At 68.0% G+C, this 113,552-nt stretch carries 100 protein-coding genes, 1 tRNA gene and 1 pseudogene (2 of these 102 running past the window's edge); 57 read left to right on the forward strand and 45 right to left on the reverse strand.

Going from position 1 to position 113,552, the window contains the following annotated elements; all coding sequences use genetic code 11:
- On the reverse strand, positions 1-594 hold the beginning of the coding sequence (locus U4Z64_RS16720; RefSeq protein ID WP_321820514.1) for a lactonase family protein. 654 nt of this gene lie to the left of the window's left edge; 594 of the gene's 1,248 nt are visible here — the first part of the coding sequence; its start codon is at positions 592-594; its stop codon lies off the left edge, out of view.
- 166 nt (positions 595-760) lie between these two features.
- On the opposite strand from U4Z64_RS16720, the gene U4Z64_RS16725 reads away from it, so the two are divergent.
- A complete protein-coding gene (locus tag U4Z64_RS16725) occupies positions 761-2,590 on the forward strand; it encodes a glycoside hydrolase family 15 protein (RefSeq protein WP_044849192.1) in 1,830 nt (609 codons plus the stop codon).
- 208 nt (positions 2,591-2,798) lie between these two features.
- Positions 2,799-4,286 carry a polyhydroxyalkanoate depolymerase gene (locus tag U4Z64_RS16730; RefSeq protein ID WP_124571307.1) on the forward strand — a complete coding sequence of 496 codons (1,488 nt, stop codon included), beginning with the start codon at positions 2,799-2,801 and terminating at the stop codon, positions 4,284-4,286.
- Positions 4,287-4,424: 138 nt separating this feature from the next.
- Here the strand turns inward: U4Z64_RS16730 and U4Z64_RS16735 are convergent, their stop codons facing one another.
- Complete coding sequence (locus U4Z64_RS16735) at positions 4,425-5,057, reverse strand: TetR family transcriptional regulator (RefSeq protein ID WP_044849194.1); 633 nt, start codon at positions 5,055-5,057, stop codon at positions 4,425-4,427.
- A gap of 162 nt (positions 5,058-5,219) precedes the next feature.
- Here U4Z64_RS16735 and rsxB point away from each other — a divergent pair, with 162 nt between their 5' ends.
- Together rsxB and nth are read left to right on the forward strand one after the other, a co-directional pair.
- Positions 5,220-6,215 carry an electron transport complex subunit RsxB gene (gene rsxB / locus U4Z64_RS16740; RefSeq protein ID WP_321820515.1) on the forward strand — a complete coding sequence of 332 codons (996 nt, stop codon included), beginning with the start codon at positions 5,220-5,222 and terminating at the stop codon, positions 6,213-6,215.
- The gene (nth, locus tag U4Z64_RS16745; RefSeq protein ID WP_124487190.1) at positions 6,212-6,856 is read left to right on the forward strand and encodes an endonuclease III; all 645 of its coding nucleotides are present in this window, start codon (positions 6,212-6,214) and stop codon (positions 6,854-6,856) included. The genes rsxB and nth overlap by 4 nt, the downstream gene beginning before the upstream one ends.
- 105 nt (positions 6,857-6,961) lie before the next feature.
- Here the strand turns inward: nth and U4Z64_RS16750 are convergent, their stop codons facing one another.
- Entirely contained in the window at positions 6,962-7,891 is a 930-nt protein-coding gene (locus tag U4Z64_RS16750; RefSeq protein WP_321820516.1) for a DMT family transporter, read from the reverse strand.
- Between the two features lie 247 nt (positions 7,892-8,138).
- On the opposite strand from U4Z64_RS16750, the gene U4Z64_RS16755 reads away from it, so the two are divergent.
- On the forward strand, positions 8,139-8,606 hold the full coding sequence (locus tag U4Z64_RS16755; protein ID WP_374692714.1) for a DUF1841 family protein: 468 nt from the start codon (positions 8,139-8,141) through the stop codon (positions 8,604-8,606).
- Positions 8,607-8,678: 72 nt separating this feature from the next.
- Here the strand turns inward: U4Z64_RS16755 and U4Z64_RS16760 are convergent, their stop codons facing one another.
- Both U4Z64_RS16760 and U4Z64_RS16765 read right to left on the reverse strand, forming a co-directional pair.
- On the reverse strand, positions 8,679-9,038 hold the full coding sequence (locus tag U4Z64_RS16760; RefSeq protein ID WP_044846444.1) for a c-type cytochrome: 360 nt from the start codon (positions 9,036-9,038) through the stop codon (positions 8,679-8,681).
- Positions 9,039-9,078: 40 nt separating this feature from the next.
- Positions 9,079-9,438 (reverse strand): c-type cytochrome, encoded by a 360-nt coding sequence (locus U4Z64_RS16765; protein ID WP_011352793.1) that lies wholly within the window; start codon positions 9,436-9,438, stop codon positions 9,079-9,081.
- A gap of 243 nt (positions 9,439-9,681) precedes the next feature.
- Between U4Z64_RS16765 and U4Z64_RS16770 the strand changes: the two genes are divergently transcribed.
- The 5 genes from U4Z64_RS16770 (at position 9,682) to U4Z64_RS16790 (ending at position 14,815) form a co-directional block, all read left to right on the forward strand.
- Positions 9,682-10,524, forward strand: a complete 843-nt coding sequence (locus tag U4Z64_RS16770; RefSeq protein WP_321820517.1) for a MoxR family ATPase — start codon at positions 9,682-9,684, stop codon at positions 10,522-10,524.
- Positions 10,525-10,545: 21 nt separating this feature from the next.
- A complete protein-coding gene (locus U4Z64_RS16775) occupies positions 10,546-11,721 on the forward strand; it encodes a vWA domain-containing protein (RefSeq protein ID WP_257772909.1) in 1,176 nt (391 codons plus the stop codon).
- 56 nt (positions 11,722-11,777) lie between these two features.
- Positions 11,778-12,989: a benzoate/H(+) symporter BenE family transporter gene (locus tag U4Z64_RS16780; RefSeq protein WP_044846441.1), complete on the forward strand. Its 1,212-nt coding sequence runs from the start codon at positions 11,778-11,780 to the stop codon at positions 12,987-12,989.
- 168 nt (positions 12,990-13,157) lie between these two features.
- Positions 13,158-14,111, forward strand: a complete 954-nt coding sequence (tal, locus tag U4Z64_RS16785; RefSeq protein WP_321802100.1) for a transaldolase — start codon at positions 13,158-13,160, stop codon at positions 14,109-14,111.
- 251 nt (positions 14,112-14,362) lie between these two features.
- Positions 14,363-14,815, forward strand: coding sequence for a VOC family protein (locus U4Z64_RS16790; RefSeq protein ID WP_321820518.1), 453 nt, complete (start codon positions 14,363-14,365; stop codon positions 14,813-14,815).
- A gap of 90 nt (positions 14,816-14,905) precedes the next feature.
- Here U4Z64_RS16790 and mctP read toward each other — a convergent pair whose 3' ends face one another.
- The 3 genes from mctP to U4Z64_RS16805 all read right to left on the reverse strand — a co-directional run bounded on the left by mctP (position 14,906) and on the right by U4Z64_RS16805 (position 17,811).
- Positions 14,906-16,456 (reverse strand): monocarboxylate uptake permease MctP, encoded by a 1,551-nt coding sequence (gene mctP, locus U4Z64_RS16795; protein WP_044846438.1) that lies wholly within the window; start codon positions 16,454-16,456, stop codon positions 14,906-14,908.
- Complete coding sequence (locus tag U4Z64_RS16800; RefSeq protein WP_011657556.1) at positions 16,453-16,695, reverse strand: DUF3311 domain-containing protein; 243 nt, start codon at positions 16,693-16,695, stop codon at positions 16,453-16,455. Before U4Z64_RS16800 ends, mctP begins: the two co-directional genes overlap by 4 nt.
- A gap of 198 nt (positions 16,696-16,893) precedes the next feature.
- Positions 16,894-17,811, reverse strand: a complete 918-nt coding sequence (locus U4Z64_RS16805; protein WP_321820519.1) for a spermidine synthase — start codon at positions 17,809-17,811, stop codon at positions 16,894-16,896.
- A 148-nt stretch (positions 17,812-17,959) separates the two neighbouring features.
- Between U4Z64_RS16805 and U4Z64_RS16810 the strand changes: the two genes are divergently transcribed.
- From U4Z64_RS16810 to U4Z64_RS16835, 6 genes are all read left to right on the forward strand, one after another.
- Positions 17,960-18,214: a hypothetical protein gene (locus tag U4Z64_RS16810; RefSeq protein WP_321820520.1), complete on the forward strand. Its 255-nt coding sequence runs from the start codon at positions 17,960-17,962 to the stop codon at positions 18,212-18,214.
- Between the two features lie 327 nt (positions 18,215-18,541).
- Entirely contained in the window at positions 18,542-18,898 is a 357-nt protein-coding gene (locus U4Z64_RS16815) for a type II toxin-antitoxin system RelE/ParE family toxin (protein WP_321820521.1), read from the forward strand.
- Complete coding sequence (locus U4Z64_RS16820; RefSeq protein ID WP_321820522.1) at positions 18,895-19,218, forward strand: helix-turn-helix transcriptional regulator; 324 nt, start codon at positions 18,895-18,897, stop codon at positions 19,216-19,218. The genes U4Z64_RS16815 and U4Z64_RS16820 overlap by 4 nt, the downstream gene beginning before the upstream one ends.
- A gap of 110 nt (positions 19,219-19,328) precedes the next feature.
- A complete protein-coding gene (locus tag U4Z64_RS16825) occupies positions 19,329-21,131 on the forward strand; it encodes an alkaline phosphatase D family protein (RefSeq protein ID WP_321820523.1) in 1,803 nt (600 codons plus the stop codon).
- A gap of 189 nt (positions 21,132-21,320) precedes the next feature.
- On the forward strand, positions 21,321-22,016 hold the full coding sequence (locus tag U4Z64_RS16830; RefSeq protein WP_321820524.1) for a mobilization protein: 696 nt from the start codon (positions 21,321-21,323) through the stop codon (positions 22,014-22,016).
- Positions 22,017-22,091: 75 nt separating this feature from the next.
- Positions 22,092-22,895, forward strand: coding sequence for a hypothetical protein (locus U4Z64_RS16835; protein WP_321820525.1), 804 nt, complete (start codon positions 22,092-22,094; stop codon positions 22,893-22,895).
- A gap of 35 nt (positions 22,896-22,930) precedes the next feature.
- On the opposite strand, the gene U4Z64_RS16840 is transcribed toward U4Z64_RS16835, so the two are convergent.
- The 4 genes from U4Z64_RS16840 to U4Z64_RS16855 form a co-directional block, all read right to left on the reverse strand.
- Entirely contained in the window at positions 22,931-23,407 is a 477-nt protein-coding gene (locus tag U4Z64_RS16840; RefSeq protein WP_321820526.1) for a DNA-deoxyinosine glycosylase, read from the reverse strand.
- Positions 23,407-24,006, reverse strand: coding sequence for a chorismate--pyruvate lyase family protein (locus tag U4Z64_RS16845; protein WP_044846453.1), 600 nt, complete (start codon positions 24,004-24,006; stop codon positions 23,407-23,409). Before U4Z64_RS16845 ends, U4Z64_RS16840 begins: the two co-directional genes overlap by 1 nt.
- An 8-nt stretch (positions 24,007-24,014) precedes the next feature.
- A complete protein-coding gene (htpG, locus tag U4Z64_RS16850; protein ID WP_124487179.1) occupies positions 24,015-25,913 on the reverse strand; it encodes a molecular chaperone HtpG in 1,899 nt (632 codons plus the stop codon).
- 158 nt (positions 25,914-26,071) lie between these two features.
- Positions 26,072-27,532: a PLP-dependent aminotransferase family protein gene (locus U4Z64_RS16855; protein ID WP_124487178.1), complete on the reverse strand. Its 1,461-nt coding sequence runs from the start codon at positions 27,530-27,532 to the stop codon at positions 26,072-26,074.
- A 230-nt stretch (positions 27,533-27,762) separates the two neighbouring features.
- On the opposite strand from U4Z64_RS16855, the gene U4Z64_RS16860 reads away from it, so the two are divergent.
- The 7 genes from U4Z64_RS16860 (at position 27,763) to U4Z64_RS16890 (ending at position 36,132) form a co-directional block, all read left to right on the forward strand.
- Positions 27,763-28,455, forward strand: coding sequence for a VOC family protein (locus U4Z64_RS16860; RefSeq protein ID WP_321820527.1), 693 nt, complete (start codon positions 27,763-27,765; stop codon positions 28,453-28,455).
- A gap of 54 nt (positions 28,456-28,509) precedes the next feature.
- Positions 28,510-29,418 (forward strand): DMT family transporter, encoded by a 909-nt coding sequence (locus U4Z64_RS16865; protein ID WP_321811027.1) that lies wholly within the window; start codon positions 28,510-28,512, stop codon positions 29,416-29,418.
- Between the two features lie 152 nt (positions 29,419-29,570).
- Entirely contained in the window at positions 29,571-30,752 is a 1,182-nt protein-coding gene (locus U4Z64_RS16870) for a PLP-dependent aminotransferase family protein (RefSeq protein WP_321820528.1), read from the forward strand.
- 50 nt (positions 30,753-30,802) lie between these two features.
- On the forward strand, positions 30,803-31,261 hold the full coding sequence (locus U4Z64_RS16875; protein ID WP_321820529.1) for a RidA family protein: 459 nt from the start codon (positions 30,803-30,805) through the stop codon (positions 31,259-31,261).
- 13 nt (positions 31,262-31,274) lie between these two features.
- Complete coding sequence (locus U4Z64_RS16880) at positions 31,275-32,156, forward strand: PhzF family phenazine biosynthesis protein (RefSeq protein WP_321820530.1); 882 nt, start codon at positions 31,275-31,277, stop codon at positions 32,154-32,156.
- Positions 32,157-32,376: 220 nt separating this feature from the next.
- Positions 32,377-34,716, forward strand: coding sequence for an EAL domain-containing protein (locus U4Z64_RS16885; protein WP_321820531.1), 2,340 nt, complete (start codon positions 32,377-32,379; stop codon positions 34,714-34,716).
- A gap of 207 nt (positions 34,717-34,923) precedes the next feature.
- Positions 34,924-36,132, forward strand: a complete 1,209-nt coding sequence (locus U4Z64_RS16890; protein ID WP_321802091.1) for a chromate transporter — start codon at positions 34,924-34,926, stop codon at positions 36,130-36,132.
- A gap of 43 nt (positions 36,133-36,175) precedes the next feature.
- On the opposite strand, the gene U4Z64_RS16895 is transcribed toward U4Z64_RS16890, so the two are convergent.
- The gene (locus tag U4Z64_RS16895; RefSeq protein WP_321802090.1) at positions 36,176-36,622 is read right to left on the reverse strand and encodes a multidrug/biocide efflux PACE transporter; all 447 of its coding nucleotides are present in this window, start codon (positions 36,620-36,622) and stop codon (positions 36,176-36,178) included.
- A gap of 113 nt (positions 36,623-36,735) precedes the next feature.
- Between U4Z64_RS16895 and U4Z64_RS16900 the strand changes: the two genes are divergently transcribed.
- A complete protein-coding gene (locus tag U4Z64_RS16900; RefSeq protein ID WP_321820532.1) occupies positions 36,736-37,620 on the forward strand; it encodes a LysR family transcriptional regulator in 885 nt (294 codons plus the stop codon).
- Positions 37,621-37,687: 67 nt separating this feature from the next.
- On the opposite strand, the gene U4Z64_RS16905 is transcribed toward U4Z64_RS16900, so the two are convergent.
- From U4Z64_RS16905 to U4Z64_RS16925, 5 genes are all read right to left on the reverse strand, one after another.
- Complete coding sequence (locus U4Z64_RS16905) at positions 37,688-38,146, reverse strand: CopD family protein (RefSeq protein ID WP_044846424.1); 459 nt, start codon at positions 38,144-38,146, stop codon at positions 37,688-37,690.
- 246 nt (positions 38,147-38,392) lie between these two features.
- Positions 38,393-40,714 carry a DNA topoisomerase IV subunit A gene (gene parC / locus U4Z64_RS16910; RefSeq protein ID WP_321820533.1) on the reverse strand — a complete coding sequence of 774 codons (2,322 nt, stop codon included), beginning with the start codon at positions 40,712-40,714 and terminating at the stop codon, positions 38,393-38,395.
- 62 nt (positions 40,715-40,776) lie between these two features.
- Complete coding sequence (locus tag U4Z64_RS16915; RefSeq protein WP_321820534.1) at positions 40,777-42,759, reverse strand: DNA topoisomerase IV subunit B; 1,983 nt, start codon at positions 42,757-42,759, stop codon at positions 40,777-40,779.
- A gap of 266 nt (positions 42,760-43,025) precedes the next feature.
- Complete coding sequence (locus tag U4Z64_RS16920) at positions 43,026-45,011, reverse strand: ATP-binding cassette domain-containing protein (RefSeq protein ID WP_415750580.1); 1,986 nt, start codon at positions 45,009-45,011, stop codon at positions 43,026-43,028.
- A 228-nt stretch (positions 45,012-45,239) separates the two neighbouring features.
- Entirely contained in the window at positions 45,240-45,647 is a 408-nt protein-coding gene (locus U4Z64_RS16925) for a DUF4399 domain-containing protein (RefSeq protein WP_044846420.1), read from the reverse strand.
- 199 nt (positions 45,648-45,846) lie between these two features.
- On the opposite strand from U4Z64_RS16925, the gene U4Z64_RS16930 reads away from it, so the two are divergent.
- Entirely contained in the window at positions 45,847-46,029 is a 183-nt protein-coding gene (locus U4Z64_RS16930; RefSeq protein WP_006478164.1) for a rubredoxin, read from the forward strand.
- A 147-nt stretch (positions 46,030-46,176) separates the two neighbouring features.
- Positions 46,177-46,251, forward strand: a tRNA-Arg gene (locus U4Z64_RS16935).
- Between the two features lie 164 nt (positions 46,252-46,415).
- Here U4Z64_RS16935 and U4Z64_RS16940 read toward each other — a convergent pair.
- On the reverse strand, positions 46,416-47,534 hold the full coding sequence (locus U4Z64_RS16940) for a right-handed parallel beta-helix repeat-containing protein (protein WP_415750581.1): 1,119 nt from the start codon (positions 47,532-47,534) through the stop codon (positions 46,416-46,418).
- 445 nt (positions 47,535-47,979) lie between these two features.
- Between U4Z64_RS16940 and U4Z64_RS16945 the strand changes: the two are divergent.
- A pseudogene (locus U4Z64_RS16945) lies at positions 47,980-48,240 on the forward strand (TetR/AcrR family transcriptional regulator); the annotation flags it as partial.
- A gap of 92 nt (positions 48,241-48,332) precedes the next feature.
- Here the strand turns inward: U4Z64_RS16945 and eco are convergent.
- Positions 48,333-48,833, reverse strand: coding sequence for a serine protease inhibitor ecotin (gene eco / locus U4Z64_RS16950; protein WP_044846395.1), 501 nt, complete (start codon positions 48,831-48,833; stop codon positions 48,333-48,335).
- A 143-nt stretch (positions 48,834-48,976) separates the two neighbouring features.
- On the opposite strand from eco, the gene U4Z64_RS16955 reads away from it, so the two are divergent.
- Positions 48,977-49,351 (forward strand): hypothetical protein, encoded by a 375-nt coding sequence (locus tag U4Z64_RS16955; RefSeq protein WP_124487155.1) that lies wholly within the window; start codon positions 48,977-48,979, stop codon positions 49,349-49,351.
- Between the two features lie 183 nt (positions 49,352-49,534).
- Here U4Z64_RS16955 and U4Z64_RS16960 read toward each other — a convergent pair whose 3' ends face one another.
- Positions 49,535-49,936 carry a hypothetical protein gene (locus tag U4Z64_RS16960; protein WP_044846393.1) on the reverse strand — a complete coding sequence of 134 codons (402 nt, stop codon included), beginning with the start codon at positions 49,934-49,936 and terminating at the stop codon, positions 49,535-49,537.
- 117 nt (positions 49,937-50,053) lie between these two features.
- Between U4Z64_RS16960 and U4Z64_RS16965 the strand changes: the two genes are divergently transcribed.
- Positions 50,054-50,434 (forward strand): DUF5594 family protein, encoded by a 381-nt coding sequence (locus U4Z64_RS16965; RefSeq protein ID WP_044846392.1) that lies wholly within the window; start codon positions 50,054-50,056, stop codon positions 50,432-50,434.
- A 179-nt stretch (positions 50,435-50,613) separates the two neighbouring features.
- On the forward strand, positions 50,614-51,981 hold the full coding sequence (locus tag U4Z64_RS16970; RefSeq protein WP_044846391.1) for an MFS transporter: 1,368 nt from the start codon (positions 50,614-50,616) through the stop codon (positions 51,979-51,981).
- A gap of 51 nt (positions 51,982-52,032) precedes the next feature.
- On the opposite strand, the gene U4Z64_RS16975 is transcribed toward U4Z64_RS16970, so the two are convergent.
- The 3 genes from U4Z64_RS16975 to U4Z64_RS16985 form a co-directional block, all read right to left on the reverse strand.
- On the reverse strand, positions 52,033-52,614 hold the full coding sequence (locus U4Z64_RS16975; RefSeq protein WP_321820575.1) for an AAA family ATPase: 582 nt from the start codon (positions 52,612-52,614) through the stop codon (positions 52,033-52,035).
- 4 nt (positions 52,615-52,618) lie between these two features.
- Positions 52,619-54,040: an alpha,alpha-trehalose-phosphate synthase (UDP-forming) gene (otsA, locus tag U4Z64_RS16980; RefSeq protein ID WP_321820535.1), complete on the reverse strand. Its 1,422-nt coding sequence runs from the start codon at positions 54,038-54,040 to the stop codon at positions 52,619-52,621.
- 150 nt (positions 54,041-54,190) lie between these two features.
- Positions 54,191-54,376 carry a hypothetical protein gene (locus U4Z64_RS16985; RefSeq protein WP_059527452.1) on the reverse strand — a complete coding sequence of 62 codons (186 nt, stop codon included), beginning with the start codon at positions 54,374-54,376 and terminating at the stop codon, positions 54,191-54,193.
- Positions 54,377-54,663: 287 nt separating this feature from the next.
- Here U4Z64_RS16985 and U4Z64_RS16990 point away from each other — a divergent pair, with 287 nt between their 5' ends.
- Together U4Z64_RS16990 and U4Z64_RS16995 are read left to right on the forward strand one after the other, a co-directional pair.
- A complete protein-coding gene (locus U4Z64_RS16990) occupies positions 54,664-55,215 on the forward strand; it encodes a hypothetical protein (protein WP_044846387.1) in 552 nt (183 codons plus the stop codon).
- Positions 55,212-55,706 (forward strand): hypothetical protein, encoded by a 495-nt coding sequence (locus U4Z64_RS16995; RefSeq protein WP_321802084.1) that lies wholly within the window; start codon positions 55,212-55,214, stop codon positions 55,704-55,706. The genes U4Z64_RS16990 and U4Z64_RS16995 overlap by 4 nt, the downstream gene beginning before the upstream one ends.
- A 70-nt stretch (positions 55,707-55,776) precedes the next feature.
- On the opposite strand, the gene U4Z64_RS17000 is transcribed toward U4Z64_RS16995, so the two are convergent.
- Both U4Z64_RS17000 and U4Z64_RS17005 read right to left on the reverse strand, forming a co-directional pair.
- Positions 55,777-57,114 (reverse strand): AAA-associated domain-containing protein, encoded by a 1,338-nt coding sequence (locus U4Z64_RS17000; protein ID WP_044846385.1) that lies wholly within the window; start codon positions 57,112-57,114, stop codon positions 55,777-55,779.
- Between the two features lie 22 nt (positions 57,115-57,136).
- Entirely contained in the window at positions 57,137-58,894 is a 1,758-nt protein-coding gene (locus tag U4Z64_RS17005; RefSeq protein WP_321820536.1) for an ABC transporter permease subunit, read from the reverse strand.
- Between the two features lie 495 nt (positions 58,895-59,389).
- Here U4Z64_RS17005 and U4Z64_RS17010 point away from each other — a divergent pair, with 495 nt between their 5' ends.
- Positions 59,390-59,656: a hypothetical protein gene (locus tag U4Z64_RS17010; RefSeq protein WP_027786765.1), complete on the forward strand. Its 267-nt coding sequence runs from the start codon at positions 59,390-59,392 to the stop codon at positions 59,654-59,656.
- Positions 59,657-59,696: 40 nt separating this feature from the next.
- Here U4Z64_RS17010 and U4Z64_RS17015 read toward each other — a convergent pair whose 3' ends face one another.
- Complete coding sequence (locus tag U4Z64_RS17015) at positions 59,697-61,013, reverse strand: ATP-binding protein (protein WP_124488435.1); 1,317 nt, start codon at positions 61,011-61,013, stop codon at positions 59,697-59,699.
- Entirely contained in the window at positions 60,997-61,722 is a 726-nt protein-coding gene (locus U4Z64_RS17020; RefSeq protein WP_006755678.1) for a response regulator, read from the reverse strand. The genes U4Z64_RS17015 and U4Z64_RS17020 overlap by 17 nt, the downstream gene beginning before the upstream one ends.
- 226 nt (positions 61,723-61,948) lie before the next feature.
- On the opposite strand from U4Z64_RS17020, the gene U4Z64_RS17025 reads away from it, so the two are divergent.
- A complete protein-coding gene (locus U4Z64_RS17025) occupies positions 61,949-62,500 on the forward strand; it encodes a Spy/CpxP family protein refolding chaperone (protein ID WP_044847746.1) in 552 nt (183 codons plus the stop codon).
- A 70-nt stretch (positions 62,501-62,570) separates the two neighbouring features.
- Here U4Z64_RS17025 and U4Z64_RS17030 read toward each other — a convergent pair whose 3' ends face one another.
- Positions 62,571-63,260 (reverse strand): pirin family protein, encoded by a 690-nt coding sequence (locus U4Z64_RS17030; protein WP_321820576.1) that lies wholly within the window; start codon positions 63,258-63,260, stop codon positions 62,571-62,573.
- Between the two features lie 368 nt (positions 63,261-63,628).
- On the opposite strand from U4Z64_RS17030, the gene U4Z64_RS17035 reads away from it, so the two are divergent.
- From U4Z64_RS17035 to U4Z64_RS17050, 4 genes are all read left to right on the forward strand, one after another.
- Positions 63,629-64,405, forward strand: coding sequence for an ABC transporter substrate-binding protein (locus U4Z64_RS17035; RefSeq protein ID WP_044847744.1), 777 nt, complete (start codon positions 63,629-63,631; stop codon positions 64,403-64,405).
- A 228-nt stretch (positions 64,406-64,633) separates the two neighbouring features.
- Entirely contained in the window at positions 64,634-65,323 is a 690-nt protein-coding gene (locus U4Z64_RS17040; RefSeq protein ID WP_044847743.1) for an ABC transporter permease, read from the forward strand.
- A complete protein-coding gene (locus tag U4Z64_RS17045) occupies positions 65,320-66,033 on the forward strand; it encodes an ABC transporter permease (RefSeq protein WP_044847742.1) in 714 nt (237 codons plus the stop codon). The genes U4Z64_RS17040 and U4Z64_RS17045 overlap by 4 nt, the downstream gene beginning before the upstream one ends.
- A gap of 18 nt (positions 66,034-66,051) precedes the next feature.
- A complete protein-coding gene (locus U4Z64_RS17050) occupies positions 66,052-66,831 on the forward strand; it encodes an ABC transporter ATP-binding protein (RefSeq protein ID WP_044847741.1) in 780 nt (259 codons plus the stop codon).
- 58 nt (positions 66,832-66,889) lie between these two features.
- Here the strand turns inward: U4Z64_RS17050 and U4Z64_RS17055 are convergent, their stop codons facing one another.
- Positions 66,890-67,387 carry a GNAT family N-acetyltransferase gene (locus U4Z64_RS17055; protein WP_044847740.1) on the reverse strand — a complete coding sequence of 166 codons (498 nt, stop codon included), beginning with the start codon at positions 67,385-67,387 and terminating at the stop codon, positions 66,890-66,892.
- 143 nt (positions 67,388-67,530) lie between these two features.
- On the opposite strand from U4Z64_RS17055, the gene U4Z64_RS17060 reads away from it, so the two are divergent.
- Together U4Z64_RS17060 and U4Z64_RS17065 are read left to right on the forward strand one after the other, a co-directional pair.
- Complete coding sequence (locus tag U4Z64_RS17060; RefSeq protein ID WP_321820537.1) at positions 67,531-68,457, forward strand: LysR family transcriptional regulator; 927 nt, start codon at positions 67,531-67,533, stop codon at positions 68,455-68,457.
- Positions 68,458-69,026: 569 nt separating this feature from the next.
- On the forward strand, positions 69,027-70,106 hold the full coding sequence (locus U4Z64_RS17065; protein ID WP_044847749.1) for a porin: 1,080 nt from the start codon (positions 69,027-69,029) through the stop codon (positions 70,104-70,106).
- Between the two features lie 159 nt (positions 70,107-70,265).
- Here the strand turns inward: U4Z64_RS17065 and U4Z64_RS17070 are convergent, their stop codons facing one another.
- The gene (locus U4Z64_RS17070) at positions 70,266-70,604 is read right to left on the reverse strand and encodes a P-II family nitrogen regulator (RefSeq protein WP_006398637.1); all 339 of its coding nucleotides are present in this window, start codon (positions 70,602-70,604) and stop codon (positions 70,266-70,268) included.
- 98 nt (positions 70,605-70,702) lie between these two features.
- Positions 70,703-72,424 carry an NAD+ synthase gene (locus U4Z64_RS17075; RefSeq protein WP_321820538.1) on the reverse strand — a complete coding sequence of 574 codons (1,722 nt, stop codon included), beginning with the start codon at positions 72,422-72,424 and terminating at the stop codon, positions 70,703-70,705.
- Between the two features lie 109 nt (positions 72,425-72,533).
- Between U4Z64_RS17075 and U4Z64_RS17080 the strand changes: the two genes are divergently transcribed.
- Together U4Z64_RS17080 and U4Z64_RS17085 are read left to right on the forward strand one after the other, a co-directional pair.
- Positions 72,534-73,712: a GNAT family N-acetyltransferase gene (locus U4Z64_RS17080; RefSeq protein ID WP_321820539.1), complete on the forward strand. Its 1,179-nt coding sequence runs from the start codon at positions 72,534-72,536 to the stop codon at positions 73,710-73,712.
- A gap of 80 nt (positions 73,713-73,792) precedes the next feature.
- Entirely contained in the window at positions 73,793-74,722 is a 930-nt protein-coding gene (locus tag U4Z64_RS17085) for a GIY-YIG nuclease family protein (protein WP_321820540.1), read from the forward strand.
- Positions 74,723-74,778: 56 nt separating this feature from the next.
- Here the strand turns inward: U4Z64_RS17085 and ppa are convergent, their stop codons facing one another.
- Positions 74,779-75,306, reverse strand: a complete 528-nt coding sequence (ppa, locus tag U4Z64_RS17090; protein WP_011885693.1) for an inorganic diphosphatase — start codon at positions 75,304-75,306, stop codon at positions 74,779-74,781.
- Between the two features lie 469 nt (positions 75,307-75,775).
- On the opposite strand from ppa, the gene U4Z64_RS17095 reads away from it, so the two are divergent.
- The 3 genes from U4Z64_RS17095 (at position 75,776) to U4Z64_RS17105 (ending at position 79,489) form a co-directional block, all read left to right on the forward strand.
- A complete protein-coding gene (locus U4Z64_RS17095; RefSeq protein ID WP_044847737.1) occupies positions 75,776-77,215 on the forward strand; it encodes an aldehyde dehydrogenase family protein in 1,440 nt (479 codons plus the stop codon).
- A gap of 76 nt (positions 77,216-77,291) precedes the next feature.
- Positions 77,292-78,050, forward strand: coding sequence for an SDR family oxidoreductase (locus U4Z64_RS17100; RefSeq protein WP_044847736.1), 759 nt, complete (start codon positions 77,292-77,294; stop codon positions 78,048-78,050).
- 134 nt (positions 78,051-78,184) lie between these two features.
- A complete protein-coding gene (locus tag U4Z64_RS17105) occupies positions 78,185-79,489 on the forward strand; it encodes an MFS transporter (RefSeq protein WP_321820541.1) in 1,305 nt (434 codons plus the stop codon).
- 152 nt (positions 79,490-79,641) lie between these two features.
- Here U4Z64_RS17105 and U4Z64_RS17110 read toward each other — a convergent pair whose 3' ends face one another.
- From U4Z64_RS17110 to hemC, 3 genes are read right to left on the reverse strand one after another with little or no spacing between them, the layout of a single operon-like run.
- Positions 79,642-80,829: a heme biosynthesis protein HemY gene (locus U4Z64_RS17110; RefSeq protein WP_044847734.1), complete on the reverse strand. Its 1,188-nt coding sequence runs from the start codon at positions 80,827-80,829 to the stop codon at positions 79,642-79,644.
- 2 nt (positions 80,830-80,831) lie between these two features.
- Positions 80,832-82,802 carry a fused uroporphyrinogen-III synthase HemD/membrane protein HemX gene (gene hemDX, locus U4Z64_RS17115; RefSeq protein ID WP_321820542.1) on the reverse strand — a complete coding sequence of 657 codons (1,971 nt, stop codon included), beginning with the start codon at positions 82,800-82,802 and terminating at the stop codon, positions 80,832-80,834.
- Positions 82,802-83,788, reverse strand: coding sequence for a hydroxymethylbilane synthase (gene hemC / locus U4Z64_RS17120; protein ID WP_044847732.1), 987 nt, complete (start codon positions 83,786-83,788; stop codon positions 82,802-82,804). Before hemC ends, hemDX begins: the two co-directional genes overlap by 1 nt.
- 217 nt (positions 83,789-84,005) lie before the next feature.
- Here hemC and ppc point away from each other — a divergent pair, with 217 nt between their 5' ends.
- Positions 84,006-87,011 (forward strand): phosphoenolpyruvate carboxylase, encoded by a 3,006-nt coding sequence (gene ppc, locus U4Z64_RS17125; protein ID WP_321820543.1) that lies wholly within the window; start codon positions 84,006-84,008, stop codon positions 87,009-87,011.
- A 147-nt stretch (positions 87,012-87,158) separates the two neighbouring features.
- Here ppc and U4Z64_RS17130 read toward each other — a convergent pair whose 3' ends face one another.
- Complete coding sequence (locus tag U4Z64_RS17130) at positions 87,159-87,911, reverse strand: class I SAM-dependent methyltransferase (RefSeq protein WP_321820544.1); 753 nt, start codon at positions 87,909-87,911, stop codon at positions 87,159-87,161.
- A gap of 162 nt (positions 87,912-88,073) precedes the next feature.
- On the opposite strand from U4Z64_RS17130, the gene U4Z64_RS17135 reads away from it, so the two are divergent.
- Positions 88,074-88,883, forward strand: a complete 810-nt coding sequence (locus U4Z64_RS17135) for a helix-turn-helix transcriptional regulator (RefSeq protein WP_044847729.1) — start codon at positions 88,074-88,076, stop codon at positions 88,881-88,883.
- A gap of 6 nt (positions 88,884-88,889) precedes the next feature.
- Here U4Z64_RS17135 and U4Z64_RS17140 read toward each other — a convergent pair whose 3' ends face one another.
- Positions 88,890-89,888: a spore coat U domain-containing protein gene (locus U4Z64_RS17140; protein WP_321820545.1), complete on the reverse strand. Its 999-nt coding sequence runs from the start codon at positions 89,886-89,888 to the stop codon at positions 88,890-88,892.
- Positions 89,889-90,187: 299 nt separating this feature from the next.
- Between U4Z64_RS17140 and U4Z64_RS17145 the strand changes: the two genes are divergently transcribed.
- The 5 genes from U4Z64_RS17145 to U4Z64_RS17165 all read left to right on the forward strand — a co-directional run bounded on the left by U4Z64_RS17145 (position 90,188) and on the right by U4Z64_RS17165 (position 96,170).
- Positions 90,188-90,724 (forward strand): spore coat U domain-containing protein, encoded by a 537-nt coding sequence (locus tag U4Z64_RS17145; protein ID WP_321802881.1) that lies wholly within the window; start codon positions 90,188-90,190, stop codon positions 90,722-90,724.
- A 6-nt stretch (positions 90,725-90,730) separates the two neighbouring features.
- Positions 90,731-91,444, forward strand: a complete 714-nt coding sequence (locus tag U4Z64_RS17150; protein WP_321820546.1) for a molecular chaperone — start codon at positions 90,731-90,733, stop codon at positions 91,442-91,444.
- Between the two features lie 24 nt (positions 91,445-91,468).
- Positions 91,469-93,856, forward strand: a complete 2,388-nt coding sequence (locus U4Z64_RS17155) for a fimbria/pilus outer membrane usher protein (protein WP_321820547.1) — start codon at positions 91,469-91,471, stop codon at positions 93,854-93,856.
- A gap of 111 nt (positions 93,857-93,967) precedes the next feature.
- On the forward strand, positions 93,968-95,377 hold the full coding sequence (gene argH, locus U4Z64_RS17160) for an argininosuccinate lyase (RefSeq protein WP_044847728.1): 1,410 nt from the start codon (positions 93,968-93,970) through the stop codon (positions 95,375-95,377).
- A gap of 109 nt (positions 95,378-95,486) precedes the next feature.
- Entirely contained in the window at positions 95,487-96,170 is a 684-nt protein-coding gene (locus tag U4Z64_RS17165) for an HAD family hydrolase (RefSeq protein ID WP_044847727.1), read from the forward strand.
- Between the two features lie 87 nt (positions 96,171-96,257).
- Here U4Z64_RS17165 and U4Z64_RS17170 read toward each other — a convergent pair whose 3' ends face one another.
- The 5 genes from U4Z64_RS17170 to apbC form a co-directional block, all read right to left on the reverse strand.
- A complete protein-coding gene (locus U4Z64_RS17170) occupies positions 96,258-97,100 on the reverse strand; it encodes a lysozyme inhibitor LprI family protein (RefSeq protein ID WP_321811942.1) in 843 nt (280 codons plus the stop codon).
- Complete coding sequence (locus U4Z64_RS17175; RefSeq protein ID WP_044847725.1) at positions 97,100-99,379, reverse strand: arginine/lysine/ornithine decarboxylase; 2,280 nt, start codon at positions 99,377-99,379, stop codon at positions 97,100-97,102. The genes U4Z64_RS17170 and U4Z64_RS17175 overlap by 1 nt, the downstream gene beginning before the upstream one ends.
- Before the next feature lie 81 nt (positions 99,380-99,460).
- Complete coding sequence (dcd, locus tag U4Z64_RS17180; protein WP_006398615.1) at positions 99,461-100,030, reverse strand: dCTP deaminase; 570 nt, start codon at positions 100,028-100,030, stop codon at positions 99,461-99,463.
- Positions 100,031-100,223: 193 nt separating this feature from the next.
- Positions 100,224-100,760, reverse strand: coding sequence for a superoxide dismutase [Cu-Zn] (gene sodC / locus U4Z64_RS17185; RefSeq protein ID WP_321802870.1), 537 nt, complete (start codon positions 100,758-100,760; stop codon positions 100,224-100,226).
- Positions 100,761-100,893: 133 nt separating this feature from the next.
- Positions 100,894-101,985, reverse strand: a complete 1,092-nt coding sequence (apbC, locus tag U4Z64_RS17190) for an iron-sulfur cluster carrier protein ApbC (RefSeq protein WP_321820548.1) — start codon at positions 101,983-101,985, stop codon at positions 100,894-100,896.
- A 352-nt stretch (positions 101,986-102,337) separates the two neighbouring features.
- Between apbC and U4Z64_RS17195 the strand changes: the two genes are divergently transcribed.
- Together U4Z64_RS17195 and metG are read left to right on the forward strand one after the other, a co-directional pair.
- Entirely contained in the window at positions 102,338-102,979 is a 642-nt protein-coding gene (locus tag U4Z64_RS17195; RefSeq protein ID WP_044847722.1) for an OmpA family protein, read from the forward strand.
- Between the two features lie 376 nt (positions 102,980-103,355).
- The gene (gene metG / locus U4Z64_RS17200; RefSeq protein WP_321820549.1) at positions 103,356-105,518 is read left to right on the forward strand and encodes a methionine--tRNA ligase; all 2,163 of its coding nucleotides are present in this window, start codon (positions 103,356-103,358) and stop codon (positions 105,516-105,518) included.
- A gap of 195 nt (positions 105,519-105,713) precedes the next feature.
- Here metG and U4Z64_RS17205 read toward each other — a convergent pair whose 3' ends face one another.
- Together U4Z64_RS17205 and U4Z64_RS17210 are read right to left on the reverse strand one after the other, a co-directional pair.
- A complete protein-coding gene (locus tag U4Z64_RS17205) occupies positions 105,714-109,787 on the reverse strand; it encodes a translocation/assembly module TamB domain-containing protein (RefSeq protein WP_321820550.1) in 4,074 nt (1,357 codons plus the stop codon).
- 25 nt (positions 109,788-109,812) lie between these two features.
- Complete coding sequence (locus U4Z64_RS17210) at positions 109,813-111,639, reverse strand: autotransporter assembly complex protein TamA (protein ID WP_044849218.1); 1,827 nt, start codon at positions 111,637-111,639, stop codon at positions 109,813-109,815.
- A 254-nt stretch (positions 111,640-111,893) separates the two neighbouring features.
- On the opposite strand from U4Z64_RS17210, the gene U4Z64_RS17215 reads away from it, so the two are divergent.
- From U4Z64_RS17215 to panC, 3 genes are all read left to right on the forward strand, one after another.
- A complete protein-coding gene (locus U4Z64_RS17215; RefSeq protein ID WP_044849219.1) occupies positions 111,894-112,082 on the forward strand; it encodes a DUF3460 family protein in 189 nt (62 codons plus the stop codon).
- 4 nt (positions 112,083-112,086) lie between these two features.
- Complete coding sequence (locus tag U4Z64_RS17220; protein WP_044849220.1) at positions 112,087-112,959, forward strand: segregation and condensation protein A; 873 nt, start codon at positions 112,087-112,089, stop codon at positions 112,957-112,959.
- A gap of 257 nt (positions 112,960-113,216) precedes the next feature.
- Positions 113,217-113,552: the 5' portion of a pantoate--beta-alanine ligase gene (gene panC, locus U4Z64_RS17225; protein WP_321820551.1), read on the forward strand. The gene runs 504 nt beyond the window's last position; 336 of the gene's 840 nt are visible here — the first part of the coding sequence; its start codon is at positions 113,217-113,219; the stop codon falls past the right edge of the window.

Here is a 113,552-nt window from a genome sequence, read left to right on the forward strand (position 1 = left end):
GGGCCCCGTGCCCTCGTGATGCACCGTCAGCACGGCCGGGCCGGCCGCGCCGCCGTCGCGGATCGGGAACACGGCGAAGCTGCCGCCCGGATCGGCCGCGACCGAGTAGTTGGCCGTGACGAGGTACTTGCCGTCCGGTGACAGCGCGAGATAGCAAGGATCGTTCCCTTCCGACGACACGCGGTCGATGAACGTGAGCGCCCCCGTCTTCGGATCGAAGCCGAACGTGCTGATGCCGCCGCGCTGCGTGGCCGGCCCGTTGTCGCCGGGCAGTTCGTTGACCGCGTAGACGGTGCGACCGTCGCGGCTCGGCAACAGGTAGGACGGATTCACGGTCTTCGCCGACGACACGGGCGCGATGCTGCCCGTTTTCGTATCGAAGCGGTACACGTAGATCCCGTCGCTGCCGTGCCCCGTATAGGTGCCGACGAGCAGGTTGTAGACGCCGTCGGCCGGTGCCGGCGATTGTTGTGCGAAGGCGTGGGTCGCGGACAAGGAAAGCACGAGCGCGAAACCTTTCATCCAGTGAGCGAACCTAAGCGGGAACCCTCGTGTCGAAGCGCGCGCGTCACGCTCGCGTAAACGGTTGGGCATTGAATCCTCCTTGCATCGAGTCGCTTCAAGTGTTGAGATAGGACGAAACGCCGGCCGTTCATGCGCTCCGCCGCCCGGGCGAGTATACGGGGCGCGACGCCGGCGCGTGAAGCCCGGGCGCCGCAGCCCTGCATCGTGAACTCGAATATCCAAGGACCGCTTGCCCATGCCCGCCCTGATCGAAGACTACGCCCTCGTCGGCGACGGCCACACCGCCGCGCTGATCTCGAAAGACGGCTCCGTCGACTGGCTGTGCTGGCCCCGCTTCGATTCGGGCGCCTGTTTCGCGGCGCTGGTCGGCACGCCCGAGCACGGCCGCTGGCTGCTCGCGCCGGCCGCCGACGCCGCGATCACGCACACGACGCGCCGCTATCGCGGCGACACGCTGATCCTCGAAACCGACTACGAAAGCGCCGACGGCGCGGTCACCGTGATCGACTTCATGCCGCCCGGCAACGGCTGGTCCGAACTCGTGCGGATCGTCGTCGGCCGCCACGGCACGATGAAGATGCGCATGGAACTGGTGTTGCGCTTCGACTACGGTTTCTCGATCCCGTGGGTCACGCAGCTGACGCGCGAGGACGGCATGAAGGCGATCGCCGGCCCCGATACCGTCGTGCTGCGCACGCCGGTGCCGCTCACCGGCAAGAACCTCCATACGCTCGCGGAATTCACGGTGAGCGCCGACGAACGTGTGCCGTTTTCGCTCAGCTATGCGGCGTCGCACCTGCGGCTGCCGCCCGCGCGCGATCCGCTGTCGATGCTCGCGCGCACCGAGAACTACTGGCTCGAATGGTCGGGCCGCTGCCAGGTGCAGGGCCGCTACGCGGCCGCCGTGCGCCGTTCGCTGATCACGCTGAAGGCGCTCGCGTACGAGCCGACCGGCGGCATCGTCGCGGCGCCGACCACGTCGCTGCCCGAGAAGATCGGCGGCAACCGCAACTGGGACTACCGCTACTGCTGGCTGCGCGACGCGACGATCACGCTGCTCGCGCTGATGCGCGGCGGCTATTACGACGAGGCGCGCGCGTGGCGCACGTGGCTCGGCCGCGTGATGGCCGGCTCGCCCGAGCAGATCCAGATCATGTACGGGATCGCGGGCGAGCGCCGGCTGCCGGAAATGGAGCTCGACTGGCTGCCCGGCTACCAGGATTCGAAACCGGTGCGCGTCGGCAACGGCGCCGCGAACCAGCTCCAGCTCGACGTGTTCGGAGAAGTGATGGCCGCGCTGCACCTCGCGCGCGTGGGCGGCCTGCAGGCCGACGACACGGTGTGGTCCGTCCAGTGCTCGCTGCTCGACCATCTCGAGAAGATCTGGCGGGAACCCGACGAGGGCATCTGGGAAACGCGCGGCGGCCGCCGCCACTTCACGTTCTCGAAGGTGATGGCGTGGGTCGCGTTCGACCGCGCGATCAAGTCGGCGGAGATGTTCCGGCTGCCCGCGTCGCTCGACCGCTGGCGCGCGCTGCGCGACCGGATCCACGCGGACGTGTGCGACAACGCATGGCATGAAGGCAAACAGGCGTTTGCCCAGAGCTACGGCAGCGACGAGCTCGACGCGAGCGTGCTGCTGCTGCCGCTGCTCGGCTTCCTGCCGCCGGAAGACCCGCGCATCGTCGGCACGGTCGACGCGATCGAGCGGGAATTGCTGCACGACGGCCTCGTGATGCGCTACCGCACGACCGAGTACGACGACGGCCTGCCGCCGGGCGAAGGCACGTTCCTCGCGTGCAGCTTCTGGCTGGTCGACAACTACGCGCTGCTCGGCCGGATCGACGACGCGCATCGGCTGTTCAGCCGGCTGCTCGCGCTGTCGAACGACCTCGGGCTGCTCGCCGAGGAATACGATCCGGTCGATGGCCGGCTCGTCGGCAATTTCCCGCAGGCGTTCTCGCACGTGGCGCTCGTGCATACCGCGATGAACCTGATGCACCACGAAGAGGCGATGGCGCGCGCGGCCGGCCAGCCGGCGCCGGCCGTGGCGACGGGGCGCTGACCGGGGGTGGAGCGGCTTCTTCAGAGATCGTCAATTCGCAAACGTTTGATGAAAAATCGGAAAAATGTTGCATTGCAACATTGATCGTTGTCCGATATGATCGACTCGATTGTCCGGCCGCACTGCAACATGGCCGGTCGCTGACCCACACGGCACGCCGCGACGCCACACGCCCCTGCGCACCGTCCCCCAAGCGGGAGTAGTCTGCATGCTTTACCAACTGCACGAATTCCAGCGGGCGATGCTGAGCCCGCTCACGGCCTGGGCCCAGGCCGCCTCCAAGTCGTTCGCCAATCCGTCCAGCCCGTTCTCGCTGATGCCCGGCGCGCCGCGGATGGCCGCCGCGTACGAACTGATGTACCGGCTCGGCAAGGATTACGAGAAGCCCGAATTCAACATTCACCAGATCGTCAAGGACGGCCACAACATCCCGATCGTCGAGCAGACGATCATCGAGAAGCCGTTCTGCCGGCTGCTGCGTTTCAAGCGCTATTCGGACGACGCCGATGCCGTCACGCAGTTGAAGGACGAGCCGGTCGTGCTGGTCTGCGCGCCGCTGTCGGGCCACCACTCGACGCTGCTGCGCGACACCGTGCGCACGCTGCTGCAGGATCACAAGGTGTACATCACCGACTGGATCGATGCGCGGATGGTGCCGGTCGAGGTCGGCCCGTTCCACCTGCACGACTACATCGCGTACATCCAGGAATTCATCCGCCACATCGGCGCACGCAACCTGCACGTGATCTCCGTGTGCCAGCCGACCGTGCCGGTGCTCGCGGCGATCTCGCTGATGGCGAGCCGCGGCGAGGACACGCCGCTCACGATGACGATGATGGGCGGCCCGATCGACGCGCGCCGCAGCCCGACGTCGGTGAACTCGCTCGCGACGCAGCACTCGACCGCGTGGTTCGAGAACAACGTGATCCACACGGTGCCCGCGAACTATCCGGGCGAAGGCCGCCACGTGTATCCGGGCTTCCTGCAGCACACGGGCTTCGTCGCGATGAACCCGGAACGTCACGCGCAATCGCACTGGGACTTCTACCAGAGCCTGCTGCGCGGCGACGAGGACGACGCCGAGGCGCACCGCCGCTTCTACGACGAGTACAACGCGGTGCTCGACATGGCGGCCGAGTACTACCTCGAGACGATCCGCGTCGTGTTCCAGGAATTCCGGCTCGCGGAAGGCACGTGGGATGTCGAAGGCGAGCGCGTGCGTCCGCAGGACATCAAGCACACCGCGCTGATGACGATCGAGGGTGAACTCGACGACATCTCGGGCAGCGGCCAGACGCACGTCGCGCACGAGCTGTGCACGGGCATCCCGCAGGACGACCGCCGCAGCCTGACCGCCGAGAAGTGCGGTCACTACGGGATCTTCTCCGGCCGCCGCTGGCGCACGATCATCTATCCGCAGTTGCGCGACTTCATCCGCGAGCATGCGCCGGAACCGAAGAACGGCACGACGAAGTTGCCTCCCGATGCACAGGACGCGACCACGATCGGCGCCGTGCCGGCCGCCACGCCGCAGCCTGAAACGACGGCGCGCGCCACCGCCGCGAAACGCACGCGCCCGAAAGCGCCGGCCGTGACGGTCGCACCCGCCAGGACGGCCGTCGCGAAGGCCGCACCTGCCGCGAAACGCGCAGGCAGCACGCGCGCCAAGCCCGCGCGGGCGCGCAAGGCCGCCTGACGCACCGCGTCCCGACGCAAAAACGCCGCCGTTGCTTGCGCACGGCGGCGTTTTTTTATCTGGCGGTCGCCGTCGCGGCGACTCATCGATTCATCGACGCGTCGGTTCATCGGCGCGTCGGTTCGACGGTTCGTCGACTCAGCGCCGCAGCAGATACGCGAGCAGCAACTCGGTGTTCATCCTGACCATCTCCGCGCGCTCGTCGGCTTCGCTGAAGTCGCGGCCGAGCGTCGCGGCGAGCGTGAAGCGGTTCGACACGATGTAATAGCCGAGCCCCGACAGCGTCACGTAGAAGCGCAGCGGATCGACGTCGCTGCGGAACAGCCCGGCCTTCTGGCCGCGCATCAGCACGTTGCCGAGCTTCGCGACGATCGGCGACATCATCTCGCGGATCCGCGTCGACTTGTGCAGGTAGCGCGCTTCGTGCAGGTTCTCGTTGTTGATGAGCCGCAGCAGCTCGGGATGATCGCGGTAGTAGTCCCACACGAAATGCGCGAGCCGCGTGACGGCCTCGACGGGCGCGACGCCATCCAGATCGAGCACGCGCTCGGCCTCGGTCAGCGCGGAGAACGCGTGTTCGAGCACGGCCGTAAACAGCTGCTCCTTGCTGCCGAAGTAGTAATAGAGCATGCGCTCGTTGGTCTCGGCCCGGCGCGCGATCTGGTCGACGCGTGCGCCGAACAGCCCTCCACCCGCGAACTCTTCGGCTGCCGCCATCAGGATGCGGCGGCGTGTACCTTCAGGATCTCTTTTGATTTTTGGCTGATTCATGGTGGCGTTTTGCTATGTGAGCCGCGTGATCCTGATCCGGACCGGCACCCCCACCGCCTCGGCGCCGGCTGCCCTGGAACGAGCGCGCCGCATGCGGCCGCCCTCCTGCTGAGCCCCTGCAAAAAAGCGGTTCGATTATGCGCACAGACAGCGTCCAGCGCAATGCGGGAAATCGGCGATAATCAAGGTTTGGCAAACCTTTCCGGCCGCGCCAGACGCGGCCGAGAGCCATTCGGCGCTGCTGCGCCCGTTGTCACCGTGACCGATTCCAAGACCCTCGCGGATCGCATCGAAGATCTGCTTCCCCAGACGCAATGCACGAAGTGCGGCTATAACGGCTGCCGTCCGTACGCCGAAGCGATCGCCGCCGGCGACGCGAACTACAACCAGTGCCCGCCCGGCGGCGCCGAAGGCATCGCACGCCTCGCGCGCCTGCTCGGCAAGCCCGTGATCCCGCTGAATCCCGTCAACGGCGCCGAGCATCCGCGCGCCGTCGCGTTCATCGACGAAAGCCTGTGCATCGGCTGCACGCTGTGCATGCAGGCGTGCCCGGTCGACGCGATCATCGGCGCACCGAAACAGATGCACACGATCGTCGAATCGCTGTGCACGGGCTGCGACCTGTGCGTACCGCCCTGCCCGGTCGACTGCATCGCGATGGTCCCCGTGACCGACGAGCGCACCGGCTGGGACGCGTGGTCGCAGGAACAGGCGGACGCCGCGCGCGAGCGCCACGACCGCCGGCTCGCGCGCCAGCGTCGCGAACGCGAGGCCGCCGAGGCGCGCGCCGCCGCCCGCCGCGCGGCCAGCGCCGGCGCCAGCGCGGCCAAGGCTGCGCCGGCCGCGGAACAGCCGGGCGCACCGGGCGCGGCACCAGCCGACGACGCCGACGCGAAGAAGCGCGCGATCATCGCCGCCGCGCTCGAACGCGCACGCAAGAAGAAGGAAGAACTGTCCGGGCAAGGCGCCGGGCCGAAGAACACCGAAGGCGTGAGCGCGGCCGTGCAGGCGCAGATCGACGCGGCCGAAGCCCGCCGCAAGCGGCTCGCCGAACAGCAGGCGCAGCGCGACGCCGAGGCCGCCGGCGACACCCGCGACGATCCGAACCACGACGACCGGAACGGCCCGTCCGCGCCGCCCGACAAGAACCGTCCATGAACGCCACGAAACGACGCGCGATCTACGAAACGCTGCAAAGCCTCAATCCGCATCCGACCACCGAGCTCGAATACACGACGCCGTTCGAGTTGCTGATCGCGGTGATGCTGTCCGCGCAGGCGACCGACGTGTCGGTCAACAAGGCGATGCGCAAGATGTTCCCGGTCGCGAACACCCCGCGACAAATCGTCGCGCTCGGTGAAGAAGGCGTCGCCGACTACATCAAGACGATCGGCCTGTACCGCACCAAGGCGAAGAACGTGATCGCGACGTGCAACATCCTGCTCGAGCGCTACGACGGCGAGGTGCCGGCCGATCGCGAAGCGCTCGAGAGCCTGCCGGGCGTCGGCCGCAAGACCGCGAACGTCGTGCTGAACACCGCGTTCGGCCAGCCGACGATCGCGGTCGACACGCACATCTTCCGCGTCGCGAACCGCACGGGGCTCGCGCCGGGCAAGGACGTGCGGGCCGTCGAGGCCGCGCTCGAGAAGTTCACGCCGAAGGAATTCCTGCAGGACGCGCATCACTGGCTGATCCTGCACGGACGCTATGTGTGCAAGGCGCGCAAGCCCGAATGCTGGCACTGCGTGATCGAGCCGCTGTGCGAATTCCGGCCGAAGACGCCGCCGCCGAACGAGTGAGCGTCAGCCGCGGCTGACGCACTGCACGCGGCCGCTCGTGCCGAGGGCAGCGCGCGGCACGACCAGCGGACGCCATTGCGGCGCCCGCGGCTTGTCCCTGCCCTGCTATGCGTTGGACGTCGCCGTCGCGTCGTCGGCCGCCGCGCCGCCCGCGCGCACGAGCGCGAGCACGGCCGCGAGGATCGCGACGCCGCCGATCCACTGCAACGGCGACAGCGCCTCGCCGAACAGCAGCGCCGCGAGCGCGACCGTCACGACCGGCTCGAGCGTCGACAGCATCGACGTGCGCGCAGCCCCCAGCCGCTCGAGCCCGGCGAAGAACGCGAGCATCGCGGCGACCGTCGACACCAAGGCGATCGCGAGCATCGACGCCCAGCCGGCAGCCGTCGCCGGCCAGCGCGGCGGCGCGCCGAACGCCGCGGTCCGCACGAGCGCGATCGCGACGAGCGTCGCGGTCGCCGACAGGCAGATGATGGCGGTCGTAGCGAGCGGATCGACGCCGCGCGTCGCCTTCGTGCCGCCGACGATGTACAGCGAATAGATCACCGCGGCGGCCAGCGCGAGCGCGATGCCGAGCGGCTCGCCGTGGCCGCCGCCGACCATCAGCGCGGAGCCCGCGACGCAAAGCACGAGCGCGACCGCCTTCGCGCGCGTGAGGCGCTCGCCGAGCCACCATGCGGCCAGCAGCGTGACAAAGGCCGGATACAGGTACAGCAGCAAGGCGACGAGGCTCGCCTGCGCATGCTGGAGCGCACTGAAATAGCAGAACGACTGCCCGACGTAGCCGAGTGCCCCCATCGCCACGAGCGGCGCGAGCGTGCGGCCGCGCGGCCATGCGACGCGGCGGTGCCGCGCGATCGCGGCAAGGATCGCACCGCCGATCGCGAAGCGCACGATCAGCAGCCCGAGCACGTCGACGCCGGCCGCATACGCATAGCGGCCGAAGATCGCCATCGCGCCGAAGGCGGCGGCGGACAACGCGACATAGAGCGCGCCCTGTAGCGCGGCGGACGATGAGCGGACGGTGGCGGACATGATGGAGTGGTGCGAGCGCGACGACGGGAATCGTCGGAGTGTAGCGGCGCGGCGGCCGGCAGCCTAGCCCGCGCTTACCCGTTGCGCGCCGGCCCGCACCGACCGGCACCGCGCCCGATGTGCCCGATGTGCCTGATGTCCCGATGCGCCCGCTGCGCGCAGCAAGCGCCCCGCCAGCGCCACCCGCCGCCGGCCCCACCCGCCGCCAGCGCCGCACGCCGACCCGGCGTACAATGCGCGACGCGGCATGACGCCGCCCGAATCACGACGTTTCCCCACCATGTTCAATCCGAGTCGCGACGAAGTCCGTCGCTTTTTCACCGAGACCTGGCGCAAGCAGCGCGCCGGCGAGATCCTGACGCCGCTGGAAGCGATGGCAGCCGACTGGATCGTCGAGCATCCGGAATACCACGACGACCTCGCGGACGCCGACGGCGCCGCCGCGCGCAACTACACGCCCGAGGAAGGCCGCACGAACCCGTTCCTGCATCTGTCGATGCACCTCGCGATCAGCGAGCAGCTGTCGATCGACCAGCCGCCCGGCATTCGCGCCGCGCACGACAAGCTGGCCGCGAAGCTCGACTCGACCCACGAGGCGCAGCACATGATCATGGAGTGCCTCGGCGAGACGATCTGGGAAGCGCAGCGCACCGGCACGCCGCCCGATACGGACGCGTACCTGCAGCGCATCCTGCGCCGCGCGTCGCGCGACTGAGCGCCGCGGACAAAAAAATACCCCGCCGCGGCGGGGTATTCCGGCTGCACGGACCGGCAAGGTCCGGCGCGCTTACTTCTTGAAGACGAGATCCGTCTCTTTCAGCGACTCGATGTAGGCCGCGATGTCCTTCATGTCGCTGACCGACAGGTTCTGCACCTGCGCCTGCATGATCGCGTTGTTGCGACCGAGCAGCGGGTTCGTCAGCCCCATCTGGTACTGGCGCATCGCCCACACGAGGTAGTCGGCGTGCTGGCCCGCGAGGCGCGGATATTCTGCGTTGATCGGCTTGTTCAGCTGCGCGCCGTGGCAGGCCGCGCAGTTGTGCGACTCGACCAGCTCCTTGCCCTTCGTGATGTCCGCCGCATGCGCGGTACCGATCGCGAGGCCGGCCGCCAGTGCAACCGCCGCCGTCTTGAATGCGTTGTTCATGAATGCTCCTGTCCCGCCGGTCAGATCGGCGGCGCGCGCTTTACTTGTAGGGATTGTCCTTCGTGTCGGCCTTCTGGACGGCGTAGTAAGCCGCCAGATCCGCGATGTCCTGGTCCGTCAGCGAACCGGCGATCGCGTTCATCGACGGGAAGTGACGATCTTTCTTGCGGTAGGCCTTCAGCGCGTTCTCGAGGTATTGCTGGTTCTGGCCGCCGAGGACGGGCACCCGGTAGACCTCCGGATACGCCGCGCGGTAATCCTGGATGCCGTGGCAACCGATACACATGGCGGCCTTGCTTGCCCCGTCCTTCGGGTTGCCGACCACACCGGCCGCCTGCGCGCTGCCCGCGAGCGCCACGAGCGCTGCGACAACGACGTGTTTGCCGACGAATTTGTTCATAGCTCTTGTAACCTAGCTTGAGGGGAAACTGGCGCCGAAGCGGCAACGGCCCGCGCCGTTTTGCTTGTCGGTCGCCACGCAGGCCAAAAAAAACGGCCAGATTGTACCGCGTCGGCGGGGAATGCGTCCATACGGCGCCCAGGTCCGCCCCGCCGCAGCCCCGCAACGATACGCGGCCCCGGGCCAACCGGACAGCCCTTCTGACTTATACTGGGTTTTTTTGCGATTAAGAAGAGCGCCGCCATGCGTTTCGAAGGATCCTCGCACTACGTCGCCACCGACGACCTGAAGCTCGCGGTCAACGCCGCGCTGACGCTGCAACGCCCGCTGCTGATCAAGGGCGAGCCCGGCACCGGCAAGACCATGCTCGCCGAGGAAGTGGCCGCCGCGCTCGACATGCCGCTGTTGCAGTGGCATATCAAGTCGACGACGAAGGCGCAGCAAGGCCTGTACGAATACGACGCGGTATCGCGGCTGCGCGACTCGCAGCTTGGCGACGCGCGCGTGAAGGACATCGCGAACTACATCGTGAAGGGCGTGCTGTGGCAGGCGTTCGACGCCGAGCACCCGAGCGTGCTGCTGATCGACGAGATCGACAAGGCCGACATCGAATTCCCGAACGACCTGCTGCGCGAGCTCGACCGGATGGAGTTCCACGTGTACGAGACGCGCGAGACCATTCGCGCGAAGCATCGTCCGCTCGTGATCATCACGTCGAACAACGAGAAGGAGCTGCCCGACGCGTTCCTGCGCCGCTGCTTCTTCCACTACATCCAGTTTCCCGACGCGTCGACGATGCAGCAGATCGTCGCGGTCCACTTCCCGAACATCCGCGAGGAGCTGCTGCACGCGGCGCTTCAGAGTTTCTTCGAGTTGCGCAGCGTGTCCGGGCTAAAGAAGAAGCCGTCGACGTCGGAGCTGCTCGACTGGCTGAAGCTGCTGCTCGCCGAGAACATCCCGGCCGACGCGCTGCGCGGCGTCGACGCGAAGCAGATCGTGCCGCCGCTCGCGGGCGCGCTGCTGAAGAACGAGCAGGACCTGAGCCTGCTCGAGCGGCTCGTCTACATGAACCGGCACAACCGGTAACCCACCCGCGAAGGCCCGGCCATGCTGCTCAATTTCTTCTACGCGCTGCGCGCAGCCAAGCTGCCCGTCTCGGTGAAGGAATACCTGACGCTGCTCGAATCGCTGAAGGCCGGGCTGATCTCGCCGTCGATCGACGCGTTCTACTTCCTCGCGCGGATGACGCTCGTCAAGGACGAGCAGTACTTCGACAAGTTCGACCAGGCGTTCGGCGCGTATTTCCACGGCGTGTCCGCCCTGCCTTCCGAGGCGTTCGACGTTCCGCTCGACTGGCTCGAGAAACGCCTCCAGCGCGAGCTGTCGCCGGAGGAAAAGGCGCAGATCGAAGCGATGGGTGGCCTCGACAAGCTGATGGAGCGCCTGAAGGAACTGCTCGACGAGCAGAAGGAACGCCACGAAGGCGGCAACAAGTGGATCGGCACCGGCGGCACGTCGCCGTTCGGGCACGGCGGCTACAACCCCGAAGGCATGCGCATCGGCGGCCCGTCGAACGGCAACCGCACCGCGGTCAAGGTGTGGGAAGCGCGCGCCTATCGCGACTACGACGATTCCGTCGAGATCGGCACGCGCAACATCAAGGTCGCGCTGCGGCGCCTGCGCCGCTTCGCGCGCGAAGGCGCGGCCGAGGAGCTCGACCTGCCCGGCACGATCCGCAGCACGGCCGCGAACGCGGGCTGGCTCGACCTGCGGATGGTGCCCGAGCGCCACAACAACGTGAAGGTGCTGATGCTGCTCGACGTCGGCGGCTCGATGGACGACCACATCAAGCGCACCGAGGAGCTGTTCTCGGCCGCGAAGGCCGAGTTCAAGCACCTGGAGTTCTACTACTTCCACAACTGCGTGTACGACCACCTGTGGAAGAACAACCGCCGCCGCCACGCGGAGCGCACCGCGACGTGGGACGTGCTGCACAAGTTCACGCCCGACTACAAGCTGATCTTCGTCGGCGACGCGACGATGAGCCCGTACGAGGTGCTGCAGCCCGGCGGCTCGGTCGAATACAACAATCCGGAAGCCGGCGCCGTCTGGCTGCGCCGCCTCGCCGACCAGTTCCCCCACCATGCATGGCTGAACCCGGAGCCCGAGCGGCTATGGGAATACCGGCAATCGGTCTCGATCATTCGCGACGTGCTCGGTCAGCGCATGTACCCGCTCACGCTCGCGGGCCTCGAAACCGCGATGCGCGCACTCAGCAAGTAACGAACCCACCCTGCAGACACGAAGGCCGCGTCCAGGCGGCCTCCCCCGGAGATAGCATGAACCCTTCGCCCACCGCGAGCGCTGGCCGCGCCGGCGGCCGCCGCTTTTTCACCGATACGTCCGTCTCGGCGCTCGTCGCCGGCTTCGTCGCGATGATGACGGGCTACACGAGCTCGCTCGTGCTGATGTTCCAGGCCGGCCGCGCCGCGCACCTGACCGACGCGCAGATCTCGTCGTGGATCTGGGCGCTGTCGATCGGCATGGCGCTGACGACGATCGGCCTGTCGCTGCGCTTTCGCGCGCCCGTCGTGGTCGCGTGGTCGACGCCCGGCGCCGCGCTGCTGATCGCGTCGCTGCCCGGCGTACCGTATCCCGAAGCCATCGGCGCGTTCGTCGTGTGCGCACTGCTGCTGACCGCGGTCGGCCTGAGCGGGCTGTTCGACACGCTGATGCGGCGCATTCCGGCCGGCATCGCCGCCGCCCTGCTCGCGGGCATCCTGTTCGAGATCGGCATCGAGATCTTCCGCGCCGCGCAGTTCCAGACCGCGCTCGTGCTCGCGATGTTCTTCACCTACCTGATCGTCAAGCGGCTCGCGCCGCGCTACGCGATCGTCACGACGCTGCTCGTCGGCACCGTGGCGGCCGGCGGCCTCGGCCTGCTCGACTTCAGCCGCTTCCACATCGCGCTCGCGCAACCCGTGTTCACGATGCCCGCGTTCTCGATCGCGTCGATCGTCAGCATCGGCATTCCGCTGTTCGTCGTCGCGATGGCGTCGCAGAACGTGCCGGGCATCGCGGTGCTGCGCGCGGACGGCTATTCGACCCCGTCGTCGCCGCTGATCGCGTCCACCGGCCTCGCGTCGCTGCTGCTCGCGCCGTTCGGCTCGCACGGCGTGAACCTCGCGGCGATCACCGCGGCGATCTGCACGGGCCCCGAAGCGCACGAGGATCACGCGAAGCGCTACACGGCCGCCGTGTGGTGCGGCACGTTCTACCTGATCGCCGGGATCTTCGGCGCGACGATCGCCGCGCTGTTCGCGGCATTGCCGAAGGCGCTTGTCGTGTCGGTCGCTGCGCTCGCGCTGTTCGGCTCGATCATGAGCGGGCTCGCGAACGCGATGCAGGACGTGAAGCAGCGCGAAGCCGCGCTCGTCACGTTCATGGTCACCGCGTCGGGTCTGACGCTGTTGTCGATCGGCTCGGCGTTCTGGGGCCTCGTCGCGGGGATCGTCACGCAGGTGATCCTGAACGCGCGTCGCCCCGCGTGATGCGGCGCGACGCCCGCCACGGCAGGCGCCGGACCCGCCAAAACGTGCCCGACACGAATCGGGCCTAAAATGATGGATCGAAGGCGGCGCCCGGCGCCGCCTCGCTTCGCCGCCGCGCTCGCGCGGCCCGTGAGAACCCGGCGCGCCGCGCCCTTCTTCCGAATCGCCATGACTACCGCACTCGACCAGCTGAAGCAGTACACGACCGTCGTCGCCGACACGGGCGATTTCCAGCAGCTTGCGCAATACAAGCCGCAGGATGCGACCACGAACCCGTCGCTGATCCTGAAGGCCGTCCAGAAGGACGCGTACAAGCCGATCCTCGAGAAAACCGTCCGCGATCATCGCAACGAAAGCACCGATTTCATCATCGACCGCCTGCTGATCGCATTCGGCACCGAAATCCTGAAGCTGATTCCGGGCCGCGTGTCGACCGAGGTCGATGCGCGCCTGTCGTTCGACACGCAGCGCTCGATCGACAAGGGTCGCGAACTCATCGCACTGTACGAAGCCGCCGGCGTCGGCCGCGAGCGCATCCTGATCAAGCTCGCATCGACGTGGGAAGGCATTCGCGCGGCCGAGGTGCTGCAGAAGGAAGGGATCAAGTGCAACATGACCCTGCTTTTCTCGCTCGTGCAGGCCGCCGCGTGCGCGGAAGCCGGCGCGCAACTGATCTCGCCGTTCGTCGGCCGCATCTACGACTGGTACAAGAAGCAGGCCGGCGCCGACTGGGATGAAGCGAAGAACGGCGGTGCGAACGATCCGGGCGTGCAGTCGGTGCGCCGCATCTACACCTACTACAAGACGTTCGGCTACAACACCGAAGTGATGGGCGCGAGCTTCCGCACGACGAGCCAGATCACCGAGCTCGCGGGCTGCGACCTGCTGACGATCAGCCCCGATTTGCTGCAGAAGCTGCACGACAGCACCGACACGGTGGCGCGCAAGCTGTCGCCTGACGCGCTGCAGGACAAGCCGACCGAGCGCGTCGCGATCGACGAGGCATCGTTCCGCTTCCAGCTGAACGACGAAGCGATGGCGACCGAAAAGCTGTCCGAAGGCATCCGCGTGTTCGCCGCCGATGCGGTGAAGCTCGAAAAGCTGATCGACGGGCTGCGCTGAACCACGCCGCACGTGACGTGACGGCCCGTCAGTTGAACTGTCAGCAACCCTGACAACAGCCGTCAGCAGCGTGACGAACGGCCGCGAACCGCGTGTTCGCGGCCGTTTTTATTTTTCATTCCATCGTCAGACGCGCGCACTACAATCCACGTCACGAGTGCGCCGGCCGCATCCCGGCGTGCTCTTCCCGGTCAATCTTGGAAGTACCCGCGCCGGCACCGACGCGCCGGCTCGGTCAACAGGAGACAACGATGCAAGTCCAACCGTATCTGACGTTCTACGGCCGCGCGGAAGAGGCCCTTCAGTTCTACGAAAAGGCGCTCGGCGCGAAGACGATGTTCAAGATGCGCTTCAAGGATGCGCCGCCGAATCCCGAACACGCGATCACGCCCGAGATGGCCGACAAGGTGATGCATGCAAGCTTCACGATCGGCGACTCGATGGTCATGTGCTCGGACGGCGACTGCAGCCAGCCGGGCGGCACGCACGCCGGCTATTCGCTGTCGCTGAACCCGGCGACGGTCGAGGAAGGCCAGAAGCTGTTCAATGCGCTCGCCGACGGCGGCGAAGTGACGATGCCGTTCGGCAAGACGTTCTGGGCGCTCGGCTTCGGGATGGCGAAGGACCGTTTCGGCGTGCACTGGATGGTCAACGTCGAAGACCTGTCGCAACGCGAGGATCTCGTGAAACGCGCGCAGGGCTGACACCCGCGAAAACGCCCGCCACTTCGCAGTGACGGGCGTCGTTGCCGCTGCGCGATGCGCGGCCCGCGACACGCGGCCGCGCCGCCCGCATCAACCCTCGACGACGTCGAGATAATCCTCCGGCCGCGTGCGATCCTCCGCATGCGCCATGCCCATCGCGCGCACCAGCACGCTCACCGCCACCGCCACCACCAGGTTCACGACCAGCGACCACACGGCCGCGTAGCCGGGAATCGCGAGGCCGAACAGGTGGATCGTGAAGATCGAGCTCGCGAGCTTCAGCGACACCGCCATCCACGTGCCGCACACGATGCCTGCCGCCCAGCCGGCCAGCAGGCCGCGATGGTCGAGCAGCCGCGTGTACAGGCCGAGCACGATCGCGGGCAGCGTCTGGATGATCCAGATCCCGCCGAGCAGCTGCAGCTGGATCGCATAGGTGAGCGGCAGCCCGAGGATGAACGCGACCGCGCCGACCTTCACGATCAGCGACGTGAGCTTCGCGACGTGCGTCTCCTGGTCGTGCGTCATGTCGCGGTTGATGAACTCGCGGTGGATGTTGCGCGTATAGAGGTTCGCGGCCGCGATCGACATGATCGCCGCCGGCACCAGCGCGCCGATGCCGATCGCCGCGAACGCGACGCCGACGAACCACGACGGGAAATACTCGAGGAACAGCGCGGGCACCGCGAAGTTCGGGCCGAACGCCTTGAAGTACGGCGCGTACTGCGGCATGTCCTTCACGCCCGCCGCAAGCGCCATGTAGCCGAGCAGCGCGAGCAGGCCGAGCACGAACGAGTACGCGGGCAGCATCGCCATGTTGCGGCGGATCGAGTTGCCGGACGACGACGACAGGATCGCCGTGACCGAGTGCGGATACAGGAACAGCGCGAGCGCCGAGCCGATCGCGAGCGTCACGTACGCGCTGTAGCCGTTCAGGCTCGCCGCGTCGGGTGCCTTCAGCAGCAGCTTCGCGGGCGGCACGCTCGCGAAGATGTGGCCGAAGCCGCCGAGCTTCGCCGGGATCACGATGACCGCCGCGGCGATCGTGATGTAGATCAGGATGTCCTTCACGATCGCGATCATCGCGGGCGCGCGCAGCCCCGACGTGTACGTGTACGCGGCGAGGATCGCGAACGCGATGATCAGCGGCAGGTCGCCGACGAAGCCCGTCGTGTCGAAGCCGAGCGCGCCGATCACGACTTCGATGCCGACGAGCTGCAGCGCGATGTACGGCATCGTCGCGAGGATGCCCGTCACCGCGATCGCGAGCGCGAGCATCCGGCTGCCGTAGCGTGCGTTCACGAAGTCGGCGGCCGTCACGTAGCCGTGACGTTTCGCGATGCTCCACAGCTTCGGGAACACGACGAACGCGAACGGGTAGATCAGGATCGTGTACGGCAGCGCGAAGAAGCCCATCGCGCCGGCGCCGAACACGAGCGCGGGCACCGCGACGAACGTATAGGCCGTGTAGAGGTCGCCGCCGAGCAGGAACCACGTGACGATCGTGCCGAAGCGGCGGCCGCCGAGGCCCCATTCGTCGAGATGGGCGAGATCGCCGCGCCGCCAGTTGGCGGCCAGGAAACCGATGATCGTGACACCGATGAACAGGAGCACGAAAACGAAGGTCGCGCCGAGATTCATCGCGCACCTCCCTGCGGGCCGCTCGCCTTCCACGCGTTCTTGGTCTTGAAATAGACGAACGCGGTGATCACCGCGCTAATGAAGACCCAAAGGAGCTGGTACCAGTAGAAGAACGGAAATCCGAACCATTGCGGTTCGATCTTGCTGTACGACGGTACCCACACCATCGCGATCAGCGGCAGTACCAGCAGCCAGAGCCAGCGCTTGGCGGCCCGATTGGCGTCGGCATCGTGAGCCATGACGTCTCCTCATCTTTCCCGGTTATCGATCTTGTCAAGCGGGTGCGGCGGCGAGAGGAGCGGCAAAACGGGTAAGCTGCGGCTCCCCTGGCTTCGCGCCAGTATAGGAGCCGCGAACGCGCGGTCAAGCGGGGGCGAACCCGAGGTGATCCGCCCCCAGTCATGCGGTTGCACCGGCATGCGGCCGGCGCATGAGCGTCAGATCGCGAACGAGGATTCGCGTGCGCCGATCGTTTCTTTCAAAGCTTTCACCCACTTGCGCGCGGGCAGCTTCAGCGTGTCCTCGATCAGTTTCGCGCGCGCTTCCAGCTGCGCGAACGACACGTCGAGCGCGGGGCCCGAGAACGCGATCGCGATCCGGTTGCCGTCGTGCACTTCCGGCAGCGCGATCACGCGATGGTCGAACGCCGCGTTCAGGTGCTTCATGTTGCGCACGAAGCTCGGATGGTCGCCGAACAGGTTGATCGTCGCGATGCCCGCGTCGGCGAGGCAGCCGCGCACCGCGCGGTAGAACGCGACGCTGTCGAGCACCGGGCCGCGTGCGGTCGCGTCGTACAGGTCGATCTGCAGTGCGCCCGTCGTGCCGCGGTTGGCCGGATCGTTGACGAAGTCCCACGCGTCGGCTTCGTGCACGACGAGGCGTGCGTCGTCGGGCGGCAGCGCGAACATCGTGCGTGCGGCGACGATCACGGCCGGGTTCAGTTCGACGGCCTCGACCTTCGCGTGCGGCAGGAAGCGGTGCGAGAACTTCGTCAGCGCGCCGGTGCCGAGCCCGAGCTGGACGATCCGTTCGGGCGTTTCGAGGAACAGCAGCCACGCCATCATCTGCTGCGCGTATTCGAGCTCGATGGCGAGCGGCTTCGAAATCCGCATCGCGCCCTGCACCCATTCGGTACCGAAGTGCAGGAAGCGCACGCCGCGCTCTTCCGAGAACGTGACGGGCGCGAAGCGCGGCTTGCGCGGTGCGTCGAGGACGGGCACGTCGTCGTGTTCGTCGATCTCCGGGCGGCGCTTCAGGCGCGGCGGCTGGAGCTGTTCGGAGCCGTTGTAGGCGGACGGCTTGCGTTTTTTGAACGCGCGCGCCTCGGCGGACGCGCGCTTGATCAGTCGGGTCATGATTGAATCTCGCTGGGTGACGCTGGATGAGCGGACGAGAGGATAGCATTGGTGGCGGTGGGAACCGTACCGAACGCCTGGTCATGCACGACTTCGACTTCACCGCGCCGTTGGCGCTACGCCGCGTTCATTGATCGAAGGAGGACGCATGACCTCGAACGGCAAGAAGATCTGGTTTCCCGCGAAGCGCTACGGCTGGGGATGGGGTTTGCCTGTCGCGTGGCAAGGTTGGGTCGTGCTGCTGCTGTTCGCGATCGGGATCATCGCGAGCGCGTGGCTGGCGCCGCCGCACCAATCGCCGATCGCATACGGTGCCTGCATCGTGGTACTGGTCGCGCTGCTGACTGCCGTTTGCCGGCTCAAGGGCGAGAAGCCCGGGTGGCGATGGGGCAAGGACGATTGATCGTCCGGCGCGACACGCACGCACGTACGATCGCCGTTCTTCGGCAACGAACAACCCGCTTCCCGCCGTCATCGCCCCAAAGCGATCGCCCTCTGTCGAACGGCTGAATTGCCCCGGTCTCCCCGCGACGCAACGATGTGAAGGAACGGCCATCGGCCGGAAGATCAAGCGCGCGCTCGCCTTCGTCAACACGCACCGCGGTGCCGAGCCGGCATCGCCCGTCGGCGTTCACCTCCAGCCTGCCCCGCCCTCACACCGCATGCGAACGGTCGCACCGGGTTCCTGCGCGCACCTTGAAAATATACCCAAATAGGGATAAATTCATCGATGGATCCGTACATCAAACCGCTGTATTGGCTCGGCTCGGCGCGCAAGGACCTCAAAGCGATGCCCGAAGCCGTGCAGGACACGTTCGGTTATGCGCTCTATCTGGCGCAGACCGGACGCAAGCACGAGCAGGCGAAACCGTTGCGAGGGTTCGGATCGGCCGGCGTGCTCGAGATCGTGGAAGACAACGGCACATACCGCGCCGTCTACACGGTGAAGCTCGGGAGCAGCGTCTACGTGCTGCACTGCTTCCAGAAAAAATCATCGTGCGGCATCGCGACGCCGAAGCCGGACGGCGATCTCGTCCGCGCACGCCTGAAAGCAGCCGAAGCACACGCACAAGGAGCAAGACGATGATCGAAATCGAACCGGGCAGCGGGAACGTCTACGCTGATCTGGGCATGCGCGATGCCGACGAAATGCGCGTGAAGGCTCAACTCGCCGCCAAGATCGCGGAGATCATCAAGGCGCGCAAATGGACGCAGCAGCAGGCGGCCCGGCTGCTCGGCATGACGCAGCCGAAGCTGTCGAACATGCTGCGCGGGCAGTTTCGCGGCGTGAGCGAAACGAAGATGCTGGAATGTCTGGCGAAGCTCGGACGCGACATACAGATCGTCGTCGGGCCTGACCGTCAGTCCGAAGTCGAAGGGCATATCGAAGTCGTATTCGCCGCCTGACGGCAACGTCGTGCCGATGTTCCGGATTGCAGGGCGAGCGACGCGATCGCGTACTGCTGCAACGCGACGCTCCTCTCCTGGCATCCTTGGTATGTCGATCGGGAGGATCGATGGATCGCCGCCATTTCCTCAAGTCGTCGACCTTTTTCACGGTTGCGGCAGCCACCGGTACGCTCGTCGCTCCGCTGTCGGCCCGATCTGCCGGCACCGCGCGCAAAGGCCGGTATCGGTTCCCGCAAGGCGTCGCCAGCGGTGATCCGCGCGATCGCTCCGTCGTGTTCTGGACGCGCTGCGTGCCCGTCGCCGAGAACGCGCGGCACCGCGCGAAAGGCGTCGCGCACACGATCCCGTTACGACTCGAAGTATCGACGCGGCCGGATTTCTCGACGCTCGCCGCCAGCGTACCGTTGGGAGCACGCGCCACCTATGATTTCACCGTGCGCGCGAAGGTAACGCAGCTCGCACCGAATCTCACGTACCACTACCGGTTCGTCGCCGGCGGCGACGTGAGTGCCACCGGCGTCGCGCGCACGGCTCCGGATGCCGACGAGGCCAACCACCGCGTTCGCTTCGCATGGCTCACCTGCCAGGACTGGAGCATCAATCACTGGCAAGCCATGAGCCTGCTGGCAGCCGAAAGCGATCTCGATTTCGTCGTGCATGTGGGCGATTACATCTATGAGACGGTTGGGACCTCGAAACCCGGCGCCGTCGAGGCGGCGCACCCGCCGCTGCGCCTGCCTGACGGAAAGCCTCTCGCCGATGGCCGCGTGTATGCCGATACGCTCGAAGACTATCGGACGCTCTATCGCACTTATCGTACCGACGCGCGCTTGCAGACGCTGCACCAGCGCCTGCCGATGATCGCGATATGGGACGACCACGAGTTTTCCGACGACTGCTGGCAGGATCATCAGGTCTACACCAACGAGGAAAGGCAGGAGACGCAGCGCCGCCGCAACGCCAGTCGTGCGTGGGCGGAGTACATGCCGGTGGACTGGAGCGACGTGCGCTTCGAACCGGACAATCCGTCGTACACCAACATTCGTATCTATCGCGAATTTCGCTTCGGCACGCTGATGCATCTCGTGATGACGGACGAGCGGCTGTATCGCGACGACCATGTCGTCAGCGAGGCGTCTATCGCGCGTACACGCGGGCACGACCCGGTCAACGGCGACGACGCAGCCGGCTCGCGCTACTTCGTCAACCAGGGTGTGCTGCAGCGCCTGGAGGCGCAGGCTACCGCGCAGCTTGGTCGCGCGCCGTCGATGCTCGGCCCGGAGCAGACGCAATGGTGGAAGGCCACGATGAAGGGTTCGCCTGCGACCTGGAAGGTGTGGGGCAACGAGGTGATGTTGAATCGCCTGTGGGCCGTGATGCCAGGCGCGCCGCAGACACCGGCGGCACGCCTCGTGATCGATTGCGACGCATGGGACGGCTATCCGGCGCACAAACGCGAGCTGCTCTCATACTTGAACGAGCAGGGAATCCGCAACGTCGTCGCGATCAGCGGGGACCTGCATGCGTTTCAGTGCGGCGTCGTGCGGGACGACCCCGACCCTGCAAAAGGCACGCCCGTGGCCGTCGACTTCGTCTGCGCAGGCATCAGCAGCGCGTCCTTCTATTCCTACCTGAAAGCCGCATGGAGCGGCACGCCGTTTGCATCGCTGGCCTCCACCCCGGCCAAACTCGACACCTTCCTGACGACGAACAACCCCGATCTGCGCCACGCCGACCACGACGCACAGGGCTATGCGTCAGCCACCGTCACGCCGGAGCGTTTTTCCGTGGTGTTCAACAAAGTGAGGCCGTTGAACCCGGACGCCACCGCGCCCGCGGATGCCCTGCTCGACCGCACGCTGCTGACCGTGCCCAAGGATTCGGTCGAGGTGCGCGTCGAGCGCTTCTAGGTTCACGCTTCAGCGAAGGCGCATGCTGGCGCTGCCATTTTGTTCAGTTTGACATCGGCGTCGAACAGACAGCATGCTGCTGTCGCACCTGCATTTTCTTTCGACGTGACCTGTTACGCCGTAACGTCATCGAAGCCTGCCAACATCCGTTCCGGCCATACCGGCTCCATCACACGGGATTTCGTCATCATGAGTCACATCCACTTCATCGGCGGGGAAAAAGGCGGCGTCGGCAAATCGCTCGCCGCCCGTGTGCTGGCCCAGTATTTCATCGATCGGAGCGTGCCCTTCATGGGCTTCGATACCGACCGATCGCACGGCGCGCTACTGCGGTTCTATGCCGATTTTGCCGCGCCTGCCGTGCTCGACCAGCATGACAGCCTCGATCCGGTCATGGAATCGGCGCTCGAAGATCCGCAGCGGCGCATACTGGTCGACCTTGCGGCCCAGACGCGGCAGTCGCTCGCAAGATGGCTCGACGATTCGGACGTGCTGGATTTTGCCGAAGAACACGGCCTCACGTTGACGTGGTGGCACGTGATGGACACCGGACGCGATTCGGTCGATCTGCTGCGGCATTGGCTCGACGAATTCGGTGGACGCATCAGGCTGGTGCTGGTACTGAATGAAGTCCGCGGCGATCGCTTCGAGATTCTGGAGGCGTCCGGCGAACGCGAGCGGGCCGAGGCCCTCGGCGCCAGCGTGATTACGCTGCGCCGCCTGTCCGACACGACGATGCAGAAGATCGATCGTCAAAGCGCGAGCTTCTGGGCGGCGGTCAATCATCCCGACCGCGCCGCCACGGGGCTCGGCTTGCTGGAGCGGCAGCGCGTCAAGGTCTGGCTGCATCGTACTTATGAGGAGCTGGGCACGCTCGCGTTGTAGTGCGGGCCCCTGCGACGGCGCGGAGGGTGCGGCGCGTTGCCGGAATGGCTCATACACGGAAACCTGGAGGTTGCGATGGCCGATCACGACAGACTGCATCCACTCCGTCCGTTCCTGAAGAATTGGGTTTGGGAGCACGGCCGAATCGGGACGCGCTATCTCGACTGCGTCGATGGCGAAATCAAGTTCGATGCAGGCAAGAAATCGCATTTCGCTGGCGAGAAATATATCTACGTGCCGCTGGGCAAGAACCCTGACGACGACCCATCCGCGGAGGGTCCTGCGATCCACGAGGAAGGACTTGCCCGCTTTTTGCGGGCTGCGCAACTGGGCACGCCAGGGGAAGCCGGTTCTGTAGCGGAGGTTCAGCGCGCGGTGCAGGACTGCGTGGAGATCGGCCTGTTCAGCGCGTATCAACGGGAGGCTCGACAGGCATTTGCCCGCTACGCGCAGGAACCCATGTTCGACGACGAGATCCGCGCGGCGGTTGTCGACGACATCCGTCGAATTTACGTCGCCATGCGAGAGCAGCTGGCGCTGTACGATTTCAGTGTGCTCTACGGCTTGCCCGCGCCGCTGCTGATCAGCGACACACCGTTCATCGACTGGCGCGTGAGCGCCAGTCCGGCACTTCCGTTCGTATCGCTTCCGCTGGGACCTTACTGCCTGCTGGTAGGCGCGCCGTCGGGCAGGAGTAGCCGAATCGGCCCGGTGGTCTGGAAGGCCGCTGCCGCGATGGGTCCGTTGAAGGACCACAACCGCCGGATCGAGGAGCACGCACGTCTGTGGCTGGTGGCGACCACCGACGACCAACTCGTCGCAGCACAAGGTCGCATTGCCGCGGCCGGGGGCGCCAGGCACCTGCCGCCGCCCACCTGATACCGCTTCACCGAATCCTCGGAATCCGGCGCGCCTCAGGTGCGAAGTGCGCGCCAGAGCACCAGTTTCTGTTCGAACGACAACATCGCATTCGCCGGACTCGACGAAGGCAACACGAGCGTTTCATAACCCGCCGCGCCGATCACATCGGCAAACCGCCCTGCCGTCTTGCCGTTGAAGCAGACTTTCTTCAGCAACGGCGCATGCTCGCGCAACGAAGCAAAGTCGTTCGGCTTCGCATTCCGGATCGCCGAATCGAGACTGCCTTTGCGATGGCATGCATCGAGCACGTCCCAGATGCCGATGCCGTGCGCAAGCACGCGTTCGAGCCGCGCGTCATACACGAGTTCGTGCAGACCGGGTTCGCCGAGCACCGCACCGAGCAACCGCCAGAACTGGTTGCGCGGATGCGCGTAGTACTGCGCGGCATCGAGCGACGCCTCGCCCGGAAAGCTGCCGAGAATCATCGTATGCGTATGCGGCCCGACGACCGGCGGAAAGCCTTGCAGCATCACGCTGCTCCGCGCGGTCCGACGGAGCGCGGCCCGTCGCCGTGCGCATCGAGATGGCGCCACAGCGCGGGCAACATGCATTCGGTGACCATCAGCGGCTTGCCGCGCCGCTGGAACACCGAGCGCCGCGCGGCGAACGCATGCGGCGCGCGCACGCCCGCGCCGAGCGCATGGCTCGCGAGCGCATACAGCGGATGACCTGCGATCACGCGCCGGCTGACGAGCGCGGAGCGCTCGACCTGCGGATCGCTGTACAGCAGCTCCGCGAGCGGCCGCGTGCGCAGCCGCCGCATCGCCTGCCACACGCCCTTGCTGGCCGCGAGCGGCGCGATGCTGTGCGCGGCGACGTACGGCGTGCCGTCGACCGACAGGATCACCTCGCGCACCCACATCGGCGCGCGCGGCGCACTGTCGAGCGCGTCCGGCTCGTCGAACCACGGACAGTCGACGGCCTCGCGCGTCACGCGCACGCTCACGCTGCCGAGCCGCGCGAGATGCGCGGTCAGCGAACCGCCGCGCGTGAGCCAGTCGCGCTGGTCGAGCGTGCAGCCGGGCCGGGGCGTGTCGCGCCAGCCCGCCCGTGCGCCGTCGAATCGCATCCGCGCGTTCACGCGCTGCGCGACAGCAGCAGCGCGTTGGTCCGCTTCACGAAGCTCGCCGGATCGTCGAGCATCCCGCCTTCGGCCAGCAACGCCTGGTCGAACAGCAGATGGCACCAGTCGCCGAAGTTGGCGCTATCGGCGTTCAGCTGCTTCACGAGCGCATGCTCCGGATTGATCTCGAGGATCGGCTGCATCGCCGGCGCGTTCTGGCCGGCCGCCTTCAGCATCCGCTGCAGATAGCCGCTCATGTCGTTGTCGTCGGCGACGAGGCACGACGGCGAATCGGTCAGGCGGAACGTGACGCGCACTTCCTTCACCTTGTCGCCGAGCGCTTCCTTCATCTTCTCGACGACCGGCTTGATTGCCTCGCCCGCCTGCTCCTGCGCCTTCTTTTCCTCGTCGTTCAGCTCGCCGAGGTCGAGATCGCCGCGCGCCACGCTCGCGAGCGGCTTGCCGTCGAACTCGTGCAGGAACGACAGCATCCATTCGTCGACGCGATCGGTCAGCAGCAGCACCTCGACCCCCTTCTTGCGGAATACTTCCAGGTGCGGGCTGTTCTTCGCGGCCTGCCACGTATCGGCGGTCACGTAGTAGATCTTGCTCTGCTCGGGCTTCATGCGCGACACGTAGTCGGCGAGCGACACGTCCTGCGCGTCGGTGTCGCCGTGCGTCGACGCGAAGCGCAGCAGCTTCGCGATGCGCTCGCGGTTCGCGTGATCCTCGCCGAGGCCTTCCTTCAGCACCTGGCCGAACGCGCTCCAGAACGTCTTGTACTTCTCCTTGCCGGCATCCTCTTCCGCGTTCGCGAGCTCCTCGAGCATCGACAGCGCGCGCTTGGTCACGCCTTCGCGGATCGCCTTCACGTCGCGGCTTTCCTGCAGGATTTCACGCGATACGTTGAGCGGCAGGTCGGCCGAATCGACGACGCCCTTCACGAAGCGCAGGTATTGCGGCAGCAGCTGCTCGGCATCGTCCATGATGAACACGCGCTTCACGTACAGCTTCAGGCCGCCGCGGTAGTCGCGGTTCCACAGGTCGAACGGCGCGTGCGCCGGCACGAACAGCAGCTGCGTGTATTCGCTGCGGCCCTCGACGCGGTTGTGGGTCCACGTGAGCGGATCCTGGTGGTCGTGCGCGATGTGCTGGTAGAACTGCGTGTACTGTTCGTCGGTGACGTCGCTCTTCGAGCGCGTCCACAGCGCGCTCGCCTGGTTGACCGTCTCGTCCTCGTCCTTCAGGACCATCTCGCCCTTTTCCTGATCCCACTCTTCCTTCTGCATCAGGATCGGCAGCGCGATGTGATCGGAATACTTCTGGATGATCGACTTCAGGCGGTGCGACGACAGCAGCTCGTCCTCGCCTTCGCGCAGGTGCAGCGTGATCTTCGTGCCGCGCTGCGCGCGCTCGATCGCGTCGATCGTGAAATCGCCCTCGCCCGCGCTTTCCCAGCGCACGGCTTCGTTCGCGGGCAGGCCCGCACGGCGCGTCTCGACGGTGATCCTGTCCGCGACGATGAAGCCCGAGTAGAAGCCGACGCCGAACTGGCCGATCAGCGCCGCATCCTTCTGCTGGTCGCCGGACAGCTTCGTGAAGAATTCCTTGGTGCCCGAACGCGCGATCGTGCCGAGGTTCGCGATCGCCTCGTCGCGGCTCATGCCGATGCCGTTGTCCTCGATCGTGATCGTGCGTGCCGCCTTGTCGAAGCCGATGCGGATGCGCAGGTTCGGATCGTTCTCGTACAGCGCGTTGTCCGCGAGCCCTTCGAAACGCAGCTTGTCGGCCGCGTCGGACGCGTTCGACACCAGTTCGCGCAGGAAGATTTCCTTGTTGCTGTAGAGCGAATGAATCATCAGGTGGAGGAGTTGCTTGACCTCTGCCTGAAAGCTCATCGTTTCGTGTGCCATGGATGCTGTTTCCTCTTACTTGAACTTGAATGGTGTAGCGCGGGTGCGCCGGCGCGCGATGCCGGCGAGCCCGTCAAGGACGACCGCCTGGCGCAGGCGGTTTGCGCGGGTATCTGGGGACGGGCGAGCGAATTTCAAGGGCGGCGTGCCGCCCGCCGTCACGACGCGCGCCGCGCCGCCGATTCGATATAGCGCGCGAGAAACCCCGGCAGCGCCGGATCGCCGCAGTTCGCGACATTGAAGCGCGTCCATGTCGACGACGACTGCTGCGGCGAGAACAGGCTCCCCGGCGTCAGCAGGAAGCCTTCCTCGTGCGCGGCGGCCGCGAGCGCATCCGAATCGACGCCCGTGTCGGCCCACAGGAACATCCCGGCCGCCGGCATCGTGAAGAGCCGCAGCCCGGTACGCTCGAGCATCCGCGCGGTCTTGTCGCGCACGCCGTCGAGCCGCGCGCGCAGCCGCTCGACGTGGCGCCGGTAGTGCCCTTCGGTCAGGATCTTGTACAACACGCGCTCGTTGAGCTCCGGCGTCGTCATCCCGACCAGCATCTTCTGGTCGGTGACCGCCTTCGCGATCTCCGGCGCGCAGGCGACATAGCCGACCCGCAAATTCGCCGCGAGCGTCTTCGAATAGCTGCCCAGGTAGATCACGCGCTTCAACTGGTCGAGGCTCGCGAGCCGCGTGGCCGAATAGCTCGGCGGGCACAGGTCGCCGTACACGTCGTCCTCGACGACGAGGAAATCGTACGCCTCCGCGAGCTTCAGGATCCGGAACGCCTGCGCGGCCGACAGCGACGTGCCGGTCGGGTTCTGCAGCACCGAATTGATCACGAGCATCTTCGGCCGCCACATCTGCACGAGCGTTTCCAGCGCGTCGAGATCGGGGCCGTCGGGCGTATAGGGCATCCCGACCAGTTGCGCGCCCTGCGACGCGAAGCGGCCGAACATCTGGAACCACGCGGGATCGCCGACGATCACCGCATCGCCGGGCCGCACGTAGATCCGCGAGATCAGGTCGATCGCCTGCGTGATGCCCGACACCAGCACGAGCTGCTCGGGCTTCGCGCCGATCTCGACTTCCGCGAGCCGCGTCTGCAGCTGCTGGCGCAGCGGCAGGAAACCCTGCGCGGTGCCGAAACCGAGCATCTGCGCGCCGGACTGGCGCCCGAGCGCGCGCAGCGCACCGGTGATCAGCTCGCCGTCGAGCCAGCGGCCCGGCAGGTAGCCGAGACCCGGCCCTTTTTCCGGGCTGGCGGTATGCAGCATGTTGCGCAGCAGCCAGACGACGTCGATCGTGTTGTGCACCGGCGCGGCCTCGGCCACGCGCACCACGTTGTCGGCCGGCAGCGGGCCGGTGGCCGTGCGCTCGCGCACGTAAAAACCCGAGCCGCGCCGCGAGTCGAGGTAGCCCTGCGCGACGAGCCGTTCGTACGCTTCCACCACGGTGAAGCGCGACACGCTCTTGTCGAGCGCGAGCTTGCGGATCGACGGCATCCGCATGCCGGGCCGGAACACGCGTTCGTCGATGCGGCGCCGCGCCCACTGGACGAGCTGGTCGACGAGCGTGAGCGTGGCCGTATCGTGCGGCGCGGGAATCTGGGCGAGTGGGACGGTGGACATGGGCGGCGGCTCCAACTGTACCGAAGGCTATCGCGCCGATTGTACCGTTACTGTGCCGGTGCCGACGATTACAGTTGACCGGAATGGCGATCGTGCGGCCGCCGTTCCGGCCCTGCCGTATGCGGCGCAGCCCCGTCCGGCCTGCATTCGCGGCCGGGCACCGGCCGGCCGCCCAACCGTCCCGCGCGTCGCCCGCCCACCATGACACTTTCGCTTCCCGACCGACGTTCATGCCAGCCCGCTCCCTGACCCCCGACCATCTCGTGATCGCCGCGCGTACGCTCGACGAAGGCGTGCGCCACGTCGCCGACGCGCTCGGCATCGAACCGGCCGGCGGCGGCCGCCATCCGCTGATGCGCACCCACAACGCGCTGTTCGGCGCGTGGGGCGGGCTGTACCTCGAAGTGATCGCGATCGATCGCGACGCGCCCGTGACAGGCGACGACGCCACGCCGCCGCGCGCGCGGCTCTTCGCGCTCGACGATCCGGCGATGCACGCACGGCTCGCGCAGGGCCCGTTCCTCGCGCACTGGGTCGCGCGCGTCGACCGCCCGCGCCGGCTCGCGCTGTGGCAAAGCCAGTACCCGACGCGCATCGCGCCGGTCGTCGCGATGCGGCGCGGCGACCTGAGCTGGGGCCTCACGGTGCCCGACGACGGCGCGTTCCCCGCGTGGCAGGGCGCCGGCGACGGCCTCGTGCCGTCGCTGATCCAGTGGGACAGCCCGCGCCATCCGGCCGAATCGCTGCCGGACAACGGCGTCGCGCTGAAGGCGCTCAAGGGCGTCCACCCGCGTGCGGATGCCGTCCGCGAGCAGCTCGACTGGCTCGGCGCCGGCCATCTGCTCGACCTCGACACCGGCGACGGCCCGCCGGCGCTCGTCGCCGAATTCGACACGCCGCAGGGCGCACGCACGCTGCGCTGACCGCCCTGGCGCCCTTTCGTTACCCGAACCCTGCAATACGGAGACACCCAGTCCATGAATTCGCGCGAAACCCGGGGCATGCTGCTCGGCCTCATCGGCGTGATGATCTTCAGCCTCACGCTGCCGATGACGCGTATCGTCGTCTCCGAACTCAACCCGCTGCTGAACGGGCTCGGCCGCGCGCTCGCCGCGTCGGTGCCGGCCGGCCTGCTGCTGTGGTGGCGCCGCGAACGGCTGCCGACCCGCGCGCAGCTGAAAAGCCTCGCGGTCGTGTCGGCCGGCGTGATCATCGCGTATCCGGTGTTCTCCGCGTGGGCGATGAAGACCGTGCCGGCGTCGCACGGCGCGGTCGTCAACGGCCTGCAGCCGCTGTTCGTCGCGCTGTACGCGGCGTGGCTGTCGCATGAACGGCCGTCGAAGGCGTTCTGGGCCAGTGCGCTGGCCGGCAGCGCGCTGGTGATCGCGTTCGCGCTGCGCGACGGCGGCGGGACGGTGCAGGCCGGCGACGCGCTGATGCTCGTCGCGGTCGGCATCGGCGCGCTCGGTTATGCGGAAGGCGCGCGCCTCGCGCGCCAGATCGGCGGCTGGCAGGTGATCTGCTGGGCGCTCGTCGTGTCCGCGCCGTTCCTCGTGCTGCCGGTCGGCTGGCTCGCATGGACGCAGCACGCCGCGCACCCTGCCCCGCTCGCGCTGCGCACGTGGCTCGCGTTCGGCTACGTGACCCTCTTTTCGCAATTCATCGGCTTTTTCGCGTGGTACGCGGGGCTCGCCATGGGCGGCATCGCGCGCGTCGGCCAGGTGCAACTGCTGCAGATCTTCTTCACGATCGCCTTTTCCGCGCTGCTGTTCGGCGAAACGGTGACGCCGTCGACCTGGCTGTTCGCGGCCGCCGTGATCGCGACCGTGATGCTCGGCCGGCGCTCGGCGGTGGCCACGGCCCCGCGTCCCGCTCGCGCCGGTTGATGAGGTGCGCCATAATGTCCGTTTTGCCTGAACGGTTTTGCCCACCCGGCCGCGACGGCCCGATCGCGCTCCCGCACGCCCACCCGGCTGCGTCGACGCAATCTGCCTGACCGACCTTTCTTGACTGACCACGATATCCGAACGAGGAGACTATGAATCCGAGCGACCTGCATCCGCCGCACTGGCAGCTTTCCGAACGCGCCCGCAAGCTGACGAGCTCTGCGATCCGCGAGATCCTGAAGGTCACGGAACGCCCCGAGGTCATCTCGTTCGCAGGCGGCCTGCCCGCTCCCGCGACGTTCCCGGCCGAGCGCATGCGCGCCGCGGCCGACCGCGTGCTGCGCGATGCGCCCGCGGCCGCACTCCAGTACAGCGCGACCGAAGGCTACCTGCCGCTGCGCGAATGGATCGCCGAGCGCTACAGCGTGCGCGTGTCGCAGGTGCTGATCACGACCGGCTCGCAGCAGGCGCTCGACCTGCTCGGCAAGGCGCTGATCGATCCGGACAGCCCGATCCTCGTCGAAACTCCGACCTACCTCGGCGCGCTGCAGTCGTTCTCGCTGTACGAGCCGCGCTACGTGCAGGTGCCGACCGACGAGCAGGGCCTGCTGCCCGAAGGCCTCACACCCGCGCTCACGCAAGGCGCGCGCCTCCTGTACGCGCAGCCGAACTTCCAGAACCCGACCGGCCGCCGCCTGCCCGTCGAGCGCCGCCGCGCGCTCGCCGCGTTCGCGCAGTCGAGCCCGTTCCCGGTGCTGGAAGACGACCCGTACGGCGCACTGAACTACCAGGGCGAGCCGCTGCCGACGATGCTGTCGATGGCGCCCGACCATATCGTGCACCTCGGCACGTTCTCGAAGGTGCTCGCGCCGGGCCTGCGGATCGGCTACATCATTGCCCCCGAGGAACTCCACTTCAAGCTCGTGCAGGCCAAGCAGGCCACCGACCTGCACACGCCGACGCTCACGCAGCGCATCGCGCACGAAGTGATCAAGGACGGCTTCCTCGACGAGCACATCCCGACGATCCGCCAGCTGTACGGCGCGCAATGCGAGGCGATGCTCGCGTCGCTCGCGCGCCACATGCCGGAAGGCGTCACGTGGAACCGCCCGGACGGCGGCATGTTCATCTGGGTGAACCTGCCCGCGCAGATCGACAGCATGAAGCTGCTCGAGGCCGCGGTCGCCAACCACGTCGCCTTCGTGCCGGGCGCGCCGTTCTTCGCGAACGACCCGCAGCAGAACACGCTGCGCCTGTCGTTCGTGACGGTGCCGCCGGAGAAGATCGAGGAAGGCGTCGCGCGCCTCGGCAAGCAGCTGCGCGAGCGTCTCTGATCCGCTTTTTCCCTGTCACGACTCTCTACGATCCACGAGGAATCGAATCCATGGCTAACGTCTACGACAAGCTGAAGTCGCTCGGCATCGAGCTCCCGACCGCCGGCGCACCGGCCGCCGCCTACGTGATGAGCGCGCAAAGCGGCAACACGGTCTACCTGTCGGGCCACATCGCGAAGAAGGACGGCAAGGTCTGGGCCGGCAAGCTCGGCGCCGACCTGCAGACGGAAGACGGCAAGGCGGCTGCGCGCGCGATCGCGATCGACCTGCTCGCGACGCTGCACGCGCACACGGGCGACCTGAACAAGGTCACGCGCATCGTGAAGCTGATGAGCCTCGTCAACTCGACGCTCGACTTCACCGAACAGCACGTCGTGACGAACGGTGCGTCGGAACTGATCGCCGAGGTGTTCGGCGAGGCCGGCAAGCACGCGCGTTCGGCGTTCGGCGTCGCGCAGATTCCGCTCGGCGCGTGCGTCGAGATCGAACTGATCGCCGAAGTCGCGTAACGGGGGCATCGAGGTGACCGGTCGTCTCGTCCGCTTCAAGCAGGTCGACGTGTTCACGTCGGTGCCGTTCAAGGGCAACCCGCTCGCCGTGGTGTTCGACGCCGACTCGCTCGGCGACGACGCGATGCTCGCGATCGCCCGCTGGACGAACCTGTCGGAAACCACGTTCGTCTGCACGCCGACCGATCCGGACGCCGACTATCGCGTGCGGATCTTCACGACGGCCGGCGAACTGCCGTTCGCCGGCCACCCGACGCTCGGCACCGCGCATGCATTCCTGGAAAGCGGCGCGCGGCCGCGCACGCCGGGCCGGCTGGTCCAGCAATGCGGGGTCGGCCTGGTCGAACTGCGCGAACAGGCCGATGGCTGGGCATTTGCCGCGCCGCCGGCACGGTTCACGCCGCTCGACCGTTCGGACTACCCGGCACTGGCGGCCGCGTTGCGCAGCGACGCGATCGATCTGGAAGCCGAGCCGTGCGCGATCGACAACGGCGCGCCGTGGCTGGTCGTGCGGCTGAAGTCGGCCGACGCGTGCATCGGCCTGGCGCCCGATCCGGCCGCGCTGGAGGCGCTCACGCGCCGCTACGGCACGGACGGCCTCGCGGTCTACGCGCCGCATGCCGAAGGCGGTCCCGCGACCTTCGAAATCCGCTGCCTGATGACGGGCGGCGACTTCGGCTTCGGCGAGGACCCGGTCACCGGCAGCGCAAACGCCGCGCTGGCCGGGCTGCTGACGCGGCAGGAACGCCGCCCCGGCCAGTCGTATACGGCCCGCCAGGGCACGGCGATCGGCCGCGACGGCCGCATCTTCGTCAGCTATGCCGAAGACGGCACCACGTGGATCGGCGGCCACGTCGTCACGGTCGTCGACGGCACCTTCCGGTCCCCCGTGTAACATTTCGCGATGTGCGATGGCGCCGGCCCGGCCGGCGCCCTACGATTCCCCCGGCTATCGCAAAAACGTTCCAGCCAGTAATATCGGGCCTAATCCGTCGCTTCGGCGGGTCTGTCCATGGTTGCGCATCCCGCGTACGAACAGACGCCGGTGCGACCCCAACCATAGCCGGCCATCCCGACGCGGGATGGCGCACGCGAGCAGGACGCCGCCCTCTTCGATGAGCTCCGCCCGGTCAAACCACCCGTCGCCGAACCGGCCGCTACGCGCGCCACGCAAGTCGCGCCGGCGCGCGCTGTTCGCGATCCCGCTGCTCGGGATGCTCGCGCTCGCGCTGCTGTGGGCCGTGATCATCGCGCGGCTGTCGGTCGAAAAGGACAGCGCGTACAAGGAAGCGGCGGCTTCCGCGGCGATCCTGTCGTCGGCGCTCGAACAGCACACGGTCAAGGCGATCCACCAGGTCGACCAGATCACCCGCTTCGTCAAGTTCGAATTCGAGAAATCGCCCGCGCGCTTCAACCTCGCGAGCACCGTCGAAAAAGGCGTCGTGCCGAGCGACACGCTGATCCAGGTTTCGCTCGTCAACGCGAAGGGCATCCTGTTCGCGAACACGGCCGAACTCCACCCGAAGCCGATCAACCTGTCCGACCGCGAGCACTTCAAGGTCCACCTCGCGCACAACGACGATCGCCTGTACATCAGCAAGCCCGTGCTCGGCCGCGTGTCGAGCCACTGGACGCTGCAGATGACGCGGCGCCTGAACAACCCGGACGGCAGCTTCGCCGGCATCGTCGTGGTGTCGGAAGACCCGAGCTACTTCACGAACGACTTCTACAACAACGCGGCGATCGGCAAGGAAGGCGTGATCTCCGTCGTGTCGGATACGGGTGCCGTGCTCGCGCGGCGCACCGGCTCGCTCAACAACGCACCGGGGGCGTTCTCCGCATCGGGCGTCTATCCGATCGCCGAGCGCGTCACGGGCACGATCATCGACCCGATCGACGGCGTCACGCGCATCGTGTCGTACCGCCACCTCGACGGCTACCCGCTCGCGGTGATGGTCGGGCTGTCGCAGACCGAGGAATACGCGGACTACTACCATACGCGCAACGTCTACCTGCTGATGACGAGCTTCATCACCCTCGCGATGCTCGCGTTCTTCGGCGTCGCGACGGGGCTGATCGGCAAGCTGCTCGGCCGCGAGCGCGAGATGACCCAGCTCGCGGAATACGACCTGCTCACCGGCCTCGCGAACCGTTACGCGACCCTGCGCGGGCTGCGCAACGACGTGTCGATGCCGGCCAGCCTGTCGCGGCTCGGCCTGCTGTTCATCGACCTCGACAACTTCAAGACCGTCAACGACACGCTCGGCCACAACGCCGGCGACATCGTGCTGCAGATGACCGCGTCGCGCCTGTCGGATGCCGTCGGCGACGAAGGCTCGCTCGCACGGATCGGCGGCGACGAGTTCGTCGTCGTGATGAAGGGCGACGACGTCGAACGGCGCGCGGTGCGGCTCGCGGAAGCGATCATCCGGATGTTCGGCGAGCCGTTCGACGTGCGCGGCAGTTCGTTCGTGCTGCATGCGAGCATCGGCATCGCGCTGCACACCGTCGCGAACGAAAGCGAAATCGACCTGCTGAAGAAGGCCGACCTCGCGATGTACAGCGCGAAGGATGCGGGCAAGAACTGCTACCAGTTCTACGCGCCGCACCTGTCGCATCGCGCGGATCACCTGATGCGCTGGGAACAGCAACTGCGCGTCGCGCTCGCCGAGGGACAGCTGTTCCTTGCGTACCAGCCGAAGATCGACCTGACGCACCGCACGATCACCGGCTTCGAGGCGCTCGCGCGCTGGGATCACCCCGAGCACGGGGTCATCTCCGCGAACGAATTCATTTCGATCGCCGAATCGACGGGCCTGATCGTGCCGATCGGCGACTTCGTGATCCGCACCGCGTGCGAGCAGATCGCGCGCTGGCGCGACGACGGCCACGACACGCTGACGCTCGCGGTCAACATCTCGCCGGTACAGTTCTGGCGCGGCGACCTGATCGAGACGATTTCGCAGGCGCTGCAGGACACCGGCATCGACGCGAACCGGCTCGAGCTCGAGATCACCGAGACCGCGATGATGGAATATCCGGAGCTCGTGTCCGAGAAGATCGTCGCGTTGAAGAAGCTCGGCATCCGGATCGCGCTCGACGACTTCGGCACCGGCTACTCGTCGCTGTCGTACCTGCACCGCTTCTCCGTCGATACGTTGAAGGTCGACCGCTCGTTCGTGCAGGCGATCCCGAACGATCGCAGCGTGTGCGTGATGGTGTCGTCGATCGTGCATCTCGCGCGCTCGCTCGGCCTGACGGTCGTCGTCGAAGGCACCGAAACCGAGGAGCAGATCGCATGGCTGTCCGCGCTCGGCGAGATCGAGGCGCAGGGCTTCCTGTTCTCGCGCCCCGTGCCGGCCGACGCGATCCCCGCGCTGATCGCGCGCTTCGGCGTGCGCGGCAACCGGCCGAACGTCCTCGCGCACCGCGCGACCGGCAGCACCGGCGCCTGAACCCGCAACCTGCAACCCGCACGGCCCATGTTGCGCGGCACATCGATCATTTCGGCTTCCGATGCGGTTGTTTAGTTCATTTACTAGCGTTTTCGCGCATGGCAGTGTCATGACTCGCGGCGGACAATCGGGAGGGCCATCGTGTCGGCGGGCCGCCGGCACGTCCCTATGCGCGAGACCAGGCCCGGCGCCAACCGCAACACCATCATGACCACCGTCGAAGTCGAAGCGGCCGAACGTGTCGAACAGGCACAGGCATCCCTGTGGGCCTTGTTCAAGGTCGTCGCCGGCATTTCCGCGCTGTCGTGGGGTGGGCTTTCGATGATGGCGCAGCTCGAACGCCACTACGTCGAGCGGTGGCAGCGCATCGAGCCGCACGTATTCGCCGATCTCGTCGCCCTTGCATGGCTCGTGCCAGGCCCCGTCGGCTGTAATGTCGCCGTGCAGGTCGGCCAGACGCTGCACGGCCGCGCAGGCGCCTGGGTCGCCGGCATCGCGAGCGTCCTTCCGTTCTCCGTGCTGATGACGCTGTTTGCGATCTTCTACCGCACGCCGGTCGTGCGCTCGCTGGCCGCGCCGGTGCTGATCAATCACTTCGGGATGGTGCTTGCCGCGCTGATCGGCGTCACGTGGGTCAAGCAGTGGCGCGCGCTCGCGCGCACGCGGCTCGAACAGGTGATCGCCGCGCTGTCGACGATTCTGCTCGCTTTCGCGCATAGTCCGGCCGCTTTCGTCGGGATTCTTTTTGCTGCGTTTGCAGCAGGCTGGCTCACCGGGCCGCCGCAACACGCCACGGTCGACGTCACGCTGTCGAAACGCGACCGCAACCTGCTCGTGCTGCTGGCCGTACTCGTCGCGGTATTCGCACTGCCGCTGCCCGGCGACTACCAGGAGACGCTGCTGTGGCCGCGGCTCGCCGGCGCCGGCATGACGCTGTTCGGCGGCGGATTCTCCGCGCTGCCCGTGCTCAAGACGCTGTTCGTGTCGCCGGCCACCGGCATCTCCGATCGCGACTTCACGCTCGCGTTCGCGCTGTCGCCGGTGGCGCCCGGCCCGCTGCTGAACGTCGTGCCGTTTCTCGGCTACCTGACCGACGGCTGGAGCGGTGCGCTGCTCGCGACCGCCGCGCTGTTCATTCCGTCGGGATGTCTCGTCGTGTTCGCGCAGAACCATCTGTTCCGGCTCAAGCGCCATTCGCGCTTCGAGCACGGGATGCGCCTGCTGCGCGCGGCGACGACGGGCTTTCTCGTCGTCGCCGTCGTGAAGATCCTGCATCGCGAACCGGCCGATCCCGTCTATTGGCTCACGGGCGCCTTCGCGACGCTGTGCTTCACGCGCTTCAAGGTGCCCGTGTATGCCGTCTACGGTGCGGTCGCGATCGCATGCGGCGTGTGGCTGTGGGCCGTCGCGCACTGACGGCCGGCCCCGGTCGCCGCCCGCGCCGCCGGACGCTTGCCGCTCAGCCGGCCGGTACCGCGACGCGACGTGCGGCCCAGCGTGCGCGCAGCGCGTCGTACGCGAGATTGAAGCAGAACGTGTAAGGCAGGAAGAACAGCACGATGCCGAGGTCGAGCAGCAGCGCCTCGACGAGGCTCACGTTCAGCCACCACGCGGCGACCGGCACCACCATCGCGACGAGACCAAGCTCGAACGCGACCGCATGCGCGATCCGCATGCCGAGCGTGCGCGTGAGGCCCGCCCGCCGCTCGAAGCGGTCGAACAGCGTGTTGAACGTCATGTTCCAGGCCATCGCGATCAGCGACACCATCACCGTCAGCACGCCGACGTGCGACACCGGCATGTCGAGCAGCCACGCACCGATCGGCGCGCACAGCGCGATCGCCACCAGCTCGAACGTCAGCGCATGAACGAGACGTTCCGTCACCGTTTTGTTGATCTGTTTCATGGTTCCCTCCGATGCGTTCGTACAATCGATGTCGGCCATTTTGATCGGCGAAACCGCATGAATCCAGTTTGATATCATCGGTTTTACCGATATAAAGCCCTGAGACCCGCCGCATGCGCCATGCCCCCGAAGCCCTGCTCGCCTTCGCCGAAGCCGCGCTGCTCGGCTCGTTCACGGCCGCTGCCCGCAAGCTCGGCAAGCGCCAGTCGACGGTGTCCGAAGCGATCGCGAACCTCGAGATCGATCTCGGCGTGCAGCTGTTCGACCGCTCGACGCGCACACCGACGCTGACCGATGCCGGCCGCGCGCTGCTCCCGCAGGTGCAGCGTGCGCTGGAGGCCGGCGCGGCGATCGACCGCACCGCCGCGCGGCTCGCGCAGGGCGAGGAAGCGCGGCTGACGCTCGTCGTGTCCGACACGTACCAGTCGAAGCGTTACGAGGAGACCTTGATGGCGCTCGAGCGGCGCTTTCCGGCGCTCGAGCTCGAATGCCAGATTGCCGAGCACGAGGACGTGCTCGACCTGATCCAGCAGGGCCGCGCACAGCTCGGGCTGATGGCCGCGCGCGCGGTCTATCCGCCGGATATCGGCGCGGCGACGGTGGCGGAAGAGTCGGAGATCGGCCTGTTCGTCGGGCGCACGCACGCGCTGGCGGCCTATGGCGACGCCGACGTGCCGCATGCGGCGCTGCGCGACGCGCGCGAGCTGCGCCTCAATACGTATGTGAAACCGGAGGATCGCGGCGCCGCCGACCGGATGGTCGTCGGCACGCAGCGCTGGCTCGCGCCGAGCTACCTGATGCTGCTGGAGATGGCGGTGCTGGGGTTCGGCTGGGCCGAGCTGCCGCGCTGGATGGTCGAGCACTTCGCGCGCGATCGGCTGTGCGAGCTGCGCGCGCGCGGCTGGCCGCGCCGCGTGCGGGTCGATGCCGTGTGGTCGCGCAACCGGCCGCTCGGCCCGGCTGGCGCGTGGCTGCTCGACGCGATGCTGGCCGCGTAGCGGCGCGCGGCACCGCGCCGGCGGCGAGCGCCGAACGGCGCCGCGCAATCAGAGGCCGGCGAGGCGATCAGAAGCCGCGCGACAGCACGGCCGCGCCGATCGTCACGACGCCGAGCACGAGGTTGACGACGACCAGCAGGCGCACCGTGTTCACCGCGCGCGCACCGTCCGGCCAGTTCTGCGCCTGCACCGCGCGGCGGATGCGCGGGAACAGCGCGAAGCGGATATGGCCGAAGATCAGCATCATCACGACGCCGAGCCCCGCCATCGCATGCAGCGTCCACGTCGCGTGCGCGCCGCCGAAGGCCGTGAGCAGGAAACCGCCGGACAGCAGGATCACGATCACCGAGCCCGACACCCAGTTGAAGAAGCGGCCGAACACGCCCTCGATCAGCGGCAGCCGCAGCTGTGGCGTCAGGTCGGACAGCGCCGGGCGCAGGCAGAAGTGCGCGAAGACCATCCCGCCCACCCACACGGCGACGGCCAGCAGATGAAGAAACAGCGCGACGGCAACGGCGTGGGACATGGCGGCAATCCTGTTATGAGTTGAGTGCAACGAACAGCCGCGTCACGCGCGGTCTCGAGCGACGTTCGACCGGCGGACCGCCGGTCGGTTCAGACCCCTGGCGCTATTTCACAATATTTGCAAGTTCCGCGTGACGGCGCCACGCTCGCTTTCCTGCATGCGTCGCCCCAAAAGAAACAGGCCGCACGCCCGCCGAAGCGGAGGTGCGGCCTTCGATGCCGGTCGAACCGGCGACCGGGTGCGGCGTCAGACGAGCAGCGGACGCAGCTCGTTGACGACCTTGAGCTTCGTTTCCGGCGCGCGGCCCTTGCGTGCGCGCTTGCCGACGTGCGGCGCGAGCCCCGCGTACGACAGCGTTTCGTCCTGCGCCTTGCCGCCGCGACCGGTGCCGATCAGCACGACGCCGGCCGGGTCGATCGCGAGCGCCTGCACGAGCGTTTCCTTGTCGTCGAGCGCCATCAGGATCACGCCGCGGCCGCCGCCCGACAGCGTCTTCATCTCGTCCATCCCGAACACCAGCAGCCGGCCGCCGCTCGACAGACACGCGACCTGCGTCGCGTTCGGCAGTACCGGCATCGGCGCGAGCGGCACCGCGCCTGCATCGATCGTCATGAACGACTTGCCGGCCTTCACGCGGCTCACCATGTCGCCGACCTTCGCGAGGAAGCCGAAGCCGTTGCTCGACGCGAGCAACAGTTGCTGATCGGCCGGCGCCGCGTAGTAGTGCATCAGGTGCGAGCCCGATTCGAGCTCGATCAGCGACGTGACCGGCACGCCGTCGCCGCGCCCGCCCGGCAGCACCGACACGTCGACCGAGTACACGCGGCCGCTGCTGCCCCATGCGATCAGGCGATCGGGCGTGCGGCACTGGAACGCCGCATACAGGTGATCGCCGGCCTTGAACGTGAAGCCGGCCGGGTCGAGCCCGTGGCCCTTCAGCGCGCGCACCCAACCCTTCTGCGACACGACGACCGTCACCGGCTCGTCGACGACCTTCGCCTCGAACGTCGCGCGCTTTTCCTGCTGGATCAGCGTGCGGCGATCGTCGCCGTACTGCTTCGCGTCGGCCTCGATCTCCTTGATCATCAGCCGCTTCATCGCGCTTTCGTTCGCGAGCAGTTCCTCGAGCTTCGCCTTCTCGTCGCGCAGCGCCTCGAGCTCCTTCTCGATCTTGATCTTCTCGAGCCGCGCGAGCTGACGCAGGCGGATTTCGAGGATGTCTTCCGCCTGGCGGTCGGAGAGGCCGAACGCGCTCATCAGCGCGGCCTTCGGCTCGTCCGACTCGCGGATGATGCGGATCACCTCGTCGATGTTCAGGAAGACGATCATCCGCCCTTCGAGGATGTGGATGCGGTCGTCGACCTTCGCGAGACGATGGCGGCAGCGGCGCGTCATCGTCAGCTGGCGGAACTTCACCCACTCGTCGAGGATCGTCAGCAGCCCCTTCTGGCCCGGCCGGCCGTCGGCGCCGATCATCACGAGGTTCAGCGTCGCGTTCGATTCGAGGCTCGTGTACGCGAGCAGCGTGTTCACGAATTCCGTCTGGTCGATCGTGCGCGACTTCGGCTCGAACACGAGCCGCACCGCCGCCTCCTTGCCCGACTCGTCGCGCACCGCGTCGAGCAGGTCGAGCATCGCCTTCTTGGTGTTGAGCTGCTCGGGCGTGAGCGTCTTCTTGCCGAGCTTGAGCTTCGGGTTGGTCAGCTCCTCGATTTCCTCGAGCACCTTCTGGCCCGACGTGTTCGGCGGCAGCTCGGTGACGACGAGTTGCCACTGGCCGCGCGCGAGATCCTCGATCTTCCAGCGCGCGCGCACCTTCAGGCTGCCGCGGCCGGTTTCATAGGCCGCCGCGATCTCGGTGTCGCTCGAGATGATCTGGCCGCCGCCCGGGAAGTCCGGGCCGGGGATCAGGTTCATCAGCTCCGCGTGCGTGAGCTTCGGATTGCGGATCAACGCGACCGCCGCCGCCGCGACCTCGCGCAGGTTGTGCGACGGGATTTCGGTGGCGAGACCGACCGCGATGCCCGACGCGCCGTTCAGCAGCACGAACGGCATGCGGCTCGGCAGCGTCTTCGGCTCCTCGAACGAGCCGTCGTAGTTCGGCATGAAGTCGACCGTGCCCTGGTCGATCTCGTCGAGCAGCAGCTTCGAGATCGGCGTGAGCCGCGCTTCGGTGTAGCGCATCGCCGCCGCGCCGTCGCCGTCGCGCGAGCCGAAGTTGCCCTGTCCGTCGATCAGCGGATAGCGCAGCGAGAAATCCTGCGCGAGACGCACGAGCGCGTCATACGCCGACTGGTCGCCGTGTGGGTGATATTTACCGAGCACGTCGCCGACCACGCGCGCCGACTTCACCGGCTTCGCGTCGGGGCCAAGGCCCATTTCGTTCATCGCGAACAGGATCCGGCGCTGCACCGGCTTCTGGCCGTCGCACACGTCGGGCAGCGCGCGGCTCTTCACGACGCTGACCGCGTAGCTGAGGTACGCCTGCTCCGCGTAGTTGCCGAGCGTCAGCGCATCGGCTTCCGGTGCGTCGGACCCGGCGAAGAGATCGGAAGTATTGTCGTCCATCTGTATTCCGTATTCGTAAGTGGCGTGAGGCCGGGCCGGGCGTCATGCCCGGCCGCGCGGGTTTAGATGTCCGCTTCGACGTCGTTGCCCTTTTCCTCGAGCCAGCCGCGTCGCGCGGCTGCCTCGCCCTTGCCCATCAGCATCGTCATGCGCGCAACCGTCGCCTCGTAGTCGAGTTCGCCGAGCTTCACCGGCATCAGGCGGCGCGTGTCGGGATTCATCGTCGTGTCCCACAGCTGCTCCGCGCTCATTTCGCCGAGACCCTTGAAGCGGCTGATGCTCCACTGCGTTTCGCGCACGCCGTCCTTGCGCAGCTTGTCGAGCGTTGCCTCGAGTTCGCCGTCGTCGAGCGCATAGAGCTTCTGCGCGGGCTTCTTGCCGCGCGCAGGCGCATCGACGCGGAACAGCGGCGGCCGCGCGACATGCACGTGACCGCGCTCGATCAGCTGCGGGAAATGCTTGAAGAACAGCGTGAGCAGCAGCACCTGGATGTGCGAGCCGTCGACGTCCGCGTCCGACAGGATGCAGATCTTGCCGTAACGCAGGTTCGACAGGTCGACGGTGTCGTCCGGGCTGTGCGGATCGACGCCGATCGCGACCGAGATGTCGTGCACCTCGTTGTTCGCGAACAGGCGATCGCGCTCGGTTTCCCACGTGTTCAGCACCTTGCCGCGCAGCGGCAGGATCGCCTGGTATTCCTTGTCGCGGCCCATCTTCGCGGAACCGCCCGCCGAGTCGCCCTCGACCAGGAACAGTTCGTTGCGCGCGATGTCTTCCGTCTCGCAATCGGTCAGCTTGCCCGGCAGCACCGCGACGCCCGAGCTCTTGCGCTTCTCGACCTTCTGGCCCGCGCGCGTGCGCGCCTGGGCCTGCTTGATCACGAGTTCGGCAAGCTTCTTGCCGTGCTCGACGTGCTGGTTCAGCCACAGTTCGAGCGCCGGACGCGAGAACGACGACACGAGCTTCACCGCGTCGCGGCTGTTCAGGCGTTCCTTGATCTGCCCCTGGAACTGCGGATCGAGCACCTTCGCGGACAGCACGAACGACACGCGCGCGAACACGTCTTCCGCGAGCAGCTTCACGCCCTTCGGCTGCAGGTTGTGCAGTTCGACGAAGCTCTTCACCGCCTGGTAGAGGCCGTCGCGCAGGCCCGACTCGTGCGTGCCGCCGGCCGGCGTCGGGATCAGGTTCACGTACGACTCGCGCACGAGCGAACCTTCCTCGCTCCATGCGACGACCCACGACGCGCCCTCGCCCTCGGCGAAGGTTTCGTCGGTCGAACGCGCATCGGCGAAACGCTCGCCTTCGAACAGCGGGATCAGCAGCTCGCTGCCGTTCATCTCGTCGAGCAGGTAGCCGCGCAGGCCGTCCTCGTATTTCCATGCCTGGCGCTCGCCGGTCTTCTCGTTGACGAGCACGACCTCGACGCCCGGCAGCAGCACGGCCTTCGAGCGCAGCAGACGCTGCAGCTCGCCGAGCGGCAGGTTCGGCGAATCGAAGTACTTCGGATTCGGCCACACCTGCACGCGCGTGCCGGATTTCTTCTCGCCGCGGCCCGCGCCTTGCGTCGCGAGCGGCTTCACGACGTCGCCGTCGGCGAAGCCGAGTTCGGCGATCTTGCCGTCGCGCCAGACCGTCACGTCGAGACGCGTCGCGAGCGCGTTCGTCACCGACACGCCGACACCGTGCAGGCCGCCCGAGAACGTGTACGCGCCGCCGGCGGCCTTGTCGAACTTGCCGCCTGCGTGCAGGCGCGTGAACACGATCTCGACGACCGGCACGCCCTCTTCGGGGTGGATGCCGAACGGAATGCCGCGACCGTCGTCCTCGACCGACACCGACTGGTCGGCGTGCAGCGTGACCGTGATCTGCTTGCCGTAGCCGCCGAGCGCCTCGTCGGACGCGTTGTCGATGACTTCCTGGATGATGTGCAGCGGATTTTCGGTACGGGTGTACATGCCGGGCCGCTGCTTGACCGGCTCGAGGCCCTTGAGCACCTTGATCGATGCTTCGCTATAGGCCGCGCTGGGCTTCTTCGTTGACATAGGCGCTGAATTTCGTCATTCATCGGGACGTTGTCCACACCTCGTGTGGATAACGTCGTGGACAAAACGTTGAGTTCCGTAAAAAAGCGAATCGAAACAACGGTGTGCTTGGACTGCTCCGAAAGCGGGCGCGCGGCGTGCGCCGAGCGACCCGGGACGCGCGGTATTTTACTGGTTCCGCGTGGCGCGCCGTCGCAAGATCGTCGCACGGCGCTGCCGGCCGCCCGGCCGGCGCTCCGACGCGCCGGGCCGCCACGCGCGGTGCGTCAGACCGGCTTGCGCTTTGCCTCGAGCGTCTCCCACCGCTCGAGCGCGGCGAGGAGCTCGTCGTCGATCGCCGCGAACCGCTCGGTCAGGCGCGTGCCTTCCTGCGGATCCTTCGCGAAGATCGAACCATCTTCGAGTTGCGCGTTGATCGTCTTCTGTTCTTCCTCGAGCGCCGCGATCTTCTCGGGCAGCGCATCGAGTTCGCGCTGCTCGTTGAACGACAGCTTCACCGTGCGCTGCGCGTTGCGGCCGGCCGCGCCTTTCGCCGCGTCTTCCTTGACCGGCGCCGCTTCCTTCACCGCGCGCTTCGCCGCTTCCTGCTGCGCGAGCTGCTGCGAACGCTCGCTCTGGATCTGCCAGTCGGTGAAGCCGCCGACGTATTCGCGCCACTTTCCGTCGCCTTCGGCCGCGATCACCGATGTCACGACGTTGTCGAGGAACGCGCGATCGTGGCTGACGAGCAGCACCGTGCCGTCGTAGTCGGCCAGCAGCTCTTCGAGCAGTTCGAGCGTCGGGATGTCGAGGTCGTTGGTCGGTTCGTCGAGCACCAGCACGTTGGCCGGACGCGCGAACAGGCGCGCGAGCAGCAGCCGGTTGCGCTCGCCGCCCGACAGCGACTTCACCGGCGAGCGCGCACGCTCCGGTGCGAACAGGAAGTCGCCGAGATAGCTCATTACGTGCTTGCGCACGCCGCCGATCTCGACCCATTCGCTACCGGGGCTGATGGTGTCGGCCAGGCTCTTTTCCTGGTCGAGCTGCGCGCGCATCTGGTCGAAATACGCGACCTGCAGGTTCGTGCCGGTGCGCACCGTGCCCGCGTCGGGCTTCAGCTCGCCGAGGATCAGCTTGAGCAGCGTGGTCTTGCCGGCGCCGTTCGGGCCGACGAAGCCGATCTTGTCGCCGCGCATGACCGTCGTCGAGAAGGTGTCGACGACCGTGCGATCGCCGTAGCGCTTCGTCACGTCCGTCAGTTCCGCGACAATCTTGCCCGACTTCTCGCCCTGCGCGACGTCGAGCTTCACGTTGCCCTGCGAATTGCGGCGCTCCGCGCGCTCGTTGCGCATCTGCACCAGCCGCGCGATGCGGCCGACGCTGCGCGTGCGGCGCGCCTCGACGCCCTTGCGGATCCACACTTCTTCCTGCGCGAGCAGCTTGTCGAACTTCTCGTTTTCCACGCGCTCGACTTCGAGCTGCTGCGCCTTGCGCGTCTGGTACGCGGAGAAATTGCCCGGATACGACAGCAGCCGGCCGCGATCGAGCTCGACGATGCGGGTCGCGACGCGGTCGAGGAACGCGCGATCGTGCGTGATGAACAACAGGCCCGCACGCTGCGCGACCAGCAGTTCTTCCAGCCAGCGGATGCCGTCGAAGTCGAGGTGGTTGGTCGGTTCGTCGAGCAGCAGCACGTCGGGCTGCAGCACCAGTGCGCGCGCCAACGCGACGCGTTTCTGCATCCCGCCCGACAATGCGTCGACCTGTGCGTCGCCGTCCGTCAGGCCGATCTGCGCGAGCGTCATCGATACGCGCGTGCGCCAGTTCCATGCGTCGTGCGCATCGAGCGACGACTGCAGCGCGTTCATCCGCGCGAGCAGCGCGTCGTGTTCGGCGCCTTCCGGTGTTTCCGCGAGGCGATGCGCGATCGAATCGTATTCTTCGAGCACTTCGCGCGTGTGCGTGAGCCCCGATGCCACGGCGTCGAACACGGTCGCGCCGGGTTCGAATTCGGGCTCCTGCGGCACATAGACGGTCACGAGCTCCTGCTGGCGCGTAATCAGCCCGTCATCGGGCTTCGCGAGCCCGGCGACGATCTTCAGCAGCGACGACTTGCCCGCGCCGTTGCGACCGATCAGGCCGACGCGCTCGCCGGCCTCCAGCGAGAAGTCCGCGTGATCGAGCAACGCGACGTGACCGAACGCGAGTTGCGCGCCGGTAATGGAATAAAGCGACATGGGGAGACGGCGAAGAGAGAAATCGGAAACGCCCATTGTACCGGTGGCGGACGCCTGCGCCGGGATGGCCGGATGGACTAGGCCGGAGGGCGAATCATTTTGTGCTGCTTAAGCGTTGCGTCAGCGCTGCGTTTTTGCTGCGGCGGCATGATGGCGCGCGCTCGGCGGGCGGGGCCGGCATCGCGTGCTTCGACGTCATGCGGGGCCGGCGGCGGGCATCCGGCCGCCGTTTCCCGGCCGGGCGCCCGCAAGCGGAACGCGCGATTACTTCACGTTGATCGTGATTGTCGAGCTCAGCTCTGGACCGTACGAGCGGTGCGCGCCTTCGCCGAGCTGCAGCGTCAGCGTGTGCTGGCCGGGCGGCAGCTTCAGGTCGGTTTCGGTCTGGCCCTTGCCGAAGTGCAGCGAATGGTCGGTGGCGGGAATCACGTCGCCCTTCGGCACCGGCTTGCCGTCGACCAGCAGGTGATGGTGGCCCGTGTCCGGCGTCATGTCGCCGGCCGGCTTGAGTTCCATCCCTTCAAGGCCGAACTTCACGTGCACGGGGCTCGACACCGTCGCACCATCCTTCGGCTCGGCGAAGTACACGCGCGCCTCGGCACGCGCGAGCGTCGACGCGGCCAGCGCCGCGACACAAACCACACCCGCGATCCATTTCTTCTTGTTGAGCATCGTTTTTCTCCTTCAGATTTGAAAGGCTCACGAAGCATACACTGCGCGCCCGGCCCGCGCGATGACGGCCGTTGTTCGCGATGCGTACGTTTAAAACGACGTTGCGGAGGCGTTCGGCGAAATTCCGGTACCATTGCGCCTTTCGTCCGCCGGCCACGCCGCGGACGGCGTCACCGACTTTCATCATCCCGAGCGCCACATGAGCGAAGTAACCGAATACCAGAGCTGGGTCTGCCTGATTTGCGGGTGGGTCTACAACGAAGCGGAAGGCCTGCCCGACGAGGGCATCCCCGCCGGCACCCGTTTCGCCGACATTCCCGCCGACTGGCGCTGCCCGCTGTGCGACGTGGGCAAGGAAGATTTCGTCGTCGTCGATTTCTGATTCGGCTTTTTCGGACACGACCGGGGCGCGCGGCGCGTATCGGCACGCATTCCGTCCGCCGATGCGCGTCGCGTTTGCTATACTCTGCGCGCTGTCCACATCGCCGTCCCGGTCGCGTCTTCCGCACGCGATATCGCGGACATGGCTCTCCCCGTAGTTCAATGGATAGAACAAGCGCCTCCTAAGCGCTAGATACAGGTTCGATTCCTGTCGGGGGGACCAGCAATTTCCCGAAATTCCGCCTCAGCCTGAAAATCGCACCGTCGGCACGCACAGTGTCCGAACGTCGGGTGTCCACGCTCACGCCTGGCCGCGTGTTCCGCCGAAGCCGCGTATGCCGTGCTGTGCCAGCGAATAGCTGTCAGGCCTGAGCCCTGACCGCCCCGTCACTGCATCAACCCCGCCCTGACCTGCGGCATCAGACTCGCATTCGCGCCCGTCACGGCAAACGTCCCCGTCGACGACGCCCCCGCCGGCAGCGCCAGCACACTGCCGTCCGCGAGCCGGTTCGCATCGACGACGATCTGGTTCGACACGCAGCCGTTCGTCAGCAACGAGACCGACAACCCGGCGATCGACGAGAACGTGTTGCCCGTCACGCTGAACGAACACACGTTTCCGTACGCCCGGAACCCCGCATATCCGGAACCCGACACGCGGTTGTTCGCCACCGTGACATCCGACACGGCTCCCGACCACGTATCCAGCTCGATCGCGCCCTGCTGCGTCGGCTGCAATCCGTTGTTCACGTTCGCGTTCTGAATGTTGGTCACGGTATTGCCCGTGATGACGACGTTCGAAGCCCCGTAGGTTTTCCAGCTGTCCTCCTGCGCGACGAGAATCCCCGCCGCCTTCTCGACACCGTCGACCGTATTGTTCGAGATCGTCACCGCCTGCCCGCCGACAACGGTGATGCCGCGCCCCCACGCATTGCCCGATACCGCGTTATGGTCGATCAGCACGTTGCTGCTCAGGCGACCGTCGCCGAGATAGCTGACCACGGCGATCAGATCGTCGCCGGTGCCGGTCACCGTATTGTTCTGCACCAGCACGTTGGTCGATCCGTAGGTCGTATGGATGCCGTCGGCCAGCGTCGCCCGCACGGTATTGCCCACGATCGCGATACGGTTGCCGCCGAACACGAAGATCCCGGCGCTCGCGCCGCCCTGGATCGTCACCCCGAGCACCTGAACGTCCGAGCCCGTGACCTCGACCTTGGTCGACTCGGGCGTCGTGAGCCGCGTGGTGCCGGTGCCGGTCAGCGTCACGCCGACGAGCGTCGAGCCGGCGCCGCTCATCACGATCGTCTGGTCGGCGGGATTCGTCGCGGCCAGCGTCGCGCCGTATCCCGAGATCACCGCCTGCGGCACCGTCACGGCAAGCGAATGCCCGACGACGTAGCGGCCCGGCGCGATAACGAGGCGCTGGCCGGCACGCAGGCTGTCGAATGCCTTCTGCAACGCGTCGGCCTGGTCGCTGCCGTCGGCAGCCGGGGAAACCGTCACATCGGCGACCAGAATCGGTTTGGCGCCACTGGACGGCAGAAGCGTCGTGCCGGACGCGGAACCGGTCGGCGCAGCGGTCGGTGCCGGGCTGCCGGAATTCGTCGATGCAGCCGATGCGCCGGATGCGGCGCCGGCGGGAGCGACGGGTGATGTCGATGTGCCCGCAACGGTTTGCGATGCCGGAGCCGCGCTGCCGTCACCGCCGCCGCATGCAGCAAGCCAAAGGCAGAGCGCAGCAAGCATCGCCCGATCGACCGTACGCATACGAAGTTCCGCTAGCCCAGATTGGCGTCATCGTAAGTACGCTTGATTACTTTGTAAATGAATTCCGCCGCGCACCTGCAAAACCGTTCGTTATCCTCTTCCATTCATCATCGCGCCATCACGGTGACTTGCGGCACACATCACATCGCGCATCGCCCCTTACGCATTCGCCCCGCCGTCGGCCGAGCGCTCGGACACGGTCCGGCAAATGCTGATCGCGATGCGCGAGCAGACCGTCGCCGCGTTACGCGCGCGGCCGGGCAAAAGCGTTGCGACCGGCGAGCTCTCTGCACATGCGAACCTCGACGCGATCGCGCGCTACTACGTGACGGTGCGACAGGGGATGTCGATTCAGGCGCGCGACGGTGCGAGCCGTCGCGATCTGGAGGCGGTCGCGCAAGCCGCGCTGGCCGCATGGCCGGCGCTCGCACACGCGAGCGGCGGAAAAAACGGCGGACCTCGGAAAGCAGCCCGCAAGCGAAACCACACGCGGCCGTGCAGCGGCAAGCGCCCCTGCACGACCGCGCCGATGCGTTACTGCGTCACGGCGTGCTGCACGTCCTTCGACGCATGCCACACGCGATAGCGCACGTCGAAACCGTCCGGCACGTACACGACGAGCGGCAGGCGGCTGTTGTAGCGCAGCAGCTGGCCGTCGCCGCGCACCTGCACGAAGCGCTGCTGCGGCGCCTGGCCCGGGCAGGCCATCAGCGTCGACGCCGGCCCCTTCACGTCGGTCAGGCGATAGTACGTATAGCCCCAGCCCTTCACGTCCTCGGCGGTCAGTTCCCCACCGAACCATTGCTGGTTGCAGTCGGTCTGCAGCGTCTTGCCGATCATCAGCTCGACGCGCGCGTCGCCTTCGTTCTCGAGCGCGGGCAGCGCGATCACCGCGCGCTGCTGGCCGGCCGTCGGCTGGGGGAACATCTTGATCGACTCGGCCGGCACGGCGGGCGCCGATGCGGGCCCGGCCGCGCAGGCGGCGGCGGTCGTCACGCAAAGGGCGGCCAGGACGGCCCGGATCGCGAATTTCATCGATGTGCTCCTGAAAAACAAATAGGCCCCGGATGCTAACACTTTCGCCCCAAGACCTTACGGCGCTGTAATTTCACGACACAATTGCATACAGCCGGCGATCCCCGCGCGCGGTACTTATACGGAAACCAACGGAGATCATCATGCTGAAGCTCATTGCTGCCGCCGGCGTCGCCACGCTGCTGGCCGGGTGCGTCGTCGGTCCGGACGCCGGATACGGCTACGGACAGCCCTACTATTCCGATCCCGGCTACGCGTACGGGCCGGCCTACGGGGCGTCGCCCGTGTACGGGACGGTCAACATCTGGGGCGGTGGCGGCGGGCGCGACTGGGACCGCGGACGCCGCGACTGGGATCGCGGACGCGACGGCTGGAATCGTGACCGCGGCGGCTGGGATCGCGACCGCAGCGAACGCGCCCGTCACGGCGGCTGGGGCCGCGGCGACGGACGCCGCGCCGACTGGAATGACGACGGCGGCGGGCGCGGCCAAGGCAACGGCGGCGGCCATCGCCACTGACGCAATTGCAACCGTTTGTATCCACGCACGGCCCGCGCGAGGCCGATACGAGCCGATAGACGACCGTCAAAAAGCAAGGCCCTCGCATCACCGCGAGGGCCTTTTGTCGTCCGCTCCACCGGAAACCGGGCGGCCGGCTACGCAACGCCGAACCTGCCCGCGCCTCATGCGCGTGCCCGCTTCTTACCACCCCGCCGGCTGCGCATAGCCGCCCGACACGGGCGCGCCGCACACGTACGCGCGCTGATAACGGTCGTAGCAATAGCTCGGGCCGTCGTCCTGGTATTGCGCCTGCTGGTAGGTCGGATAAGCCGGCTGCTGGTAGGCCGGTGCCTGGTAGTACGTCGGCGGCTGATAGGCCGGTGCCTGATACACGGGCGCCTGATACGCGACGGGCGGATTCATCGCCGACGTCACGATCGCGCCGAGCACCGCGCCGCCGATCAGCGCGCCGATGACGGCGCCCCCGTCGCGGCCATGCGCGGACGCCGGGCCCGCCACGGCGAGCGAACCGGCGAGGACACATACAGCGGCAATCTTTTTCATGATGGACTCCCACGCGAAGTGGTACTGGATGCGATGCATTGTGGCCGCGCCCGGCCGTAATAGATGCAGCAAGTGGTAACGCGCCATTACGGGTATCACGCACGCCGAAACGCGGCACGGCCGTGCTACGATTTTCGGCACACTGGAGACGCCTTCATGCAGCCCGAAACCGCCCGCCGTTTCGATACCGAATTCGCGCCGCGCATCGCGCAGGCGATCGCCGCCTTCTTCGCCGATCACGTGCTGACCGACGTCGTCCCGTACGGCGGCCACGGGCAACCGACGCGCGTGCAGATCCGCAGCGCGCCGCACGAGCACGTGAGCGGCTTCGTGCATCCGCTGAACCTCGAACTGACCTGGGACACCGACGAGATCGAACGGTTGATGGAGCCCGACGGGCCCATGCGGTTCGAGCACTACCTGAGCGCGCTGCCGAGGAAGCTGAGCGCATGGGAGGGCGCGCGCGACATCGACCTCGCGTCGCGCACACAGGCCGACCCGCTCGTGCGGCTCGGCGGCCTCGATTTCGAAGGCTGAACGCGCGCCGGCCGGCGGCGGTGTCGGCGTCGCGCGATTCGGCCCGGTGATACACTCGACCGGTCCCGCGCCGGCGCCGCCAGGCCGGCCGGACCGTTCACCGCCGCCTCCACCCGCAAGCATGGTTGCGCACGCAACCGGCACCCGGGCACGCGGACAACCACGCTTTCGCTCCCGCCATGAACGCCGATACCGGCCTGCCGCTTCCGCAACGCTACTGGGCGATCGTCTGCGTCGCACTGGGCATCACGCTCGCCGTGCTCGACGGCGCCATCGCGAACGTCGCGCTGCCGACGATCGCGCGCGACCTGCACGCGTCCGATGCCGCATCGATCTGGATCGTCAACGCGTACCAGCTCGCGGTCACGATCACGCTGCTGCCGCTCGCGTCGCTCGGCGAACGCGTCGGCTATCGCCGCATCTACATCGCGGGTCTTGCGCTCTTCACCGCGGCGTCGCTCGGCTGCGCGCTCGCCGGATCGCTGCCGACGCTCGCGGTGATGCGCGTGATCCAGGGGTTCGGTGCGGCCGGCATCATGAGCGTCAACGCGGCGCTGGTGCGCATGATCTACCCGTCGTCGATGCTCGGGCGCGGACTGTCGATCAACGCGATGGTGGTCGCGCTATCCTCGGCGATCGGCCCGACGGTCGCATCGGCGATCCTGTCGTTCGCGTCGTGGCCCTGGCTGTTCGCGGTCAACGTGCCGATCGGCATCGCCGCGGTGTTCGGCAGCCTGCGTGCGCTGCCGGCCAACCCGCTGCACGACGCGCCGTACGACTTCCCGAGCGCGCTGATGAACGCGTGCGTGTTCGGCCTGCTGATCATGGCCGTCGACGGGCTCGGTCACGGCGAAAGCCACGCGTACGTCGCGGCCGAGCTGGCCGTCGCGTTCGGCGTCGGCTACTTCTTCGTGAAGCGCCAGCTGTCGCAGCCGGCGCCGCTGCTGCCGGTCGACCTGATGCGCATCCCGATGTTCGCGCTGTCGATCTGCACGTCGGTCGCGTCGTTCACGTCGCAGATGCTCGCGTTCGTCGCGCTGCCGTTCTGGCTGCAGCATTCGCTCGGCTTCTCCCAGGTCGAAACCGGCCTCTACATGACGCCGTGGCCGCTCGTGATCGTATTCGCCGCGCCGCTCGCCGGCGTGCTGTCGGACCGCTACTCGGCCGGCATCCTCGGCGGCATCGGGCTCGCGCTGTTCGCGGCCGGGCTGCTGTCGCTCGCGACGATCGGCGCGCACCCGGGTACCGTCGACATCGTGTGGCGGATGGCGCTGTGCGGCGCGGGCTTCGGGCTGTTCCAGTCGCCGAACAATCGCGCGATGCTGTCGTCGGCGCCGCGCGAGCGCAGCGGCGGCGCGGGCGGGATGCTGAGCACGGCGCGCCTGACGGGCCAGACGCTCGGTGCCGCGCTCGTCGCGCTGATTTTCGGGCTGGCGCCCGACCGAGGTCCGACGATCGCGCTCTATGTCGCCACGGTGTTCGCGGCGGTCGCCGCGGTGGTCAGCATGCTGCGCATCGCGTCGCCACGCCCCGACGCTGCGGCCTGATGCGGCGACTTCACGCTGCGACCTGACGCCGCAGCGCGTCGCGCCCACGGCTCACGTGGCGTCGAGCGCGTCCATCACGAAGCGCACGCGCGCCTTCACGCTCACGCGCGGCAGCTCGACCAGCCGATAGCCATACGCCGTATAGCAGTCGACCATCGCGTCGTAGGTGCGCACGGCCTCCGCGAAATCCTGCCGGCGCTCGGTGTCCTGCGTGTAGATCTCGGGCCACGGCGGCGCGATGAACACGCGCCGGTGATAGCGAAAACGCCGCGCCGCGGCCTCCGCGTGTGCGGGCACCGCAAGGCCCGTCAGCCGCAGGTAGCCGATCACGTCCGGCACGCCGCGATCGAAGAACACGGGCCCGCGCGCGCCTCGCGCGAGATGGTGCGAGCGCATCTCCCAGGTCAGCATCAGTTCGGCGAATGCGGCCCGGTCGCGCCACGGCAGCGCCGGGCCGTCGATCGCCATCTGGTCGCGGATCACGCCGCGCCCGGCCTCGTGCGAGCGCGCGAAACCGGTACGCTCGAGCGCATCGAGCAACGTGCTCTTGCCGGAGCCGGGGCCGCCCGTGACGATGAAGAAGCGGGCGACCGCATCGTCCGCCGCGCCACCCTCCTCCACGCGCTCGGACATCCGCTCAGACATGCGCGGCCCGCCGGCCCGCGCGCCGCGTGACCGACGCGGCCGCCGCGACGCTGCGCAGGTCGGCGACGAACGTGTCGCGCCAGACCGACAGGTTGTTCTCGCGCAGCCGCGCGAGGTTCGCTTCGTGCCGCGCCCGCCGCTCGGCGAGCGGCATCGACAGCGCGCGCTCGAGCGCATCGGCCATCTGCGAGAGGTCGTACGGATTGACGAGCAGCGCGCCGCTCAGCTCGGCCGCCGCGCCCGCGAACTCCGACAGCACGAGCACGCCCGGATCGTCCGGGTCCTGCGACGCGACGTATTCCTTCGCGACGAGATTCATCCCGTCGCGCAACGGCGTCACGTAGCCGACCTGCGACATCCGGAAGAACGCCATCAGCAGATTGCGCTCGTACTTGCGGTTCAGGTACTGGATCGGCGTCCAGTCGAGCTGCGAGAAGCGGCCGTTGATCCGGCCGGCCTCGCCTTCGAGCGTCTCGCGTATGCGCTGGTAGGTCTGCACGTCGGAGCGCGTCGGCGGCGCGATCTGCACGAGCGACACGCGCCCCTGCCAGCCCGGCTGGTTGGCGAGCATCCGCTCGAACGACTGGAAGCGCTCGACGAGCCCCTTCGAATAGTCGAGCCGGTCGACGCTCATCACGAGCTTGCGGCCCCCGAGCGCGTCGCGCAGCATCTTCACCGGCTTGCGCGAGCCATACTGGACGGCCGCCTCGGCGATTGCATCCGGATGCACGCCGATCGGATAGGCGGCGACCTTCACGACGCGGCCGTGCGCATGCAGCATCCCGTCGTCGCTCGCCGCGCCGATGCCGCGCCGCTCGATGTAGTCGGTGAACGCCTGCTTGTCGGCGTCGGTCTGGAAACCCGCGATGTCGTACGCGCACATGAACTTCACGAGCTCGTCGTGCGGCGGCACGACGCGCAGCATGTCGGGCGACGGAAACGGAATGTGCAGGAAGAAGCCGATCGGATTCCTCACGCCGAGCTCGCGCAGGCAATGCGCGAACGGCAGCAGGTGATAGTCGTGCACCCAGATCAGGTCGTCGGGCCGCAGCAGCGCGGCGAGCTGCTTTGCGAGCATCGCGTTCACGCGCAGATAGCCAGCGTACTCCTGCCGGTCGAAGCGCGCGAGATCGCTGCGGTAGTGAAACACCGGCCAGAGCGTCGCGTTCGAGAAGCCGCGGTAGTACTGATCGTAGTCGCGCCGGGTCAGCCCGACCGTCGCATAAGTGACGTTGCCGTCCTGCTGGATCGCCGGTTCCGCGTCGGGCGTACCGACGATCTCGCCGTTCCAGCCGAACCAGACGCCGCCGGTTTCCTTCAGCGCATCCATCACGCCGACCGCGAGACCGCCTGCGCTCGGGCGCGTGTCCTCGCCGGCGGCGACACGGTTCGATACCACGATCAATCTGCTCATGCGGCTTCCCCTCCTCGATTCGATTGAATGACGCGCGGCGCGCGCCAAGGCGGACGCGACGGCCCGAAGGCAGTCGCGCGGCGATTCAGATGTGAACGATGCAACCAGGCGCGCAATGAAATGCGGCAGCGGAATACAGTGGCGACGGGCTCAAGCGTCCTGCTCCTGGCCGAGGTCGCGTTGATAGTCGAGCCCTTCCGGGCGTGCGCCGCCCTGGTTGTGATCGCCGTCGGACGGCGTCTCGTCGGGCGCGCCGGCCGGCGCGTCGGTCTGTGGACGCGGGCGCTCGGCACCCGCATCGGGCGGCCGGGGAGAAAACCGTTTCGAACGGCGCATGGCTGGGTGTCTCATATGGCGCGCGGCTCGGAGCCGTCGTAGAAACATTCCATAACAGAATAGTCTAGGTCGCTTCCTCGCATGCCACGGTAACAATTACCTTCAATTTGTAACGCTTCGACCCCGGCTCAGCCATCTGTCCGACAATAGCGCCGCGCGTACGCGCGCGACCCGCCGCCGGCCATTTGTCAAAGCTTTGCAGTTTTCCCATGACCATTGCGAAACAATGACGCGGCAAGGGGGCGCGCATGCGTCGCCGCTCACCCAGACAGGACTTGCACTCAGGGATGAACATGGGTTTCGAACCGCCGCGCCGGGCCACGCCGGCGCGCATCGTGCTGGCCGCGCTCGCCACGGCCGCACTGCTGTCCGGCTGCAACTCGCTGTACAGCGAAGGCGCGACCGCCGGCGCCGGTATCGCGGGCGCCGCGATCGCCTCCAAGGTCACCAACAACGCCGCCGTCGCGACGGGCATCGGCCTCGGCGCCGTCGCCGGTGCGCGTGCGGGCGTCCAGTACACGCAGCGCGTCGCGCACCGCTACACGCAGGAACAGATCGCGAAGGCGGCCGGCCCGCTCGACGTCGGCGGCGTCGCGCCGTGGACGACGCACCATTCGTTTCCGATCGAGGATGACGAACAGGGCCGCGTGACGGTCAGCCGCATGATCAGCATCGGCCCGCTAGACTGCAAGGAAATCGTGTTCGCGGTCGACACGCCGGCGAAGGCCGACAAGGCCGCGCAATCGGCGTTCTACGTCGCCACGATCTGCCGCGACGGTCCCGTGTGGAAATGGGCGTCGGCGGAACCGGCGACCGAACGCTGGGGCGCGCTGCAATGAGCGTCGCGATCCGAATCGCCGCGATCGGCGCACTGTGCGCGGCCAGCGCCGCGCTGTCGGGCTGCGGCTCGGTCGGCGCGGCGAGCGGCGCGCTCGCCGGCGCGGCGACGGGCCTCGTCACCGCGAACCCGGCCGTCGGCGTCGGTGTCGGGATCGCCGTGCAGGCGGCGACCGACGAGGCCGTCAACCGCACGATGAAACAGCTCCATCAGAACCAGCAGGACGCGATCGCGAAGGCGGCCGGCAGCCTGGCCGTCGGCGAAGTGAAGCCGTGGAACGTGAAGAACACGCTGCCGCTCGAAAACGGCGAAGGCGAGGTGCGCGTCACGCGCGCGTACTCGACGGCGCTTGCACTGTGCAAGGAATTCGCGTTCTCGGTGAAGGACGGCGACAAGGCCGCCTGGTATTTCGCGAGTGCGTGCCAGCAAGGCACGCACTGGAAGTGGGCGTCGGCCGAACCGGCGGTCGACCGGTGGGGTAACTTGCAGTAACGATGCGATGCGCGGCGCCTGGCAGGCGCCGTGCGTGCGGATGCCGGGCCAGATGGCCCGGCTCGGCGGCTCAGGACTCGACGTCCTCGAGACTGAAGATTTCGGTCTGGTCGTTGTACGAGAAGATCTCGCCGTAACGACCCCAGTCGATCACCGCGTCGAGCGTTTCCTCCGCCGCGCCGTCCGACAGGAAATCCTCCAGCTCCTGCTCGAAACGCACACGCGGCGCACGATGGCCCGGGCGCTCGTTCAGCACCTTCTTGATCCGCGCGGCGAGCGGCACGTGCTTCAGCAGGTGATCCGCGAACATCAGCTTGCGCTCCTGCGTGCCGAATTCCGCGAACACACGCCCCGGCGGCGTCAGGAACACGTCGCCTTCGCGCACGTCGGCGAAGCCGAGGTATTGCAGCACTTCGGCGATCGGGAACAGGTCGTCGACCTCCAGATGCAGCGTGCGCGCGATTTCCGGCATGTCGGCACGGCCGTGGTACGGCGCCATCGCAAGCGTCTCGATCAGGCCGGCCATCAGGTTGGTCGACACCTGCGGCAGCCAGCTGCCGAGCTCGAGCCCCTTCTTCGTCGCCTCGCCGGTCTGGCGCGCCGTCATCTTCGCGTAGATGTCGTCGACCAGCTTGCGGAAGGCCGGATCCAGCCGGTTGCGCGGATGCTTGAACGGCACCTTGATCTCGGCGATCACGCGGCCCGGGTTCGACGACAGCACGAGAATGCGGTCGCACATGAACACCGCTTCCTCGATGTTGTGCGTGACGATCAGCACCGACTTGATCGGCATGCGGCCTTGCGTCCACAGGTCGAGCAGGTCGGTACGCAGCGTCTCGGCGGTCAGCACGTCGAGTGCCGAGAACGGCTCGTCCATCAGCAGGATCGTCGGATCGACCACGAGCGCGCGCGCGAAGCCCACGCGCTGGCGCATGCCGCCCGACAGTTCGCGCGGATACGCGTTCTCGAAGCCGTCGAGACCGATCAGGTCGATCGCGGCGAGCGCGCGTTCGCGCCGCTCGCGTGCGCCGACGCCGAGCGCCTCAAGCCCGGCCTCCACGTTCTGCAGCACGGTCAGCCACGGAAACAGCGCGAAGGTCTGGAACACCATCGCGACGCCTTCGGCCGGGCCGCGCAGCGGCTTGCCGAGATAGGTCACGTCACCGCCGGTCGGCTCGATCAGCCCGGCGATGATCCGCAGCAGCGTGGACTTGCCCGAGCCCGAACGGCCGAGCAGCCCGACGATCTCGCCCTCGCGCAGCGACAGGTTCGCGTCGTCGAGCACGAGCAACTCGCCCTGCGTCTTGTTGAAGCCGCGGCAGACGTGATCGACGCGCAGGATTTCCTCACCGAGGCGCGGCGGCTGGGACGTCTGGACGGGGGCGTTTACAGCATTCGGATTGTGCATCGCGTTTCGCTCTCAATCGGTCTCAGTCGAGCCGCAGCTTCGCTTCGGCGAAGGCATACAGCGGGCGCCACAGCAGGCGGTTGAACAGGGTGACGAACAGGGACATCACGGCGATGCCCAGGATGATCTTCGGAAAGTCGCCGGCGGCGGTGGTCTGCGCGATATACGCGCCGAGGCCGTGCGCCTCGATCTTGGTCGAGCCCCACTGCACCGCTTCCGACACGATGCTCGCGTTCCATGCGCCGCCCGAGGCGGTGATCGCGCCGGTCACGTAGTACGGGAAGATGCCGGGCAGGATCGCCTGGCGCCACCACTGCCAGCCGCGGATCCGGAAGTTCGTCGCGGCTTCGCGATAGTCGTTCGGATAGGACGTGGCGCCGGCGATCACGTTGAACAGGATATACCACTGCGTGCCGAGCACGATCAGCGGCGACAGCCAGATGTCGGGGTTCAGGTGGAAGCGCGCGATCACGATCACGAACACCGGGAACAGCAGGTTCGCCGGGAACGCGGCAAGGAACTGCGCGAGCGGCTGCAGCTTCTCGGCCAGCTTCGGGCGCAGCCCGACCCACACGCCGATCGGCACCCAGATCACCGACGCGATCGAGATCAGCACGACCACGCGCAGCAGCGTGATGAGCCCGAGCGCGACGACGTGCCCGACCTCCCCCATCGTCACGCCGGTCGACACGAAGGTGACGACGCGCCACACGATATAGGCCGTGCCGAGCAGCAAGAGCGCCGCCCATGCGATGTCGACCGTGCGCGATGCCTTCTTCTCGACCTTCGGCAGCGAGAAGCGCATTGCGCCCGACAGCGGCAAGCGCAGCGGAATCCGCGCCGCCTTCGCGAAGAACCAGCCGGCAGGCACGAGCAGCTGGTGAATCAGGCGCGTGCGGCGCACGAGGTCGAGCAGCCAGGATTGCGGCGCATCGCCCGATGCGGTGTTCTCCATCCGGAACTTGTCGGCCCATGCGATCAGCGGGCGGAACAGGAACTGGTCGTACGCGAGGATCACGACCGTCATCGTCAGGATCACCCAGCCGATCGCGCCAAGGTTCTTGTCCGAGATCGCCTGCGCGAGATACGCGCCGATGCCCGGCAGCGTGATGGTCTGGTTGCCGACGGTGATCGCCTCCGACGCGACGACGAAGAACCAGCCGCCCGACATCGACATCATCATGTTCCAGATCAGCCCCGGCATCGAGAACGGCACCTCAAGCTTCCAGAAGCGCTGCCACGACGTCAGGTGGAAGCCGCGCGACACTTCGTCCAGGTCGCGCGGCACCGTGCGCAGCGACTGGTAGAAGCTGAACGTCATGTTCCACGCCTGGCTCGTGAAGATCGCGAAGATCGCCGCGAGCTCGGCGCCGAGCACGCGGCTCGGAAACAGCGCGAGGAAGAACGTGACCGTAAACGAGATGAAGCCGAGCACCGGCACCGACTGCAGGATGTCGAGGATCGGGATCAGCACCATGCCGGCCCGGCGGCTTTTCGCGGCGAGCGTGCCGTACACCAGCGTGAACGCGAGCGACGCGACCATCGCGGCGAGCATCCGCAGCGTGGTGCGCAACGCGTATTCGGGCAGGTTCGACGGGTCGAGCGAGATCTTCTGGGTCTGAAGGGTCCCGATCGGCGCCATCGTTTCATGAAAGCCGACGACCGCCATCGCGATCAGGCAGATGATCAGCGGAAACGCGATGAAGTCCCACCGGTTCGGCAGGACGCGCCAAGCGGACGCGTTGGCGGTCCGGTTCGGATTGAAGAATCCGACGTCCATCAGGCGCCCTCCCCGGTAAGGCCGAACGAAGCCGGCAGACGATGTTGATTCATGGCAAAGCGCACGGGCGCGGTAATTCGACGCGGTAATTCGATTGATTCACGATCTCACGCCGGCGCGGGGCGCCGTGCGTGCAAGCTGCGCCCCCGGGCGCGGCGAGTCGGGCCGCGACGGCACGACACTACACCAACCTGTATTTCAGGTTCAACCGTGCGGGGCCGGCGCGGCGCGCGGGCGGCGCACGGATCGTGCCCGGCACGCGGGCGAACGGCAGGCGTGCGGTGCGGAGCAGCCCGGCCGCGGTCGTGCGGCCGGCATGCAGGCCCCGAATTATGCCGTGATCCGGGCCGGCCGGGAACCCGCCAGCCGCACACGGGCGCAAACCATGGCGGATGTCAGCGGACGATTGCGGCGAAGCAGGTATGATCGGGGCTAGCCCCTGGCGTCGCTAGCCCCATAGCCGCCAGGGATCGACCGACCAGCGGGAGGAAGCGAATGGCAGGAAACTTGGTGATCGTCTGCCGCGATCAGGACGCCGATGCGTTCTACGAGCTGATGCAGGAGTACGGGTCGTTCCAGACCCGGCTGTCGTCGACGGCGTGGTACCTGAACATGAACGTCGTGCCGGAATCGCTGCAGGAGGAGATCCTGGAGCGCCTCGGCCGCTATACGACCGTCTATATCTTCGAGGCCACGAGCGTGACCTACAACACCATCGACAGCAACGCCGCCGAGACGCTCGGCACGCTGTTCGGCGAATGATGCCGCGCGGCGCCTGCCCGGCAGGCGCCGCATGCGCCGCTTACGCGGCCTGGGCGTGAAGTTCGTCCTTCGGCACCACGTCGAACGGGAACGTCATCGCCACGCGCAGGCCGCCCTCGGGACGATTGCCGATCTCGCACGCCCCGCCCAGCCGCAGCACCAGCCGCTCGACGATCGCCAGCCCGAGCCCGCTGTGGCCGTTCCCGCCGCGCGCGGGGTCGAGCCGCACGAACGGACGCGTCGCGGCCGCCAGATCGCGCGGCGCAATCCCGCCGCCGCTGTCGCTGACCGACAGCACGTAACCCGCCGGCGTACGCGCCGTCTCGATGAGCACGGGCGGCGCGCCGTACGCATGCGCATTGTCCAGCAGGTTCGACAGGATCCGGTCGAGCGTCGCGGTCGGCAGGCGGAAGCCTTCGTCGGCGGCCAGATGCGTCTGGACCGCCGGCGCGTTCGGTGCGACCGCGCGATAGCTGCGGGCGATCCGCTCGCAGGTCTGGTCGACCGGCACGGGCTCGCTGCGGTCCGCCCCGCCGTGCGCGAACACGAGGAACTGGTCGACGATGTGCGACATCGAGTCGACATCGCGCACCACGCCGTCGCGCAGCCGCGCGTCGTCCATCATTTCCGCGCGCAGGCGCATCCGGGCGAGCGGCGTGCGCAGGTCGTGCGCGACGCCGGCCAGCATCACCGCGCGGTCGCTCTCGGCCTGCGACACCTGTTCCACCATCTGGTTGAAGCCGTGCGTGAGCTGGCGCAGCTCGCGCGGGCCGCGCTCGCGCAACGGCGGCACCGGCTGGCCGCGGCCGAAGCGCGCGACCGCGCGCGCCAGCGAGCGCAGCGGCTGCTGCAGCTGCCAGGCCGCGAACAGCGCGGCGATCACGCCGGCCGAGAAAATCGTGCCGAGCCACAACAGCATCCGGTCGAGCGAGCGCGGCGGGCGCAGCGGCTGCACCGGCACCACGATCCAGTTGCGGTCGCTCGGCTCCTTGACCCACAGCACCGGCGGATGGCCCGGCGCGCCGATCTCGACCAGCGTGCCGGGCGGCATCCGCTCGCTCACGTCGTCACGGAAACGCTTGAGCGGCGCCGCCAGGTTCGAATCGGCGTCTTTCGGCACATCGGGACTGTCCGGCGACACCAGCCGCACCCGCGACGGCAGCGGCTGGTCGGGCGTGCGCTCGACGTGCTGGCGCACGGCGTCGACGAGGAACGCGGCCTCCTCGACGGCATAACGCGTCTGCATCTGGTTGCGCTCGAGGCGCATCGCGAAGAACCACGCGAAGTGCGACAGGAGCAACACGCCGACGACCAGCAGCGCCAGCCGCCCGAACAGCGAATCAATGGGCTTGCGCATGGGCCTCGCCGTCGGGCACGAACACGTAGCCGCGCCCGCGGACCGTCTGGATGAAGCGCGGCGTCGACGGATCCGTTTCCAGGATGCGGCGCAGGCGCCATACCTGGACGTCGATGCCGCGGTCGGTGCCGTCGTACTCGGGCCCGTGCAGCAGCTCGAGCAGCCGTTCGCGCGTGAGCGTGCGCAGCGCGTGATTCACGAAGATCTTCAGCAGCGCGAATTCGCTGCTCGACAGCGTCGCCGGTTTGCCGTCGACCGACAGCGTGCGCGCCTGGAAATCGAGCACGAAACGGCCGAACGCGAACGGCTCGCGCTGCTCGGGCGCCGCCGCCGACGGCGTCGCGCGGCGGCGGCGCAGCACGGCCTGCACGCGCGCGAGCAGCTCGCGCGGGTTGAACGGCTTGCCGAGGTAGTCGTCCGCGCCGAGCTCGAGCCCGACGATGCGATCGACGTCGTCCGCGCGCGCGGTCAGCATGATCACGGGGATGTCGTCGCCGGCCGCGCGCAGCTGGCGCAGCGCGGTCAGGCCGTCCACGCCCGGCATCATCAGGTCCAGCACGATCAGGTCGGGCCGCTCGCGCTCGAGGCGCTTCTCGAGCGTCGCCGCGTCGTGCAGCACGGACACTTCCATCCCCTGGCGCACGAGATAGTCGCGCAGCAGGTCTCGGAGTTCTTGGTCGTCGTCGACGATGAGGATCTGGGTAGTCATGGCTCGAAGTTTAGCGCGCGAGCGCGGAGTCGAAGAACGAAACAAAGGGGCGAAAGGGTTACTGCGGGTTACGACGCAAGGGAACTGTAATGCGCCGTAACCCGGCAGCCATCCCGCGTAACACCGGCCCGAGCACGCGCCGCTAACCTGCGTCTTACCGGATGCGGCACCCGGGTCACCCCGCGCGCCGCATCGCCGGACCCTTTGGATACAAGGAGTTTCTGAAATGTATAAGAACACTTCCCGCGTGGCCATTGCGGCCGCCACCGTGCTCGCTCTCGCATTCGGCACCGCGCATGCCGCGCAGCCCAACGACATGCCGCCGCCGGGCGGCCCCGGCATGCACCAGATGCACGGCGGCCATGACGGCGGCCCGTTCGGCGTGATCATGAAGCTGCACGACCAGCTCAAGCTCAACGCGTCGCAGGAACAGCAGTGGCAGACGGCCGTCAACACGATGAAGCAGAACCATGAAGCGATGCGCAAGAGCCACGAGCAGATGCGCGAGCAGTTCAAGGCGCAGCAGAACCAGCCGATCCTCGACCTGAACGCGATGCACGCCGCCCGCCAGCAGGCCGAGCAGCAGAACGCGCAGCTGCGCGAGCAGAGCTCGGCCGCCTGGCTCGCGTTCTACAACGGGCTGAACGACCAGCAGAAGACGACGGTCAGCACCGCGCTGAAGCAGCAGTTCGCGCGGATGGAGCAGCGTCACGAGAAGATGAAGGAACGCTGGGAGCAGCACCGCGCGGCCAAGGGCGCGTCGGCACCGGCGCAGTAAGCCGCCGGGCCGCCTCCCCGGGCGGCATCGCGGGGGACGCGGGCACCCGGCCCGCGTCCCCCGTTTCATTTCAGGCGACGTCGAACAGCAGCACCTCGGCCGCCCGGCCGCGTGCGAACGCGACCGCGTCTGCCCCGGCGATCCGCGCGCCGTCGCCCGCGGCCAGCGCGTGGCCGTTGACCTCCACGTCGCCGCGCACCACGTGCACATAGGTGCTGCGCCCGGCCGGCACGGCGAATGCCGCCGCCTCGTCGCCATCGATCAGCCCCGCGAAGATCCGCGCATCCGCACGGATCGACAGCGCACCGTCGTCGCCGTCCGGCGACGCGACGAGCCGCAGGCGGCCGCGCTTCTCGTCGTCGGCGAAATGCCGCTCCGCGTAGCCGGGCCGTCCGCCCCGCTCCGCCGGCTGCAGCCAGATCTGCAGCAGATGCAGCACCCGGTCGCGCGACGCATTGGTTTCGCTGTGCATCAGCCCCGTGCCGGCGCTCATCCGCTGGACGCCGCCGGCCCGCACGATGGCGCCGTTGCCGAGGCTGTCGCGATGTGCGAGCGCGCCGTCGAGCACGCAGGTGACGATTTCGAGGTCGCGGCGCGGCTGCATCCCGAAGCCGCGCGTCGGCGCGATCCGGTCCTCGCTCAGCGCGCGCAGCGCGCCGAACGGCGGATGCACGGCGCCGGCAAGCGCAAAGCTGTGGCTCGATTCGAGCCAGCCTTGGCGCGTGTGGCAGCGCTCGGCGGCGCGACGGATCTGGAACATGGGGCGGGCACTCCGGCAGGCAGATATTCTTTCTTCGGGTTTACCTGCACTGTAGGGGCGTGCCGGGCGCGCCACAATCCGCCGCCCGCGCACCGCATCGTTGCACCCGCGAACCCAATCGGCGTGATGCCCGTCGCGAATACCGCGATTGCCGCAACGCCCGAATCGAAGAATCGATCGGTCGCGCCGGATTGCCGTTTTCCGGGTATCGCGTTCGGGTAAAATACCGCCCTTTTGGCGTTCGCCCGTCCGGCGAGCGCCGTTGCCTGCGCGCCGAAACACGAATTTTGGCCGTCTAGAATACGCCGCGGCGCCCGGCCCGACCGGCCGCGAGCGCCTCCCCGGAAGTGAGCGACAAAAGGATGGAAATGAAGAAGGCCGCCCTGTGCGCCGCCCTCGCCCTCGTGGCGGGCAGCGCCTTCGCGAAAGAGTGGAAGACCGTGCGGATCGGTGTCGATGCCAGCTACCCGCCGTTCGAGTCGACCGCGCCGAGCGGCGAGATCGTCGGTTTCGACGTCGATCTCACCAAGGAAATCTGCAAGCGGATCAACGTGAAATGCGTGTGGGTCGCGCAGGATCTCGACGGGATCATCCCCGCACTGAAGGCGAAGAAGTACGACGTCATCGTGTCGTCGCTGACCGTCACGGACAAGCGTCGCGAGCAGATCGACTTCTCCGACAAGGTGTACGACGCGCCCGCGCGGATGATCGCGAAGGCCGGCTCGCCGCTGCTGCCGACGGTCGCGTCGCTCAAGGGCAAGCACGTCGGCGTCGAGCAGGGCTCGACGCAGGAATCCTACGCGAAGGCGTACTGGGAACCGCAGGGCGTGACGATCGTTCCTTACCAGAACCAGGACCAGGTCTATGCCGATCTCGGCTCGGGCCGCCTCGACGCGACGCTGCAGGATGAACTGCAGGCCGACTACGGCTTCCTGCGCACGCCGCGCGGCAAGGGCTTCGCGTTCGCCGGCCCGGAGGTGAAGGATCCGAAGACGATCGGCGACGGCACCGCGATCGGCCTGCGCAAGGACGACACGGACCTGAAGCTCAAGATCAACAAGGCGCTGGCCGACATGCACAAGGACGGCACGTACGACCGGCTGTCGCACAAGTATTTCTCGTTCAGCGTCTACTCGGCGCGCTGAGCGCCGACAATACCGGGAAGCGGATGCGGGGGCGGCCCCGCGTCCGGCACGACAGGCAGTCAACCACGCGCCGCCCGCCCCCTCGCCCGCCGCTCGCGCGACGGGCTGGCCCGGCACCGTTGCCGGGGCGGACGGTCATGATACGTACGGGGCGTTCCGCGCAGCTTGGCGGGCGCGTCTTTCGCGGCGCACCGCGTGCGCCGTCCGGGACCACACCAGGGACCACATATGTTTCTACAAGGCTACGGCCCGCTGATCCTCGCCGGCACCTGGCAAACCGTCAAGCTGGCGGTGCTTTCGCTCGCGCTGTCGTTCCTGCTGGGCCTGCTCGGCGCGGGCGCGAAGCTGTCGCGCAACCGCTTCACGAACGGCGCCGGCACCGTCTACACGACGCTGATCCGAGGCGTGCCCGACCTCGTGCTGATGCTGCTGCTGTTCTACAGCCTGCAGATCTGGCTGAACATGGCGACCGACGCGCTCGGCTGGGACCAGATCGACATCGACCCGTTCCTCGCCGGCGTGCTCGTGCTCGGCTTCATCTACGGCGCGTACTTCACCGAGACCTTCCGCGGTGCGTTCCTGTCGGTGCCGCGCGGCCAGCTCGAGGCCGGCAGCGCGTACGGGATGACCAACTGGCAGGTGTTCACGCGGATCATGTTCCCGCAGATGATGCGCTTCGCGCTGCCCGGCATCGGCAACAACTGGCAGGTGCTCGTGAAGTCGACCGCGCTGGTGTCGATCATCGGCCTCGCGGACGTCGTGAAGGCGTCGCAGGACGCCGGCAAGGGCACGCTGCGGTTCTTCTTCTTCACGCTGATCGCCGGTGCGGTCTATCTCGCCATCACGACGATCTCGAACTTCGTGCTGATGTGGCTCGAAAAGCGCTACTCGACCGGTGTCCGCAAGGCTGACCTATGATCGAACTCATCCAAGAATACTGGCGCAACTACCTCTACACCGACGGCTTCCGGATCACCGGCGTCGCGATCACGCTGTGGCTGCTGGTCGTGTCGATCGGCCTAGGCTTCTGCCTGTCGGTGCCGCTCGCGGTGGCCCGCGTGTCGAAGAGGAAGTGGCTGTCGAGCGCCGTGTGGCTCTATACGTACGTGTTCCGCGGCACGCCGCTCTACGTGCAACTGCTGCTCTGCTACACCGGCCTCTACAGCCTGCAGGTCGTGCGCGGCACGCCGCTGCTCGACGCGTTCTTCCGCGACGGCATGCACTGCACGCTGCTCGCGTTCACGCTGAACACCTGCGCGTACACCACCGAGATCTTCGCGGGCGCGATCAAGGCGACGTCGTACGGCGAGATCGAGGCCGCGCGCGCGTACGGGATGTCCACCTTCACGATGTATCGCCGCGTGATCCTGCCGTCCGCGCTGCGCCGCGCGCTGCCGCTCTACAGCAACGAAGTGATCCTGATGCTGCACGCGACCACCGTCGCGTTCACCGCGACCGTGCCGGACATCCTGAAGATCGCGCGCGACGTGAACTCGGCGACCTACATGTCGTTCCACGCGTTCGGCATCGCCGCCCTGCTCTATCTCGTGATCTCGTTCGCGCTCGTGTGGCTGTTCCGCCAGGCCGAGCGTCGCTGGCTCGCGTATCTGCGCCCGCAAGGCAAGTAAGTTTCCGCAGGACTATTCATGAATTCCCAGACTCAGAAGCTTTTCGTCGACGATCTGCACAAGCGGTACGGCGACAACGAGGTGCTCAAGGGCGTATCGCTGAAGGCGAACTCGGGCGACGTGATCAGCGTGATCGGCTCGTCCGGTTCCGGCAAGAGCACGATGCTCCGCTGCATCAACTTCCTCGAACAGCCCAACTCCGGCCGCATCTTCGTCGACGGCGAGGAAGTGCGCACCGCGCTCGACAAGACGGGCGCGCTGCGCGCCGCGGATTCGAAGCAGCTGCAGCGCGTGCGCACCAAGCTGTCGATGGTGTTCCAGCACTTCAATCTCTGGTCGCACATGAACGTGATCGAGAACGTGATGGAAGCACCCGTCAACGTGCTCGGCATCCCGAAGAAGGAAGCCGAAGACCGCGCGCGCGAGTATCTCGAGAAGGTCGGTCTCGCGCCGCGCGTCGAGAAGCAGTATCCGTCGCACCTGTCGGGCGGCCAGCAGCAACGTGTCGCGATCGCGCGGGCGCTGGCGATGCATCCGGACGTGATGCTGTTCGACGAGCCGACGTCGGCGCTCGACCCGGAACTGGTCGGCGAAGTGCTGAAGGTGATGCAGAAGCTCGCCGAGGAAGGCCGCACGATGATCGTCGTCACGCACGAGATGGGCTTCGCGCGCAACGTGTCGAACCACGTGATGTTCCTGCACCAGGGGCGCGTCGAGGAAGAAGGCGTGCCGTCCGAGGTGTTCGCGAACCCGAAGAGCGAACGCCTGCGCGGGTTCCTGTCGGGCAGCCTCAAGTAACGCGCGCTCCTCCGCGCCGCACTGCACGAACGGGCGCCATGCGGCGCCCGTCTTGCGTTTACGCGGCGTCCACCGGCGCGCCGTCGGCGAACGCGCGCAACGCGTCGCCCGCGAGCCGGTAGCGCACCCATTCGCTCTGCGGCGCGGCGCCGACGCTTTCGTAGAAGCGGATCGCCGGCTCGTTCCAGTCGAGCACGCTCCATTCGAAACGCCCGCAGCCGGTATCCACCGCGACGCGCGCGAGCGCCTTCAGCAGCCGCAGCCCGGCGCCCGCGCCGCGAAAGCGCGGCGACACGTACAGATCCTCGAGATACAGGCCCTGGCGGCCGAGCCACGTCGAATACGAGAAGAAATACACGGCGAAGCCGGCCGGCTCGCCGTCGACCTCGCAGATCAGCGCACGCGCGGGCGAACCTTCGCCGAACAGGCTGCGCTCGAGCGATGCAGGCGTCGCGACCACTTCATGCTCCGCCTTCTCGTAGATGGCCAGCTCGGTGATGAAACGCAGGATCTGCGGCACGTCGGCGACGGTGGCCGAACGGATGTCGATTTGCACGGTGGGGAGCCCTCCTTCGGCCCGGACTGAAAACGGAATGCGGCGGCGCTCGCTCGCGCAATCGCGCGTGACGCCGCCCGGATCGACATGCTACGTTCACGAAACAACTGCAGGAAGTGCAGTTTCTTCATTCTGACATGAACATGATGCATCCAGAGCTGCGCCGTCTCGACCTGAACCTGCTGCTCGCGTTCGACGCGCTGTACCGCCACCGCTCGGTCGCGGCGGCCGCGCACGAGCTGGCGATGAGCCCGTCCGCGCTCAGCCACGCGCTCGCCCGGTTGCGCGAAGCGATCGGCGATGCGTTGTTCGTGCGCCTCGGCAACGAGATGCAGCCGACCGTGCGCGCCGACGACATCGCCACCTGGGCCGGCGATGCGCTCGACACGATGTCGAAGGGGCTCGCCCGCGCACGCCGCTTCGATCCCGCGCAAAGCGACCGCACGTTCGTGTTCGCCGCGAGCGACTACACGGCGTTCGCGGTGCTGCCGGCGCTGCTCGCGCGTATCGAGCAGGTCGCCCCGCGGCTGCGGATCCGCGTCGTCCACTCCGACCGGAAGATCGCGATCGACGAACTCGCGGCCGGCCGCATCGACTTCGCGCTCGGCTATCACGAGGAGTCGGCCGCCGACGCGCCGGGCATCGAGGATTTCGACTGGTTCTCGGACGACTACGTGGTGATCGCGAGCGCCACGCATCCGGACATCCGCCGCCGGCTGACGCTCGACCAGTACCTCGCGGCACGCCACGTCGTCGTCACGCCGTGGAACGAGTCGCGCGGCGTCGTCGACTACGTGCTCGACCGGCTCGGTCTCGCGCGGCAGGTCGCCGTGCAGTTGCCGAGCGTGCTGGCCGCACCGTTCGTGATCGCGGAATCGGCACTCCTGATGACGGTGCCGAACCGTGCCGCACAGGCGCTGCGCCACGCGGCGCCGATTCGCATCTTCCCCGCGCCGTTCGAGATCCCGCGCTACACGGTGAAGGTCTACTCGCACGCGAAGCATGCGCGCACCGACGCGCACCGGTGGCTGCGCGCGCAACTGCTCGACGTCCGGCCGGCGGGCGGTTGAGTTCGACGCTCCGGTGCGGCGCGCGGGGCGCCCGCCGCGCCAGCGTTTCCGGCGCCCGGGCGGCGGCGGACCACTGCCAATTCATTACGAAATACTTACCAATTCCGCGCGGTCCGCGCTTACGCTCGCGCTCCGGCAACGTCAATAGTGGCAATCCTTGACCCACCGGCGCCGAATCCGTGTCTCCCTTGTCTCACAAGGGTTTTCCGGAAATCGACGGCCCCTTGGGCACCCGCTGCGCACTGTGTTGCATGGCAAATTGGCGACACGTGTTAGTCAAACAACGATTTCCATCGCCACAAAATTGTATTTTTGCTAAATTAGTAACCAAAGTAGCAAAACGAAGTTCGTGAAATGTAGTTTAGCTTCACGACACAACAAGGAGACCCCGCAAGCCGACCCGGCCGCGCGGGACCGCTCAACGGTTTTCCGTCCGCTTGCCCGCGTGCCGCGCTTACCGGCCCTGCACGAGGTCTCCCTGGTTATCCCGCTTTTCGCTTTTGCCCGGCGCTCGCTGCTCCGGGCATCTCGTGCAGTCTGGGTTGACTTTTTGACAGGGTATGGAGGAGATGATGAAGAAAGCTTTGGTCGCGGCCGCGCTGATGGCTGCTGGGGTGGTTACGGCGCACGCGCAGAGCAGCGTCACGCTGTATGGTCGCCTGGATGCCGGCCTCGAGTACCTGAACGGCCTGCAGAACGGCCACCAAGTGCGCGCGGAAAGCGGCGACTGGGGCACGAGCCTGTGGGGCTTGAAGGGCAGCGAGGACATCGGCGGCGGCAACAAGGTCCTGTTCCACCTCGAAGGCGCGTTCAACACGATGACGGGCGGCTTCAGCGGCTCGATCTGGGATCGTTTCGCGACCGTCGGCATCTCCAACGACCGCTACGGTACGCTGCTGCTGGGTCGCGAACTCGCGATCGCGAACGGCGTGTGGGACTTCGATCCGCTGGGCCAGTCGAGCTGGTCGTCGGCATCGCTCGTGCGCGGCCGCAACTGGAACAAGACCAGCAACAACGTGTCGTACCAGTCGCCGCAGTTCTACGGCCTCGACTTCTACGGCCAGTTCGCGTTCTCGAACTCGACCAGCTTCAACGGCAACACGACGGCCGGCCAGCCTGGCCGTGCAGCCGGCGCACAGGTCACGTACACGAACTCGCTGTTCCAGTTGCGCGGCATCTACGACGAAACGCGCGACAGCAACGGCCGCTTCTCGGACGTGTTCAACTACTCGCGTGAATACTTCGCGGGCCTGAACGTGTTCCTCGGCCAGTTCAAGCTGCAGGCGGCTTACCAGTCGTCGCATGCTGACGGCAGCGGCGGCCCGGCCGTCAACAACGGCATCACCGGCACCCAGCAGGTCTGGGGCGGCGTGACGTGGCAGGCCACGCCGGCGGCAGCGCTGATCGCGGCCGTGTACCACGTGAACGCCAACCACGGCGGCGGCAACGCGAACATCTACACGGTCGGAGGTTCGTACAACATCTCGAAGCGCACGCTGTTCGACGTGCAGGTCGCGACGGTGCGCAACAGCTCGACGGCCAACTTCGGCCTGAACGCGAACGGTGCAGGCACCGCCGTGTCGACGGGCAACCCGCATCCGGGTGGCAGCCAGACCGGCGTCTACGCCGGCATCCAGCACCTGTTCTGATCAGGCGCCGTCCAGAGAACGATTCGACAACACTTTCCACGCTGCTGCGAGAGGCGCGTATCGGTGCGGTACCCTCCCGGGTATCCGCACCGTTTTTTATTGGCGGCCCGGGATCGTGCGATCCGCGGCCCGATCCGCCGAACGGGCCGGATGCGGCGCTCAGACCGCCGCTTCGTTCTCTTCGCCGGTGCGGATGCGGATCACGCGCTCGACGTCCGACACGAAGATCTTGCCGTCGCCGATCTTGCCCGTGCGCGCCGCGCCGATCACCGCGTCGATCACCTGGTCGACCTGCGCTTCCGCGACGACCACCTCGATCTTCATCTTCGGCAGGAAGTCGACCACGTATTCGGCGCCGCGATACAGCTCGGTGTGCCCCTTCTGGCGGCCGAAGCCCTTCACTTCCGTCACGGTCAGGCCGGTGAGGCCCACTTCGGCGAGCGCTTCGCGGACTTCGTCCAGCTTGAACGGCTTGATGATGGCGGTGATGCGTTTCATGATGGTTGTCCCTCAATGCTCGTTTGGATGAAAAATCGCAATCCCGATTTTAAGCCGTAAGTGTAAGCCGTAAGCCGGCCGGCCGCGCACGGCGCGGCTCAGTCGAGACGTTCGGTAAAGCGTGACGTGATCGGATAGCGCCAGTCGCGTCCGAACGCGCGATGCGTGACGCGAATGCCGATCGGCGCCTGGCGGCGCTTGTATTCGTTGATCTTGATGAGCCGCGTCACGCGCGCGACGTCGGCCTCCGCATAGCCGGCCGCGACGATCTCCGCGAGCGGCCGGTCCTCCTCCATGTACATCCGCATGATCGCGTCGAGCACGTCGTAGGGCGGCAGGCTGTCCTGGTCCGTCTGGTTCTCGCGCAGCTCGGCCGACGGCGCGCGCGTCAGGATCCGCTCGGGGATCACGTCGCGCAGCCCGTAGTCCGCAGTGGCGTTGCGATAGCGGCACAGCCGGTAGACCAGCGTCTTCGCGATGTCCTTGATCACCGCGAAGCCGCCGGCCATGTCACCGTACAGCGTGCAGTAGCCGACCGCCATCTCGCTCTTGTTGCCGGTCGTCAGCACGATCGAGCCGAACTTGTTCGACAGCGCCATCAGCAGCGTGCCGCGGATGCGCGCCTGGATGTTCTCTTCCGTCGCGTCCTCCGCGCGGCCCGCGAATTCGCCCGCGAGCGCCGCGCGGAACGCGTCGAACATCGGCGCGATCGCGATCTCGTCATAGCGCACGCCGACGCGCCGCGCCATCTCCGCCGCGTCGGTGGTCGAGATGTCGGCCGTGTAGCGCGACGGCATCATCACCGCGCGCACGCGCTCGGGCCCGAGCGCGTCGCAGGCGACCGCGAGCACCAGCGCCGAATCGACGCCGCCCGACAGCCCGATCAGCACGCCGGGGAAACCGTTCTTGCCGATGTAGTCGCGCACGCCGGTCACGAGCGCGCGATAGACCTGCGCGTCGACCGGCAGTTCGGGCGCGATCGCACCCGGCAGCGGGCGCGCGCCGTCGAACTCGACGATCGCGTGCCCTTCGTCGAACTGCGGCATCTTCGCGACGAGCGCGCCCTCGCCGTCGAGCACGAACGAGCCGCCGTCGAACACGAGCTCGTCCTGGCCGCCGACGAGGTTCACGTACACCATCGGCAGCCCGGTTTCGCGGATCCGCGCGCGCAGGATGTCGATGCGCAGCGCTTCCTTGTTCATGTGGTACGGCGAACCGTTCGGGATCAGCAGCACCTGCGCGCCGGCGGCCTTCGCGATCTGCGCGGCCGACGCATGCCATGCGTCCTCGCAGATGATCACGCCGTATCTGACGCCGTCGAGCTCGAACACGAGCGGCTCGGTGTCGGTCGCGAAGTAGCGCTTCTCGTCGAACACGTCGGCGTTCGGCAGATCCTGCTTGCGGTAGGTGCCGACGATCTCGCCGCCGACGATCAGCGACACCGCGTTGTAGGTGTCGGCCGGCGGCACGCCGCGCTCGATCGGGCGGTTTGCATTACCATCGACGGCTGGCGCGTGCGGAGCGCCGCCCGACGGATCGCCGCCCGCGCTCCGCAACGGATGGCCGACCAGCACCGCGAGCCCGTCGAACGCACGCAGCGCATCGGCGAGCGCGTCGAGCGCGGCGGCCGCCGCCGTGTAGAACGCGGGCCGCAGCAGCAGGTCTTCCGGCGGATAGCCGGACAGCGCGAGTTCGGGCGCGATCATCAGGCGCGCACCATCGTTGTGCGCGGCGCGGGCGGCGGCAATGATCCGCGCGACGTTGCCGGCGAAATCGCCGACGGTGACGTTGATCTGGGCGAGAGCGAGTCGGGTCTTCATGACGGGATCGGCGCAGCCCGGCGGCGCGCCCTGAACGGCTGACGAAAACGCCTCGGAAGCGGGCCACGGCGGCACGCATCCGGCGGCATCCAACTGTACGGATTCACGCTTGAAACACGAACGCATCGATTATCGCACGGGCATCCTGTCGTCCCCCGCCGAGGTGCCGGCCGACGAATGGAACGCGCTGCTCGAGCGCGACGCGCAGCCGACGCCGTTCCTGCGCCACGAATTCCTCGACGCGCTGCACGTCGCGCGCTGCGCGGTCGACGACACCGGCTGGTCGCCGCACTTCGTCACGCTGACCGACGCGCGCACCGGCCGGCTCGCGGCGGCCGCGCCCGTCTACGCGAAACAGCATTCGTACGGCGAATACGTGTTCGACTGGGCGTGGGCCGACGCGTACCAGCGCAACGGGCTGTCCTACTACCCGAAGCTGCTGTGCGCGGTGCCGTTCACGCCCGTGCAGGGCACGCGCCTGCTCGCGGCCGACGACGACGCGCGCCGCCGGCTCGCGGCCACGCTGCTCGCGTTCGCCGAGCAAAGCGACGTGTCGTCGCTGCACGTGCTGTTCCCGGCCGGCGACGAGGCGCGGCTGCTCGAGTCGATGGGGATGATGCTGCGCGAAGGCGTGCAGTTCCACTGGCTCAACGACGGCTACCGCGACTTCGACGACTTCCTCGGCACGCTCGAGCAGAAGAAGCGCAAGAACATCCGCGCGGAACGTCGCAAGGTGCGCGATGCCGGCGTCACGTTCCGGCGACTCGCCGGCGAGCAGATCACCGACGCCGACTGGCGCTTCTTCTCGCGCTGCTACCGGCAGACCTATCGCGAGCACTATTCGAGCCCGTACCTGAATCTCGACTTCTTCCGCGCGATCGGCGCGACGATGCCGGAGAACCTGCTGCTCGTGATCGCCGAAGCCGACGGCAAACCGATCGCGAGCTCGCTCGCCGTCTACCGGCGCGGCGCGAACGGCCGCGGCGGCACGCTGTACGGCCGCTACTGGGGCGCGCTCGAACACGTGCCCTGCCTGCATTTCGAAACGGCCTACTACCAGTTGCTCGAATTCTGCATCGAGGCCGGGCTCGACACGTTCGAGGGCGGTGCGCAAGGCGAGCACAAGCTCGCGCGCGGCTTCCTGCCGACCGTCACGCATTCCGCGCACTGGCTCGCGCACCCGGCGTTCTCCGATGCGGTCGCGCGCTTTCTCGAACGCGAGACCGAGCATATCCACGCGTACGTCGACGAGCTGCGCGAGCACGATCCGTTCCGGCGGGGGCCGTGACGGCGGGCGCGAATCATGTCGCTTGCGGCGGCACGCGCCAATTCTGAGACACTGACGGCTTCGCATCCCGCCGCCGCCCCATGTCCTGGTTTCTGTATCTGATCGAGTGTGCCGACGACAGCGTCTACACCGGCATCACGACCGACGTTGCCGCGCGCTTCGACGAGCACGCGGCCGGCAAGGGCGCGCGCTATACGCGCTCGCGCAAGCCGCGCGCGGTGCTCGCGTCGTTCCCGCTGCCCGACCGGTCGATCGCGTCGCGCGCCGAGTACTGGGTGAAGCGGCTGACCGCCGCGCAGAAGCGCGAACTGGCGGCAGGATTGCGAACGCTGGAATCGGTGCTGCCGGCTGTGGTGACGATCGGCGGGGAAGTCGACGCGGACGGTTTGAAGGCCGGCACGCGGCGTCGGAAGAAGGTGATGAAGAAGGCGCCGCAGCCCGCCGAAATCGCGATGCAGGCGGTCGAAACGGAACGACCCGTCAGGAAAGCCGCGAAGGCCGGTAGTGACGGGAAAGCATCGCGGTCCGGCAAGACCTCGAAGTCCGGGCAAAGCGCGCAGGCTCGTGCGAAGACGAAGGCAGCTCCAGCCAGCAAGCGTGCGACGAACGGCGACGCTGCCGAAGCAAAAAAGGCCGCGTCGCGCAGCACGGCGGCAAAGCAGGACAAGCCTGCCGTCAACTCGACGCCGAAACGGAAAGCGCCGGCGGCCGGCGGCAAGTCCGTCGCGAAGGCACGCGCCGGCAGCGCTTCGACATCGCCGGCGCGCAGCGGTACGTCGGCCGGAAAGGCCGGAACCGAAGCCGTCGCAGCCGCTGCTCCAGCCACCACCGAGCGCGGCGCAACGGGCGCAATTCGCTCAAGCGGCTCAACTCGATCAACCACCTCAACACGAGCGAAGCGTACGAAAACCTCGCCGAACGCCGGCTCCCAGCCCGCGCCCGCACGCACGCGAAAGAACACCACCACGGGCGCCAAACCGCGCACAAAACAAAACCGCGCGGCCTCCTGAGGAGACACGCGCGGTTTGCGTTCCGAACGAGCCGGCCGCGAGGCCGGCCAGCCGGCTTACTTCTTGTAGTTCGCGGCGCCGTCGGCGATTTCCTTGTGCGCGGCGTCGATGCCGGCCCAGCCTTCGACCTTCACCCACTTGCCCTTCTCGAGCGCCTTGTATTGCTCGAAGAAGTGCTTGATCTGGTCCTTCAGGTACTCGGGTACGTCGTCGATCGACTTCAGGTTCGCCGTCATCGGGCAGACCTTGTCGTGCGGCACGGCGACGAGCTTCGCGTCGACGCCCGACTCGTCGGTCATCTGCAGCATGCCGAGCACGCGCGAACGCACGATCGAGCCGGCCAGCAGCGGGAACGGCGTGATCACCAGCACGTCGACCGGATCGCCGTCGCCCGACAGCGTCTGCGGGATGTAGCCGTAGTTCACCGGATAGCGCATGCCGGTACCGATGAAGCGGTCGACGACGAGGAGACCCAGCTCCTTGTCCGCCTCGTACTTCACCGGATCGCTTTGCGCGGGGATCTCGATGATCACGTTGAAATCGTGCGGCAGGTCCTTGCCGGCCGGAACATGATTGAAGCTCATAGCGCTCTCTGTTGGTCGATGGAATTCGGGACAGGGGCGCCGCGGCCGTTGCACCGCCGCGGGCGTCCCCGCAGGGAATGCGCCATTATAGCCAATCGACCGGTGGCGTCCGGATGACGATCGGCGCGATAATCGTTCCGGATGTCCGGCCATCAAACCCCGGGTGATGTTGCATGGAAGCCGAGTAGGCGCTGAAGCGTCAACCCGGGTCGACCGCGAAGCATGGGACCCGAGTAAGCGCTAAAGCACCAACTCGGATCGACCGCGAAGCATGGAACCCGAGCAAGCGCTATAGCGTCAACCCGGGTCGACCGCGAAGCATGAGACTCGAGTAGGCGCTGAAGCACCAACCCGGGTCGACCGCGAAGCATGGGACTCGAGTAGCCGCTGAAGCACCAACCCGGGCCGACCGCGAAGCATGGGACCCGAGTAGGCGCTGAAGCGCCAACTCGGGTCGACAGGAGCACGCATGGAAGAAGCGAAGCACTTCATCGCAGGCGAATGGACGTTGCCCGCGCAACTGGAGACGATTCCGGTCGTCGACCCGTCCGACGGCCAGCCGTTCGCGACGATCGCGCGCGGCACGGCGCCCGACATCGAACGTGCGGTCGCCGCCGCCCGCGACGCATTCGCGGGCCCGTGGGGCGCGGCGAGCGCCGCCGAGCGCGGCCGCGTGCTGATGCGGCTGTCCGCGCGCGTCGCCGACCATCTCGAGGAACTCGCCGCGATCGAGGCACGCGACACCGGCAAGCCGCTGAAGCAGGCGCGTGCCGACGCCGCCGCGCTCGCCCGCTACTTCGAGTTCTACGCGGGCGCCGCCGACAAGCTGCACGGCGAAACCCTCCCCTATCAGGCCGGCTACACGGTACTGACGGTGCGCGAGCCGCACGGCGTCACCGGCCACATCGTGCCGTGGAACTACCCGATGCAGATCTTCGGGCGCAGCGTCGGCGCTGCGCTCGCGGCCGGCAACGCATGCGTCGTGAAACCGGCCGAGGATGCGTGCCTGTCGGTGCTGCGCGTGGCCGAACTCGCCGCCGAAGCCGGGCTGCCGGCCGGTGCGCTGAACGTGGTCACCGGCTACGGCCATGAAGCGGGCGCGGCACTCGCGCGCCATCCCGGCATCGATCACATCTCGTTCACCGGCTCGCCCGCGACCGGCAAGCTGGTCACGCAGATGGCCGCCGAAAACCACGTGCCCGTCACGCTCGAACTCGGCGGCAAGTCGCCGCAGATCGTCTTCGCCGACGCCGATCTCGAAGCGGCGCTGCCCGTGCTCGTGTCGGCGATCGTACAGAACGGCGGGCAGACCTGCTCGGCCGGCAGCCGCGTGCTGATCGAGCGCGCGGTGTACGAGCCGCTCGTCGAACGGCTCGCCACCGCGTTCAACGGGCTGCGGGTCGGCCCGAGCCGCGCGGATCTCGACTGTGGCCCGCTGATCAACGCGAAACAGCAGCAGCGCGTGTGGGATTTCCTGTCCGACGCGCAGCACGACGGCATTCCGATGGCCGGGCACGGCCAGGTCGTCGCCGACGCGCCCGAAAGCGGCTTCTACCAGGCGCCCGCGCTGCTGCGCGACGTGCCGGCGTCGCACCGGCTCGCGCAGGAGGAAGTATTCGGCCCGGTGCTCGCCGCGATGCGCTTCGTCGACGAAGACGAAGCGGTCGCGCTCGCGAACGGCACGCCGTATGGCCTCGTCGCCGGCATCTGGACCCGCGACGGTGCACGCCAGCTGCGTCTCGCGCGCCGCCTGCGTGCCGGCCAGGTGTTCATCAACAACTACGGCGCGGGCGGCGGCGTCGAGTTGCCGTTCGGCGGCGTCGGCCACTCGGGCCACGGCCGCGAGAAAGGCTTCGAGGCGCTGTACGGTTTCACGACGCTGAAGACGATCGCGATCCGGCACGGCTGAACCAGACGAACGCGGCCGGCAACGGACCGGCCGTGTCCCGCAGCACCCTGCACGCATCCAGCACAGGAGACACACCATGCGGTTGAGCGGCAAGACGGCCCTCGTCACGGGCGGCGGTTCGGGCTTCGGCGAAGGCATCGCGAAGACCTATGCGCGCGAAGGCGCGAACGTCGTCGTCAACGACCTGAACGGTGCGGCGGCCGAGCGCGTCGCGAGCGAGATCGCGCTGGCGGGCGGCAAGGCGATCGCGGTCGCGGGCGACGTGTCGAAGGACGCCGACTGGCGCGCGCTGCTGCAGGCCGCGCTCGACGATTTCCATTCGGTGCAGATCGTCGTGAACAACGCCGGCACCACCCATCGCAACAAGCCGGTGCTCGACGTGACGGAAGCCGAGTTCGACCGCGTGTACGCCGTCAACATGAAGAGCCTGTTCTGGAGCGTGCAGACCTTCGTTCCGTATTTCCGCACGCAGGGCGGCGGCGTGTTCGTGAACGTCGCGTCGACGGCCGGCGTGCGGCCGCGCCCGGGCCTCGTCTGGTACAACAGCACGAAGGGCGCGATGATCACCGCGAGCAAGTCGCTCGCGGCCGAGCTCGGCGCCGACCGGATCCGCGTGAACTGCATCAACCCGGTGCTCGGCGAGACGGGCCTGATGACCGAGTTCATGGGCTGCGAGGACACGCCGGAGAATCGCCGCCGGTTCCTCGCGACGATTCCCCTCGGCCGCTTCTCGACGCCGCAGGACATCGCGAACGCGGCCCTGTACCTCGCATCCGACGAAGCCGAGTTCATCACCGGCGTCTGTCTCGAAGTCGACGGCGGGCGCTGCATCTAGCCGCACGGCCGTGATGGCGCCGCGCCGGCAGCGCCGGCCGGCGCCGCATCCACGCATCGTCATTGCTTCGCACGACACCGGATCGGGCGCCGCCGCGCCGGCTCCGGCCACCACAAGAAAGGACAGGAGACAACATGGCAACATCGACGCAGTCGCTGCCGGGTTCGTCCGGCGCATTCGAGGAAGCAACCTACCGCAAGGTGTCGTGGCGGCTCACGCCGCTCCTGCTGCTGTGCTACGTGGTCGCGTATCTCGACCGCGTGAACGTCGGCTTCGCGAAGCTGCAGATGGCGAGCGACCTGAATCTCAGCGACACCGTCTACGGGCTCGGCGCCGGGATCTTCTTCTTCGGCTACTTCCTGTTCGAAGTGCCGAGCAACATCATCCTGCACAAGGTCGGCGCGCGCGTCTGGATCGCGCGCATCATGGCGACGTGGGGCGTGATCTCGATCCTGACGATGTTCGTCACGACGCCCGCGATGTTCTACGTGATGCGCTTCCTGCTCGGCGTCGCCGAGGCCGGCTTCTTCCCCGGGGTGATCCTGTACCTCACCTACTGGTATCCCGCGCACCGGCGCGGCCGGATGACGACGTTCTTCATGACGGCAGTCGCCTTGTCCGGGGTGATCGGCGGGCCGATCTCCGGCTTCATCCTGAAGGTGTTCAACGGCGTGAGCGGCTGGCACGGCTGGCAATGGCTGTTCCTGCTCGAAGGGATCCCGTCGGTGCTGGCCGGCGTGCTGGTATTCTTCGCGCTCGACGACCGGATCGCGAAGGCCAAATGGCTCACCGACGACGAAAAGGCGCTGCTCACGCGCAACGTCGACGCGGAGGAAGCGACCAAGGAAGACCTGCCGCTCGGCGCGGTGATGGCGAGCCCGCGCGTGTGGCTGATGGCGCTCATCTACTTCTCGTTCGTGATGGGGCTGTACGGCGTCGGCTTCTGGCTGCCGACGATCATCAAGGCGACCGGCGTGACCGACACGTTCATGATCGGGCTGCTGTCGGCGGTTCCGTATGCGGCGGCGGTGGTCGCGATGATCCTGATCGCGCGCAGCGCGGACAAGCGCCGCGAACGACGCTGGCACTTGGCGATTCCGGCCGCATTCGGCGCGCTCGGGCTCGTGCTGTCGGTGATCTGGGCGCACCAGACGGCGCTCGCGATGCTCGGCCTCACGCTCGCGACGATGGGCATCCTGACGACGCTGCCGCTGTTCTGGAGCCTGCCGACCGCGTTCCTCGGCGGCGCGGCAGCTGCGGCGGGCATCGCGATGATCAACTCGATCGGCAACCTCGCGGGCTTCCTGAGCCCGTACATGATGGGCTGGCTCAAGCAGGCGACGGGCGCCAACGACGCGGGCATGTACATGCTCGCCGGGTTCCTCGTGCTTGGCGGGCTGCTCGCGCTGTCGGTGCCGAAGCGGCTCGTCGACAAGTGACGTGACGCGGCGCGCCGCGAGCGAGGACGACTTGCCGCGCCGGCTCCGCGCGTAGCGCGTCCGGTCCGGCGAGCCGGGAGCACATAAGAAAAGCCCCGAAGGCCATCCGGCGTTCGGGGCTTTTTTACGCGCGGCGGGCGAGCGCCGCCGCGTCAGACCACGGTGATCGCGAGCGCGCTTTCGCGGTAGTGCTTCGCCGCCTTGTCGGTTTCGCCGAGATGCTCGAACAGGCGTGCGAGCGCACGGTGTGCACGCACCTTCAGCGCCTCGTTGTCGGCCTGCTTCAGCGCGGCTTCGAGGAACGACTGCGCCTTGCCCCACAGCTGCTGCTGCTGGCAGAGACGGCCGAGCGCGAACAGCAGGTCGGCGTCGTCCGGGTGATCCTTCTTCCAGCCTTCGGCCTTCTGGATAAGCGGCAGCGCATCGCCGCCGGCCGTGTCCGGATAGCGGCGCAGCAGGCGCGCATCCCAGTTGTGCGCGAGCGCGTCCTCGACGATGCGGCGCGCTTCGGTGCGGCGCTCGAGCGTCACCAGCAGCTCGGCCGCGAGATCGGCCAGGCGCGGCGACTGGCGCTCGAGCGGCGACAGCGACTGCCACACCTCGAGCAGCGCGTCCGGGTCGTGCCGGCGTTCGCGCAGCAGGTTCTCCGCCGCCTGCTGGCGCAGCCGCACGGCCGCGGCCGGATGCAGCGCCTCGCGTTTCTCGAGCGCCTTTGCGAGCTTCAGCACCTCGGCCCAGTTCTTCAACTGCTGCTGCGCGCGCAGCGCGACCTGCTGCGCATGGATGCGCTTGCCGCCCGCCTGCAGGTCGGCCAGCGCGGCGAGCGCGCCGTCGGCATCGCGCGCATCCGCGCGCATGTCGGCCGCGGCGAGCAGCCGTGCGTCCTGCCATTCCGGCGCGTCGACCTTCGACAGCCAGTCGTCGCGGCGCGTGTACTCGTGCATGCGGTGCGCGGCGGTGGCCCCGACGAGACTCGCGGCGCCCTGGTTCGCATCGACCGCGAGCGCGTCGCGCGCAGCCTTCTCGGCGCGCGAGAAGCGGCCCGCGTACAGGTTCGCGATCGCGTCGCGCAGCGACGCTTGTGCCTTCTCGTTGCGCGAACGCGCACGATACGCGGCGACCCGCTGCGGCATGCGCCAGATGTTGCGCACGATGCGCAACAGCGCGTACACGACGATGAACAGCACGACGATGGAGATCACGAACAGGTTCAGCGACACGTCGACCCGGTACGGCGGATAGACGAGCAGCACCTGCCCCGCGTCGAAATGGCCGACGGTGGCGAGTGCCGCGGCGATCGCGAACAGGATCGCGAGCCAGACGATTCCTCGAAGCGTCATCGTTACCCCCGGCTCTTGAACTGCTGAACGGCGTTCAGGCTCGTGTTCAGGTTCGGCACCGCAACCGCCAGCGATGCACCGTCGACCTGCTTAAGCAGATCCTCGACGGTCTGCGTGTCCTTCGATGCCTGGTCGAAATACTTGCCGAGCGACGCCTGCGCGGCGTGCAGGTCGGCCTTCATCGCGCCGTCGTTGCGCGCGAGCAGCGACAGCCGCGCGGTGAGCAGGCGCAGCTTCACGTTCTCGCGCACGAAGTAGCCCTGGTCGGGCGACGCGAGCATCGCGTCGGCATTGTCGATCCGGCGCACCTGCACGAGGCCCTTCAGCTGCTCGCCGAGCCCGGCCGAGAAGTCATGCCACCACACCTTCCAGCGCGGCGTGTCGGCTGCCACCGGCGACGCGGCCTCAGCCGGCGCGGCCTTCGGCGACGCGTGCGGGACCATCGCCTCGCCCGACAGCGGCAGCGCGTCGATCTTCGCGATCGCGTCGTCGAGCTTGATCGCGAGGCCCGTGAGGTCGGCCGACGGCGCGGCCTTCAGCTTCTCGATGTCCTGCGCGAGCGCCTTGCGCACCGTGACGGCCTGCGCGCTCTGCGACGTCGCGAGGCGCGCGTCGGCATTCTGCAGCGCGATCAGCGCGAGCTGCGTGTTGCCGGTCAGCTGCAGTTGCTGGCTCGCGCTCGACAGCATCTGGTCGACTTCCTCGAGCATCCACGCGTCGCGGTTGCGCGACAGGTCCTGGTATTGCTGCTGCAGCGCCTGCTGCGCGCTCTGTGCGTCGGCGAGCTTGCCGTCGAGCTGCGCGAGCTGCGTGTCGACCTGGTGCGTGCCCGCGAGCGCCTGCTCGGTCTTCATGCGGATCTCGGCCGTCTGCGCATCGAGCGCCTTCTGGCGTGCGACGAACGAATCGTCGAGCCGGTCGACCTTGCGGTTCAGCGCATAGCCGCCAGCGCCCGCCGCGCAGCCGAGCACGACGACGACGAACCACAGCACCGCGCTGCCGCCGCGGCGCGCAGGCGGTTCGGACGCCATATAGGCGGGACGGGACGGCGGTGCGGAAGCAGCGGCCGGCTGGGAAGCGACGCTTTTGGAATCGTTGGTATCTGTCATGCGTTTAGTCACCGGTGCGGCTGTCGCCGGTTGGACGGCCTCGTCGGCCATCGTTCGAAACGCGCGGACGATGCGCTCATCGCCCGCGCCGGTCAGCGTAATCCTATCAAAACCCAGTGCGCGCGCGGTCTGCTCGATGCGCGGGTGCGGCGTCACGAGCGGCGCGTGCTTCAGCGCCTTGATCTCGGCGTCGTTCAGGTGCGTGCGCGCGAGTTCGTGCAGGTTGCGCACGCCCTCCGAGCTCGTGACGAGCCACGCATGCGGCGCGCCGGCGAGCAGCGCATGCACGCGCTCCCACGCGCCGACGCGCGGCTCGGGCACGACGCGCCGGTACGCGGCCACCAGCGTGACGTCCGCGCCGGCTTCGCGCAGCCGCTCGGCGAGCCATTCGCGCCCGCCGTCGCCGCGCACGATCAGCACGCGCTTGCCCGCCAGCGCCTGCGCGCCGCCGAACGCGGTCTCGATGCTCGCGAACAGGCTTTCCGAATCGTAATGCGGGACGCCGCCGTCGGCGGGCGCCTGCGGCGCGATCACGCGATGCGCGGGCGCCGCGATGCCGTGGCGCTCGAGCGCCGCGACGCTGCCGGGCCCGACCACGCCGACCGGCAGCGCATTCGGCCAGATCGCGCCGTACTGCGCGAGTGCGCGGTCGATCGCGTTCGGCGATACGAAGATCACGAGCGCGTAGTCCGCGAGCGCCGCGAACGCGGCGTCGAGCGGCGCCGGATCGTCGACCGGCGCGATGTCGATCAGCGGGAATTCGAGCACGTCGCAACCGGCCTCGGCCAGTTGGGCCGCCAGCGCGGCCGACTGGCCGTCCGGGCGTGTCAGGACGGCGGTGAACGCGCGCGCGCCGCCCGCCATCAGGCGTCGCCCTTGCCGGCCTGCGAGCCGGCGAGCAGTGCGTTGACGATGTCGAGCGCGCCCTGCGCCTCGAGTTCGTCGGACACCGCGCGGCCGAGCGCGAGCGCATCGGCGACGGTCATCACGGCGCCGCACTCCTCGGCGGTCAGCACGCGCCGGCCGTCGGTCGTCGACACGCGGCCCGTCAGGTACAGCTCGCCCGCGCGCCACACCGCGTGCGCGGCAAGCGGCACCTCGCAGCTGCCGCCGAGCGCGCGCGACACCATCCGCTCGGCCTCGACCGCGAGCGCGGTCTGCGGGTCGTGCAGCGGCGCGAGCCATCCGGCGACATCGGTGCGGTGCGCGGCGATTTCGATGCCGAGCGCGCCCTGGCCGGCGGCCGGCGGGCTGTCCTCGACGTCGATCAGCGCGCGGATCCGCGCTTCGAGGCCGAGACGCTTCAGGCCCGCGGCCGCGAGGATGATCGCCGCGTAATCGCCGCGATCGAGCTTCGACAGGCGCGTGTCGAGGTTGCCGCGCAGCGGCAGCACGTCGAGGTGCGGATAGCGCGCGCGCAGCATCGCCTCGCGGCGCAGGCTCGACGTGCCGACGACGGCGCCGGCCGGCAGCGCGTCGAGCGACGCGTAGTCGTTCGACACGAACGCGTCGCGCGGATCCTCGCGCTCCATGATCGCGGTCAGCGCGAAACCGTCGGGCAGCGCCATCGGCACGTCCTTCAGCGAATGCACGGCGAGATCGGCACGGCCGTCGGCGAGCGCATTCTCCAGCTCCTTCACGAACAGGCCCTTGCCGCCGACCTTCGACAGCGTGCGATCGAGAATCTGATCGCCACGGGTCGTCATCCCGAGGATTTTCACGTCACAAGCTGGATATAATTTGCGCAGCGCATCACGCACATGTTCGGCTTGCCACATCGCGAGGCGGCTCTCGCGCGAAGCGATCGTCAGCGTCGCGGGAGCTTGTGCCGCAAGAGTCTCGGAATTCATTGCTGGAACATCGAAGGACGGGATTGAAGATCGAACAATGGTAGCACGCACGCCCCGGCCCGCCCGGGCCCGGAGCCTGCGCCCGCCGCGCTTCGGCGCGGGCGGCGACACCGATGCGCGGATGTGCCGCACGTAGCTGGTTGCTTGACCGCAGTTCCCGTAGTTTCCGCAGTCCCCGCAGTCCCTTTTGACTCGAGCTTTCCCAAGGAAACCCATCGTGAAGTCTTCCGGATCGGCGCGTACGGCGCGCCGCAATGCTGCCCTGCCCTCCTCCGATGCCCCGACGGGCACCATCGCCACCGCCGCGAACGGCCGTGCGAAAACGGCAACGAAACCGAAAGACCCGATACGTCAGACAAAACGCGCGATCAAATCCGCCGCCCCGGCCGCCCGCAAGGCCGGCGCGGCGAAGCCCGGCGCCCGCACGCGCGAGGACAAGGACGGTCCGCTGTTCGAGGACATCCGCTACCTCGGCCGCCTGCTCGGCGACGTGGTGCGCGAACAGGAAGGCGACACCGTGTTCGACGTCGTCGAGACCATTCGCCAGACGGCGGTGAAGTTTCGCCGCGAGGACGACAGCGAGGCCGCGCAAACGCTGGAGAAGAAGCTGCGCAAGCTGACGCCTGAGCAGACGGTGAGCGTCGTGCGCGCGTTCAGCTATTTCTCGCACCTCGCGAACATCGCGGAAGACCGCCACCACAACCGCCGCCGCCGCATCCACGCGCTGGCCGGCTCCGCGCCGCAGCCCGGCACCGTCGCATACGCGCTCGAGCAGCTGAAGACGACCGGCAACGCGTCGAAGCGCCTGCTGCAGCGCTTCTTCGACGATGCGCTGATCGTGCCGGTGCTGACCGCGCACCCGACCGAAGTGCAGCGCAAGAGCATCCTCGACGCGCAGCACGACATCGCGCGCCTGCTCGCCGAGCGCGACCAGGAACTGACCGCGCGCGAGCGCCAGTACAACGAATCGATGCTGCGCGCGCGCGTGACCGCGCTGTGGCAGACCCGCATGCTGCGCGACGCGCGCCTGACGGTCGGCGACGAGATCGAGAACGCGCTGTCGTACTACCGCGCGACGTTCCTCGACGAACTGCCCGCGCTGTACGGCGACATCGAGGCCGCGCTCGCCGAGCACGGCCTGTCCGCGCGCGTGCCGGCGTTCTTCCAGATGGGCAGCTGGATCGGCGGCGATCGCGACGGCAACCCGAACGTGACCGCCCCGACGCTCGAAGAAGCGATCAACCGCCAATCCGCGGTGATCCTCGAACACTATCTGGAACAGGTGCACAAGCTCGGCGCCGAGCTGTCGGTATCGAACCTGCTGGTCGGCGCGAACGACGCGGTGAAGGCGCTCGCGGCCGCGTCGCCCGACCAGTCGCCGCATCGCGTCGACGAGCCGTATCGCCGTGCGCTGATCGGCATCTACACGCGGCTCGCCGCAAGCGCGCGCGTGCGGCTCGGCGAAGGCACGGTGCCGGTACGCAGCGCCGGCCGCGGCGCGCCGCCGGTGCGCGCGGTGCCGTACGCCGATTCCGAAGCCTTCGTCGCCGACCTGAAGGTGCTGACCGCCTCGCTCGACGAGCATCACGGCGCGTCGCTCGCCGCACCGCGCCTTGCGCCGCTCGTGCGCGCGGCCGAAGTGTTCGGCTTCCATCTCGCGAGCATCGACCTGCGCCAGAGCTCCGACATCCACGAAGCCGTGGTCGCCGAGCTGTTCGCGCGCGCCGGCGTCGAAGCCGACTACGCGGCGCTCGCCGAGGCAGACAAGCTGCGCGTGCTGCTGGCCGCGCTTGCCGATCCCCGCCCGCTGCGCTCGCAGTACCTCGAATACTCGGCGCTCGCGCAGAGCGAGCTCGGCGTGTTCGAGAAAGCCCGCGAGGTACGCGCGCAATTCGGCGCGCGTGCGGTGCGCAACTACATCATCTCGCACACGGAAACCGTCAGCGACCTCGTCGAGGTGCTGCTGCTGCAGAAGGAAACGGGCCTGCTCGAAGGCACGCTCGGCCACCATGCGAAGAACGGCCTGATGGTGATTCCGCTGTTCGAGACGATTCCCGACCTGCGAGACGCCGCGCGCATCATGCGCGAATACTTCGCACTGCCGGGCATCGACGCGCTGATCGCGCACCAGGGCGCCGAACAGGAAGTGATGCTCGGCTACTCGGACAGCAACAAGGACGGCGGCTTCCTGACGTCGAACTGGGAGCTGTATCGCGCGGAACTCGCGCTCGTCGACTTGTTCCGCGAACGCAAGATCACGCTGCGTCTGTTCCACGGCCGCGGCGGCACGGTCGGCCGCGGGGGCGGCCCGACCTACCAGGCAATCCTGTCGCAGCCGCCGGGCACCGTGAACGGCCAGATCCGCCTGACCGAACAGGGCGAGGTGATCGCGAGCAAGTTCGCGAACCCCGAGATCGGCCGGCGCAACCTCGAGACGGTGGTCGCCGCGACGCTCGAGGCGTCGCTGCTGCCGCAATCGAACGCGCCCGCGCAACTGCCCGCGTTCGAAGCCGCGATGCAGACGCTGTCCGACGCCGCGATGGCGTCGTATCGCGCGCTCGTCTATGAAACGCCCGGCTTCACCGACTACTTCTTCTCGTCGACGCCGATCACCGAGATCGCCGAGCTGAACATCGGCAGCCGCCCGGCCTCGCGCAAGCTGCAGGATCCGAAGAACCGCAGGATCGAGGATCTCCGCGCGATCCCGTGGGGCTTCTCGTGGGGCCAGTGCCGGCTGCTGCTGACGGGCTGGTACGGCTTCGGCAGCGCGGTGAGCGCGTATCTCGACGGCGCGCAGGACGCGGCCGAGCGCACGAAGCGCGTCGCGCTGCTCAGGAAGATGAACAAGACCTGGCCGTTCTTCGCGAACCTGCTGTCGAACATGGACATGGTGCTCGCGAAGACCGATCTCGCGGTCGCGTCGCGCTACGCGCAGCTGGTCGCCGACCGCAAGCTGCGCAAGCACGTGTTCGAGCGGATCGTCGCGGAATGGGAGCGCACGTCGCAGGCGCTCGCGGAAATCACCGGGCACGAAGGCCGCCTCGCGACCAACCCGCTGCTCGCGCGCTCGATCAAGAACCGCTTCCCGTATCTCGATCCGCTGAACCACCTGCAGGTCGAGCTGATCAAGCGTCACCGCGCGGGCGACTCGAACGCGCGGCTGCGCCGCGGGATTCACCTGACCATCAACGGGATCGCGGCCGGCCTGCGCAACACGGGCTGATCCGAGCGCGGTGCGGGCCTGCCCCGCGCCGCGCCGTCATCGCGAAACGAAAGCCGCAAAACGAAAGCCGCGATACGCGACCACGCGTATCGCGGCTTTTTTCATCGAACGGCGCGACGGCACCGGCCGCCGTGCCGTCCGTCGCGCTCATTGCGCGTCGATCAGCAACGCGTCGTGCTCGAACGAGCCGTCCGGCTGCACCGCGTAGTAGCCGTGCACCTCGTCGGGCGCATGCGCCCACAGCGCACGAATGCCCGCGACGCTGTCGGCCGGCGTGCGGATCCGCTCGACCCACGTTGCGAAATCGATCGGCAGGCGCCAGCGGCTCTGCACGTGCGCGTCGAACCCGGCGTCGCGGAACATCGCGAGCCATTCGTCGGCACGGTAGTCGCGCACGTGCGACGCATCGCGCAGCACTTCCGCGGCCTGCAGATACGTGTCGAGCAGCGGATGGTCGTTGCCCGCGATGTCGATCATCAGCACGCGGCCGCCGGGCTTCAGCACGCGGCGCACCTCGGCAAGCGCCGCGCGCACGTCGTGCCAGTGGTGCGCGCTCATCCGGCTGACCACCCAGTCGAAGGTGCCCGCGTCGAACGGCAGTTGCTCGGCCGGGCCCTGCTGCGTGCGGATGTTCGCGAGCCCGCGCGCGCGTGCGGCGGCATCGACGGTCGCGAGCATCGGCGCGGCGAGATCGTACGCGACCACGTCGCGCACGTGCGGAGCAACCGCGAAGCTCGCGTGGCCGGCGCCGCAGCCGAGATCGAGCACCGCGGCTTCGGGCGTCGCGCGCACGGCGTCGGCCAGCGCCTGCAGATCGGCACCCGTCGCGTGGACCGTGCTCGTCAGGTAGGCGGCGGCCGTCGTGCCGAATGCGTCGGCGACCTGGTCGTGGTGTTTCATCGTTCGCTCCTTCCTTGGGTGGGGTGCTCGCTGCCTGTCAGCGCGCGAATCGCTACAATAGGGCCGCGCTTGTACCAGTACAAGTTAAGCAGTTATTCTGGTATTTGTTACACCTGCCTGATCCTTGCCGCGCACTCAGCGCCCCTTTTCAGCCGTTTCCGCATGAACCAGCCGTCGTCCGCCCCCACCCCGCCCCTCGATGCGACGCCCGCCCGCGCGCTCGGCGAATTCATCCGCGCCCACCGCGAGCGGCTGTCGCCGCAGGCCGTCGGCCTGCCGCCCGGCCCGCGCCGCCGCACGCCGGGGCTGCGGCGCGAGGAAGTCGCGCAGCTGTGCGGCGTCAGCCCGACCTGGTACACGTGGATCGAGCAGGGCCGCCCGGTGTCGGCATCGGCCGATGCGCTCGCGCGGATCGCCGTCGCGCTGCAATTGTCGAAGGCCGAACGCGCGTACCTGTTCGAACTTGCCGCACAGCGCGATCCGGCCGAGCCCGACGTCGCGGCCGGCGACCTGCCGCCGACGCTCGCCGCCACCGTCGCCGCGATCGCCACGCCGGCGTACGTGCTCGACCGGCAATGGAACGCGCTCGCATGGAACGCGCCGGCCGCCGCGCTGTTCACGGGCTGGCTCGACGACGAGCACGACCGCAACCTGCTGCGCTTCACGTTCATGGCGCCGGCCGCGCGCACGCTGATCGTCGACTGGGAAACCCGCGCGCGCCGGCTCGCGGCCGAATTCCGCGCCGACTCGATCCGCCACCTCGCCGATGCGCCGACCCGCGCGCTGATCGACGCGCTGATGGCCGGCAGCGATGCGTTCGCGCAGTACTGGGCGTCGCAGGACGTGTTCGAGCGCGAAGGCGGCCTGCGCGAATTCGACCATCCGGCCGACGGCCGCCTCGTGTACCAGCAGATCACGCTGAAACCCGCGCACCGCGAGGACCTGAAGCTGGTCGTGCTCGTGCGCGATTGACGCGGCTCAGAAGCTGATCGTCGCGGTGATGGTGTCGCTGTAGTTGCCGGGTGCCGGTGTCACCTGTGCAGGTACGCGGCCGTATATCGCGATCGCCTGCGCGAATCCGCTGCCGGTTCCGGTCGCCATCGTCGTGCCGCCGGTGCCGTCGCCCCACGGCTGCGTGTGGCCGCTGTCCTGATAGAGCTGATAGGCGACCGAGCCGCCGCCCGTGCGCTGCATCGTGCGAGCGGTAACACTGCCGCTGGCGCCGCCGTTCAACGCGATCTGGAATGCATCGCCGTTCGTGCATCGCGCACTGATCGAGCCGCTCGCGGTCAGCGCCGACGCCAGCACGCCCGACGCCGGAAACGCAACGCCGGTCGCGCTGATGATGCAGTTGTTGATGACGGTGGCCGTGGCCGTAACGGTCATCGTGCCGGCCGTCGATTGCGACGCGCACGGCGTCGGCGACACGACGCCGAGCAGCGAAAAACTGTAGCTGTAAGCGGCCTGGTTGCCGCTGAAACTCTGCGAATAGACCGTGCTGGCATTGTTCACGGTCGGCACGGTGGGCTGGTTCGACGCAATGCGGCCGTAGATGGTCACGTTCGTACTCGCGGACGTGCCGAGCAGCGGCTTCGTCAACGAGACGGATATCGGCGTCGTGCCGGTGCTGACGGCGCCCCAGGGCTGCGCGTAACCCGAGTCCTGATACAGGTCGTACTGCATCTGGTTCGCCCCGTTGCTCAGGTAGCGCGGGCTCGTGCCGCCGAGGTTCACGCAAACGAGCACGCCGGTGTTCACGCTCAGCGCGTCCCACGTGCAGCTCACGGTCATCGTGCTGTTCGTCGTATAGGCCTGCTGCGTAATCGGGCTGACCGAGCCGAAGCTCGGCACCGGCGGCGTCACCGAACACGTGTCCGCGCGGGCCGGCAGCCACGGCATGCCGAGCAGCGCGGCCAGCAACAGGCACGATAGCGCGCGCATCCAGCGGCGCGTCGTGTCGACTCCTTGATCCGCCATGCATTCCCCCGAAATTGCCCGCCCGTTCGACCCGGCTTCCAGCCCGGGCAGTGCCCCCATGGTATCCGTCCGCGCAGCGATCATTCGCATTGTTGCTTGATCCATGTCAAAAGCGCCGATGGCATTCCGCGAGGAACCGCGGACAATGCACTCCGGATCGGCGTTTTCTCCAATGCGCGCGACCGAGTCCGTGGAGTAGTCTTGCACCAACGACAGAGCGGTAACGGCGACCGGCGACAGACCACGCGGCAGGCACTCCGCGGCCGGGCGACCCCATTAAACGGCAGGAGACAATCATAATGAACGATTCCCGACGTCGTGTTCTTTCAGCCATGCTCGCGGCCACCTTCGCATTCGCGCCCGCGCTGCAGCCCGTCACCGTTGCCGCAGTCTATTCGAACGGCACCGCCACCGCCCAGTTCAACGTCACGCTCACGATCCAGGCCAACTGCGCGATCTCCGCGAACCCGCTTGCATTCGGCACGTCCGGCGTGCTCACGTCGGCACTCAACCAGCAGACCACGGTCTCCGTCACCTGCTCGAACTCGACGCCATACAACATCGGACTCGACGCCGGCTCGGTCAGCGGCTCGACGGTCGCCAGCCGGCTGATGGGCGGGACGACGAGCGGCAATACCGGCACGACGGTCGGCTACCAGCTCTACCAGGACTCAGGCCACACGACGATCTGGGGCAACACGCAAGGCACCGACACGGTCGGCGGCACCGGCAACGGTTCCGCGCAACTGCTGAACGTGTACGGCCAGGTACCTACGCAAGCGACGCCGAAGCCGGACACCTATCAGGCCGCCGTCACCGCCACCGTCTACTTCTGACGCGCCGTGGCATCGTTCCCGCGCGCCCTGGTCGCGCTGTGCGTCGCGTCGGCGTGCGCGGCCGCATCCGCCGCCACGCTGCAGATCATGCCCGTGACGATCGACCTGCCGCCGTCGGCCGCCGCCGCGAGCATGACGCTCAGCAATCCGGGCGGACAGCCGATCTACGGCCAGGTCCGCGCCTATCGCTGGACGCAGGAAAACGGCGACGACGTGATGACGCCGACCGATGCGCTCGCCGCCTCGCCGCCGCTGCTGCAGATCGGCGCGAACGCCGAGCAGTTGATCCGGCTCGTGCGCACGGGGCGCGGCGCGCCGGCCGCCGAGGAAAGCTATCGCGTATTGATCGACGAACTGCCGTCGCCCGGTACGCCGGTCGAGAACGGCATCACGATCCGGCTGCGCTATTCGGTGCCCGTATTCGTCGAGCCCGAAGGCACCCGGGCAGCGCCGCGCCTCGACTGGCGCGTCGAGCGCGACGGGTCCGGCACGCGGCTCGCGGTCGCCAACCGCGGCGAACGCCGTGCGCAGATTGCCGCGGTTCGGCTCGTCGACGCGCGCGGCACCGTGCACGACGTCACGCGCGGCCTGCTCGGCTACGCGCTCGCGGGCAGCACGCGACGCTGGCCGCTCAAGCTGGATGCGGGCGCGGCGGGATTCGTCAGGATCCAGGCGACCGTCAACGCGCAGCCGGTCGAGGCCCGGCTGACATCGCCCTGATCCACGCCGGAGGATCGCACGACGTTGCCCGTTCCGACGACGAGCACGGCCCTCCGGGCTGCCTGCCCCGCGCGACATGCCCGGCCCGCCGCTGCTGCGCTTTCGCTGGCGTTTTCACTGGCACTCGCGCTGGCCGTGCACGCAGGCGCCGGATGCGCACAGACGGCGCCGCAGGCGGCAGCGGCAGCCGCGCCTGCGCCTGCTCAGGGCACACTGTTTCTCGACGTGTCGCTCAACGGTGAACCGACGCACCGGATCGCACGCTTCCAGCAAATCGACGGCCGGCTGTACGCGGCGTCCGCCGACCTGAACGACCTGGGCATCGCGACCGGCGACCGGGCGACCGCGCCGTCGAACACGCCCGTCGCGCTCGACACGCTCGCGGGGCTGCGCTACGACTACGACGCGGGCCGGCAGACGCTCGACCTGCGGGTGCCCGACGCGCTGCGCATCCCGCACACGTTCGATACGCGCGCACTGGCAGCCGCGCCGCCCGCCACCTCCGGCCGCGGCTTCGTGCTGAACTACGACGCCTACGCGCAGACCGTCGCCCATGCGCCGCTCGCGGTCTGGAGCGAGGCGCGCTATTTCGATCCGGCCGGCGTATTCAGCAGCACCGGCATCGCGTACCTGTACGACGACCGCCGGCGCTACGTGCGCTACGACACGTCGTGGAGCCACTCGAACCCCGGCACGCTCACGACGACCCAGATCGGCGACACGATTTCGTCGTCGTTGTCATGGACGCGCTCGCTGCGCCTCGGCGGCGTGCAGTGGCGCAGCAACTTCGGCCTGCGCCCCGACCTCGTCACGTTTCCGGTGCCTGCGCTGTCCGGCAGCGCGGTCGTGCCGACCTCGGTCGACCTGTACGTGAACAACGTGCGCCAGTTCAGCGGCGACGTGCCGAGCGGGCCGTTCGTGATCAACAGCGTGCCCGGGATCACCGGCGCAGGCAACGCGACGGTCGTCACGCGCGACGCGCTCGGCCGCTCGATCGCGACGTCCATTCCGCTGTACGTCGATACGCGCCTGCTCGCGCCCGGCCTCGCCAGCTATTCGGCGGAAGCCGGGTTCCTGCGCCGCGCCTATGGCGACGATTCGTTCGACTATGCGCGCACACCGGCGGCGAGCGGCTCGCTGCGCTACGGCATCAGCGAGCGGCTGACCGTCGAGGCGCATGCGGAAGCGACGGCGGGCGTCTACAACGCAGGTGCCGGCGCGCTCGCGCGCCTCGGCGAACGCGGCGTGGCGAATGCGTCGCTCGCGGTCAGCGCCCCGGGCCGCGCGGGCGTGCAGGCCGGCGTCGGCTACCAGTACGTGACGCCGCGCTTCTCGATCGATGCGCAGACGCTGCGCGCCTTCGGCGACTACAGCGACCTCGGCAGCCGCGAAGGCGTGCCGGTCTCGCGCGCCACCGACCGCGTCACGATCTCGTTCCCGTTCCTGCGCGCGCAGACCCTGTCGTTCAGCTATCTCGCCCTCAAGTATCCGGGCGTCGCCGCGTCGCGCATCGGCTCGATCGCATACCTGGTCAATCTCGGCGGGCTGACATCGATCACGTTCAGCGGCTTCCAGGACTTCCGGCAGCACGACGCACGCGGCTTCTTCGTGAGCCTGAGCGTCGGGCTCGGCGGCAACACGTCGGTCTCGGCGAACGCCGGGCGGCAGAACGGCGACTCCACCTACACGCTGAACGCGACACGGCCGCCCGACTACGGCGGCGGCGTCGGCTGGAACGTGCAGGCGGGCGCCAACGCGGGCATCCGCTACGCGCAGGGGCAACTGCAGTATCTCGGCCGCGCCGGCCAGGTCGCGCTGCTCGCGCAATCGTTCGACGGGCGCGGCAACGCGTCGGTCGACGTCACGGGCGCGCTCGTGCTGATGGACGGCCGGCTGATGACGGCGCGCCGCGTCGACGACGGTTTCGCGCTCGTCTCGACCGACACCGGGCGCGTCCCCGTGCTGCACCAGAACCGGCTGATCGGCGAGACGGACCGGGCCGGCTACCTGCTCGTGCCCGACCTGAATGCCTATCAGAGCAATCGCGTCGCGATCGACGGCACCGCGCTGCCCGCCGACGCACGGATCGCCGACACGACGCTCGACGTCGTGCCGCAGGCGCGCTCCGGCGTGCTCGCGCACTTCGCGGTGACCCGCTACAGCGCCGCGTCGATCGCGCTGCGCGCGCCGGACGGCACGCCGCTGCCGCCCGGGCTCGAGGTTCGCCACGTCGAAAGCGGCCAGCGCACGATCGTCGGCTATGACGGCCTGACCTTCGTCGACGGCCTCGTCGCGAACAATCACCTCGAAATCTCCGGCGACGGCCGCGACTGCGCCGTCGCGTTCGCGTATCGGCGCCCGGACGACGGCACGCTGCCGCGGATCGGACCGCTGACGTGCAGCGCCCCGTGAGCCGCGCCGGTTCGCGGCCGGCGCACGCGTCGGCCGCCCGCCCCGCGAATGCTAGAATTGCGGGATTCCCTCGGCGGCGCACGCCGCCCAACTCCCCTTCGAAGAATCGCCATGACGTCCCAACTGCACAAAAAGGGCGAGGCCTGGTCGGCCCGCTTCTCGGAACCGATGTCGGAGCTGGTCAAGCGCTACACGTCGTCGGTGTTTTTCGACAAGCGCCTCGCGCTCGTCGACATCGCCGGCTCGCTCGCGCACGCGAGCATGCTCGCGGCGCAGAAGATCATCAGCGCCGACGACCTCGCCGCGATCGAACGCGGGATGACGCAGATCAAGGGCGAGATCGAGCGCGGCGAATTCGAATGGCAGCTGGATCTCGAGGACGTCCACCTGAACATCGAGGCGCGCCTCACCGCGCTGATCGGCGACGCCGGCAAGCGCCTGCACACGGGCCGCTCGCGCAACGACCAGGTCGCGACCGACATCCGTCTGTGGCTGCGTGGCGAGATCGACCGCATCGGCGGCCTCCTGAACGACCTGCGTGGCGCGCTGATCGACCTCGCGGAGCAGAACGCGGACACGATCATGCCGGGCTTCACGCACCTGCAGGTCGCGCAGCCGGTCACGTTCGGCCACCACCTGCTCGCGTACGTCGAGATGTTCACGCGCGACGCCGAGCGCATGCGCGACTGCCGCACCCGCGTGAACCGCCTGCCGCTCGGCGCGGCCGCGCTCGCCGGCACCAGCTATCCGATCGACCGTCACGCGGTCGCGAAGACGCTCGGCTTCGACGGCATCTGCGCGAACTCGCTCGACGCGGTGTCGGATCGCGATTTCGCGATCGAATTCACGGCGGCATCCGCGCTCGTGATGACGCACGTGTCGCGCTTCTCCGAGGAACTCGTGCTGTGGATGAGCCCGCGCGTCGGCTTCATCGACATCGCCGACCGCTTCTGCACCGGCAGCTCGATCATGCCGCAGAAGAAGAACCCGGACGTGCCCGAGCTCGCGCGCGGCAAGACCGGCCGCGTGAACGGCCACCTGATGGCGCTCCTCACGCTGATGAAGGGCCAGCCGCTCGCGTACAACAAGGACAACCAGGAAGACAAGGAACCGCTGTTCGACACGGTCGACACCGTCGCCGACACGCTGCGGATCTTCGCCGAGATGGTCGCGGGCATCACGGTGAAGCCGGACGCGATGCGCGCGGCCGCGCTGCAGGGCTTCTCGACCGCCACCGACCTCGCCGACTACCTGGTGAAGCGCGGCCTGCCGTTCCGCGATGCGCACGAAGCCGTCGCGCACGCGGTGAAGATCTGCGACGACCGCGGCATCGACCTCGCCGACCTGACGCTCGACGAAATGAAGCAGGAACTGCCGAACGTCGCGCACCTGATCGGCGACGACGTGTTCGGCTACCTGACGCTCGAAGGGTCGGTCGCGAGCCGCAACCACCCAGGCGGCACCGCACCCGATCAGGTGCGTGCGGCGGTCAAGGCTGCCCGCGCCGCGCTCGGCAAGTAAGCACGCTGTCACGAGCGGACGCCTTCGGCGTCCGTTCTTCATTCGGGCGGCCGTCGCGCCGCCCGACGCCTTCCCCGCTGTTCCGTTTTCCCGTTTCCGGATACCGCCGATGACCTTCTCCGCCGCGCTCTTCGACATGGACGGCCTGCTCGTCGATTCCGAGCGGACCATCATGAACACGTGGATCGACGTGTCGAACGCGCATGGCGTCGTGCTGACCGAGATCGACTACCTGCAGATCGTCGGCCGCTCGTTCGCCGAAGGCCAGGTGATTCTCGCGCGGCTGATCGGCCACGCCGACACGTTCGACGCCGTGCGCATCCGCGTGCGCGAGCAACTCGCCGCGCCCGAACCCCATCCGAAGTTTCCGCTGAAGTCCGGCGCGCTGGCGTTGCTCGAGACGCTCGCGCAGGCCGGCATTCCGTGCGCGGTCGCGTCGTCGTCCGCGCGCGACGTGATTCGTGCGCGGCTCGACGCGGTCGGCGTACTGCCGTTTTTCCGCGCGATCGCGGGTGGCGACGAAGTCGCGCGCGGCAAGCCCGACCCGGCCGTGTACCGGCTCGCGGCCGAACGCCTCGGCGTGCCGGCGCACGCGTGCGTCGCGTTCGAGGACAGCGATTTCGGCGCGCAATCGGCCGCCGGCGCCGGTGCGTCGGTCGTCACCGTGCCCGACCTGAAGGCGCCGACGCCCGAGATCGTCGCGCTGAGCCTGCACGTGCTCGCGTCGCTCGACGATGCAGTCGCGCTCGTGCCGTCGTGGTTCGGGCGTCTGGACACGCAGCAGCCCGCGTAAGCGCCACGCGGCGCGCCACATGCAAACGGGCACCCGCGGGTGCCCGTTTTGCGTTGCCGCGCCGGATGACCGGCATCGCGGCGATCCTCAGTCGTTGCCGGCCGTCTCCGACAGCCGCTTCATCGTCGCGATGCGCGCGCCGATCAGGTCGACGCGACCGTCCTCGCCGACGAGCGGCGCAGTCGAATCGCGGAACGCCTCCCACGCGCGTTGCGCGCGCACGAGCGTCGCGGCCGAATGCGCAGGCATCTTGCGACGCAGCTTCTGGTAATAGCGGTTCAAGTCGAACAGCGCGTGCTCGCATGCGGCATCCTGCACGCACGGCCGCACGCGGCGGATCGCCGGATCGCGCGGCGCGTTCGCCGGCTTGCCGCCGGCTGCCGCGGCGGCGCTTGGCGCCGCGACCGCCCCGCCGCGGGTACCGCCCTGCGCACCGCTCGTGGCCGCCACCGGCACGGCGGCAGGCGGCGGTGCATAACGGTCGGCCGCCGCGCGCAGCGCCAACGCGCGATCGCGCACCGGCTGCAGCTGCATGTCGGCGCTCGACATCGCGTACGACGTGCCGCGCGTCGTGTCGTACACGGCCTTCAGCAGATGAATTTCATCCTTGCGCCACGTGACCCAGCGGCGCTGGCTGTCCTGCCAGCCGCGCTTCGCGTCGGCCGGCGCGTCGTTCGACAGGCGCTGGTACGCGCCGTCCATCACCGCCTGCCACTGCTGCTGCGCTTCGCCCATGCACTGGATCTGGCCGGCCGTCGACGACCGGTCGCGCCGCGCGAGACACTGCCGCATCGCGACGTCGATCGGGTCGGCCGCCGCCACTTCCGCATGCGCGACGTTCAGCCCCGCCGGCCCTGCCGACCAGCTCGCCCAGGCGACGAGCGCGGCCAGCGCCGCGCGCATCGTCCGGATTCGTCCCTGCGTCGCCATCAGTCGCGCACGCAGTCGACGAAGTACTCGACGCGCCCGTTCACCTCTTCCGCGACGAGGCCGTGGATGTCGGTGTGGAAGCCCGGGAAGCGTTCGTTGAAGTCGCGCGCGAACCGCAGGTAGTTCACGATCGTCTTGTTGAAGCGCTCGCCCGGGATCAGGAGCGGAATGCCCGGCGGGTACGGCGTGAGCAGGATGCTCGTCACGCGGCCTTCGAGCTCGTCGAGCGGCACGCGGTCGATCTTGCGGTGCGCGAGCTTCGCGAACGCGTCCGACGGCTTCATCGCCGGCTCCATGTCCGACAGGTACATCTCCGTCGTCAGGCGCGCGATGTCGTTCGCGCGGTACACGTCGTGGATCTGCGTGCACAGGTCGCGCAGGCCGACACGCTCGTAGCGCGGATGCTGCGCGACGAATTCCGGCAGCACGCGCCACAGCGGCTGGTTGTTGTCGTAGTCGTCCTTGAACTGCTGCAGCTCGGTCACCATCGAGTTCCAGCGGCCCTTCGTGATGCCGATCGTGAACATGATGAAGAACGAGTACAGGCCGGTCTTCTCGACGATGATCCCGTGCTCGGCCAGGTACTTCGTGACGATCGCGGCCGGGATGCCCGTCTCGCCGAACTCGCCGTCGACGTCGAGCCCCGGCGTGATGATCGTCGCCTTGATCGGGTCGAGCATGTTGAAGCCTTCCGCCAGCGGGCCGAAGCCGTGCCAGTGGTCGTTCGGCTTCAGCATCCAGTCGTCGCGCGAGCCGATGCCTTCTTCCGACAGGTCGTCCGGACCCCACACGCTGAAGAACCAGTCGTCGCCGTATTCGGCGTCGACCTTGCGCATCGCGCGGCGGAAGTCGATCGCCTCGGCGATCGATTCCTCGACGAGCGCGGTGCCGCCCGGCGGCTCCATCATCGCGGCCGCGACGTCGCACGACGCGATGATCGCGTACTGCGGGCTCGTCGACGTGTGCATCAGGTACGCCTCGTTGAAGCGGTGCTTGTCGAACGTGCGGTTCTCGGAATCCTGCACGACGATCTGCGACGCCTGCGAGATGCCGGCGAGCAGCTTGTGCGTCGAGTGCGTCGCGAACACGAGCGCGCCCGTGCGCGGGCGGCCGTCGCCGATCGCGTGCATGTCGCGGTAGAAGTCGTGGAACGTCGCGTGCGGCAGCCACGCTTCGTCGAAGTGCAACGTGTCGAGCAGGTCGCCGAGCAGGTCCTTGATCATCTCGACGTTGTAGACGACACCGTCGTACGTGCTCTGCGTGATCGTCAGGATGCGCGGCTTCATGTCCGGGTTCTGGCGCATCGCCTCGCGCGCGAACGGGTTCGCCTCGATCTTCCGGCGGATGTTCTCCGGCTTGAATTCGTCGCGCGGGATCGGCCCGATGATGCCGAAGTGGTTGCGCGTCGGCGTGAGGAACACGGGGATCGCGCCCGTCATCGTGATCGCGTGCAGGATCGACTTGTGGCAGTTGCGGTCGACCAGCACGATGTCGCCGGGTGCGACCGTCGCGTGCCAGACGATCTTGTTCGACGTCGACGTGCCGTTGGTCACGAAGAACAGGTGGTCCGCGCTGAAGATGCGCGCCGCATTGCGCTCGGACGCCGCGACCGGGCCCGTGTGATCGAGCAGCTGGCCGAGCTCGTCGACCGCGTTGCAGACGTCGGCGCGCAGCATGTTCTCGCCGAAGAACTGATGGAACATCTGGCCGAGCGGGTTCTTCAGGAACGCGACGCCGCCCGAGTGGCCCGGGCAGTGCCACGAGTACGAGCCTTCGTCCGCGTACTTCACCAGTTCCTTGAAGAACGGCGGCGCGAGCGAGTCGAGATAGACCTTCGCCTCGCGGATGATGTGGCGCGCGACGAACTCCGGCGTGTCCTCGAACATGTGAATGAAGCCGTGCAGTTCGCGCAGGATGTCGTTTGGCAGATGCCGCGACGTGCGCGTCTCGCCGTACAGGAAGATCGGGATGTCCGCGTTGCGGCGACGCACTTCGGTGACGAACGCGCGCAGCTCGATGATCGCGGTCGCGAGCTCGGGCAGTTCGCCGTCCGGGCCCGTTTCGCCGAGCATGAGTTCGTCGTCGTCGATCGACAGGATGAAGCACGACGCGCGGCTCGATTGCTGCGCGAACGACGTCAGATCGCCGTAGCTCGTGAGGCCGAGGACTTCGACGCCCTCCTTCTCGATCGCTTCGGCCAACGCCCGGATGCCGGAGCCCGAGATGTTCTCGGAGCGGAAATCTTCGTCGATGATGACGACGGGGAAACGAAACTTCATGGGCGATTCTCCAAAAAGAACGACCGCGGCGCGTCACGCGCAGCGGTCACCCGGAAACTGGTGAGACGTTATGCAACCAGATCAGGTTTTCGGCAGCGTGACACCGCGCTGACCCTGATACTTGCCGCCGCGATCGGCGTACGACACGTCGCACACTTCGTCGCTTTCGAAGAACAGCACCTGCGCGACACCTTCGTTCGCGTAGATCTTCGCGGGCAGCGGCGTGGTATTCGAGAATTCCAGCGTGACGTAGCCTTCCCACTCGGGTTCGAACGGCGTCACGTTGACGATGATCCCGCAGCGCGCGTAGGTCGACTTGCCGAGGCAGACGGTGAGCACGGTGCGCGGGATGCGGAAATATTCGACGGTGCGGGCCAGCGCGAACGAGTTCGGCGGGATGATGCACACGTCGCCCTTGAAATCGACAAACGAACCCTCGTCGAAGTTCTTCGGATCGACGATCGTCGAGTTGATGTTCGTGAAGATCTTGAATTCGTCCGCGCAGCGGATGTCGTAGCCGTAGCTCGACGTGCCGTAGCTGACGATCCGGCGGCCGTCCTCGGACGCGCGGACCTGATCGGGCACGAACGGCTCGATCATCTTGTGTTCTTCGGCCATGCGCCGAATCCACTTGTCGGACTTGATGCTCATGCCAGCCTCCGCCGGGCCGTCCCAAGAAGGCTGGCCGTCCCCGCGGGGGACAGCGAACGAAGTGAGCGTTGGGGTCGTTTCATATCGGGGCGCCAGGAAACGCTGCGTGACAGTCAGGAAGGGTCGCTCGCGACGCGGCGACCCGGAAAGGCGCACATTTTACGCGATCATCGGCTCGCGTACGCGGCGGCCGTCAACGGATCACGCCACAGGCGAGGGCGGGTCCCGCGCCATGCTGCGGAAACGCCGGATCGCTCGGCTCGCGGTGCACCAGCGCCGCGCGGTTCAGCGCGGAGCGCACGCCATCGAGGGCCAGATCGGGCGCGACGATGAAACCGGCGGCGACGCCGTTCGCATCCGCATGGATGTTGCCGAGATCGCCGGCGACGCGCGCGCCCGCGCGCAGCCGGTCGGCGGCCGGCGCGAACACCTGGCCGGCGCTCGAGCCGTCGCCCGCGTTGCAGTCGCCGCGCTCGTGCACCTGCAGCGCGTGATCGCTGTTCGGCGGCAGGCCGGCCAGGTTGTACGTGACCTGGACGCCATCCGGGCGTTCGACGAACGTCACCGCGCCGCGCGCCTGCGAGCCGACGGTCGGCTGCAACTGCGCGTCGGCACGCTTTTCGTGCGACGAGGAAAAAGAGGTACAGCCGGCCAGCAGGCCCAGCGCGGCGGCGGCCAGCAGCGCGCGCCGCGCGCGGCCGGCGCGCACGCCGTGATGTCGTTGGTTCATTCGATCCTCATGCCGGCTGGCGGCCGTTCGACACGGCGGCCATGCCGGGCGGGTAAAGGGACCCGGGAAAAGTCGCCATGATACCGCGCCTCGCGGCGCCGTAAACAGCGTGAGGCCCCGCCCCGCAAGGGTTTTACGTATTTTGAACAACGATCGACGGGAACTTCGACGTCATGTCGCGTGCGCGCTCGGCGATCGCCAGCGCGACCCCGCGCGCGATGTCGCGATAGCGCCGCGCCAGCGCGCCGTCCGGTTCGGCCGCGACCGTCGGCGTGCCGCTGTCGGCGCGCTCGCGGATCGCGATGTCGAGCGGCAGGCTGCCGAGCACGGTCACGCCGTAGTCCTGCGCCATCCGCTCGGCACCGCCCGCGCCGAAGATGTGCTCTTCGTGGCCGCAGTTCGAGCACACGTGGATGCTCATGTTCTCGACGATACCGAGGATCGGAATCCCGACCTTCTCGAACATCTTCAGGCCCTTCTTCGCGTCGAGCAGCGCGATGTCCTGCGGGGTCGTCACGATCACGGCGCCGGTCACCGGCACGCGCTGCGCGAGCGTGAGCTGGATGTCGCCCGTGCCCGGCGGCATGTCGACGATCAGGTAGTCGAGCTCGCGCCAGTTGGTCTGTCGCAACAGCTGCTCGAGCGCCGACGTCGCCATCGGGCCGCGCCACACCATCGGGTTGTCTTCCTCGATCAGGAAGCCGATCGAGTTCGCCTGCAGCCCGTGGCCGACCAGCGGGTTCATCGACTGGTTGTCGGGCGACTCGGGCCGCTGGCCGTGAATGCCGAGCATGGTCGGCAGCGACGGACCGTAGATGTCGGCGTCGAGAATGCCGACCGACGCGCCTTCCGCGGCGAGCGCGAGCGCGAGGTTGACGGCCGTCGTGCTCTTGCCGACGCCGCCCTTGCCCGACGCGACCGCGACGATGTTCTTCACGTTCGGCAGCAGCTTCACGCCGCGCTGCACCGTGTGCGCGACGATCTCCTGCGACACGGCGACGCGTGCGTCGCGCACGCCCGGCACGGCCTTCAGCGCAGCGGCGATGCGCGCGCGCACGTCGTCGTCCTGGCTGCGCGCGGGATAGCCGAGCACCACGTCGACCGCCACGGCGTCGCCGTCGATCGCGACGTTGCGCACGCCCTTGTTCGCCGCGTAAGGACGGCCCGTATTGGGGTCGACGACAGCCGCCAATGCGGCGTCGACTTGTGCCCGGTCAATGCTCATCGAAACTCCGTGAAAACGTTTTTCTCTCGCGCAAACGTCAAGAAATATCAAATAACGCTGCGAAAATCGGGAAAAGTGAAAGAATCTGTTGCACGCCATTGCGCGAACGCGCGCGGCGGAGCAATCTTCGCGTGCGGCATGCTATGGGGCCAAATCGGCCACGAACCGCCTATATTGTAGAGGCTGACGCATCACCCTGTCCGGAACAGCCACGCTGGCGAACTGGGCATGCAGCCGCCTCGGCGGCTGCCGCGGGCACGGGCCTGCCCACCTTTTTCGGGCGTCCGTGCCGGGAGCCGTAACTGTTGTTTGTCGTCGTTGTCGACTCGTTCAACCAAGAGAGGAATTCAAGATGAACATGAAAATCGCGACTCGCCTGTCCGTCTTCGCCTTGGCCGGCGCACTGCTGGCAGGCTGCGCCACGCAGCAAGGCAACAACACGGCCGTCGGGACCGGCACCGGCGCAGCGCTGGGCGCAGGCATCGGCGCGCTGGCCGGCGGCGGCAAGGGCGCGGCGATCGGCGCGGGCGTCGGCGCACTGGTCGGCGGCGTGACGGGTTACAACTGGCAGGCGATCAAGAACAAGCTCGCGCCGTCGGCAGCCAAGACGGGCACGCAGGTGACCGAGCAGCCGGACGGCTCGCTGAAGCTGAACGTGCCGAGCTCGGTGACGTTCGCGACCAACCAGTACGCGATCACGCCGGCCTTCACGCCGCTGCTGAACGACCTGGCGACGACGCTGAACCAGAACCCGCAAGTGACGGCATCGGTCGTCGGCTACACGGACAGCACGGGTTCGCAGCAGCTGAACCAGACGCTGTCGCAGAACCGTGCGCAGAGCGTCGTCAACGCGCTGGTGCAGCGTGGCGTCGCCGGCGGTCGCCTGGCGGCACAGGGCATGGGCCCGTCGAACCCGATCGCGGACAACGCGACCGAAGCCGGACGCGCACAAAACCGCCGCGTCGAGATCTACCTGCGCGCAGCCCAGCAGTAAGCATCGTCGCGAGAGGAAACGGGGTCGCGCGCCGGGCGCGCGGCCCCGCCGCACAAGGCTTCCCGCGGGCTCCGTAACAAATCGAAAAAAATTTCGAACTTCTGTCGCGACCCGCGGTCTGTCTTTACGGTACGCGGCTGGCGCTGCCGGCGCGTCACCATTCTCCTCTTGTCGTTGTTGCTCCGGGGCCGAATTCGCCCCGGTTTTTTTTGCCCGGAATTCGCCTGCTGCATCGCAGCATCGCACCGCCTGGCACGCCGCCGCCGCGGCCCCGCCCCTTCCGGCGCCCGATCCACGGCGCCCGCGCCGGCTGACCTGCCCGCGCCCCTGCTAGAATCGCAGTTTCCGTCGTTTCCGCCGTTCTTCTACAGACCCTATGTCCGCATCCGACCTCACTTCCGTGCAGGCTGCGGCGCCGCAAGGCAGCCGCCAGATCCTCGTTACGTCCGCACTGCCCTATGCCAACGGCCAGATCCACATCGGCCACCTGGTCGAGTACATCCAGACCGACATCTGGGTGCGGACGCTGCGAATGCACGGTCACGAGGTCTACTACATCGGCGCCGACGACACGCACGGCACGCCGGTCATGCTGCGCGCGGAGAAGGAAGGCCTGACGCCGAAGCAGCTGATCGAGCGCGTGTGGACCGAGCACAAGCGCGACTTCGACAGCTTCGGCGTGTCGTTCGACAACTTCTACTCGACCGACTCGGACGAGAACCGCGTGCTGAGCGAGAAGATCTACCTCGCGCTGAAGGAAAACGACCTGATCGCCGAGCGCGAGATCGAACAGGCGTACGACCCGGTCAAGGAAATGTTCCTGCCGGACCGCTTCATCAAGGGCGAATGCCCGAAGTGCCACGCGAAGGACCAGTACGGCGACAACTGCGAAGTGTGCGGCTCGACCTACCTGCCGACCGAACTGCTGAACCCGTACTCGGTCGTGTCCGGTGCGACGCCGGTGCGCAAGACGTCGACGCACTACTTCTTCCGCCTGTCGGACCCGCGCTGCGAGTCGTTCCTGCGCGAATGGGTCAGCGGCCTCGCACAGCCCGAAGCGACCAACAAGATGCGCGAATGGCTCGGCGACGCCGGCGAGGCCAAGCTCGCCGACTGGGACATCTCGCGCGACGCGCCGTACTTCGGCTTCGAGATCCCGGGCGCGCCCGGCAAGTACTTCTACGTGTGGCTCGACGCGCCGGTCGGCTACTACGCGAGCTTCAAGAACCTGTGCGACCGCAACGGCATCGACTTCGATGCGTGGATCCGCCCGGGCACGAAGGCCGAGCAGTACCACTTCATCGGCAAGGACATCCTGTATTTCCACACGCTGTTCTGGCCGGCGATGCTCGAGTTCTCGGGCCATCGCACGCCGACCAACGTGTTCGCGCACGGCTTCCTGACGGTCGACGGCGCGAAGATGTCGAAGTCGCGCGGCACGTTCATCACCGCGCAGAGCTACATCGACACGGGCCTGAACCCGGAATGGCTGCGCTACTACTTCGCCGCGAAGCTGAACGCGACGATGGAAGACATCGACTTGAACCTCGACGATTTCCAGGCGCGCGTGAACAGCGACCTCGTCGGCAAGTACGTGAACATCGCGAGCCGCGCGGCCGGCTTCCTGCTCAAGCGTTTCGACGGCCGCGTGCAGGACAGCGCGATGAACCATCCGCTCGTCGCGACGCTGCGCGATGCGATTCCGGTGATCGCCGCGCACTATGAAGCGCGCGAATACAGCCGCGCGCTGCGCCAGACGATGGAGCTCGCGGACGAAGTGAACGCGTACGTCGACGGCGCGAAGCCGTGGGAACTCGCGAAGGATCCGGCCAATGCGGTCGCGCTGCACGAAACCTGCAGCGTGAGCCTCGAGGCGTTCCGCCTGCTGTCGCTCGCGCTGAAGCCGGTGATGCCGCGCGTGGCCGAAGCCGTCGAGGCCTTCTTCGGGATCGCGCCGCTCACGTGGGCCGACGCCGCGAAGCCGCTGTCGTCCGCGCAGCCGATCAAGGCGTACCAGCACCTGATGACGCGGGTCGATCCGAAGCAGATCGACGCGCTGCTCGCCGCGAACCGCGATTCGCTGCAGGCCGAGGCCGCCGGCGCCGCTGCCGCGGGGGCAACCGCCGCCAACGCCGCGAAGGACGCGAAAAACGCGAAGGCGAACGCGAAGGTGGCTGCGGCGAACGGCGCCGACGACGGTCCGATCTCGATCGACGATTTCGCGAAGATCGACCTGCGCATCGCGAAGATCGTCGCGTGCCAGGCCGTCGAGGGCTCCGACAAGCTGCTGCAGCTCACGCTCGATGTCGGCGAGGAAAAGACCCGCAACGTGTTCTCGGGCATCAAGTCCGCGTACCAGCCCGAGCAGCTCGTCGGCAAGCTGACGGTGATGGTCGCGAACCTCGCGCCGCGCAAGATGAAGTTCGGGCTGTCCGAAGGGATGGTGCTCGCCGCGTCGGCGGCCGACGAGAAGGCCGAGCCGGGCCTCTACATCCTCGAGCCGCACAGCGGCGCGAAGCCCGGCATGCGCGTGAAGTAAGCCGCACGCGCCGCTGCTTGCACGAGAAGCCCCGCACCACGTGCGGGGCTTTTTCATGGGCGGCAGCGAGCGGCGCTGCGGCCGGTGGTTGCAGGTCGGCGTGACGCTCGCCGCTGCGCGGGCAGGCTTCGGCGCGTGCGCACGCGCGAACCGGGGCGCCGGCGCGCGTGGCCGACCGGCCGGGCGCCCGCTTCGTCACCGCTGGCCGAACCAGCGATCGAAACGCCGCGTGTAGTTCAGGTCGACGCCCTGGAACGTGCCGCCGTACGCGGACACCGACCAGAAGCGCGTCAGGTTGATCGTCGCCTTGAACGCGTTGCTCGCCGATTGCAGCCCTTGCTCGTAACCGAGCACGAAGCGCTCGTTGATCGCCTTCGAGATCTGCACGACCTGCGCATCGGTCAGGCCGACGTCGCTGCGGCCGATCGAGAATTCGTCGAGACCGATGCTCTGCGCGACGCGCTTGCCGGTCGCGCTGCCAAGCAGCCCGAGCGCGGCCGTCATCGCGTTCTGCTGGCCGACGTTGTTGCCTTGGTCGGTGCCGTGCCCGAACAGCAGCCACGACAGCTTTTCGTTGTCGGTGACGTTCGGCTCGGACACGAGCTTGACCGTCGGCGACTGGATCGTGCCGGTGACCTGCACGCCGGCCTCGACCTCCTGGTTGCGCCGCATCGCGAGGATGTTCACGCCCGGATTCGACACCGGACCGTTGAACGTGAAGAAGCCGTTCTCGACCGCGAGCTTGCGGCCGAACGACGTATACGTCGAGCCTTCCGTCACGCGCACGTTGCCGACCGCGCGCAGCGGCACGCCCGGCGCGCTCATCACGGTGATCGTGCCGCGCAGGCCGAGATCCGCGCCGTGGCCCTTGAAGCGGAAGTTGTTGCCGAGCCCGATGTCGATGTTCGCGCGCGGCGCGAGCGACGGCGCCGGCTTGTCCTCGACCTTCTGCGGCTTCGCGACCGCCGTACCGGTCTGCACGTCGCCGCGCACCGTGCCGTCCGGGCGCACGATCACGACGTCGTCGGACAGGTGCGGCGCCGACTCCTCCGGCAGGTCGAACAGCGCGCGGTCGACGACGAACTTGCCGTCGATCGACAGTGCGCCGCGCGGCCCGTCGTTCGCGACGGTCGCCTTGCCCGACAGCGACAGCTTGCGATCCGGCGCCGCGAACAGCTCGAGCTTGTCCGCGACGATGCTCGCGGTCAGGTCGGGCGCCTCACCGTCGAGACGTACGCGGCCGATCGCGCGCAGCGTGCCGTCGCCGCCGTGGAACTCGACCTGCTGGAATTCGACGAGGTTCTCCGCGAGCTTCACGCGCACGATGCCGTCCTTCAGCTGCACGCCCTGATCGACGAGCGTCGCGGACAGGTCGTCGCCGGTCAGCATCCCCGACACGTTCGGCTTCACCGGCGTGCCCGCGACCGTCAGCTTCAACGCCGCGCGCCCGCCGAGCAGGTAGCTCGGCCCGAACAGGTTGCCGGTCGCCTTCAGCGACGGAATGTCGGCGTCGATGCGGCCCGACAGCGGGCCGTCGTCGACGACGCCGAACACGCCGTCGCGCAGCGCGAACGGCACGGTGACGTTCGCGTCGAGCGTGCCGACCCGGTTCGCCTTCGCGAGCGCCACCACGTTGAGCCGGTTGCCGGGCGCAAAGCTCGCGCGCGCGGACAGGTCGGTCAGCCCGAGCGACGCGATACCGCGCCCGGTCTCGATCGTCACGTCGCCGCCGCGCCGCTTCACCTGCACGTAGCCCGTCGCGTTCGCGCCGAGCGAGAAATCCCAGTCGGCATCGAGCACGACGTCGGTGCGCACCGGCGGCCGCTGGCCCGTCAGTTCCTGGCGGATCTCGAGGAAACGGGCGACCGATGCATCGCGCACGGCGCCCGCCGAGCGCATCTGGCCGTGGTCGAACACGAACGACTTCAGGTCGATCGCCGCGCCTTCGAGCGTGAGCCGCGTCGCGCCGAGCGTCACGCGGCCGGCGCCGGCCGACACCGCAAGCGGCGCCTGCAGCGCCACCGCCGGCGTGCCGCGATTCGCGAGGCGCGTGACGGTGCCGTCCCAGCGCGTTCCGTCGCGGCTCTCGACCACGCCGCCGTTCGCCGCGAGCGTCAGGTCGATCACGCGGCCGCCGGCCGTCCCCATCGCCGACGCGTCGAGCGTGTGCTTCGCGCGCGTGCCGTCGAGGTTCGCGCGCAGCGATTTCAGTTGCAGCGAACCGAGTGCGATGTCGGTCGCGTCGGCCGTGAATACGAGCGCGCCGTGCGCGCCGTCGCGGATGTCGGCGCGCCCCTGCGCGGCACCGATCCGGTTCGAGCCGACCACGACGTGCTGGGCCTTGTACGTGGCCGTGACGTTCGGATGCGCGAAGCTGCCGGTCAGCTCGCCCTGCGCCTGCACGAGCCCCTGCACGCCGAAGCCGAGCCGGTCGAGCTCCGGCGCGTCGACGACGAAGCGCAGCCGGTCGCCCGGCGCGCCGAAACTGCCGCGCAGGTCGACGTGGTTGCCCGCGATCGACAGCGTCGCATTGCTCGGCAGGATCCGCGAGCCGGCGAACTGCACGACGCCCGCGCCGGTCAGCGGCACGCCGTCGTACAGGCTGTCGCCGAGCTTGAAGGTCGCCTTCGTCGATACCTGCGGCGCGAACGCGCCGGATGCCGTCAGCGTGCCCGATACGCGCGTCTCGCCGCGCCTCGCGGGCGCCTTGGCCGCGGCGGCGGTTTTGGTCGCTGTTTTGGCCACTTTTGCCGCCGGCTTGCCGCTACCGGCCTTCGGCGCGCCCATCGCCGCGAGCAGCAGCGGATCGAACGCGGTCAGCGTCGCCTTCGCGTCGTAGCTCGAATGCGCGTCGTGACGGAACACGCCGGTCAGGTCGATACGGCCCTTGCCCGCCGTCACGCGTGCATCGGTCAGCACCGTCTGCTGCGGCGTCAGCGCGACCTTCGCACGCGCGCCGAGCGCGAGCTTCGGATCGTTCAGGTCGAAGTCGACGGTCGTCACGTCGCCGGCGAGCGTCACGCCGAGCGGCCCGCCCAGGCGCATCGGCCGCAACTCGGCAACGAAGGCGTTCAGGTCGAGATTCGCGACCTTCAGGTCGAAGCGGCCCTTGCCGCCCGTCAGCGTGCCGTTGCCGGTCACGCTGCCGTCGCGGATCAGTTGCAGCGCGAGGCCGTCGATTCGCTGCGCGTGCGCGTCGAGATTGACGATCGCATGCGCGTCGACGACCGGCAGCAGGTGCTCGCCGAGCGTGCCGGGCTTCGCGTTGACGATCGACACGGGGCCGGTCACCGCGAACCCCTTCGCCGGGGCAGTGCCGGCCGGCGCTGTCACGGGCGCCAGCTCCGCGCGCACCGCGAGATCGGCGGCCGGCGCGCCCGGCGCGATCGCCTGCGGGTTCACGTGATCGAACGCGAGCGACGCGCGCGTGAGCGGCACCGTGCCGAACGGCGCGGCCTCGACGTGCGCGCGCCCGTTCAGCTTCATCCCGCTCGCGGTCACGTCGGCGACGAGCGCGTCGAGCGAACCCGATACGTTCGCGCTCGCGTTGACCGCTTCGTTGGCCAGCTTGCCCACGTAGGTCGCATTGCCCGTCAGCGCGAACGGCTTCACGCCGTCGAGCTTCGCGCGCGCGGTCAGCGCGCCGTACGGCGTGTCGACGCCGTCGAGTGCGAGTTCATGGTGACGGCCGTCGCTGCGGCCGTTCAGCGCGAGATGGTCGAGCTGCGTCGTCGATGCGCCTTCGTGGATCGCCAGGTGGTCGACACGCAGGTCGTCGATCCGCAACTGCAGCGGCAGGCTCAGGTCCTGCGGCGTCGCGGCCGGCTTCGACGGCCCCGGCACGATCCGCACGTCGACCGTGCCCGCGCGCAGGTAAGCGACCGACAGCCGCCACGGCGCGCGGGTCAGCCCCCAGCGGCCGTCGAGCCGGTCGATCCGCACTTCGGTGCTCGTGCCGCCGGGGCTCGTCCACGCGAAGCCGCGCAGCCGCACGCCGGTCGCGAGCGCGCCGCCGTCCAGCGTGCCCGCCAGCCGGCCGCCGAGTACGCGCACGGCCGTCTGCCACGCGAGCCGCGTGCCGCGCTCGGTCGTCGCCGCGGCCAGCACGAGCCCGGCCGCCAGCACGACGAGCAGCACGGCCGTCACGAGCGTCCACGCGACGATCCGGCCCGCACGCGCACGCCGCAGCCCGCGCGGCGGCGCACCGGGCGCGCGCTCGGGCGAGTCCGGATCGTTCGGCGGCGGCGTGTCGTTCGGGTCCTTCGTCATGCGGTTCGTGGCTCGTGCAACAAGGTCAGAAGGCGATGCCGAGCGTCAGGTACGGGCGCACGCTGTGGTTGCGCAGTCCGTACGCGACGTCGACGTTGATCGGGCCGACGGGGCTGCGCCAGCGCGCGCCGATGCCGACGCCCGGGTAGAACACGCGCTCGCCCCACGCATCGGTCGCGGTGCCGATGTCGAAGAAGGTCGCGGCGCCCCAGTCGCGGTTGAACCAGTGCTGGTATTCGGCGGTGCCCGTCATCAGGTACTTGGTCGGCAGCACCGAGCCGGCGACGCTGTTGCCGATGCTCTGGTAACCGTAGCCGCGCACCGAGTTCGAGCCGCCCGCGCGGAACAGCAGCGATGCCGGCACGCCGGTCGAGCTGCCGCTCGTGAACACGCCGCCGAGCTCCGCGCGGAACACGAACAGGTCGCGCTTGCCGACCGGCACGTACTGCTGGCCGCGCGCGTAACCGCGGATGAAGGTCTGGTCGGTCAACACGCCCTTGATCGCGAAGCCGGCCTCCGCGTGGATCAGGTTGCCCGAGCGCGGGAACAGCGGATCGTCGACGTTGCGGCGCGTCCATGCCCACTGCGGCACCAGCGCGCGGCTCGTGGTCGGGCCGGCGCCGTTCTGGTCGAGCCGGTCCTGGTAGAACATCAGCGAGTACGCGTAGTCGATGAACTGGCCGGTGCGCGTGCGCTGCACGCCGACCCGCGCGCTGTAGATGCGCGTGTCCGACACGTTGGTGTTCGTGTACGACGCGAGCACGCTGTTGGTCCACCCTTTCGCGCCGGGCGGCATCGACAGCTGGACCTGGCCGTACTGCTGGATCTGGTCGAGCCGGCCCGACACGGTGAACGGCCACGCGGCGCCGAACGTGTCGAGATACGTGTAGGAGCCCTGCACGTGCGGGCCCGTATCGGTCGCGTAGCCGACGCCGCCGCGAATGTTGTTGTACGGGAACTCGCTGACCTTCACGTGCACGGGCGTACGCTCGGGCTTCGACGTATCGTCGCCGACGTCGATCGCGACGCTCGCGTAGTACGGCGTGTTCTGCAGTTGCCGCTGCAGCTCGGTGATCCGCTGCACGTCGTAGATCTCGCCTTCCGACAGCGGATTGACGTTCGTGACGATCTTCTCCGGGTAGCGGCGCACGCCGTCGACATCGACCTTGCCGATCGTGAATGTCGGGCCGCTGTCGAACGTGACGGCCAGCGTCGCGCGCTGCGTGCGCGGGTCGATGCGCGCCTCCGACGACGCGATCTTCGCGCCCAGGTAGCGGCGCGCCTGCAATTGCCTGAGCGCCGCGCCCTTCGCGACGTCCCAGTCCGATTGCGTGAATGGGTCGCCCGGCTTCAGCGAGAACGCGAAGCGGGTCGCGGCCTCCTGCTTCGGATCCTCGGTGCCGACCGGGCCCTTGAACGTCAGGTCGACCGTCGACACGACGGTCTGCGGCCCCGGATCGACGGCGACGCGCACGTCACGCTTGCCGTCGCGCGTGCGCACGTCGGTGCGCACGACCGGCGAAAAATAGCCGGCCGTCGCGGTCAGGTCGCGCACCTGCTGCGGTGTCGCGGTCACGAGGAAGTCGAACTGGTCGTCGCTGATGTCGTCGCGCTTCGCGAAGCGCGCGATGTCGAGATGGGTCTTGAGTAGCTTGCGGATCGAGCGCGGCGCGTCGATGTCGACGTCGTACTTCGCGTAGGCCGGCAGCACGACGAACGCGGCGAGACAGCCGACGAGGGCTGCCCGGACCGCCGCACCGGCGCCGCGCCGCGCGCGACGACCGGGGTGTCGGGCCGCGCGCGGGCTCGCCTCATGCGTCGTGTGTGCTTGCTGGTTCGCGTGACCCGCCAAATATGACCTCACCCTCGGTTGTCGTGATTCCGTGGAAAACCCTGTATTTGACCACAGGGCGGCGGCCCTGCCCGCGCGGGCCCCGCTTTGACGCTTGCGCGCAACGACGCGCGCACGGGCCCGGCCGGTCGCGCCGCGGGCACCGGCCAGCGGATTCGACGCGCGATTGCCGCCGGCTGTTCCCCGCGATGCGGTAAAATCCCGCCATCGCGAATCCGGCGCATCGTGCGCCGCCCGAAATGGAAAGCCAAGCCATGCCGTACCAGTCCGACGTCACGCAATTCCTGAACCAGCTCAAGCAACAGAAGCCGACGCTCGAAGAAGAGCAGCGCAAGGGCCGCTCCCTGCTGTGGGACAAGCAGCCGATCGACCTCGACGAGCGTGCCGAGCAGCAGGAATCGCGCGTGAAGCAAACGTCCTACGTCTACTACCAGAACTTCTGACGACGTGAGCGCCGCCGACGAGGCCAGCGCCGCCCGGCAGGACGACGCGATCGCCGCGCCCGCGGGCGCCGATTCGACGCCCGACACGGTCGACGGTGTCGCGGCGTTCGCACGCCTGTACGGCGAGCCGCTCTTCAAGCTGCCGCAGGACCTCTACATCCCGCCCGATGCGCTCGAGGTGTTCCTCGAGACGTTCGAAGGCCCGCTCGACCTGCTGCTGTACCTGATCCGCAAGCAGAACTTCAACGTGCTCGACATCCCGATGGCGCAGGTCACCGCGCAATATCTGGGTTACGTCGACCAGATCCGCACGTCGAACCTCGAGCTTGCCGCCGAATACCTGCTGATGGCCGCAATGCTGATCGAGATCAAGTCGCGGATGCTGTTGCCGGTCAAGAAGGCCGACACCGGCGAGGAAGCCGAGGATCCGCGCGCGGAACTCGTGCGCCGCCTGCTCGAATACGAGCAGATGAAGCTCGCCGCGCAACGTCTCGACCAGTTGCCGCAGCTCGGCCGCGACTTCCTGCGCGCCGAGGTCTACATCGAGCAGAGCATCACGCCGCGCTTTCCCGACGTGAACTCGGACGACCTGCGCGCCGCGTGGGCCGACGTGCTCAAGCGCGCGAAGCTCGTCCAGCACCACAAGATCTCCCGCGAGGAGCTGTCGGTGCGCGAACACATGAGCCTGATCCTGCGCAAGCTGCAGAACGCACGCTTCATGGAGTTCGCCGACCTGTTCGACACGTCGCGCGGCGTGCCGGTCGTGGTCGTGAACTTCATCGCGATGCTCGAACTCGCGCGCGAATCGCTCGTCGAGATCACGCAGCCCGAACCGTTCGCGCCGATCTACGTGCGCCTCGCCTACCTGCCCGCGTAAGGCGCCCGCCGCCCCCGCCTCACCCCGCACACCGAAACACGCCGCATCCCGCCGCCGGCCCCGCCCGCGCGGGCTGCCTGCGGCGCGCCCGCGTAAAAAGTGAACGATCGTACTTTTTTCGATGCGTCCGGCGGCCAAATCCTCTACAATCCGCCGACGCCCGATGCGCCGCCCGCGCGCCGGCGTTCTCCGCTTCGACCCCGACGCCGCTGTTGCGGCGCCAACGCGCGCCTGCGCGAGGAACCCGCTACCCGATCATGAAAGTCATCAGCTCGATCCAGGAACTGCGCGACCAGTTGCGCGGACAGAACCGCACGGCGTTCGTGCCGACGATGGGCAACCTGCACGAAGGTCACCTGTCGCTGATGCGCCTCGCGCGCCAGCACGGCGACCCGGTCGTGGCGAGCATCTTCGTCAACCGGCTGCAGTTCGGCCCGAACGAGGACTTCGACAAATATCCGCGCACGCTGCAGGACGATATCGAAAAGCTGCAGAAGGAAAACGTCTACGTGCTGTTCGCGCCGACCGAGCGCGACATGTATCCGGAGCCGCAGGAGTACCGCGTGCTGCCGCCCGACGACCTCGGCGGGATT

Origin of the sequence: Burkholderia sp. BCC1996 (genome assembly GCF_905339955.1) — a bacterium.
Classification (GTDB): domain Bacteria; phylum Pseudomonadota; class Gammaproteobacteria; order Burkholderiales; family Burkholderiaceae; genus Burkholderia.

Excerpts from the sequence above, each read along its gene's own strand:
- U4Z64_RS16930 (WP_006478164.1), top strand. The coding sequence starts at position 45,847 with ATGAGCGAAGTAACCGAATACCAGAGCTGGGTCTGCCTGATTTGCGGG.
- U4Z64_RS17025 (WP_044847746.1), top strand. The coding sequence starts at position 61,949 with ATGTATAAGAACACTTCCCGCGTGGCCATTGCGGCCGCCACCGTGCTC.
- U4Z64_RS16920 (WP_415750580.1), bottom strand. The coding sequence starts at position 45,011 with ATGGGCGTTTCCGATTTCTCTCTTCGCCGTCTCCCCATGTCGCTTTAT.
- otsA (WP_321820535.1), bottom strand. The coding sequence starts at position 54,040 with ATGAGCAGATTGATCGTGGTATCGAACCGTGTCGCCGCCGGCGAGGAC.
- U4Z64_RS17130 (WP_321820544.1), bottom strand. The coding sequence starts at position 87,911 with ATGAAACACCACGACCAGGTCGCCGACGCATTCGGCACGACGGCCGCC.
- U4Z64_RS16840 (WP_321820526.1), bottom strand. The coding sequence starts at position 23,407 with ATGCTGCAAGGCTTTCCGCCGGTCGTCGGGCCGCATACGCATACGATG.
- hemDX (WP_321820542.1), bottom strand. The coding sequence starts at position 82,802 with ATGGCGGGCGGCGCGCGCGCGTTCACCGCCGTCCTGACACGCCCGGAC.
- U4Z64_RS16845 (WP_044846453.1), bottom strand. The coding sequence starts at position 24,006 with ATGCGATTCGACGGCGCACGGGCGGGCTGGCGCGACACGCCCCGGCCC.
- U4Z64_RS16750 (WP_321820516.1), bottom strand. The coding sequence starts at position 7,891 with ATGTCCGCCACCGTCCGCTCATCGTCCGCCGCGCTACAGGGCGCGCTC.
- U4Z64_RS17110 (WP_044847734.1), bottom strand. The coding sequence starts at position 80,829 with ATGACGCTTCGAGGAATCGTCTGGCTCGCGATCCTGTTCGCGATCGCC.
- U4Z64_RS17215 (WP_044849219.1), top strand. The coding sequence starts at position 111,894 with ATGCCGTACCAGTCCGACGTCACGCAATTCCTGAACCAGCTCAAGCAA.
- dcd (WP_006398615.1), bottom strand. The coding sequence starts at position 100,030 with ATGAGCATCAAGTCCGACAAGTGGATTCGGCGCATGGCCGAAGAACAC.
- U4Z64_RS17000 (WP_044846385.1), bottom strand. The coding sequence starts at position 57,114 with ATGCACAATCCGAATGCTGTAAACGCCCCCGTCCAGACGTCCCAGCCG.
- U4Z64_RS17070 (WP_006398637.1), bottom strand. The coding sequence starts at position 70,604 with ATGAAACGCATCACCGCCATCATCAAGCCGTTCAAGCTGGACGAAGTC.
- U4Z64_RS16955 (WP_124487155.1), top strand. The coding sequence starts at position 48,977 with ATGCTGAAGCTCATTGCTGCCGCCGGCGTCGCCACGCTGCTGGCCGGG.
- U4Z64_RS17005 (WP_321820536.1), bottom strand. The coding sequence starts at position 58,894 with ATGGACGTCGGATTCTTCAATCCGAACCGGACCGCCAACGCGTCCGCT.
- U4Z64_RS17015 (WP_124488435.1), bottom strand. The coding sequence starts at position 61,013 with ATGCGCAAGCCCATTGATTCGCTGTTCGGGCGGCTGGCGCTGCTGGTC.
- U4Z64_RS17050 (WP_044847741.1), top strand. The coding sequence starts at position 66,052 with ATGAATTCCCAGACTCAGAAGCTTTTCGTCGACGATCTGCACAAGCGG.
- U4Z64_RS17100 (WP_044847736.1), top strand. The coding sequence starts at position 77,292 with ATGCGGTTGAGCGGCAAGACGGCCCTCGTCACGGGCGGCGGTTCGGGC.
- U4Z64_RS17135 (WP_044847729.1), top strand. The coding sequence starts at position 88,074 with ATGAACCAGCCGTCGTCCGCCCCCACCCCGCCCCTCGATGCGACGCCC.
- U4Z64_RS16900 (WP_321820532.1), top strand. The coding sequence starts at position 36,736 with ATGCGCCATGCCCCCGAAGCCCTGCTCGCCTTCGCCGAAGCCGCGCTG.
- U4Z64_RS16975 (WP_321820575.1), bottom strand. The coding sequence starts at position 52,614 with ATGTCCGAGCGCGTGGAGGAGGGTGGCGCGGCGGACGATGCGGTCGCC.
- argH (WP_044847728.1), top strand. The coding sequence starts at position 93,968 with ATGACGTCCCAACTGCACAAAAAGGGCGAGGCCTGGTCGGCCCGCTTC.
- metG (WP_321820549.1), top strand. The coding sequence starts at position 103,356 with ATGTCCGCATCCGACCTCACTTCCGTGCAGGCTGCGGCGCCGCAAGGC.
- U4Z64_RS16805 (WP_321820519.1), bottom strand. The coding sequence starts at position 17,811 with ATGACCCGACTGATCAAGCGCGCGTCCGCCGAGGCGCGCGCGTTCAAA.
- U4Z64_RS16960 (WP_044846393.1), bottom strand. The coding sequence starts at position 49,936 with ATGCATCGCATCCAGTACCACTTCGCGTGGGAGTCCATCATGAAAAAG.
- U4Z64_RS16830 (WP_321820524.1), top strand. The coding sequence starts at position 21,321 with ATGAGTCACATCCACTTCATCGGCGGGGAAAAAGGCGGCGTCGGCAAA.
- U4Z64_RS16725 (WP_044849192.1), top strand. The coding sequence starts at position 761 with ATGCCCGCCCTGATCGAAGACTACGCCCTCGTCGGCGACGGCCACACC.
- hemC (WP_044847732.1), bottom strand. The coding sequence starts at position 83,788 with ATGAATTCCGAGACTCTTGCGGCACAAGCTCCCGCGACGCTGACGATC.
- U4Z64_RS17010 (WP_027786765.1), top strand. The coding sequence starts at position 59,390 with ATGGCAGGAAACTTGGTGATCGTCTGCCGCGATCAGGACGCCGATGCG.
- U4Z64_RS16735 (WP_044849194.1), bottom strand. The coding sequence starts at position 5,057 with ATGAATCAGCCAAAAATCAAAAGAGATCCTGAAGGTACACGCCGCCGC.
- U4Z64_RS16800 (WP_011657556.1), bottom strand. The coding sequence starts at position 16,695 with ATGGCTCACGATGCCGACGCCAATCGGGCCGCCAAGCGCTGGCTCTGG.
- parC (WP_321820533.1), bottom strand. The coding sequence starts at position 40,714 with ATGGACGACAATACTTCCGATCTCTTCGCCGGGTCCGACGCACCGGAA.
- htpG (WP_124487179.1), bottom strand. The coding sequence starts at position 25,913 with ATGGCACACGAAACGATGAGCTTTCAGGCAGAGGTCAAGCAACTCCTC.
- U4Z64_RS16990 (WP_044846387.1), top strand. The coding sequence starts at position 54,664 with ATGAACATGGGTTTCGAACCGCCGCGCCGGGCCACGCCGGCGCGCATC.
- apbC (WP_321820548.1), bottom strand. The coding sequence starts at position 101,985 with ATGAGCATTGACCGGGCACAAGTCGACGCCGCATTGGCGGCTGTCGTC.
- U4Z64_RS17085 (WP_321820540.1), top strand. The coding sequence starts at position 73,793 with ATGTCCTGGTTTCTGTATCTGATCGAGTGTGCCGACGACAGCGTCTAC.
- U4Z64_RS16970 (WP_044846391.1), top strand. The coding sequence starts at position 50,614 with ATGAACGCCGATACCGGCCTGCCGCTTCCGCAACGCTACTGGGCGATC.
- U4Z64_RS16790 (WP_321820518.1), top strand. The coding sequence starts at position 14,363 with ATGCAAGTCCAACCGTATCTGACGTTCTACGGCCGCGCGGAAGAGGCC.
- U4Z64_RS17035 (WP_044847744.1), top strand. The coding sequence starts at position 63,629 with ATGAAGAAGGCCGCCCTGTGCGCCGCCCTCGCCCTCGTGGCGGGCAGC.
- U4Z64_RS16865 (WP_321811027.1), top strand. The coding sequence starts at position 28,510 with ATGAATTCGCGCGAAACCCGGGGCATGCTGCTCGGCCTCATCGGCGTG.
- U4Z64_RS16885 (WP_321820531.1), top strand. The coding sequence starts at position 32,377 with ATGAGCTCCGCCCGGTCAAACCACCCGTCGCCGAACCGGCCGCTACGC.
- U4Z64_RS16825 (WP_321820523.1), top strand. The coding sequence starts at position 19,329 with ATGGATCGCCGCCATTTCCTCAAGTCGTCGACCTTTTTCACGGTTGCG.
- U4Z64_RS17020 (WP_006755678.1), bottom strand. The coding sequence starts at position 61,722 with ATGACTACCCAGATCCTCATCGTCGACGACGACCAAGAACTCCGAGAC.
- U4Z64_RS16905 (WP_044846424.1), bottom strand. The coding sequence starts at position 38,146 with ATGTCCCACGCCGTTGCCGTCGCGCTGTTTCTTCATCTGCTGGCCGTC.
- U4Z64_RS17145 (WP_321802881.1), top strand. The coding sequence starts at position 90,188 with ATGAACGATTCCCGACGTCGTGTTCTTTCAGCCATGCTCGCGGCCACC.
- tal (WP_321802100.1), top strand. The coding sequence starts at position 13,158 with ATGACTACCGCACTCGACCAGCTGAAGCAGTACACGACCGTCGTCGCC.
- sodC (WP_321802870.1), bottom strand. The coding sequence starts at position 100,760 with ATGAACCAACGACATCACGGCGTGCGCGCCGGCCGCGCGCGGCGCGCG.
- U4Z64_RS16760 (WP_044846444.1), bottom strand. The coding sequence starts at position 9,038 with ATGAACAACGCATTCAAGACGGCGGCGGTTGCACTGGCGGCCGGCCTC.
- U4Z64_RS17075 (WP_321820538.1), bottom strand. The coding sequence starts at position 72,424 with ATGAAGACCCGACTCGCTCTCGCCCAGATCAACGTCACCGTCGGCGAT.
- eco (WP_044846395.1), bottom strand. The coding sequence starts at position 48,833 with ATGAAATTCGCGATCCGGGCCGTCCTGGCCGCCCTTTGCGTGACGACC.
- U4Z64_RS17095 (WP_044847737.1), top strand. The coding sequence starts at position 75,776 with ATGGAAGAAGCGAAGCACTTCATCGCAGGCGAATGGACGTTGCCCGCG.
- U4Z64_RS16915 (WP_321820534.1), bottom strand. The coding sequence starts at position 42,759 with ATGTCAACGAAGAAGCCCAGCGCGGCCTATAGCGAAGCATCGATCAAG.
- rsxB (WP_321820515.1), top strand. The coding sequence starts at position 5,220 with ATGCGGGAAATCGGCGATAATCAAGGTTTGGCAAACCTTTCCGGCCGC.
- U4Z64_RS16895 (WP_321802090.1), bottom strand. The coding sequence starts at position 36,622 with ATGAAACAGATCAACAAAACGGTGACGGAACGTCTCGTTCATGCGCTG.
- U4Z64_RS16775 (WP_257772909.1), top strand. The coding sequence starts at position 10,546 with ATGCTGCTCAATTTCTTCTACGCGCTGCGCGCAGCCAAGCTGCCCGTC.
- mctP (WP_044846438.1), bottom strand. The coding sequence starts at position 16,456 with ATGAATCTCGGCGCGACCTTCGTTTTCGTGCTCCTGTTCATCGGTGTC.
- U4Z64_RS16890 (WP_321802091.1), top strand. The coding sequence starts at position 34,924 with ATGACCACCGTCGAAGTCGAAGCGGCCGAACGTGTCGAACAGGCACAG.
- U4Z64_RS16810 (WP_321820520.1), top strand. The coding sequence starts at position 17,960 with ATGACCTCGAACGGCAAGAAGATCTGGTTTCCCGCGAAGCGCTACGGC.
- ppa (WP_011885693.1), bottom strand. The coding sequence starts at position 75,306 with ATGAGCTTCAATCATGTTCCGGCCGGCAAGGACCTGCCGCACGATTTC.
- U4Z64_RS16985 (WP_059527452.1), bottom strand. The coding sequence starts at position 54,376 with ATGCGCCGTTCGAAACGGTTTTCTCCCCGGCCGCCCGATGCGGGTGCC.
- U4Z64_RS16965 (WP_044846392.1), top strand. The coding sequence starts at position 50,054 with ATGCAGCCCGAAACCGCCCGCCGTTTCGATACCGAATTCGCGCCGCGC.
- U4Z64_RS16730 (WP_124571307.1), top strand. The coding sequence starts at position 2,799 with ATGCTTTACCAACTGCACGAATTCCAGCGGGCGATGCTGAGCCCGCTC.
- U4Z64_RS17140 (WP_321820545.1), bottom strand. The coding sequence starts at position 89,888 with ATGGCGGATCAAGGAGTCGACACGACGCGCCGCTGGATGCGCGCGCTA.
- U4Z64_RS17170 (WP_321811942.1), bottom strand. The coding sequence starts at position 97,100 with ATGGCGACGCAGGGACGAATCCGGACGATGCGCGCGGCGCTGGCCGCG.
- U4Z64_RS16835 (WP_321820525.1), top strand. The coding sequence starts at position 22,092 with ATGGCCGATCACGACAGACTGCATCCACTCCGTCCGTTCCTGAAGAAT.
- U4Z64_RS17105 (WP_321820541.1), top strand. The coding sequence starts at position 78,185 with ATGGCAACATCGACGCAGTCGCTGCCGGGTTCGTCCGGCGCATTCGAG.
- U4Z64_RS17040 (WP_044847743.1), top strand. The coding sequence starts at position 64,634 with ATGTTTCTACAAGGCTACGGCCCGCTGATCCTCGCCGGCACCTGGCAA.
- U4Z64_RS17175 (WP_044847725.1), bottom strand. The coding sequence starts at position 99,379 with ATGAAGTTTCGTTTCCCCGTCGTCATCATCGACGAAGATTTCCGCTCC.
- U4Z64_RS17205 (WP_321820550.1), bottom strand. The coding sequence starts at position 109,787 with ATGACGAAGGACCCGAACGACACGCCGCCGCCGAACGATCCGGACTCG.
- U4Z64_RS17165 (WP_044847727.1), top strand. The coding sequence starts at position 95,487 with ATGACCTTCTCCGCCGCGCTCTTCGACATGGACGGCCTGCTCGTCGAT.
- U4Z64_RS17060 (WP_321820537.1), top strand. The coding sequence starts at position 67,531 with ATGATGCATCCAGAGCTGCGCCGTCTCGACCTGAACCTGCTGCTCGCG.
- U4Z64_RS16925 (WP_044846420.1), bottom strand. The coding sequence starts at position 45,647 with ATGCTCAACAAGAAGAAATGGATCGCGGGTGTGGTTTGTGTCGCGGCG.
- U4Z64_RS16755 (WP_374692714.1), top strand. The coding sequence starts at position 8,139 with ATGACGCCGCCCGAATCACGACGTTTCCCCACCATGTTCAATCCGAGT.
- U4Z64_RS16780 (WP_044846441.1), top strand. The coding sequence starts at position 11,778 with ATGAACCCTTCGCCCACCGCGAGCGCTGGCCGCGCCGGCGGCCGCCGC.
- U4Z64_RS16770 (WP_321820517.1), top strand. The coding sequence starts at position 9,682 with ATGCGTTTCGAAGGATCCTCGCACTACGTCGCCACCGACGACCTGAAG.
- U4Z64_RS16860 (WP_321820527.1), top strand. The coding sequence starts at position 27,763 with ATGCCAGCCCGCTCCCTGACCCCCGACCATCTCGTGATCGCCGCGCGT.
- U4Z64_RS17030 (WP_321820576.1), bottom strand. The coding sequence starts at position 63,260 with ATGTTCCAGATCCGTCGCGCCGCCGAGCGCTGCCACACGCGCCAAGGC.
- nth (WP_124487190.1), top strand. The coding sequence starts at position 6,212 with ATGAACGCCACGAAACGACGCGCGATCTACGAAACGCTGCAAAGCCTC.
- U4Z64_RS17045 (WP_044847742.1), top strand. The coding sequence starts at position 65,320 with ATGATCGAACTCATCCAAGAATACTGGCGCAACTACCTCTACACCGAC.
- U4Z64_RS16855 (WP_124487178.1), bottom strand. The coding sequence starts at position 27,532 with ATGTCCACCGTCCCACTCGCCCAGATTCCCGCGCCGCACGATACGGCC.
- U4Z64_RS16815 (WP_321820521.1), top strand. The coding sequence starts at position 18,542 with ATGGATCCGTACATCAAACCGCTGTATTGGCTCGGCTCGGCGCGCAAG.
- U4Z64_RS16875 (WP_321820529.1), top strand. The coding sequence starts at position 30,803 with ATGGCTAACGTCTACGACAAGCTGAAGTCGCTCGGCATCGAGCTCCCG.
- U4Z64_RS16765 (WP_011352793.1), bottom strand. The coding sequence starts at position 9,438 with ATGAACAAATTCGTCGGCAAACACGTCGTTGTCGCAGCGCTCGTGGCG.
- U4Z64_RS16870 (WP_321820528.1), top strand. The coding sequence starts at position 29,571 with ATGAATCCGAGCGACCTGCATCCGCCGCACTGGCAGCTTTCCGAACGC.
- U4Z64_RS16820 (WP_321820522.1), top strand. The coding sequence starts at position 18,895 with ATGATCGAAATCGAACCGGGCAGCGGGAACGTCTACGCTGATCTGGGC.
- U4Z64_RS17065 (WP_044847749.1), top strand. The coding sequence starts at position 69,027 with ATGATGAAGAAAGCTTTGGTCGCGGCCGCGCTGATGGCTGCTGGGGTG.
- U4Z64_RS17195 (WP_044847722.1), top strand. The coding sequence starts at position 102,338 with ATGAACATGAAAATCGCGACTCGCCTGTCCGTCTTCGCCTTGGCCGGC.
- U4Z64_RS16995 (WP_321802084.1), top strand. The coding sequence starts at position 55,212 with ATGAGCGTCGCGATCCGAATCGCCGCGATCGGCGCACTGTGCGCGGCC.